Source organism: Mesobacillus jeotgali, assembly GCF_031759225.1.
GTDB lineage: Bacteria > Bacillota > Bacilli > Bacillales > Cytobacillaceae > Mesobacillus > Mesobacillus jeotgali_B.
The window spans coordinates 2,027,483-2,142,825 of record NZ_CP134494.1 but is presented as its reverse complement, the minus strand read 5'-3'; the positions used below and the strand labels follow the sequence as shown (position 1 = coordinate 2,142,825).

General features: G+C 39.7%; 113 protein-coding genes, 2 riboswitches and 1 other annotated feature (2 of these 116 running past the window's edge). Of the genes, 18 read left to right on the top strand and 95 right to left on the bottom strand.

The window, feature by feature from the left end:
- The 15 genes from RH061_RS10695 to RH061_RS10625 form a co-directional block, all read right to left on the bottom strand.
- Positions 1-297 carry the 5' portion of an ABC transporter permease gene (locus tag RH061_RS10695; protein ID WP_311075960.1) on the bottom strand. It extends 459 nt beyond the left edge of the window, so only the first 297 of its 756 coding nucleotides appear in the window; the start codon lies at positions 295-297; the stop codon falls past the left edge of the window.
- 6 nt (positions 298-303) lie between these two features.
- Positions 304-1,248, bottom strand: coding sequence for an ABC transporter ATP-binding protein (locus tag RH061_RS10690; RefSeq protein ID WP_311075958.1), 945 nt, complete (start codon positions 1,246-1,248; stop codon positions 304-306).
- A gap of 230 nt (positions 1,249-1,478) precedes the next feature.
- Complete coding sequence (tenA, locus tag RH061_RS10685) at positions 1,479-2,168, bottom strand: thiaminase II (protein ID WP_311075956.1); 690 nt, start codon at positions 2,166-2,168, stop codon at positions 1,479-1,481.
- Positions 2,169-2,267: 99 nt separating this feature from the next.
- Positions 2,268-2,371: riboswitch (TPP riboswitch) on the bottom strand.
- Positions 2,372-2,444: 73 nt separating this feature from the next.
- Positions 2,445-3,008 (bottom strand): chloramphenicol phosphotransferase CPT family protein, encoded by a 564-nt coding sequence (locus tag RH061_RS10680; RefSeq protein ID WP_311075954.1) that lies wholly within the window; start codon positions 3,006-3,008, stop codon positions 2,445-2,447.
- Positions 3,009-3,243: 235 nt separating this feature from the next.
- Positions 3,244-3,438, bottom strand: a complete 195-nt coding sequence (locus RH061_RS10675) for a hypothetical protein (RefSeq protein ID WP_311075951.1) — start codon at positions 3,436-3,438, stop codon at positions 3,244-3,246.
- Positions 3,439-3,632: 194 nt separating this feature from the next.
- Positions 3,633-4,661: a GGDEF domain-containing protein gene (locus RH061_RS10670; RefSeq protein ID WP_311075949.1), complete on the bottom strand. Its 1,029-nt coding sequence runs from the start codon at positions 4,659-4,661 to the stop codon at positions 3,633-3,635.
- Between the two features lie 483 nt (positions 4,662-5,144).
- The gene (locus RH061_RS10665; RefSeq protein ID WP_311076365.1) at positions 5,145-6,368 is read right to left on the bottom strand and encodes an MFS transporter; all 1,224 of its coding nucleotides are present in this window, start codon (positions 6,366-6,368) and stop codon (positions 5,145-5,147) included.
- A gap of 100 nt (positions 6,369-6,468) precedes the next feature.
- The gene (locus RH061_RS10660) at positions 6,469-7,125 is read right to left on the bottom strand and encodes an ArsR/SmtB family transcription factor (RefSeq protein WP_311075947.1); all 657 of its coding nucleotides are present in this window, start codon (positions 7,123-7,125) and stop codon (positions 6,469-6,471) included.
- Positions 7,126-7,761: 636 nt separating this feature from the next.
- Complete coding sequence (locus RH061_RS10655) at positions 7,762-8,208, bottom strand: GNAT family N-acetyltransferase (protein WP_311075945.1); 447 nt, start codon at positions 8,206-8,208, stop codon at positions 7,762-7,764.
- Positions 8,209-8,299: 91 nt separating this feature from the next.
- Complete coding sequence (locus RH061_RS10650; RefSeq protein ID WP_311075943.1) at positions 8,300-8,866, bottom strand: GNAT family N-acetyltransferase; 567 nt, start codon at positions 8,864-8,866, stop codon at positions 8,300-8,302.
- Positions 8,867-8,931: 65 nt separating this feature from the next.
- Positions 8,932-9,178 (bottom strand) — a binding site (T-box leader).
- 59 nt (positions 9,179-9,237) lie between these two features.
- Positions 9,238-10,032, bottom strand: a complete 795-nt coding sequence (locus RH061_RS10645; RefSeq protein WP_311075941.1) for a DUF2935 domain-containing protein — start codon at positions 10,030-10,032, stop codon at positions 9,238-9,240.
- 321 nt (positions 10,033-10,353) lie between these two features.
- Positions 10,354-10,569 carry a helix-turn-helix domain-containing protein gene (locus RH061_RS10640; RefSeq protein ID WP_311075940.1) on the bottom strand — a complete coding sequence of 72 codons (216 nt, stop codon included), beginning with the start codon at positions 10,567-10,569 and terminating at the stop codon, positions 10,354-10,356.
- 10 nt (positions 10,570-10,579) lie between these two features.
- Complete coding sequence (locus RH061_RS10635; RefSeq protein ID WP_311075939.1) at positions 10,580-11,071, bottom strand: DUF2975 domain-containing protein; 492 nt, start codon at positions 11,069-11,071, stop codon at positions 10,580-10,582.
- Between the two features lie 169 nt (positions 11,072-11,240).
- A complete protein-coding gene (locus RH061_RS10630; RefSeq protein ID WP_311075937.1) occupies positions 11,241-11,402 on the bottom strand; it encodes a DUF3934 family protein in 162 nt (53 codons plus the stop codon).
- Positions 11,403-11,569: 167 nt separating this feature from the next.
- Positions 11,570-11,716, bottom strand: a complete 147-nt coding sequence (locus RH061_RS10625; protein ID WP_167830623.1) for a hypothetical protein — start codon at positions 11,714-11,716, stop codon at positions 11,570-11,572.
- Positions 11,717-11,920: 204 nt separating this feature from the next.
- Between RH061_RS10625 and RH061_RS10620 the strand changes: the two genes are divergently transcribed.
- A complete protein-coding gene (locus RH061_RS10620; RefSeq protein ID WP_023614463.1) occupies positions 11,921-12,046 on the top strand; it encodes a hypothetical protein in 126 nt (41 codons plus the stop codon).
- Positions 12,047-12,103: 57 nt separating this feature from the next.
- Here the strand turns inward: RH061_RS10620 and RH061_RS10615 are convergent, their stop codons facing one another.
- Positions 12,104-13,639 (bottom strand): DUF4145 domain-containing protein, encoded by a 1,536-nt coding sequence (locus tag RH061_RS10615; RefSeq protein ID WP_311075930.1) that lies wholly within the window; start codon positions 13,637-13,639, stop codon positions 12,104-12,106.
- 351 nt (positions 13,640-13,990) lie between these two features.
- Between RH061_RS10615 and RH061_RS10610 the strand changes: the two genes are divergently transcribed.
- A complete protein-coding gene (locus tag RH061_RS10610) occupies positions 13,991-14,170 on the top strand; it encodes a hypothetical protein (RefSeq protein ID WP_311075928.1) in 180 nt (59 codons plus the stop codon).
- Positions 14,171-14,284: 114 nt separating this feature from the next.
- Here the strand turns inward: RH061_RS10610 and RH061_RS10605 are convergent, their stop codons facing one another.
- From RH061_RS10605 to RH061_RS10595, 3 genes are all read right to left on the bottom strand, one after another.
- Positions 14,285-14,524, bottom strand: a complete 240-nt coding sequence (locus RH061_RS10605) for a hypothetical protein (protein WP_311075927.1) — start codon at positions 14,522-14,524, stop codon at positions 14,285-14,287.
- Between the two features lie 74 nt (positions 14,525-14,598).
- Entirely contained in the window at positions 14,599-15,474 is an 876-nt protein-coding gene (locus RH061_RS10600) for a proline iminopeptidase-family hydrolase (protein ID WP_311075925.1), read from the bottom strand.
- Between the two features lie 37 nt (positions 15,475-15,511).
- Entirely contained in the window at positions 15,512-16,432 is a 921-nt protein-coding gene (locus RH061_RS10595; RefSeq protein ID WP_311075924.1) for a DMT family transporter, read from the bottom strand.
- Between the two features lie 277 nt (positions 16,433-16,709).
- On the opposite strand from RH061_RS10595, the gene RH061_RS10590 reads away from it, so the two are divergent.
- Positions 16,710-18,098, top strand: coding sequence for a M20/M25/M40 family metallo-hydrolase (locus RH061_RS10590; protein ID WP_311075922.1), 1,389 nt, complete (start codon positions 16,710-16,712; stop codon positions 18,096-18,098).
- Between the two features lie 67 nt (positions 18,099-18,165).
- On the opposite strand, the gene RH061_RS10585 is transcribed toward RH061_RS10590, so the two are convergent.
- The 8 genes from RH061_RS10585 to RH061_RS10550 form a co-directional block, all read right to left on the bottom strand.
- Positions 18,166-19,041 (bottom strand): phosphotransferase family protein, encoded by an 876-nt coding sequence (locus RH061_RS10585; protein ID WP_311075921.1) that lies wholly within the window; start codon positions 19,039-19,041, stop codon positions 18,166-18,168.
- 17 nt (positions 19,042-19,058) lie between these two features.
- A complete protein-coding gene (locus RH061_RS10580; protein ID WP_396654873.1) occupies positions 19,059-19,622 on the bottom strand; it encodes a GNAT family N-acetyltransferase in 564 nt (187 codons plus the stop codon).
- Between the two features lie 86 nt (positions 19,623-19,708).
- The gene (locus tag RH061_RS10575; protein ID WP_311075919.1) at positions 19,709-19,882 is read right to left on the bottom strand and encodes a hypothetical protein; all 174 of its coding nucleotides are present in this window, start codon (positions 19,880-19,882) and stop codon (positions 19,709-19,711) included.
- A gap of 126 nt (positions 19,883-20,008) precedes the next feature.
- Positions 20,009-20,524: a hypothetical protein gene (locus RH061_RS10570; RefSeq protein WP_311075917.1), complete on the bottom strand. Its 516-nt coding sequence runs from the start codon at positions 20,522-20,524 to the stop codon at positions 20,009-20,011.
- A 64-nt stretch (positions 20,525-20,588) separates the two neighbouring features.
- Positions 20,589-21,044: a hypothetical protein gene (locus tag RH061_RS10565; RefSeq protein ID WP_311075916.1), complete on the bottom strand. Its 456-nt coding sequence runs from the start codon at positions 21,042-21,044 to the stop codon at positions 20,589-20,591.
- 39 nt (positions 21,045-21,083) lie between these two features.
- Positions 21,084-21,947: a phosphotransferase family protein gene (locus tag RH061_RS10560; RefSeq protein WP_311075914.1), complete on the bottom strand. Its 864-nt coding sequence runs from the start codon at positions 21,945-21,947 to the stop codon at positions 21,084-21,086.
- Between the two features lie 84 nt (positions 21,948-22,031).
- Positions 22,032-22,658, bottom strand: a complete 627-nt coding sequence (locus tag RH061_RS10555) for a histidine phosphatase family protein (protein WP_311075911.1) — start codon at positions 22,656-22,658, stop codon at positions 22,032-22,034.
- 166 nt (positions 22,659-22,824) lie between these two features.
- Positions 22,825-23,706, bottom strand: a complete 882-nt coding sequence (locus RH061_RS10550) for an AraC family transcriptional regulator (protein ID WP_311075910.1) — start codon at positions 23,704-23,706, stop codon at positions 22,825-22,827.
- A gap of 125 nt (positions 23,707-23,831) precedes the next feature.
- On the opposite strand from RH061_RS10550, the gene RH061_RS10545 reads away from it, so the two are divergent.
- Complete coding sequence (locus tag RH061_RS10545) at positions 23,832-24,776, top strand: DMT family transporter (RefSeq protein ID WP_311075909.1); 945 nt, start codon at positions 23,832-23,834, stop codon at positions 24,774-24,776.
- A gap of 47 nt (positions 24,777-24,823) precedes the next feature.
- Here the strand turns inward: RH061_RS10545 and RH061_RS10540 are convergent, their stop codons facing one another.
- From RH061_RS10540 to paiA, 4 genes are all read right to left on the bottom strand, one after another.
- Positions 24,824-25,213, bottom strand: a complete 390-nt coding sequence (locus tag RH061_RS10540; protein WP_311075907.1) for a hypothetical protein — start codon at positions 25,211-25,213, stop codon at positions 24,824-24,826.
- Between the two features lie 339 nt (positions 25,214-25,552).
- A complete protein-coding gene (locus RH061_RS10535; protein WP_311075905.1) occupies positions 25,553-25,684 on the bottom strand; it encodes a hypothetical protein in 132 nt (43 codons plus the stop codon).
- Positions 25,685-25,807: 123 nt separating this feature from the next.
- Positions 25,808-26,941 (bottom strand): M14 family zinc carboxypeptidase, encoded by a 1,134-nt coding sequence (locus RH061_RS10530; RefSeq protein ID WP_311075904.1) that lies wholly within the window; start codon positions 26,939-26,941, stop codon positions 25,808-25,810.
- 351 nt (positions 26,942-27,292) lie between these two features.
- Positions 27,293-27,814 carry a spermidine/spermine N(1)-acetyltransferase gene (paiA, locus tag RH061_RS10525; RefSeq protein ID WP_311075902.1) on the bottom strand — a complete coding sequence of 174 codons (522 nt, stop codon included), beginning with the start codon at positions 27,812-27,814 and terminating at the stop codon, positions 27,293-27,295.
- 281 nt (positions 27,815-28,095) lie between these two features.
- On the opposite strand from paiA, the gene ggt reads away from it, so the two are divergent.
- Positions 28,096-29,868, top strand: coding sequence for a gamma-glutamyltransferase (gene ggt / locus RH061_RS10520; protein ID WP_311075900.1), 1,773 nt, complete (start codon positions 28,096-28,098; stop codon positions 29,866-29,868).
- Positions 29,869-30,031: 163 nt separating this feature from the next.
- Here the strand turns inward: ggt and ftsZ are convergent, their stop codons facing one another.
- The 10 genes from ftsZ to RH061_RS10470 all read right to left on the bottom strand — a co-directional run bounded on the left by ftsZ (position 30,032) and on the right by RH061_RS10470 (position 38,473).
- Entirely contained in the window at positions 30,032-31,348 is a 1,317-nt protein-coding gene (gene ftsZ / locus RH061_RS10515) for a cell division protein FtsZ (protein ID WP_396654872.1), read from the bottom strand.
- Positions 31,349-31,595: 247 nt separating this feature from the next.
- Entirely contained in the window at positions 31,596-31,937 is a 342-nt protein-coding gene (locus RH061_RS10510) for a hypothetical protein (protein WP_311075898.1), read from the bottom strand.
- A 47-nt stretch (positions 31,938-31,984) separates the two neighbouring features.
- Positions 31,985-32,563, bottom strand: coding sequence for a GNAT family N-acetyltransferase (locus RH061_RS10505; RefSeq protein WP_311075896.1), 579 nt, complete (start codon positions 32,561-32,563; stop codon positions 31,985-31,987).
- A 195-nt stretch (positions 32,564-32,758) separates the two neighbouring features.
- Positions 32,759-33,529 (bottom strand): alpha/beta hydrolase family protein, encoded by a 771-nt coding sequence (locus tag RH061_RS10500; protein ID WP_311075894.1) that lies wholly within the window; start codon positions 33,527-33,529, stop codon positions 32,759-32,761.
- Positions 33,530-34,012: 483 nt separating this feature from the next.
- Complete coding sequence (locus tag RH061_RS10495) at positions 34,013-34,612, bottom strand: alpha/beta hydrolase (RefSeq protein ID WP_311075892.1); 600 nt, start codon at positions 34,610-34,612, stop codon at positions 34,013-34,015.
- A 28-nt stretch (positions 34,613-34,640) separates the two neighbouring features.
- Positions 34,641-34,763, bottom strand: coding sequence for a hypothetical protein (locus RH061_RS10490; RefSeq protein WP_311075890.1), 123 nt, complete (start codon positions 34,761-34,763; stop codon positions 34,641-34,643).
- Between the two features lie 644 nt (positions 34,764-35,407).
- Complete coding sequence (locus RH061_RS10485; RefSeq protein ID WP_311075889.1) at positions 35,408-35,833, bottom strand: group-specific protein; 426 nt, start codon at positions 35,831-35,833, stop codon at positions 35,408-35,410.
- A gap of 168 nt (positions 35,834-36,001) precedes the next feature.
- Positions 36,002-36,424 (bottom strand): hypothetical protein, encoded by a 423-nt coding sequence (locus RH061_RS10480; protein WP_311075888.1) that lies wholly within the window; start codon positions 36,422-36,424, stop codon positions 36,002-36,004.
- Between the two features lie 12 nt (positions 36,425-36,436).
- Positions 36,437-37,741 (bottom strand): uracil/xanthine transporter, encoded by a 1,305-nt coding sequence (locus tag RH061_RS10475; RefSeq protein ID WP_311075886.1) that lies wholly within the window; start codon positions 37,739-37,741, stop codon positions 36,437-36,439.
- A 381-nt stretch (positions 37,742-38,122) separates the two neighbouring features.
- Entirely contained in the window at positions 38,123-38,473 is a 351-nt protein-coding gene (locus RH061_RS10470) for a nuclear transport factor 2 family protein (protein ID WP_396654871.1), read from the bottom strand.
- Between the two features lie 151 nt (positions 38,474-38,624).
- Between RH061_RS10470 and RH061_RS10465 the strand changes: the two genes are divergently transcribed.
- Entirely contained in the window at positions 38,625-38,813 is a 189-nt protein-coding gene (locus RH061_RS10465) for a hypothetical protein (protein WP_311075885.1), read from the top strand.
- 1,208 nt (positions 38,814-40,021) lie between these two features.
- Here the strand turns inward: RH061_RS10465 and RH061_RS10460 are convergent.
- The 5 genes from RH061_RS10460 to RH061_RS10440 form a co-directional block, all read right to left on the bottom strand.
- Complete coding sequence (locus RH061_RS10460) at positions 40,022-41,317, bottom strand: TIGR02679 family protein (RefSeq protein ID WP_311075883.1); 1,296 nt, start codon at positions 41,315-41,317, stop codon at positions 40,022-40,024.
- Positions 41,310-45,416, bottom strand: a complete 4,107-nt coding sequence (locus RH061_RS10455; protein WP_311075882.1) for a TIGR02680 family protein — start codon at positions 45,414-45,416, stop codon at positions 41,310-41,312. The genes RH061_RS10460 and RH061_RS10455 overlap by 8 nt, the downstream gene beginning before the upstream one ends.
- Entirely contained in the window at positions 45,416-46,579 is a 1,164-nt protein-coding gene (locus RH061_RS10450) for a TIGR02678 family protein (RefSeq protein WP_463675598.1), read from the bottom strand. Before RH061_RS10450 ends, RH061_RS10455 begins: the two co-directional genes overlap by 1 nt.
- Positions 46,579-48,078, bottom strand: coding sequence for a TIGR02677 family protein (locus RH061_RS10445; protein ID WP_311075881.1), 1,500 nt, complete (start codon positions 48,076-48,078; stop codon positions 46,579-46,581). The genes RH061_RS10450 and RH061_RS10445 overlap by 1 nt, the downstream gene beginning before the upstream one ends.
- Positions 48,079-48,399: 321 nt before the next feature.
- Positions 48,400-48,618, bottom strand: a complete 219-nt coding sequence (locus RH061_RS10440) for a hypothetical protein (RefSeq protein WP_311075879.1) — start codon at positions 48,616-48,618, stop codon at positions 48,400-48,402.
- Positions 48,619-48,794: 176 nt separating this feature from the next.
- Between RH061_RS10440 and RH061_RS10435 the strand changes: the two genes are divergently transcribed.
- Complete coding sequence (locus RH061_RS10435; protein ID WP_311075877.1) at positions 48,795-49,592, top strand: hypothetical protein; 798 nt, start codon at positions 48,795-48,797, stop codon at positions 49,590-49,592.
- On the opposite strand, the gene RH061_RS10430 is transcribed toward RH061_RS10435, so the two are convergent.
- On the bottom strand, positions 49,578-50,108 hold the full coding sequence (locus RH061_RS10430) for a nucleotidyltransferase family protein (RefSeq protein ID WP_396654892.1): 531 nt from the start codon (positions 50,106-50,108) through the stop codon (positions 49,578-49,580). The two genes, RH061_RS10435 and RH061_RS10430, sit on opposite strands and share 15 nt — an antisense overlap.
- 249 nt (positions 50,109-50,357) lie before the next feature.
- Between RH061_RS10430 and RH061_RS10425 the strand changes: the two genes are divergently transcribed.
- The gene (locus RH061_RS10425) at positions 50,358-51,356 is read left to right on the top strand and encodes a DUF3231 family protein (RefSeq protein ID WP_311075874.1); all 999 of its coding nucleotides are present in this window, start codon (positions 50,358-50,360) and stop codon (positions 51,354-51,356) included.
- Positions 51,357-51,528: 172 nt separating this feature from the next.
- Here RH061_RS10425 and RH061_RS10420 read toward each other — a convergent pair whose 3' ends face one another.
- From RH061_RS10420 to RH061_RS10355, 14 genes are all read right to left on the bottom strand, one after another.
- Positions 51,529-51,702 (bottom strand): hypothetical protein, encoded by a 174-nt coding sequence (locus RH061_RS10420; protein ID WP_311076520.1) that lies wholly within the window; start codon positions 51,700-51,702, stop codon positions 51,529-51,531.
- Between the two features lie 16 nt (positions 51,703-51,718).
- Entirely contained in the window at positions 51,719-54,040 is a 2,322-nt protein-coding gene (gene helD / locus RH061_RS10415) for an RNA polymerase recycling motor HelD (RefSeq protein ID WP_311075873.1), read from the bottom strand.
- Between the two features lie 1,064 nt (positions 54,041-55,104).
- Positions 55,105-55,290, bottom strand: coding sequence for a hypothetical protein (locus RH061_RS10410; protein ID WP_311075872.1), 186 nt, complete (start codon positions 55,288-55,290; stop codon positions 55,105-55,107).
- A 27-nt stretch (positions 55,291-55,317) separates the two neighbouring features.
- Positions 55,318-56,430: a DUF2812 domain-containing protein gene (locus tag RH061_RS10405; protein ID WP_311075871.1), complete on the bottom strand. Its 1,113-nt coding sequence runs from the start codon at positions 56,428-56,430 to the stop codon at positions 55,318-55,320.
- 66 nt (positions 56,431-56,496) lie between these two features.
- Positions 56,497-56,817: a PadR family transcriptional regulator gene (locus RH061_RS10400; protein ID WP_311075870.1), complete on the bottom strand. Its 321-nt coding sequence runs from the start codon at positions 56,815-56,817 to the stop codon at positions 56,497-56,499.
- Positions 56,818-56,975: 158 nt separating this feature from the next.
- Positions 56,976-57,440 carry a hypothetical protein gene (locus RH061_RS10395; RefSeq protein WP_311075868.1) on the bottom strand — a complete coding sequence of 155 codons (465 nt, stop codon included), beginning with the start codon at positions 57,438-57,440 and terminating at the stop codon, positions 56,976-56,978.
- Positions 57,440-57,646, bottom strand: a complete 207-nt coding sequence (locus RH061_RS10390) for a helix-turn-helix transcriptional regulator (RefSeq protein ID WP_311075867.1) — start codon at positions 57,644-57,646, stop codon at positions 57,440-57,442. Before RH061_RS10390 ends, RH061_RS10395 begins: the two co-directional genes overlap by 1 nt.
- Positions 57,647-58,117: 471 nt before the next feature.
- Entirely contained in the window at positions 58,118-58,516 is a 399-nt protein-coding gene (locus RH061_RS10385) for a cytidine deaminase (protein WP_311075865.1), read from the bottom strand.
- Between the two features lie 374 nt (positions 58,517-58,890).
- Positions 58,891-60,114, bottom strand: coding sequence for a dicarboxylate/amino acid:cation symporter (locus tag RH061_RS10380; protein WP_311075863.1), 1,224 nt, complete (start codon positions 60,112-60,114; stop codon positions 58,891-58,893).
- Positions 60,115-60,197: 83 nt separating this feature from the next.
- Positions 60,198-60,336: riboswitch (cyclic di-AMP (ydaO/yuaA leader) on the bottom strand.
- 169 nt (positions 60,337-60,505) lie between these two features.
- The gene (locus RH061_RS10375) at positions 60,506-60,955 is read right to left on the bottom strand and encodes a MarR family winged helix-turn-helix transcriptional regulator (protein ID WP_396654870.1); all 450 of its coding nucleotides are present in this window, start codon (positions 60,953-60,955) and stop codon (positions 60,506-60,508) included.
- Positions 60,956-60,967: 12 nt separating this feature from the next.
- Positions 60,968-61,444, bottom strand: coding sequence for a glutathione peroxidase (locus RH061_RS10370; protein WP_311075861.1), 477 nt, complete (start codon positions 61,442-61,444; stop codon positions 60,968-60,970).
- A 120-nt stretch (positions 61,445-61,564) separates the two neighbouring features.
- A complete protein-coding gene (locus RH061_RS10365) occupies positions 61,565-62,116 on the bottom strand; it encodes a 2'-5' RNA ligase family protein (protein ID WP_311075859.1) in 552 nt (183 codons plus the stop codon).
- A 110-nt stretch (positions 62,117-62,226) separates the two neighbouring features.
- Positions 62,227-63,042 carry a PP2C family serine/threonine-protein phosphatase gene (locus tag RH061_RS10360; RefSeq protein ID WP_311075857.1) on the bottom strand — a complete coding sequence of 272 codons (816 nt, stop codon included), beginning with the start codon at positions 63,040-63,042 and terminating at the stop codon, positions 62,227-62,229.
- Positions 63,035-63,487 carry an HIT family protein gene (locus tag RH061_RS10355; RefSeq protein ID WP_311075855.1) on the bottom strand — a complete coding sequence of 151 codons (453 nt, stop codon included), beginning with the start codon at positions 63,485-63,487 and terminating at the stop codon, positions 63,035-63,037. Before RH061_RS10355 ends, RH061_RS10360 begins: the two co-directional genes overlap by 8 nt.
- 102 nt (positions 63,488-63,589) lie before the next feature.
- Between RH061_RS10355 and RH061_RS10350 the strand changes: the two genes are divergently transcribed.
- Positions 63,590-64,102, top strand: coding sequence for an NUDIX hydrolase (locus RH061_RS10350; RefSeq protein WP_311075853.1), 513 nt, complete (start codon positions 63,590-63,592; stop codon positions 64,100-64,102).
- 54 nt (positions 64,103-64,156) lie between these two features.
- On the opposite strand, the gene RH061_RS10345 is transcribed toward RH061_RS10350, so the two are convergent.
- The 5 genes from RH061_RS10345 to RH061_RS10325 form a co-directional block, all read right to left on the bottom strand.
- Positions 64,157-64,702, bottom strand: a complete 546-nt coding sequence (locus tag RH061_RS10345; protein WP_311075851.1) for a GNAT family N-acetyltransferase — start codon at positions 64,700-64,702, stop codon at positions 64,157-64,159.
- 705 nt (positions 64,703-65,407) lie between these two features.
- Positions 65,408-65,920, bottom strand: coding sequence for a hypothetical protein (locus tag RH061_RS10340; RefSeq protein WP_311075850.1), 513 nt, complete (start codon positions 65,918-65,920; stop codon positions 65,408-65,410).
- Positions 65,921-66,043: 123 nt separating this feature from the next.
- Complete coding sequence (locus RH061_RS10335) at positions 66,044-66,652, bottom strand: FMN-binding negative transcriptional regulator (RefSeq protein ID WP_311075849.1); 609 nt, start codon at positions 66,650-66,652, stop codon at positions 66,044-66,046.
- A 61-nt stretch (positions 66,653-66,713) separates the two neighbouring features.
- On the bottom strand, positions 66,714-67,493 hold the full coding sequence (locus RH061_RS10330) for an SDR family oxidoreductase (protein WP_311075848.1): 780 nt from the start codon (positions 67,491-67,493) through the stop codon (positions 66,714-66,716).
- A 66-nt stretch (positions 67,494-67,559) separates the two neighbouring features.
- Positions 67,560-67,892, bottom strand: coding sequence for a nucleoside triphosphate pyrophosphohydrolase (locus tag RH061_RS10325; RefSeq protein WP_311076358.1), 333 nt, complete (start codon positions 67,890-67,892; stop codon positions 67,560-67,562).
- Positions 67,893-68,494: 602 nt separating this feature from the next.
- Here RH061_RS10325 and RH061_RS10320 point away from each other — a divergent pair.
- Complete coding sequence (locus RH061_RS10320; RefSeq protein WP_311075847.1) at positions 68,495-68,731, top strand: hypothetical protein; 237 nt, start codon at positions 68,495-68,497, stop codon at positions 68,729-68,731.
- Positions 68,732-68,760: 29 nt separating this feature from the next.
- Here the strand turns inward: RH061_RS10320 and RH061_RS10315 are convergent, their stop codons facing one another.
- The 14 genes from RH061_RS10315 to drmA form a co-directional block, all read right to left on the bottom strand.
- Positions 68,761-71,247 carry a DUF2357 domain-containing protein gene (locus RH061_RS10315; protein WP_311075846.1) on the bottom strand — a complete coding sequence of 829 codons (2,487 nt, stop codon included), beginning with the start codon at positions 71,245-71,247 and terminating at the stop codon, positions 68,761-68,763.
- Positions 71,219-73,915, bottom strand: coding sequence for a DUF8727 domain-containing protein (locus RH061_RS10310; RefSeq protein ID WP_396654869.1), 2,697 nt, complete (start codon positions 73,913-73,915; stop codon positions 71,219-71,221). The genes RH061_RS10315 and RH061_RS10310 overlap by 29 nt, the downstream gene beginning before the upstream one ends.
- A gap of 109 nt (positions 73,916-74,024) precedes the next feature.
- Positions 74,025-75,251, bottom strand: coding sequence for an AIPR family protein (locus RH061_RS10305; RefSeq protein WP_311075844.1), 1,227 nt, complete (start codon positions 75,249-75,251; stop codon positions 74,025-74,027).
- 54 nt (positions 75,252-75,305) lie between these two features.
- On the bottom strand, positions 75,306-77,540 hold the full coding sequence (locus RH061_RS10300) for a HelD family protein (protein WP_311075842.1): 2,235 nt from the start codon (positions 77,538-77,540) through the stop codon (positions 75,306-75,308).
- 74 nt (positions 77,541-77,614) lie between these two features.
- Positions 77,615-78,277, bottom strand: coding sequence for an HhH-GPD family protein (locus RH061_RS10295; RefSeq protein ID WP_311075840.1), 663 nt, complete (start codon positions 78,275-78,277; stop codon positions 77,615-77,617).
- A 134-nt stretch (positions 78,278-78,411) separates the two neighbouring features.
- A complete protein-coding gene (locus RH061_RS10290) occupies positions 78,412-78,648 on the bottom strand; it encodes a DUF5348 domain-containing protein (RefSeq protein ID WP_311070899.1) in 237 nt (78 codons plus the stop codon).
- A complete protein-coding gene (locus tag RH061_RS10285; RefSeq protein ID WP_311070901.1) occupies positions 78,645-79,445 on the bottom strand; it encodes an ExeA family protein in 801 nt (266 codons plus the stop codon). Before RH061_RS10285 ends, RH061_RS10290 begins: the two co-directional genes overlap by 4 nt.
- Entirely contained in the window at positions 79,438-80,793 is a 1,356-nt protein-coding gene (locus RH061_RS10280; RefSeq protein ID WP_311070902.1) for a DDE-type integrase/transposase/recombinase, read from the bottom strand. Before RH061_RS10280 ends, RH061_RS10285 begins: the two co-directional genes overlap by 8 nt.
- A gap of 44 nt (positions 80,794-80,837) precedes the next feature.
- Complete coding sequence (locus tag RH061_RS10275; RefSeq protein ID WP_311070903.1) at positions 80,838-81,368, bottom strand: DUF6431 domain-containing protein; 531 nt, start codon at positions 81,366-81,368, stop codon at positions 80,838-80,840.
- Between the two features lie 332 nt (positions 81,369-81,700).
- Positions 81,701-83,131, bottom strand: coding sequence for a DNA cytosine methyltransferase (locus RH061_RS10270; RefSeq protein WP_311075838.1), 1,431 nt, complete (start codon positions 83,129-83,131; stop codon positions 81,701-81,703).
- A 134-nt stretch (positions 83,132-83,265) separates the two neighbouring features.
- The gene (gene ltrA / locus RH061_RS10265) at positions 83,266-84,525 is read right to left on the bottom strand and encodes a group II intron reverse transcriptase/maturase (RefSeq protein WP_311070432.1); all 1,260 of its coding nucleotides are present in this window, start codon (positions 84,523-84,525) and stop codon (positions 83,266-83,268) included.
- A gap of 600 nt (positions 84,526-85,125) precedes the next feature.
- Positions 85,126-85,908 carry a phospholipase D-like domain-containing protein gene (locus RH061_RS10260; protein WP_311075837.1) on the bottom strand — a complete coding sequence of 261 codons (783 nt, stop codon included), beginning with the start codon at positions 85,906-85,908 and terminating at the stop codon, positions 85,126-85,128.
- On the bottom strand, positions 85,901-87,688 hold the full coding sequence (locus RH061_RS10255) for a DrmB family protein (RefSeq protein WP_311075835.1): 1,788 nt from the start codon (positions 87,686-87,688) through the stop codon (positions 85,901-85,903). The genes RH061_RS10260 and RH061_RS10255 overlap by 8 nt, the downstream gene beginning before the upstream one ends.
- A 5-nt stretch (positions 87,689-87,693) precedes the next feature.
- Positions 87,694-91,032: a DISARM system helicase DrmA gene (gene drmA, locus RH061_RS10250; RefSeq protein ID WP_311075833.1), complete on the bottom strand. Its 3,339-nt coding sequence runs from the start codon at positions 91,030-91,032 to the stop codon at positions 87,694-87,696.
- Positions 91,033-91,160: 128 nt separating this feature from the next.
- On the opposite strand from drmA, the gene RH061_RS10245 reads away from it, so the two are divergent.
- Entirely contained in the window at positions 91,161-92,984 is a 1,824-nt protein-coding gene (locus RH061_RS10245; RefSeq protein ID WP_311075830.1) for an ATP-dependent helicase, read from the top strand.
- A 12-nt stretch (positions 92,985-92,996) separates the two neighbouring features.
- Positions 92,997-94,445, top strand: a complete 1,449-nt coding sequence (locus RH061_RS10240) for a 3'-5' exonuclease (protein ID WP_311075828.1) — start codon at positions 92,997-92,999, stop codon at positions 94,443-94,445.
- 128 nt (positions 94,446-94,573) lie between these two features.
- Here the strand turns inward: RH061_RS10240 and RH061_RS10235 are convergent, their stop codons facing one another.
- From RH061_RS10235 to trhA, 6 genes are all read right to left on the bottom strand, one after another.
- Positions 94,574-96,316, bottom strand: a complete 1,743-nt coding sequence (locus RH061_RS10235) for a DEAD/DEAH box helicase (RefSeq protein ID WP_311075827.1) — start codon at positions 96,314-96,316, stop codon at positions 94,574-94,576.
- A 274-nt stretch (positions 96,317-96,590) separates the two neighbouring features.
- Positions 96,591-96,770 (bottom strand): hypothetical protein, encoded by a 180-nt coding sequence (locus RH061_RS10230; protein ID WP_311075825.1) that lies wholly within the window; start codon positions 96,768-96,770, stop codon positions 96,591-96,593.
- Positions 96,771-96,863: 93 nt separating this feature from the next.
- Complete coding sequence (locus RH061_RS10225; RefSeq protein ID WP_311075824.1) at positions 96,864-97,166, bottom strand: helix-turn-helix domain-containing protein; 303 nt, start codon at positions 97,164-97,166, stop codon at positions 96,864-96,866.
- A 290-nt stretch (positions 97,167-97,456) separates the two neighbouring features.
- On the bottom strand, positions 97,457-98,335 hold the full coding sequence (locus tag RH061_RS10220; protein ID WP_311075822.1) for a peptidylprolyl isomerase: 879 nt from the start codon (positions 98,333-98,335) through the stop codon (positions 97,457-97,459).
- A 186-nt stretch (positions 98,336-98,521) separates the two neighbouring features.
- Positions 98,522-100,801 carry a M6 family metalloprotease domain-containing protein gene (locus RH061_RS10215; RefSeq protein WP_311075820.1) on the bottom strand — a complete coding sequence of 760 codons (2,280 nt, stop codon included), beginning with the start codon at positions 100,799-100,801 and terminating at the stop codon, positions 98,522-98,524.
- Between the two features lie 780 nt (positions 100,802-101,581).
- Positions 101,582-102,220: a PAQR family membrane homeostasis protein TrhA gene (trhA, locus tag RH061_RS10210; RefSeq protein ID WP_311075818.1), complete on the bottom strand. Its 639-nt coding sequence runs from the start codon at positions 102,218-102,220 to the stop codon at positions 101,582-101,584.
- 570 nt (positions 102,221-102,790) lie between these two features.
- Here trhA and RH061_RS10205 point away from each other — a divergent pair.
- Positions 102,791-103,141 (top strand): DUF2200 domain-containing protein, encoded by a 351-nt coding sequence (locus tag RH061_RS10205; protein ID WP_311075816.1) that lies wholly within the window; start codon positions 102,791-102,793, stop codon positions 103,139-103,141.
- A gap of 117 nt (positions 103,142-103,258) precedes the next feature.
- On the opposite strand, the gene RH061_RS10200 is transcribed toward RH061_RS10205, so the two are convergent.
- The 8 genes from RH061_RS10200 to RH061_RS10165 form a co-directional block, all read right to left on the bottom strand.
- Positions 103,259-103,543: a hypothetical protein gene (locus RH061_RS10200; RefSeq protein ID WP_311075814.1), complete on the bottom strand. Its 285-nt coding sequence runs from the start codon at positions 103,541-103,543 to the stop codon at positions 103,259-103,261.
- Between the two features lie 457 nt (positions 103,544-104,000).
- The gene (locus RH061_RS10195; protein ID WP_311075812.1) at positions 104,001-104,465 is read right to left on the bottom strand and encodes a hypothetical protein; all 465 of its coding nucleotides are present in this window, start codon (positions 104,463-104,465) and stop codon (positions 104,001-104,003) included.
- 247 nt (positions 104,466-104,712) lie between these two features.
- On the bottom strand, positions 104,713-105,063 hold the full coding sequence (locus tag RH061_RS10190; RefSeq protein WP_311075810.1) for a cell division protein FtsK: 351 nt from the start codon (positions 105,061-105,063) through the stop codon (positions 104,713-104,715).
- 130 nt (positions 105,064-105,193) lie between these two features.
- Positions 105,194-105,805 (bottom strand): hypothetical protein, encoded by a 612-nt coding sequence (locus tag RH061_RS10185; RefSeq protein WP_311075808.1) that lies wholly within the window; start codon positions 105,803-105,805, stop codon positions 105,194-105,196.
- A 94-nt stretch (positions 105,806-105,899) separates the two neighbouring features.
- Positions 105,900-106,376 (bottom strand): hypothetical protein, encoded by a 477-nt coding sequence (locus tag RH061_RS10180; protein ID WP_311075806.1) that lies wholly within the window; start codon positions 106,374-106,376, stop codon positions 105,900-105,902.
- A 33-nt stretch (positions 106,377-106,409) separates the two neighbouring features.
- Entirely contained in the window at positions 106,410-107,015 is a 606-nt protein-coding gene (locus RH061_RS10175; protein ID WP_311075804.1) for a group-specific protein, read from the bottom strand.
- Between the two features lie 41 nt (positions 107,016-107,056).
- Entirely contained in the window at positions 107,057-107,494 is a 438-nt protein-coding gene (locus tag RH061_RS10170; RefSeq protein ID WP_311075802.1) for a hypothetical protein, read from the bottom strand.
- Positions 107,495-107,496: 2 nt separating this feature from the next.
- Complete coding sequence (locus RH061_RS10165; RefSeq protein ID WP_311075800.1) at positions 107,497-107,943, bottom strand: DUF4275 family protein; 447 nt, start codon at positions 107,941-107,943, stop codon at positions 107,497-107,499.
- Between the two features lie 209 nt (positions 107,944-108,152).
- Here RH061_RS10165 and RH061_RS10160 point away from each other — a divergent pair, with 209 nt between their 5' ends.
- The 4 genes from RH061_RS10160 to RH061_RS10145 are packed head-to-tail and all read left to right on the top strand — an operon-like array spanning position 108,153 to position 112,770.
- A complete protein-coding gene (locus tag RH061_RS10160; protein ID WP_311075798.1) occupies positions 108,153-110,297 on the top strand; it encodes an MMPL family transporter in 2,145 nt (714 codons plus the stop codon).
- An 11-nt stretch (positions 110,298-110,308) separates the two neighbouring features.
- Positions 110,309-110,980: a response regulator transcription factor gene (locus tag RH061_RS10155; protein WP_311075796.1), complete on the top strand. Its 672-nt coding sequence runs from the start codon at positions 110,309-110,311 to the stop codon at positions 110,978-110,980.
- Positions 110,977-112,371, top strand: a complete 1,395-nt coding sequence (locus RH061_RS10150) for a sensor histidine kinase (RefSeq protein ID WP_311075795.1) — start codon at positions 110,977-110,979, stop codon at positions 112,369-112,371. The genes RH061_RS10155 and RH061_RS10150 overlap by 4 nt, the downstream gene beginning before the upstream one ends.
- A gap of 3 nt (positions 112,372-112,374) precedes the next feature.
- Positions 112,375-112,770, top strand: coding sequence for a hypothetical protein (locus tag RH061_RS10145; protein ID WP_311075793.1), 396 nt, complete (start codon positions 112,375-112,377; stop codon positions 112,768-112,770).
- Between the two features lie 55 nt (positions 112,771-112,825).
- Here the strand turns inward: RH061_RS10145 and RH061_RS10140 are convergent, their stop codons facing one another.
- Entirely contained in the window at positions 112,826-113,587 is a 762-nt protein-coding gene (locus RH061_RS10140; protein WP_396654868.1) for a GNAT family N-acetyltransferase, read from the bottom strand.
- Positions 113,588-114,326: 739 nt separating this feature from the next.
- Between RH061_RS10140 and ltrA (RH061_RS10135) the strand changes: the two genes are divergently transcribed.
- Positions 114,327-115,343 carry the 5' portion of a group II intron reverse transcriptase/maturase gene (gene ltrA / locus RH061_RS10135; RefSeq protein WP_311075791.1) on the top strand. It continues 912 nt past the right edge of the window, so 1,017 of the gene's 1,929 nt are visible here — the first part of the coding sequence; the start codon lies at positions 114,327-114,329; its stop codon lies beyond the right edge, outside the window.

Below are 115,343 nucleotides of genomic sequence, written 5' to 3'. Positions count from 1 at the left end.
ACTTAATGCTTTTGTCAAAATGACCGCAAACAAGGAAGCCGGCGCAGCGATTAACAGTTTAAGAGTGTCATTCCACTTCTGTGAAATCAATGCGGACCCTGATGAGTACAACACATAGCTCCACATGCTGATCAGTGCGGAGGCTAAAACAAATCGATCTGAATTAATATCTCCCCTTACTTGCTTTAAAAAGTAAACAATCGACAAAAACATAAGGGGCTGGAAAAATAGCAGAAATTGATACATTTTATTATTAAAGTTAGTAAAATATTTGATTTCTCTTATTAACAGAAACATATTTTCTCACCCTACATCTTTCATATGATAGATATAGGCATCTTCAAGCGATATGTCTCTTTTACTTATTTTTAAAATATCACCATACTGCCTTAAGTAGGCTGATACCTTTTCAAGATCATTTTCATTCGCTTCAAAAAACAAGCTATAATAGGGCTCTTTAATAACTTCGATTTCCAGCTTATTGAAGTAGTGGTCTTCTTTTAGCTTTTCGATATCATAAATACTCATCGTAGCTTCGTAAAGATTAAGATGATTACAACTCTGCTTTATGAAATCGGGATCACCAATCAGGCTCAATTTCCCACCTTTGATAAAAGCAATTCGATCACAAAGTTCATCGGCCTCCTGCATATAATGAGTTGTTAAGATGATGGTAATCCCTTTGCTTGATAAGTCTCTTACAATATCTCTCAATAATTTTGCCCCAATTGGGTCCAGGCCGATTGTCGGTTCATCAAGAAATAATAGCTCTGGGTCATTGATTAAGCATCTAGCGATATGTAACCGTTGGACCATCCCCTTGGAGTAAGTATGTATTTTTTGATCCTCAGCATCCTCTAATTTAACTAGACTTAGCAGGTCCTTGATCAACCCAGCTTGTTCTTTATTTTTAATCTTATAAAGCGTGCAAAAATAGTGCATATACTCTTTTGCGGTAAGTCTTCCATAAACGCCTCTTTCGCCGCCGTAAACAAAGTTGATTCTATTGCGGATCATATGACTCTCAGAAACTACATCATAACCAAGAACCTTTGCATTCCCAGCAGTAGGCAGCAATAAAGTCGTTAGAATTTTAATAGTAGTCGTTTTGCCAGCGCCATTTGGTCCCAATAAACCAAATACCTCTCCCTTATACACATCGAAAGAAACATCATCCAAAGCATTTTTCAAACCCGTTTTCAATTTATAAGACCGCGAAATTCCTTTAACTTCAATAACCTTTTCCATTTTATCCCCCTAAACTATTTCTTCATTGATAAATATTACCATAATTTCTCAAAATTTCTAAGTATTATTTAAATATTCTTACAAAAGTTTGCCAATCTGCCTTGAAAGATAAGCCCGATTACACAAATACAAAGTTTCCATTTCCCAACCACAAGCTGTTCATATTATTACTAGTTAAATTATGTGAAAAGAAAAAACGCACCTATTTTAGGCACGTTCTAAATAGCTTATTATCCTTTCGTCACTACTTCCATTGGGACAGGCCATTCTTCCAGTTTATAAGCCATATCCCAGAACATATATTCAAGCTGACAGCTAAGGAGGAAATGTTCTCTCATCTTTTTTCTTTCTTTTTCAGAGGCTCCTTCTGCCAATTTATCCAGGCGAGCGCAGAATTTTTCAGTAATTGTATCTGTGCGGTCACCGTAAAAATGAATCCACTCATAAAATGGATGCAGACTGTCCGGCTTTTCTTCATTTAATAATTTTTTCCCTATCTCCCAATAGGTCCATGGGCAAGGCAATAGGACAGCAATAATCTCTCCTGATGTACCTTCATGGGCCACGCTCTTCATATGCCGGATATACTGATGTGCAGTTGGCGCTAAAGGATATCCCTGTAACTCGTCATAAGAAACGCCTGCAACTTGGCAAAAGTTATTATGAGGGTGTACTTCGCTGTGCAAAATAAAGGATATCTGCTTATTGAACATCTCCATATCTTCACGTGTCTCACATTTTGAAATGGCCATTCCATAGATCTGGATAAAAGAACTCAAATATTCAAAATCCTGCTTAACATAATGGACCAACTGCTCGGACTTAAGATCTCCATTGGCAATCCCTTTTACGAAAGGATGCTCAAAAATGGCATTAAAAATAGGTGCTGCTTCTCTTCTCAATTCTGCTGAAAAACTCATAAATTTTTCCCCCTATAGTTATTTTAGGAAGACATTAAATGAAGCGATTCAACGAAAAAACCGCCCCAAAAATGGAGCGGCAGAATAATTGATATTTACCCAGCACAGACTCCACTTTCCTACGCTAGTATGAACTAGATCAGGTTCAAAGGGTCCGGAATCATTCCCGTCTCAGCCACAAAATGGCTCCCCTAGTGGTCTTCCTATTAAATTCACTATAACTCTACCTTTAATTTCCATAAAAGTCAAACAATTCATTGATCGGTAATTCCAAGGTCACTTTATACTACTCCTTAAAGACTCGAATTGCTCTAGTGATTTTTCAAATCCTATTAATGGTGTATCACTTTTTAAACAATCCACAATTTCTTTTGCACATTCCATCATTGAGTTGGCGTAAGTATTAACTTCTATATCATAAATTTCTTGCTTATGTACAAAACTGAGCTGAGAAATTGCTTGCCCAATCCGGCGGTCTCCTCTTAACACTTCTCTTTTCTTGAGTTCTTCGACAGGACAATGAACTCCCACAAGAAGTATTGGACAAGATTTTAGCGTTTCATAAAAATTTTGTAAGGTAATGGGGTCATGAAGGATTTGGTCTAGTATCAAATTAACCCCTCGATCTGAGAACATTGCCACATTTTTATAATAAAAATATTCTGTTTCGATGGGTATTAACCGCTCGTGTTCCCTATCTTCCATCTTTTCAATGACTAAATCATAATCATCCACGCTGAAAGCAAAAAAGTCAGGAAGCAACTTGGTTATTTCTTTCGCTAAAGTTGATTTTCCTGAACTTGATACACCGTTTAAAACAATAATCATCCCTTTTTCCACAAAACACACTCCAATTTCATCAGTTATAAAACTATACTCTATAAAATTCAATGCCTGTGTTTAGATTCCTGCAAAAGGAATTAACATATCACTTTATTGTAATAAATCGGTCTAAGAATAATTTCATTAATTTGAATAAAATGAATCTACTTTTTTAGCTATACAGGCCATTCGCAATTAAAAAACAAAAATGGCGATTATCCTTCTGGGTTAACGCCGGATAGTAAAAAATATATCACTTGTCATTATCTAAATCACTTTTACTGCCCTTGACACCATAATTCTTTTCGATAAATTTGCCAACAACTGATTGGTTAATCCCTTTCTTTACTGCTTTTGTAATGACTACATACATAATAAATACACATACAATCAAAAAAACTATATTAAAAACTAAAACAAAAGCTGGTGCCCCCATATTTGATAGCATTTTTACACCCCACTACTAATGTTAGCTTAATATTACTATCTATCGTCAACTAAAAAATGAAAATTGTGGTAAAATCCTTTTGTAATAATTGGATGTAAAATGTTATAAATAGAAAACCAAAAAAGGATACCGAATCTGTACGATTGGCATCCCTTTCTTCTATATTTATATTTGTAGTTCAGACCTAAAAGAGACTAAACAATAGTAACTCTATTTCGTCCTTCATCCTTTGATTGATACAGCCCTCTGTCCGCCCGGCTGACAAATGAATCGACTGATTCACCCGCTTTATACTCAGTCACTCCAAAACTTACAGTCAAACTACCAGCTGTCTTAAAATGATATTCTTTGATTTTCAAGCGCAGTTCATCAGCCAACTCCAATGCATTTTTCCCAGATTGAGAGGAAATGATCATAAACTCTTCCCCTCCCCAGCGACCAAATTGTTCGTTTACAGTCAGATATTCATTAACAACACCGGCTAATTCCTTGAGGACGGTATCCCCAACTTTATGTCCGTATGTATCATTAACAGTCTTAAAATGATCGATATCAAAAAATAAAACAGATACGGGAACGTCAGTCGTCTCAGAAATCTTTTCTTCCAGCCAAATGTCAATTTGAGGTCGATTGCCGATTCCTGTCAATGCATCAGTATAAGCATTCTCTTTCATATCTTGGAAGTCTGAAAAAAGTTTAATTAAAAACTGCGAAAAATAGATAATCAGAATGTAAAAAAGATAGGCCACATAGAACTGAATCACAGATATCAGATAATCCTCGGACATCTCTGAGAAATTCAATATGCCCATCAAAAAGATGACAAAAAAAACTGATAGGGAGAAGAAAAGCCCTCGTCTTGCTCCGAGAATAAGGAAAAAGCTGAGAATCACAGCAGGTACCCACATGATCGTTACTCCGAAAGCACCAGCTTTGTCAATGGCAATATAATTATAAAAGCCATCGTATACGGTTCCTATATGCATAGAAGAAATGATTATTAATGTTCCGTACTCCACAATACGCAGGAGCCTTTTTTGATATAACAGTATTAAACTGATTGTAAACCAGAAAGTCAGAACTCCTGTAAGCATTAAATATTTCCCATGACCTGGTTGATTGTATACGAAAAGCATGTAAGAAATCATAGCCAGCAAGCTGGGAATGATCATACTAAGATAAACGGTCCTTTTAAAGTCCTCCAATGATGCTATTTTCCCCAAAATGTCTTCTCCTTTTTATGAAAAGAGACCAATCAATTATCTGGTTACTTCCATCAACCCTGGTATAGTAATCACCTTAAGTAGCCTTGTCCGGGCATAGTCCCTTTAGTGTTGCGTTTCCATCTTTCAGTGGAATTGCCTTTTATACTTCAAACAGTATTTTAATTATACTCAATTCTTTACTTATAGCTCAATATAAAAAAACAATAGCATTGTTTTGTGGAATCCACTTCCTTTTTTATAACAAGTGCACGAAATCACCAACACAATGTAGTTTCAATATTTAGTGGCGATTAAGGGCCAGTAAAGTTTGAGATTTACGACCGATTTAGTTTCTGCTGACTTGTACCTATTAAATTTTCGTCAGTACCTATGTCAAAATAGATTTAGATCCAATTTTTCGACTCATTGTATTCCCATCATAACTCAGGGATTTCTACAATAGAATTGGTACATCACACATTAGGAGATGCACCAATCCTATCAACTTTTTATCGTTTCCTTCATACGAACTTTCGAAAGTATTCCTGCTAAAAATGGAAGGAATGCGACTAAGCCGATTGCCCAGTTCACACCTAGAAGGTCGGCGATAATTCCTGCCATCAATGCACCGAACGCATAGCCGCTGTCACGCCAGAAGCGGTATACTCCCATTGAGGAAGCTCTCCAGTCCGGGTCGGCAACATCACTGATTGCGGCTTGCAAGGTTGGATAGACCATCGCCGTGCCAAGGCCTAACAAAAGAGCACCTACAATCCATTGTGAATATTTATCTGCAGCAAGTATGAACCATAGTGCCGCAGCTTGTGTCCACATGCCATATGTGATTAAGACTTTTCTGCCAATCTTATCGCTTAATGTTCCAGTGAACAATTGGAAAATACCCCAGGCAGCAGGATAAACTGCAACTATTGTACCGATTTGGCCAACGGATAATCCTGCGGCAGTGAAATAAATCGGAAAAAGTCCCCAAGCCATGCCATCCTTTAGGTTCGTTGATAAGCCTGCAAAACTAATGGTTGATAAACTCTTGTTTTTCCAGGTTGTCAATGCAAAAACTTCTTTTGCCGATTTAGTAATCCCCGAAGTAGCGTTTCCACTATTCTTAATCTGGAGCTTCAGGTGCTCTGCTGTATCCTTGACAATCAACGATAGCAAAATCCCGATCACTACAATTCCAACCCCAATATAGAATGGCTCTGGCCTTAACGAATAAGATGAGGCAATATATCCTGAAACAGCAGCCATAATCGCTACACCTGAATAACCGGCAAACTCATTCAAACCTACTGCAGTACCACGCTGGGTCGGTTTCGAAAGGTCGATTTTCATATTCACCGTCATTGACCATGCCAGTCCCTGATTAATCCCGAGCAAGATGTTCGCAATGATTATGACCCACCAGGCATGTGCGAAGATAATAAGGATTGGCACGAAAAGGCCGAAGAACCAGCCTAGCAATAACACTTTCTTACGCCCAAACCGATCTGCAATTTGACCTGCGAAGTAGTTTACAATCGCTTTGGAAAACCCAAAACTGATAATAAACGATAGCGCAGCACTTGCAGATGCCAGTCCGAATTGTTCTTCTCCCAGCAGCGGGAGAACGGTACGCTCAATCCCGACCATTGAACCGACGAACAGATTCGTCAGGACCAAAAGGGCGAATTGCACGATATTTTCCTTGATTCCAATTTTAGGCACTATTTCAAATCACCTCCAAAAATTAACCCGAACAAGTTTTCAGGCTTTTAAAATTGCTGTTTTCTATATAACCGCTAGTGAAGCAGCTAAATGTGTAAAAGCTTTAATGTTGTATTTGTTTCCATTCATTAATTCCTGCATCCAGCAATGTAGCTCTATATCCTTTTGATTTAAGAAACTCTACTGCTTCCGTAGCATACACACAATATGGTCCCCGGCAGTATGCCACAATCTCTTTATCTTTTGGTAAAGAATCTAGTTGGAATTTTAATTCGGAAATCGGCATTGATAAAGCGTAAGGCAAATGACCATGCTTATATTCTTCAAACGGTCTCACATCCAGTAAAGTGACAGCACCGCTTTTTAACTTTTCACCTAACTCATCAAATGTGATTGGACTAAGTGAGTTTTCCTTCAGAATATGATCTTTCCTTACAAGCTTTACATCTGAATTCCGCTCCTCTGCCGTTCCTCTTAACGCTAATACCAACATCAATACTTGTTCACTGGCCAAACGATAAATCACATAATTTTTATCCTTTGAGTAAGTCACGAGTTTAGATTCCAGCAAGGTCTGTAGATGCTTTGAGGTATTGGCTATGCTCATTTTCGTGTCAGCAGCCAAAGCTTCAACCGTTTTGGGACCTTGAGTCAGCAGGTCAAGAAGTTCAATCCTTTTTGGACTGGATATTGCCTTTCCAATCCGGGCGAACTCTCCATATATGAAATCTTTAAATTCACGATTTTCGATAATTAACACCTCCAGAAAAACTATTCAACTAATCAGTTGAATATTAACACTCATGAGGATCATTGTAAATACTTTTGAAAACTACAAAAAGCCCTGCCAGAGGTTAAGTTTCTGGTAGGGCTGCTATAATTTTTACATGGTGATGTACTTTATTGCTATCCGACACTTTTCTTCCGTCGCATCTACGTTTTGGCCGATAGAGCCTTTCTATCAGACACTTTCCTTCTGTCACGGCCTCCGTTTGGTCGATAGGACCCTTCTATCGGACGCTTTCCTTCATAAATGGCTTCCTCTGTCTAATAAAGCCTTCTCAGTAACATAGGCACGAATTGTATTTGGACAAATAACCAACCTAATCAAATTAATTCTTCTTTTTTCCGCTGCATGAGATAAATTATAAGCCCAATTGGACCAGTGAAGATTGTTAATACCCAAAAAATATGTCTCCTGAACCCAATGAAATATTTGTCTGAATCATAATACACCCAAATTGCAACCACTATGAACAAGGTGAAGATTACAGCTATTTCGATCTGGTGACCACTAAAATCTGTGTTCCTGGCCAATCCTCATCCCATATTCCCAACACTCCTTACCGTATTTTATATAAACCTTTACGATTGTGACGGGAATAGGTTTCAATTTTCAGTCAATTACATATTTAAATATGAGTTCTCCATTTGGATCTCTTTCATTGGTGCATTCAAACCCCAAGCTCTTGTATAGTCTGTGAGCTATCTTATTTTCCTCGATGATGCTTAAATAGATAACTTTGACACCATACTCTTTTGAAACTTTATCAATAAGTTTAACCATGGCTGTTTTGCCAAAACCATTGCCCTGGTATTTCTCATCAATGACGATTCTATCAATCCAAGTATCTTTGTTTAGACCAAAAGAGCCGTACATAGCAAATCCAATAACATCCTCATCATTATAAATAGCAACAGGGCGCCATTCCGGACAAATATTAGCTTCTCTTAAACATTCATCAACAGTTTCAATAAAACTTTCCTGACCAGGTTTTACTTTTATATTTTTCACGGTGAATTCGTTAGTATGGTCAATATTTCTAAAGTACACTCCACTCATCTTATGATTTTAACTCCCCACATGTTTCTAGTAATAAAGAAATTCCATAGCAAAGTAAAATAATCCTTCCTGAATTATTAAACCAGTAACATCAGGAAATGATTGAATAAATGCAAGTATCAGTCACCCTGCTGCCGTCAGCTGATAAATCCTCCTTCCGTAAGATACCCTCTAATTCATAACCAAGTTTTTCTGAAATCGCACGGCTTTTCAGATTAGTAGATTCACATCTAATTTCGACTCTCTTGAATTCAAGTTGTTCTAGCCCAAAATCAGTTACCGCCTTTACGGCTTCCGTCATATAACCGTTTCCGCCAAACTTCGAATTGATCCAATATCCAATTTCACCTTTAGGAATACCCCAGTGTATCCCTTGAAGGCTGATAGTCCCAATGAAAACATTCGTTTTTCTATGAAAAATGAGGAAACGAAAGCTCTCCCTCTTTAAAAAGTTGATATAGGCATTTCTCAAGTTAATCTCAGTTTCCTCAACGGCAGGGAGCTTCTGCGCAAATGGAAGCCAAGCTTTTAACTCATTAAAAGAAGCCCTTATTGCCTGGTTAACAATATTTCCGTCACCTGTACGATGTGGTGCGCGAAGTAATAATCTTTCAGTTTCTAACTGGGATGGAATATCTAGTAATATAGGATTTGTCATCTTATTTCCCTCACTGTTCCTCGAATTTTATACAATAAAAAAACTCTCACCCCCAAGAAATGAATCTTGAGGACGAGAGTTTGACTTCGCGGTACCACCTCAGTTTGTTGATTCGTCGCCAAACCAACCTCTTCGGGTACGTGCATACCCTATCTTTATATCGGAAGAACCCGTCTTGCGATCCCTGATTTACAATCAGATTGGCAAGAAGCTCCGAGGCTTTCTTCATTAAGCCGAATATACTCCCTTTCAGCATCCAGGAGCTCTCTGTTAAAATCCGAACTTAACTACTGTTCTCATCAACGCTATATTTATTTTGAATTTTTACATAGTTTAGCGGATATATGAACTGTTGTCAATATATTCCTAATTTATTGCTTTGCTTGTGTAAGGTGCGCCTCAAACAAATCGATAATTTCTATGAACCTTTCAGCTTCTCTAAATGTATGGTCTGCCAGGAGTGGATGAATATTGCTCTTAATCCGGCAAGCCTCGATTAGTTCTCTGGCTGTTTTCTTAAAGTCCCTTAACGAAACGACAGAGACTCTGTTTTGATCCAAGAATTGATCCAGGATTGGAACTGTTTCGGATTGCGGTCGCATCGAATCTAAATCAACTGCCTGGAAGACCAACTGATCGAAATCATGGCTAAATTCATTTGCTTGATCAACTAGTTTTCTTTCGGAAGGGTCTAGGAGATGTCCGATAAATTTTGCATGGTCAGCCATAATTTTTAAAAAGAAAAGATTTTCCTGAATGATCTTATCAGGTGATGGTGCAAGTTTTCCTTCGTTAAGTTCTTTTAACCTATTAGCAAAATAAGCAGCCTCTCTACTAACATGGTCAACCAATAATGGGAAATTATTTGTCCGGATTTCGCAGCGTAAAGTTAAACCTAACACCTTTCTTTTGTAACTCCAAATCGCAACAGCCGCTTGATAAACCTCATTGTTAAAAGCTTGGATCTGTCGTATATCACTGTCTAAAGAAAACCTAGCAAGCTTTTCTTCTATGCGCTCAAAGACCGTAATAAATTGTTGAGCCTCAGTTATCAATTGCTGTTGTTCATAAGTAAATCCAAGGCTTAAAAACAAAGCATGTTCCTTCATGATTCTGGACCAAAACTGTATTTCATCCAACGACCTGGAAACAATTGGATTCGCCATTTCCCACACCCCTAATACAGACTTCATCCCCATCATATGTATGTGTACATGTCCTTATTCTTCCTTGCAATTCAAGCTAACTATTTGCGATTTCAGTCATACAGGAATAATACATCTAGTGAGGTCCAATTCATAAAAAAGTACGGTAATCCTTCCTGCTCTGGAATACCGTACATTTTATTTATTGAACAAGTAAGTATCTAATTTTCTTTACTAATAGATAATCCATTTCTAATTCTATTTGTCTTCTTACTGACCTTACCCTCAAAAAATTTTGCGCTTGATAACCATGAGTAGAAATTTGCGACAATTAAGAGTTTATTAATATTCTTGATCCTTTGTATACTCAAGAATATCCCCAGGCTGGCATTCCAGTGCTTTGCAAATTGCATCTAAGGTCGACAGCCTGATCGCTTTGGCTTTCCCATTTTTCAAAATAGAAAGGTTAGCCATCGTGATTCCAACCCGGTCTGAAAGTTCCGTTACGCTCATTTTCCTTTTAGCCAACATCACATCAATATTGATTATAATTGCCATTTCATTCACCTCAGACTATTAAGTCGTTCTCTTCTTTGATCTCGATGGCTTCTTGTAAAAGTCGCTGCAGGACGGCTGCAAAGACGGCAACCACGGATGGAGCAAAAATCAGCCCCATTCCAATAAGAATCAGTCCTGGTGCATCGTCTGCCTCGGCTAATGCATAAACAAATGGGAGGGCAACCACATACATCCCGCTGATGATGATTGCACTGTGTTTGATTTTCTTTAAAGCTATTACTGATAAATCAGAGAAAGCCTGGTTCTTGTCAATGTAAGTTAACAAATTGAATGATTGATATAGGGCGAAATAAAATGGAACAGCCGAAACGTACAAAACCATCAGGATGGCATAGACCGCAATCGCCAAATCCGAACCTCTTGCTAATGCTTCATTTGCTTCAGAAGCGATTTGGGGCAATAGAAACATACACAAAGCCAAAACAGGAAGACCAATTAAAATAACCGCGGTCTTTAAAAAAAGTGTTGACCCTTTTTTCATAAAAAGCACCTCATTCATTTATTTTCAATTTGAATTTACCACGTAATTTATCGTTTTACAATAAATATTTATTAAAAAGTATAATTAATTTATTGATATTAATATTACCCAACCTGCTTCAAAATAAAAAAAGCGTCAATCCACAACAGGATCAACGCATCTTGATGCACTATTTTTCAGAAGAATCTTCCTTGGAAGCATTCCCGTGTTTAACACCTTTACTCTTGTATGGCTTTGCACTCTTGGCTTTTTTTGCACTAGCCTGCCAGCGATTCCAGCCTTTTTTGCCCGTGCCTCTGCCCGTTCCGCTCTTGCCTTTAGCTTTACTCAAAAAATCAACTCCATATTCTTTGGCCTTCATGGATTAGTTTTATCCATTTTACCTGTATAAAAACCACTTAGCATGAAGTATAAGCATATACCAGCCTGCCGGAAATTACTACAAAATAAAAGCAGTCCAATTCAAGTTGAATCAGACTGCCGATGGTTTTATGTGATCTAATGAACTCGGATGATTTCATAAATATCTTCGTCGTGATGCACTCTTGTATGCTTTGATTCAATTCTTTCAAATTCCTCATTTCCGACCTTTGGTAAATCTCCCAACCACCAGCTTTTGAATTCATAGATAAGGTCAGCTAACATTGCCATTCCTCCCGGAAATGAATAAGTATTATTTACACTCTCATTATACTTGTGAATACTTTCACATGTAAAGCGCTTTCATTATATCCGGAATAGCAAAATAATATAGAATTATGAGAAAGTTGTCCAATTGTTTCAGAAACAGATTAAGAATAAACATCCCTGCTTTGAACAAAATACTTATGTTCAAAAGGAGGTGTGCACATGCCTAATCAAAATGACAACAAGTTCAGGAAAATCCAGTCAGAAAGCTTCAAACAAGGCAAATCGCAAGAAGAATATGCAGCTGAACTGGAAATGAACAAGCTGAAAGCACAAAAGAGAAAGTAACTCTGCTTGGGAAAGTACACAAAAATGCCGTGGCCTCCCCACGGCATTTTTTCAAGTCTATTCAGCCTTCAATAAAGGAATATCCACTTCAACACCCAATCGCGCCAATACCTTACCGAGTGTCTCAAGCCCTGATTTCGGATTGATCTTCGTCTCTAAATAGTAGACTTCTCCCGATAGCTGAGATTGATAAGTATGAAGCTGCGTAAATGGCCTTTGATCTGGGTGAATCGGCTGAAGCGCAATGGCATAGCGCTTGCCATTATCAGTAGAACCAAGGATAATCCCGGCTTTTACCATATCGTACAAAGGAAGGTGATGATCTTCAATCCACTTTAGCGCTTCCTTCCAGATCGCCGGAACACTTGGACCCTCTATAACTGAAAGCATTCCTTTGTGCTTCACTTTTACATATAATGATTCCCACTTTTTGAAGCTTTTGCGCTCCGTTATAATGTCGCCATCTGCCTGGTCCGTCTTATTCTTCACCTTCGCCTTCAGCTGGTCGAACAACTTTTCAACTGTCCCTACTCCAACATTGTCATACTTGGCCAAAATCACAAGCTCCATAGGAAGTTGACCGACAGTATAGATCTGGTCCTCATTCAACTGCCTTAACAAACTCGGAATTCCTGTGAATTCGTCTGCCGTTAGCGAAACCTTTTTCAGCTCCTCCGTTACCACAATATGACTTGCTTTGTAAAAGAAAAACAGCTCTCCTTGACGCTTCAGAATCAGCTGCCTGCGTACTTTTTCCTCTTCAATGAAAGTTCCAAGCTCATCGAAAAATTGCTCATCATTCTTTTCGTTATATCTTTTTACATTTTTGTGCAGCCCCTCCAGATTGCCTGGCAGTTCGCTCATGATTCGCGCTTCCTGTTCAGCTCCAAGTCGAATCAGGAAAGTTTCCGATTTATCAAATCTCTGCGGCAAAAGAAACGCATCTCTCAAGAAATAAGGAACCTGAAGTGATTTCCCTTTGTAAGTGATACTCCGGATCGGAGTGAACCCTGGAGTTTCCTGAACCTCTGCAGCTGGAGCAGCTACAGCTGCTGCCACCTCTGCACTGGCTGGAATTTCAGCCTGCTGAGCTGGTGGATTTTTTAAAAGCTCCTCCAACCCTTTCAGCCTGACCTCAAGCTCGGACATATCAAACACTGTTTCAGCCTGCGGAGATGGGTCCTGGTATTCCGGAACACTTACATCCACAGGACCGTAAACCTCGACATACCATTTTACAATGCTGTACAAGGCCTCCCATGATAAAAGCGCCTCAGAAAAGCGGAACATCCTCGCATCATGGGCCGCCTGGTTCCCCATTCTTCGCACCAAATGCAGTGCGTCACGGATCTCAGGAATCAAATAACCTTGATCATTGAGCAAATCCAGCCTTTCTTTTAATCCAGTGCGTGGATCATCGATGATTCCTTCTTCTTTCGTGACCTGCTGCAATATATTTTCAATGAAAACCCGCGAATGCGTCAGCATCGTTCTTGGGCTTGAAAAAATACTATTTTCTAATTCCTTGGCCAATAATGCCAATTCCTTTGAGATTGGCTCTAAAAATTGATAAAAATATGTATTTGAATTCATAAATGGTCCCCCGATAGTAGTCTAGTATTGATTTTATCATAATAATAGACTCTTTTTGGGGCAATCCGAAAATTGGCAGACAGCTTTTTGAGTTACCGGAAATTTTATTGGCGAAACTGTGATTTTATCAGCGATATTTTCATTTTATTGGCGAAAATAATTTTTTATTGGCGAAAACAAAATTTTATTGGCGATTTTCACAGGTTTTTTGGCGAACTGGAAAAACTCCTATTTTTTTACCAGTGAGTAAAAAAGGAACATTTTCCATTAAAGTTTACCAAATCAGACATAAACCCGAACCTCTGTGCGAAAGATATGAAATAATGAGGCACTTTCAGGAGGATCAATAATATGCAAAAAGTTATTTGCATCAATAACGAAGGTTTAGATCTGGAATTCAAAGTCGGGGATCAATATGATGTCGATCGTGAATTGGAAACAACCTATATCGTTACGAATAGACTTGGCAAAAAGCACACTGTATTTAAAACTCAATTTAAGCCTGTTGGGGACATTGAAGCAACGATCTAGCAATAAAACTTCAGCAATGAGTAAGTGTGACAATAGCATCTTATCAATATTGCAGGACATCACCTTCACATATACCAAAACAAAAAAACTCTCGACAATTCGAGAGATTTTTTATTATGCATATTGAATTCCAGCAGCCTTTACCTTATTGATATCCCCGGAACTGCAAGGTGTGACGCCGTACGTCATGCCGCAGCTTGGGCAGTTTGTAATGACCGTGTCCATTGTGAACATTTCCCCGCATTCGCAAGCGATTTGGTGCGCGACCCGCGGCTTTATCTTTTCCTTACCTTTGCTCTTCACATGGTCAACAATCGCTTTGCCATCTTCTAATCTAGAACATCCACAGCTCATGAAAAAAACTCCTTTATGGCTTAATTAACACTATTAACTTAACATAAAGGATTCATGAAACAGTATAGCAAAAGTCACACCTGGCGATCGATTTTCTCAAGAAATTCACCAATCACCTGCAAATATTCTTCTGGTTCTTCCATATATGGCATATGGGCACTTTCTTCAAAAACATGGAACTCTGAGATTGGCGTCTTCTCCGCGTAATACTCAGTCGATTCAGGAGTCGCCTCATCGTAACGGCCGCAAGTATAGAGCGTCGGGCACTCAATTTCTCCCAATTGCGGTGTGCAATCAAAAGTCTTAAGATTTCCCTTCACCGTAAACTCGGATGGCCCCCACATCGTTTCATACACAACAGGATTCTTCATTCCGGATCCGGCCTTAATCCACTCCAGATCTGGCTCTCCACGGAACACGAATTGCTTATTAAATTCCTTAATGGCAGCTTTAAACTCTTCAGAATCGGTCTCGCCGCTCTCCTCACAACGCAAGATGGTTTCCTGCACCTCAGCTGGCAGCTTGGCGATATTCCGCTTTTGGTCCTCTTCCCACATCGGCGCACTCAAGCAAGGACTTGAAAAAATCACGCTCTTCACACCAGTTGGCTTTGTCAGCACATAGGCCGCCGCCAATGTCGTACCCCACGAGTGTCCAAGAATATGTACTTCGTCAAGCTCCAGAGCCTCTCGAACCTGGCCAAGTTCCTCTACAAACCGGTCGACCTTCCATAATGATAGATCATCTGGCCGGTCCGACTTCCCGCAGCCGAGCTGGTCATACATTACAACAGGACGATCCTCACCCAGCTCCTTCAGTCCTTTTAAAGAATAAGTCGAAGACCCAGGCCCTCCATGTAAAATAATCACCGGGGTCCCTTTCGCATCCTTATTGTAAATCTCGTACCAGACTCTTCCGCCGGCAACCTCCACAAAACCTTCTTCGTACATATGTAAATTCCCCCTATTATTAATTCCATGATAAACGCTAAGCTTCTTCAGCTAATTGTACTGTTTTCTTTTTTGAAAAAGAAGTAATGAACACTCCGACAAAAACTAGACATCCTCCAATGATTTGCGGCACGGAAATTACTTCACCAAGCACAAAGAAGGCGAAAATGGTCCCGAACACCGGAATGAGATTAAGTGAAATAGACGCCTTGGGTGGGCCGATCATCGCAACTCCACGATTCCATAGTAGAAAAGAACAAATCGATGGGAAAATCCCTATGTAAAACAGCGCTGTCCACTCAGCAAGGCCCACCGTACCAACCGGCACCAGCGAAAGCTCGATTGCCACTGCGGGAATCATCAACATAAATCCGATCGCCAAGGTAAAACCGAAGATTGCCAGCGAGGGAAGCTTTCCTGAGATTTTTTTAATATAAATGGAATACAATGCCCATGAAATAACTGCAAGCACCATAATTAAATCACCAATATTAAATTCCAATGCCAGCATTCTTTCAATCGACCCATGTGTGATGACAACAAGCACACCAAGCATTGAAATCACCAGCGACATCCAATACTTCAGCTCCATTTTTTCACCAATGAGAAGCGCTGACAGCAGGAAAATAAACAGCGGGCTCGTGCTGTTCAACAAGGTCGCATTGATGGCCGTCGTATAATTGACAGCCCAATAGATGAGCAGATTGAAGCCAATCACTCCTGTAACCGCCAGCAACAAAAGCAGCTTGAAGTGTTCCCGAAGGGCAGCTCTTTCATGCCTGAACAGCCTGATGATCACCGGAGACATAATCAGCACCCCTATCCCCAGGCGAGTAAATGAAATGGTCACCGGTGGGAGCGAACTAGCGAGGAACTTTCCGGCCACCGCATTTCCGCCCCAAAATAATGCGGCTACCACCAGCAAGAAATACGGTACATTTAAAACCCTCTGAACCACTTCCTCTCCCTCCCTTCACATGAAAACAATCTATCTGCTTACTTAATTCTGCATATACATGGAATTACCTTCTTATTTTAACAGTCTGCTTTATCCTATTATATTATTTACATATAAATGCTCTAAAAGGCATTCTCTAAATCTTGTACACCTAGTTCTTTAGGTAGAAAAATTTAGAAAATTAGTAATTTTTTAACTTGTCTGTTCTTCTCCTCCTGAACTACGATAGGGTTTAAGCATCTAGTTTTGCTAGATTAACTTAATAGGAGGGAATGTCATGGTATTACGAAAGCAAGGTGTAAAAGTAGCGGCTTCACTTTTGGCATTAACAATGGCTTTTGGCTCAGCCAGTTATGCAACCAGTGAGCCTGCTAATGGCAAATCAGGTTACTCACAAGATCAGAAAGTCGTAGCGCGAGTGGATGCTGAGCGTGCTATTGAGCATGTCAGGTATTTATCAGAGGAAATTGGCCCTCGTCCTGGAGGACTGCATGCTGAAAAAGAATCCGCTGAGTACATTGCCAATGTATTGAAAAGCTACGGTTATGAGGTAGAGTATCAATACTTTCCTGTAGCTGACCAGTACATAGCGGATGTAGCCTTTGCAGACGGAACTTCATGGCAGATGGCTGCTGCTCCAAATGGAAAAGTAAGCAAAGAAGCTGTTAGCGGAGAGGTGCTTTTCGTGGAAGGCGGGACAAATCTTGCTGACTTCCCTGCAGATACAGCAGGAAAGATTGTGGTCATGCCGAGAGCATCCAGCACAGCCGCTTATCGTACACAAGTTGACAATGCAGTACAAGCAGGCGCTGCTGGGGTCATTTTGCAGAGCTTGGTTGGGAGCCGTGGAAACTACGGACAGACTTTTAACCCTAACCTGGCTGCTCCTGTCGATATCCCGGTATTTGGAGCTGCATACATTCAGGGGGAATGGCTGAAAGAAAAGCTGGCAGAAGGTCCGGTGGAAATCAGCCTGTCGTCTGAGCAATTCTCCGATCTGGAATCTGTCAATGTCATTGCCACAAAGGCTCCTAAACAGAAAAACAAAGATACGAAAGAAGTGATTTTGGGAGCGCATCATGACAGCGTCGTTGGTGCTCCGGGTGCAAATGACAATGCGTCTGGCGTCGGTCTAATGCTTGAATTGGCACGTGTTTATAAGGGATACAATACAGATAAAGAATTAAAGTTCATTGCCTTCGGTTCTGAGGAACGCGGACTGCTCGGCGCTAGATATTATGTCGACCAATTGACACAGGAACAGCGTGACAATATCGAAGCTGTCTTCGTGCCGGACATGGTTGCCACAAATTATGGCCCAGCTAAGAATCTTTATGCCATGACATCAAATGGCTCCAACAATATTGTCACTGATTCAACTGTCGCAGCAGGAGCACGACTCGGAAACTCTGATATCCTGCCAGGCAAATTTGGGTCAAGTGACCATGTTCCGTTCCATAATGCCGGAATTCCAGCTGCATTATTCATCTGGATGGGAATCGACAGCTGGGACCCGCTTGTCTACCATATCGAGAAAGTCTACCATACACCACAGGACACAATCGAAGACAATATCTCACCTGAAAGGATGAAATCTGCACTCGACATCATCGGTGCTGGTTTATTCGATGTAGTCAGGAAAGATGTCCCTGCCCTGAATAAATAATTCTGTAAAAATGAGAAATGCCGCGTTGGCCGCGGCATTTCTTTTCGGATTTTATCCAGCAAAAATACTATCTGTAATTCTTGATACCAGCTTCAAAAGCCAGTACATCATTATGTTCAATCCCATGCAATGCCTCCTGCAGGGCAAAGGTACTTTTGTAGAAATGAACACGCTTAGCTATTTCTTGACCGTCCGGATATAACTCCATACACTTATTAAAAAAACCTTCACCGTAACTGGAAAGTATTCCCGCAAAATCATATGCCGGATCTCCAATGCCAGAACCTCCAAAATCGATGATCCCGGAAATCTCAACAGTCCGTGGATTCCATAAAATATTCGACGCACCAAAATCCCCATGAATAAGTGTAAGTTCTAAATTAGCGAACACATCCCCATTCAAAAAATTCTCGAACGATTCTGTTACATCCTCTTTGGATTCATTTCTCATAAAAGGAAACAATTTATCTATAATTTTTTCATAAAGGTCACTCATTTCCTCACGAGGATGACGTCCCTCCAATTTTAATTCCCTGCTTGCTCTGTCCCCAGAAATAGAATGAATTTCTGCTAGAAAAGAAACCAGTTGTGACGCCAGCCTTCTAAGCTGCTCGTCACTCTTGATTTCCAGTAAACCATTCCTCCACAAAGGCTTGCCATCAATCAATTTATAACCAGTGAAGGACTTACCAGGTTCTAATTCAGCTAAGCACTCATAACCAGGGACCGGAATAGGCATAGAGACAATGTCCTTTATGTATTTTAAAATCTCTGTTTCCCTTCTTAATTGCATAATCCCTTGTTTGTATTTGGGGAATCTGAAAACCAGAGATTCGTTGACAATAATGACGTCATTATTCTGGCCGATTTCATTAACAAAAACATCATTAATGATTAAGTCAGGATAGACTCGTTGGATGTTTTCTATGAATTTATGATTCATTTTATAATAACTTCTCCCTATGTATTTGAGCCTGTCTCAACATCTTGCTTAATTAATGAATACATGAATAAATCATCAAATTTCCCACAAGTATATTCATAATTTCGCATTAGACCTTCTTTAATGAAGCCATTTCTTTCAACTAATTTTTGCGACGAAAGATTAAGGGGTTCAATCAGCGCCTGAATCCGTTGAAGATTCATTTGTTCAAATCCGTATTGTATCACAGCGGCCAATGCCTCGTTAGCAATCCCTTTTCCCCAATATTCCTTGCTCAACTCAAAACCAATTTCGGAACGGTAGTGCTGTGGGACTTTGTTTAAGAAACCACAACTGCCAATCACATTTCTGTGGCCTTTTAAGGTAATTCCCCATCTGACACCAGATCCCTCATCAAAGATCGATTGATACCACCCAATCTCCTCCATCGCCTCATCAATTGATTTGAACGGTTCCAAACCATAGTATTTCATCACATTTTCATCTGATAGATACTTAAAAATATCTTCAGCATCATCTCTAATTATTTCCTTTAGAATCAATCTGTCGGTTTCAATAACAGGGAATTTCTTTTCTATCATAATCACCGCCTAACATTAATTCTGCCAATCACTTCAACTTCCTTCTTAAATATCTCAATACATAGTTCAAATGACACTTAAACCCTTTATACTGAGGGTTTTGTCTCATTATCCCCTAAAGGGTTGTTATAATAGTAATTCTTTATGTTATTGCCAGAATTATTGCCAAAACCATTTTTAGCTGGAGAGATCAAAAAGCCTAATACAATACCGATAGAAAATGCCAATGCTGTATACGTAAAAACTTCATTTTTTCTCATTCTACTCCTCCTAATCTTATAGAGCTTGCGGTTCTGCCCCATTAATGCTGTTATTTCTCGCAAGAAAATCCTCAACCTATCGTAAATTATATTATTCCCTTGCATTATTTATTACGGAACTCTATTTCAGGATGATGCTAGATTGTTATACCAGTTTTGTATTTTGTTAAAAAGTTCAGGTTCTGAATCAGCTGTTATTTTCTTAGGCTTGAATCCGCCGATTTCCACCACTTCGATATGCTCTTTCCCCTCGACATGGACGATACAATAATCTTCATACGGCGTGGCTTGGACTCTTATCTTTTGACCAGGGTACAGTTCCTGAATGTCTTCAAGGTCTTGTAGTGACGGTTGCCAATCTTTTTGTGGTTGCTGCTGATTTACGTCATCCTTGTTTTTAGACAAAGCTATAGCACTGTTATTGTTTTGAGGAAGTTGAAGGTGAATTTTATGCAGCAAGTCTATGACTTCAGAGAACCCTATGAAGATCATACCTGTGACAAAACTGGAAAACAGGGCAGGTAGAATCAGGCTCCAATGTCCGTGGCTGGTACCTGAAACCAATGCAATGATAAACCCACCAATCATTACTACAATTCCAATGATGCGAAGCACTTTTGCAACTGAATTTTGTATCTCCACTTTTTTTCCTCCGTTTCTGTTTATGAAGAATAAGCTTGTAATCCCCACAATATTCTAACTATCTTCATTTTCTTTTTACTCTTTTTAAAATATTTTTCAAAAAAGTGATTCCGGTTGCCAGTAAGCCAAAGGTGTATAAGTTAATGAAAAGCGTATTTGTATACTGATTTAACCATGGAAAACGGTAAATTCTTGATGCAGGTTCTTTAGGTGATCCACCTAAGTCGTTTACTAGATTCACAGCAAATTGATACTCCAAGATACAGAATAGGATAATAAGAACAAATGCTCCGACAAGGACCATTGTCGATCTACCGGCATTTATTGTGAGTAGCCCTAACCATTTCCATAAACTTTTTGCAAAAAAGATAAAGATAAGCAGTGTTGGCACGAAAAATAATAAACCTAAATTGCCGTTTCCTGATATCACTTGAGGGTTAACTGTAAATAGATCCACTAAGTAAATAAAGACAAGACTTAGGACCAACCACAATGCCAATGACCTAGACCCAAATTTCATGGAAGTCCCCCTATTTTAAATATGGCTTTTTTCATCCATTTACTTTAAAAAACCTTTTAACCTCACTAAATTTTCTTCCAGGAACAAGGCGTTTTTTTCAATTCCGCGACGCTGGCACCAGCCTATACTATTAAAAGCATCCGTGAATTGATAAAAAGGCAGGACAATGTCTAAATCAATCAATGGTCTGATGGTGTTATATCCCTCTTTAAACGAGCTATACAATGCAGGATCAAAGCGTAAAAAATCACGATAAAGCTTTGTAAAGTCCATCTCTGTCGAACCAAAACGGACACTCTCAAAATCAATCAATCCTGATACTTTATCACCATCAACAATGATATTGGCCGGCCGAAAATCCATATGTACAAAGCTTGGTCCATCCGGAGCTGGCAGCTGATTTTTCATTTTCTCGAATTTTTCAATCGCTTGTTTGTTTACATGATGTTCCAGGACATCCTTTACATCCTCAGCGAAACTGTAAAATTGCTTCTCAACAAAATCAGACCAGTTAGGAAATTCATTTTGAATTCCAGTCAACACATTATCAGCAGGCGGGCGGATATTGTGCATCTCAGCCTGAAGGACTCCCACTTGAAACGCAATGGTTGGCGAAACTTTAGTTGTTAAGGGGCTTCCTTTTAATTCAGATATTAAAAAAGCACCAGGACACTCATCATCACCATGCCAATAGTCCAAAAGCTCAGGAATGGAAACCCTTCCTTTAAGTATTTCATATGCTTCTAACTCCCTCTGGAATTTCAGTTTTGAATAAGGAATTTTCAAGAAAACATTTTCGCCTCTTGATAAAGTACATCTATAGACTGTTGAACTATAAGAATCTTCAACCTCGTACATTGAGTGTGTCTTCAATCCAAATTGCCGAATGACTTCATCTACCATTCAAACATCCCCTCCTGAATTTACAATCTGTCAAATCCAAGAAAAAGCCGCCTGATAGGCAGCTGAATTCCTCAACAAAGAATTTTATGGATTCACGGGCACAGGAGTTTTATGTGATATATCTCCTTCCAGGATGATCCTATATTGTTCTTGGTCTATTTCAACAACTGATAGGCTCGTATCGTGAATATATGGCGGACCCCATAATTGATCAATCGATGAATCTTTAAAAACAGTAAAAAGAGCTTTGATCATAACTGTGTGAGTAACAACCAGGATGTTTCCTGATTTGTGGTCATTTTTAATTCTCCTCAATATCTCTAACGCTCTTTCTCTAACCTCAATAAAGCTTTCACCGCCAACTGGCACAAAGAGGTCAGGTGCATTCCAAAAATGATCGATCTCTATCGGGTTAGTTTCTTTAATAGTATCGAGAGTTTGTCCCTCCCATGATCCTAGGTTCATTTCCCTCAGTTGATTATCGAAAATTATCGGTATCTCTCGTCCGCCTATCACTAATTCTGCCGTAGACTTTGTTCTCCCGCTGGGACTCGAATATATCACTTCAAATTCGATTTCCTTCAGTCTCACACCCAAAGATTCGGCATTTTTAATGCCGTAGTCTGTCAGGTCAGAATCCAGCCAACCCTGCATTCTCTTTTCTGTATTCCAGGACGTTTCTCCGTGCCTTGCAATGTAAAGTTTTATCATAAAAAGTCTCCTAGTATGTTCTCTACTTCTATAATTCTATTATTTTCCATAGAATCCTTCTTATAAATTGCCATGTCGCGAAATGATGACAAAAAAGGCGTGTAAAACTAAAACAAGTTTTGCCACGCCTCCTGTTTTTTGGTTCGCCTATGCATCATATGGGGCACTATATTGAGGTTTTGTTCTTTTTGTACGCTAATGGGGTCATGTTCATCGATTTCCGAAACTTATCAATGAAATAGCTTGTGCTGTTGAACCCAACTTGGTAGGCAACATCCGTGACGGTGGATTCTGGTTGTTGTAATAACACCAAACTCTTTTGAATTCGATAGTCGGTTACATAATTCAGCGGAGTTTTCTTTAAGGTTCGTTGAAAATATCGGCAGCATTCGGACCGGCTTAACTGCCCAGCACGTGCGATATCATCTAAAAGGATTTTTTTATGATAATGCTGGTGAATCCAATTTAGCATTTGCTTCATTCGTTGATTCTTGATGATTTCAGTCTGTTCGTACTTTAATTGAAATCCATTTTTCATTAAGTTTTTCCAGATGATAGTCAGCTGGCTGCTGATGTCAATTTCATAGTATAGTGACTTTTTCCGTAACAATTGATTGATTGAGATAATTGCCCCTAAAATGTTTTCCGCCCAGTTCTCGTTTGGACTTAGGGATAAGTAAGGTAAGTTCGTTGCTTGAATATAAGGGTTCACATAGGTGGAGAACAGTTCCTGTGATAACATGAAAGATGGGGAAACATTTAAACAAATATAAACACAGTCTGAATCATCCTGATTTGTTGCACTGTGCAGTCGGCCGCTATTGATAAACAGACCCTCCCCTTCACGGACTGCAATGTTTTCTTCATTTATTTGAAAGACTGCTTCTCCTTTTACTAAGACAACGAACTGAAATTCATCATGCCAATGAAGCGGTATGTATCCATTTATGTTTTGGTTGATCGTAGTTTCGTAACACGCAATGGGTAACTCTACTGTACGGTGCTCAGTTAATTCTTTTAAATTTTGATCGACCCTGAACTCCTTCAATTGCACAGTACCACCTCAATATCCTTATATTTTTTGATTCGATTTGTGTATTAATCCAAAGCTTTTCTAGTTATCATTTAAAACATCATACACTATTTTTATATTTTAAAGGAGTAGATCCAACCATGAACAGACGGAGGGGAATATTTCTAGTCATTACTGGAGCTATATTCTGGGGGATTGGCGGTACAGTGGCCAAAAAGCTATTCCAGGATTATTACATTGATGTAAATTGGTTGGTCACGACACGATTGCTTATTGCTGGCCTATTGCTTTTAACAGTACAATTTTTCAGAGCCGATCGTTCCCAAATATTTGGTGTCTGGAAAAACAGAAGCTCTGCCACCCATTTATTGATTTTCGGATTACTCGGTATGCTGGCAGTCCAATACACCTATATGGCCTCCATTCAACATGGAAACGCCGCTGTAGCCACGCTCTTGCAGTATTTAGCACCGATAATGATCATTGTATACTTGATTCTGCGCAAACAGACAGTCCTCACTCGCAAAGATTTAGTGACTGTTTCCCTGGCTTTAGTCGGTTGTTTTTTCCTATTGACTAACGGCTCGATTTCACAATTATCTGTGCCTACGCCTGCCATTGTTTGGGGAGTTTTGTCTGGTGTAGCCCTTGCTTTTTATACTCTATATGCCATTCCGTTACTAAAGCAGTATGATTCGCTTGTCATTGTCGGATGGGCGATGATCATCGGTGGTTTTTCATTAAGTTTGATTCATCCACCCTGGCGAATGGACTTTGAGGGATTGAATCTGGAAGCATACTCATATTTAGTCTTCGTCATCATTTTTAGCACAATGATTGCATTTTGGTTCTATATCGAAAGCCTGCAAAGCCTGCAGGCAAAGGAATCAAGTCTCCTAGGCAGCATCGAGCCGCTAGCCGCTGTACTCACAACCGTCTTTTGGCTAAAAGAACCTTTTGGTATTTTTCAATGGGGCGGCACAGCTTGCATCATCGGCATGATATTTTTGTTGGCTTTGAATAAAGAGACCACTCCAAGATCAAGCGAACTCCCTGTAAAAGAAGAGCCGCTTCGAGTCAGCTAAAGGCATTGCAAATAGTGCAATGCCTTTTTTATGATATATTATTCTGTTTACGGTGCTACCTCAAGAAAATACTCTCTAATCTCTGCCGGTAACTCTTCAATAGCCAGGACTTTTAATTTTTCAGTTCCGGGTGTAGTCATGACCATATAGGTTTTTTCATTATATTCAAAGAGTGTAAACTGGCTTATTCGACCTGCAGAATGTTCCGGCCTGTTCATGAATTCAAAGTCCTCTTCCTTAAAATTATCCTCGTATCCCTCCAACATTACTTTTTGAGCTTCTTCATAATCATCCGCAAACGAAATAGCCTGATATAATTCAAGTGAATTTTTAGGTGTAAAGAAAAGTATGTAATATGCTGCCAGACCAAGAATTAAAATCATGAATAAAAATTCTCGCCGCTGCTCTTTCAATGGTTTTTTCTTAAATATCCCCATATAATGATCTCCTTAAAACCGTTTGATTCATATAAGAATTCAACAAAAATGCGCACGTAAATCCTTCCTGCACCCACGCACCTCAACTCAAGCAGTATTCATTTTTTTAATTTCTACGACTCCACCAAGAAACCCTATAAAACCACCGATTGCAAGCAAGGTCGGAATTAATGGCGAATCTGACTCCCCCGACAACTAATGTAAAAACACCCCATATAAATAAAATGAAGCAGCTTATTAAAGAGATGATCACCCTTACCTTCCTGCTGTTTGAAGCTTCTTTTGGTCCTTTATTCATGACAAAATACATCTCCTTTAAGTAACCCCCTAAGGGTGGAATTATTTCTTTAACACCCAAATTGCCACTGCAGCCAATCCCATTAATATAACAGCAATATGCAGGTACCAATAATCAATAAATAATTCCCATTGAAGTTGTTGAATTTCCTTCACTCTTTCAAAGTAACCCATTTGCACACTCCCTCGTAATAGGCCTTTCTAATTATTACGATTGAGGACTGCTTTGGTTCCATAAAAGAGGTTGATCAATAATAAAAAAGAGAGCGTCTACAAGCGACACTCTCCCTAACTGTATTAATAACCGCTATTTGCTCCCGCAGGTATGACACCATTATAATCCGTTAAGTATCCAGCCAGAGGATAGTACGGGATATTATACCAGTCATCCGGGTTCACTTTTTCGACTTCACCTGTTACATATCCGTGTACCAATGATTTCAATGCCAGGTAATTCTGCTTTGTCAGGTAGCCATTTGACTTTTGGCCAAGGCTGCTCTCAGAAGTATTTCCTTTTGTTTCGAAAAATACTGCTGGATGGCTGTGCCCTTCAGGGTTCAAGTTCTTGTAATTCAGCCCCATCATCATGGCTGAAACAACACCGCCCCTAATATCGATATCATAGCCGGTTCCTGCTTCTCTATCCACGCCGACCTGGTAACGGTCAATATGGGTGTATCCATAGTCTTTCAATTCATCATACACATATGCCATCATTTGCTTGGTGATCTCATTATAGCCGATACTAGGCAATGTTGGTCCATCTGGTGCAAGTGAGATACCAAGGGAGAAAGAAGTGGATTCATTCGTGCCATATACTTGCTTAAACCCTTGATGGTGAAGGTCGATGGCGAAATCAGGATTCACGTCCGCCCAGTAGGCATAAACAACCCGTGATTCCACTGCTTCAAATCCAGCTGCTGTCCAATCACGGTTTAAGTCGATTAATTTACCGCTATCCGTAAGTTTGGTTTGACGTAGGTTCATTTCTGCACCATCAGGATTGTACATTGGGATGAAATATAGTGTAGACTCCTCAAGAACCTTCTCAACATCCTTCTCTCCGCTTTTTGCGTAGGTCTTTAGAAGCTGTAGTGCTGCTTCAGTGACCAGTTTTTCATTCCCATGGATTTGCGCTTGGATCCATATCTTTTGAGGGCCTTTCCCAACTTTTGCGACATAAATGCTTCGGCCCTGTTCTGACTTCCCATACTGGTCAAGGGTAAATACATCAACCTTTCCTTTGCTCGATCCCTCAATGTCTTCAAGGATCTTGATAACTTCCTGGTAAGATAGGGTGCTGTTTATGTTCGTATTCCCGTTAGTGGATGGCCCCCCGGGCTGCAGTGCTGCATATGTTGCCGAACTGAATGCAACCATGAGGATCATCAAAGCCGATGTCATTTTTATTAATCTCTTAATAGATTTCATATATGTACTACTTCCTTCCGTAAAAGTCGTCGCCCTCTTACTATCTCCCCTCCTTCTTATTCCTTTCGGGACGCTAAATAAATGATAGTTTATGTTAGTACCATATTAATAGTGTAAAAAGAATGAATATTTAGACAATAAAAGACAAGATTCTTTATGGTCTTTATACCTACTAACTACTCACAGGGCCATCGTATTTTATGTGGAACCCAACTTGCTAATTTCTATGTTTCCTTAAAATAACGAAAAAAAGCCCACAATATGCTAGGTTGCATAAAACCCAGCAAATGGTCGGCTTATTGTAATTATAGGTTATTTAGCAGGTGAACACTGCGTAGTCAGATAATGGACTTAATCATGCAGTGTCATAGTCATGATCAAGTCTGTTTGTTCTTCGTCTCCCATGAAAAAAGAATGCTCTCCAGTTTGGACAAAGCCCAACTTTTTGTAAAAAGCGATGGCATTCTCATTCTTTTCCCATACACCGAGCCAGATTTTCTTTTTACCGCTGTCCATAGCAATTTCCATTGCCATATTAAACAGATACTTACCAAGCCCAAGCTTTTGAAATTTGTTTTTCACATAAATCCTTTCAATTTCAAGAGCGTCATTGCCCATCTCTTCAGACTGGGCATCATTGGTATTAAGCTTCAAATACCCAGCCACTTCATCATCGTAATATACAAGGAAGAATTGTGATGAAGGATAGGAAAGTTCGCTTTCCAGTTGTTCTAAGTTAAATGCCTTCTCCAAGTAGGCACTCATATTCTCAGGAGAATTCTGTGCCCTAAAGGTTTCGTCAAATGTTCCTATACTAATTTCTTGAAGAGTTTCCAAATCTTCTAGCGTACAGCTTTTCAATTTTACAGTCATTTACATCTTTCGCTCCTTTAAAATATTCATTAAGCAAAGATAAAACTTTTAAATTTTGCAACCTAGTAAGGGTATTATCTCTACTATATGTTGAAACTGTGCATTCATCAATCTATCAACCAACCTTTAGTCCCGTCTAATACAAGTGCTTTTTTACCGTATTTCCCATTGTCGTTAGGACGTTATGTCTAAAATTAAGAAAATTCAGCAAATTATTTGCTATCAATCTCTCTTTTCCACTACCATGAGGGTGATTCCAAATTTAAACAGGAGGGATTCATATGACAAAATTCTTACGGACCGGGCTATTTGCTCTGTTAAGTGTTCTGTTGCTCGCCGGTACCATGCCTGCAGCTGGACTGGCAAAAAAACCAGAATTCAGCTATGACCAGTACAGCCAGGTTGATGTTGGCAAGGATGGAATGGTCGCAACAGCCCACCCGCTCGCATCCGAGATTGGAGCTGAGGTCCTTCGCAAAGGCGGAAATGCGATCGATGCTGCTGTTGCGATCCAGTTTGCGCTGACAGTAGTCGAGCCCATGATGTCTGGAATCGGCGGCGGCGGTTTCATGATGGTGTATGACAGAAAAACAAAGGAAACCAAGATTGTGAACAGTCGTGAACGTGCTCCTGAAGGCGCGACACCAGATATGTTCCTGGATGAGAATGGGAATCCAATTCCTTTCTCAACCCGCTCAACAGGTGGTACTGCAGTCGGAGTGCCGGGTACACTGAAGGGACTCGAAACAGCACTTGAAATGTGGGGAACTCGCCCGCTGCAGCAGCTGATCGGACCGGCCGTTAAACTTGCAGACAAAGGATTTCCGATTGACTCTGTCCTTGCAGACGCGATTGCGGATAACCAGGACAAATTATCAAGATCTGCAGCAAGTGAAGTCTTCCTGCCTGGAGGAGAACCGCTTCAAGAGGGAGATGTCCTTGTCCAGGACGACTTGGCTAAAACCTTTAAGCTGATTCGCTCGCAAGGAACGGACGCCTTTTATAAAGGAGAAATTGCAGAAGCACTTGCTGATGTGGTCCAGGAATTTGGGGGTTCAATGACTGCCGAGGACTTGGAAAAGTATGATGTAACAGTAGATGAGCCAATTTGGGGAGACTACCAAGGCTACGAAATTGCCAGCATGCCACCACCAAGTTCAGGCGGTGTCTTCCTGCTGCAAATGCTGAAAATTCTTGACGATTTCAATCTATCCCAATATGATGTCAGGTCAGCTGAAAAATATCATCTTCTGGCCGAAGCCATGCACCTTGCCTATGCGGATCGAGCTGCATACGCTGGTGACCCTGAATTTGTCAATGTGCCAGTGAATGGACTTCTTCATCCCGACTACATCAAGGAGCGTCAGAAGCTGATCAGTCTGGACTCAGTCAATCAGAATCCAACAGCCGGCGACCCTTGGAAGTACGAGAATTCCGAAGCCAACTATTTACCGACAAGCCAGCCAAATGACCGAAAATATGGTGAAACGACCCATTTTTCCGTTACAGACAAATGGGGAAATGTCGTCTCTTACACAACAACCATTGAACAGGTTTTTGGCACAGGTATTATGGTTCCTGGCTATGGATTCATGCTGAACAATGAATTAACCGACTTCGATGCAGTCCCTGGCGGTGCGAATGAAGTCCAGCCAAACAAACGCCCGTTAAGCAGCATGACACCGACAATTGTTTTTGATGACGAAGGTGAACCAGTATTAACCGTTGGCTCTCCTGGAGGCCCGACCATCATAACTTCAGTACTGCAAACCATTATCCATGCGATTGAGTACGATATGGAACTAAAGCAAGCAGTCGAAGAACCACGAATCTACACCAATAATCTTAATTCCTACCGTTATGAAGACGGCATAAGCGCTGATACGCTAAGCCAACTGAATGCGATGGGCCATAAATTTGGACAAAGCCCGACGACCATCGGCAATGTTCAAAGCATCCTGATTGACCGTGAAAACGGCATTTTCAAGGGAGTTGCCGACTCAAGCCGAAACGGTGCGGCGATTGGTATCGACCTGAAAGGTAAACGAAAATAAATGACATTGTCGTTTGTTTCCTAACGTAACGGTCAAAAACTCAATTAAGCAAAAATAGACCATTGAATAAAACTCAATGGTCTATTTTTATTGGATTTATAATTCGTGCTTTTACTTTCTCCCCTTGAGAACTAGCACTGACCATTTGGCCCTTTTTGAAGGATTATCTCCTTCTGCTTCGCTTTCTCAAGAACGATGGAATTTCAAGTGAGTCGTCTGACTGCTGGGTATCTTTTTCGTATTTCACTGGCTCTTCGTAAGCATGCTGCTTGCTGTAATTGCCAGAATGGCCGTAGCCATCAGGCTGGTTGTAGCTACCAGACTGGCCGTAACTGTCGGACTGCCCGTAATTGCTGGACTGGCCGTAGCTGCCAGGCTGGCTGTAGTTTTGAGCCTGGCCATAATTCCCGTATTCTGCATAGGCAACGGGCTCTCGCTGTCTCGAGTGAGTCTGAAATTGTTCTCGGGAATTGGCAATCATGTCTCCGGGACGGCGCGATCTGTTTGAAGACGGAGCTTCATCCTCATCATGGTCGAATCCAGTAGCAATCACGGTGACCATGATTTCATTTGTCAGGTTCTCATTGATAACTGACCCAAAAATCATGTTCAGCTGCTCATCTGTTGCAGCCGCCACAATATCGGCTGCTTCCTGGACTTCATACAAACTGAGGTTCACCCCGCCTGTGATGTTCATCAGCACTCCTTTCGCGCCATTGATGCTTGTTTCAAGCAATGGTGAAGAGATGGCCTTTTTGGCAGCTTCGGCAGCACGGTCATCGCCTGAAGCCACTCCGATGCCCATAAGAGCCGTTCCATTATGGGACATGATCGTTTTCACGTCAGCAAAGTCAAGGTTAATCAAGCCTGGCACGGCGATCAAGTCGGAAATGCCCTGGACACCTTGCCTGAGGACATTATCCGCCTCCCGGAAGGCTTCAAGCATCGGCGTTTTCTTGTCCACGATTTCCAGCAATCGCTCGTTTGGGATGATGATTAAGGTATTAACGGCTTTCTTCATCTCTTCAATTCCGGATGCCGCATTTTGCGCGCGTTTGCGGCCTTCAAAAGTGAACGGACGAGTCACCACTCCAATTGTAAGTGCACCAAGTTCGCGTGCGATATGGGCGATCTCTGGCGCAGCTCCAGTACCGGTTCCGCCTCCCATTCCAGCCGTTACGAACACCATGTCAGCCCCCTCAAGTGCATCCCTGATCTGCTTCCTGCTTTCCTCGACAGCCTTTCTGCCGATTTCCGGATTGGCACCGGCACCCAGGCCCCTCGTCAGCGAACCGCCGATTTGCATCGTAACCTCCGCCTTTGACATATTGAGAGCCTGCGCATCTGTATTCACGGAAATGAATTCCACTCCCTGCACCCCATCCTCAATCATCCTGTTCACGGCATTATTTCCGCCGCCCCCAACACCAATTACTTTTATAGTGGCAAATTGATCGATATTAGTGTCAAATTCTAGCATATATAGTCCCCCTAATTAGCTTAAGATAATGTGACCCCAATTTTCTCTATGCCTATACAATTCGACACCGACCTGGATATTCTGTCTTTTCTAACGATTTGTTAAGGAACTGTAATTTCACAGTAATATAGTGTCATTCTTTTAGGGGTTGATGCACAAGCACTGGATATGACGGATCCGGGTAAATATCAAGTGTATACTAGATTCGGTGACCATAATCGGTCAACAAAACAGTTTATTAAAAGCATTAATGGCAATAATCCTTCTCTTCTTTGTCTAAAACCTTACCAGTATCCTTTTCAACAACAATCTGATATACCTTACAAAGTGGTGTATCCCTTTCATCGATCATTTCCACGATATAAGTTTCAGCTGTCTCTTCCACATTCTTGCCCTCATAAGGTGTTAAATGCAGCTTAACTGGATGTGTCCAAAAACCAGCAAGGTAGCGCTGCGAGATTGTTATCGCTAATTGTTCATTGACAGGTAAATCAGATGAATCAAGATCCAAAGATCGAGCATCAAGATAAAGTAATATGCCTATTAATAAGCCAATAAAAAGTATCGCTACTAATTTCAATTTCTTCAAAGAAAAATCCCTTTCAAATATTTATTCTAGTTATTCATCTCTTGGTTTTATTTGGATTTGAATACTACGTTTTCAGTTCGGTTAATGAATTCTTCACTTAACATAGCGAATAAATAGTTATTCCTCCATTGACCTTTTACCTTTAAGTTTTTTATAAAATGACCTTCTTGCCGGAAACCTATTTTTTTTAAAAGCTTGACTGAGCCCGCATTTTCTACATCGCAGATGGCATAGATCCTATGTACATCAAAAATATTAAACCCTAAGTATAATAAACCATTAACAATTTCTATCCCGTAACCTTTTTTCCAATAGTTAGAGTTAATGAAATATCCGATTTCTGCTGTTTTAAAATCAGGATCTCTTACCATAAACAAAGCATTTCCGATGACTTTTTTCGTGCATTTCAATTCAACAGCTAAAACATATATTTGTCTGTTTTCTTCGTTTTGAAAAGCAATTTGCTTTCTAAGGCTGTGCAAGGTTTGCTCTCTGCTATTTGGGCCCCAAGTTAAGTATTTAACAACCTGTAAATCTGACTTAAATTCATGTATATCTTCAAAATCATCTTCACTTAGTTCTCTAAGGACGAGCCTTTCAGTTTCGACAGCAGCGATTCCAGTCATTTATAACACCTCACGAAAATTCCATAGAAGTAATGCGTTTACCTACCATAAGTTCAACAAAAAGGCGTCAATCCTTCCTGGATCAACACCCAAGTAACTTCTTCAAAAAGAATCCTTTATTTTTAGATACTCCCTCTGCAACTTGCTCTTCTTGTTTAATATTCGTATAACATTTGCTAACTTCTTGAATTAAAATTAAATTGATTCAACAACAATGTCCCAGGCAGATGAGGTTGGGTCAATGACCTTAAAATGTTCTATATCCGGTAGAACAACTAACTTCACCTTATCTCCTTTTTCTAGAGCACTTTGGTAATACTTCTTGCTTAATTCAACAGGTACATGACGATCCAACTCACCATGTATTAACACTTGCTCTACATCAAAAGGTAATAACTCTATTGGAGAAGTTATTTTATAGCGATTAGGAACTTCTTTTGGTGCTCCACCTAATAGTGCAGCTACAGGACTTTTTATTCCTTTTTGTTCGTGAATTTCCCACATCTTTTTTAAGTCAGTGACTCCTGCCAAACTTAATACTTTTTGAATTGGTATAGCGAGTTCATTAAATACATCATCAGTTTTCGACGTGTTAATTCTTGAAGCTACCCAAAGAGCTAAATGGCCACCTGCTGAATGGCCCATAACAATTACATTTGATAGGTCAATGTGATACGACTCTTTAATAATAGAAAGATGATTAATAGCGTCAACTACATCATTAAAAATGCTTTTCCATCCTTCCAGTTCTTCACCTATTCTTCTATACTCGATATTCCAAGTTGCATAACCACGTCGAGTTAAATCCTCAGCAATTGAGGTATTCTCTTCTAAGTTATATTTGGATTGCCAAAAGCCCCCATGAATCAGGACTATTACCGGTGATTGTTCTGAACTTTCCGGCAAACGTAATACACCAAATTGTGATGGATGGTCCCCATAAAAAATATTGAATTTATTGGACATTAAAGATTACCCCTTAATAACAGTATATTTCTGCAGAAATGACACACTTCCTTCTTGAAGAGTGGCATCCTTAACGATATCTCTTTAAATTAAGCTAAATGGTATGCGCAATCTGTTCTTACGTTAACAAAATACTTGAGCTCAAGCTCAGAAGTAGAACAGGTTGAAGGTTAAAAACAAGTTTTCATAAACAAAACAAGAAGTTTTATGCCTTTTTTTCATTATTTATTTTTTTATTGGCGATTTTCACAACTTTATTGGCGATTTCCAAATTTTATTGGCGAAAAAAACTTTTTATTGGCGATTTCCCCCTACTTTTTGGCGAAAATCAAATTTTATTGGCGAACTGGAAATTCCGGGCGTTTTTTCCCAGTTCAGGGTCCGGCTACTTGTGTAGTATTTTCAATCAGTTCATGCTCAGCTTTTGCACTTAACTTTTTCGAGTCCTAAATAAGAATATTTCAGATTCTTTCACCTTTTAGTTTAAAACTCATTAATATCAGATATGACACTTTTTAATATATCAATAGAAATTATCGGGTCTTCATCAAGCTCTAAGCTGTGATTTCCACCTTCAACCACTTTCAATACAAGATTTTGATTATCTTTCAACTTTTCAAAACGTTCCACAATAAAGCAATGGCTATCTTTTTCTCCAAATATACACAGCCCTTTATTTTCACTGTTGTGCATTGCATGAAATACGTCATCGTTTTGCAGCAATGGAGTCAACCATACTAAGTTGGCATCGTTAAACATCTTATGTTCGAGCAGGCATCTTAAAACTTTTGTTCCGATCGATTTAGCCACTATATACAGGTTGCTGTATTTTTTACCATTGATTGCTGTGTCGATTACAAGTTGTACATCTGTTGCCAGCTCCCTTTCATCTAGTGAAGAAAGATCTTGTCTGCTAAACGAATAGTTAATATGTAATACATCGAAGCCTTTATTGTAAAATATCCCGGTTGTATAGTATAACAATGGAGCCTGAGTTGAGTAACCTGCCCCGGGTAAGACAATAACTAAGTTATCTGTTCCTTCCTTTTGTTCAATCAATCTGAACGGGATACTTTTATTCATTTTTCTCACTACTCTCTAATTTTTTCTTTTATCTAGGTAAAAACCCTTCGTCCAGAAGTAATTCAACAAAAAGAGGCGTCAATCCTTCCTGGATTAACGCCTCTTTTAGCCCAATGGTTTTTTCAAATGGATGCGTTCTCCCTTTTTCCAAATCACTTAACTCCTTCCTGCATCTTCTTTTTTTTCAAAGATTGAAGCAGGACTGCATTGGCTAAAAGGAATCCCGCCGACAGTATAGCGAGTTTTGTGCCAAGAATAAAAGAGAGAATCGCAGATAGCAAGGCACCAAACAAAAGCAATTTACTTAATGGACTATTGATTGTGACCTACTCCTTTTTGTAAAAAGTTATCTTTTCCTAGTAATCATTACTCTAGCAAACCAAATACCCAAACGATCAAATACATTGGAATTGCTACGATAATCATACCTGCCAGAAAATAGCTAAGCGACTTTAAGATGAATTTGAAAATATCATAAATAGAGCCTGCTAAGTCATCAATAAATCTCAAAATTAATCACCACTTCCGATTTTACTTTTAAATCAAATCTCACCAAAACTACCTCTCTAATCTAATTACAGTGATCGAAAGTGCAAGCCATGTAAAGCCTGAGAAAATGGCTAAAGGAATAGCTTCAGCTGTCTTATACTCAGGAATTAAATTCGAAAAAATGGTCTTGAAAAATAAAAGTGTAGAGAATAAAGCGACGAACGCTAATAAACCTAATAAAATCAAAGAAAGTTTCTTTTTCAATTTGATTATCTTCCTTCCATCTACAGCCCTTCTGCTATAAGCCTACGAAATCTCTTGGCTTAAAAGCATTTGAGCAGCAATCTTATCTACCAATTCATCCAGTTTCCCATAACATTTTTCAACTTCGGGCAAATGATAAAATGTACTGGCTTTTTCAACTTGATCTAGTGCTCCATCTAGAGAGTAAAGAAAGGTTTTCTTTCCGAGGCCAAGCGCGATTCCTAATTCTATGTGAGTTCCCTTTCCACCTGGAAGAAGAACAACGATGAAATCAGACTTTATGACGGCATCTTTCTCCTTTTGTCCGATTTCTTTTAAATCTTCGAATGTAAACGTCTTTTCATCCCTTCCTTGAGCATTTTTGGTCCAATCATATGTATGCACATACCCTTTATTTACTAATTGATTCGTCACATAGTTTACAGCATCCATATTTCGAAAACTCGATGCAACGTAAAATTTCTTCATACTCTTCTCCCTTTTTTTTAAAAAATCCCTTACTACAAATATTCAATAAAAAGGGCAGTAATCCTCCATTTAAATGTCGAAATGGAAGACCAATTCGCAAGACCTGGTTTTATATTGCTTGTTTATGATATAAATTCGGGATTGAATTGCAATGCCTTTTGTTTAAAACTATGAGAGATACAGATAGAAGACAAAAATTAATACATAAATCGTATCCAGACCTGCCAAGTAAAACTTAAGATTAGATTTTTTCAACTTAGCCAGGCTGTAATTAAATAAGACATCATATAAACTTATAGCAAATAAAATGACGGACACAATCACTACAAATATATTTCCTATGATTAATACGGCAAGGATATACAATAACCATCTTCTGAAAAAGTTAAATAGCAAATCAATGAGAACCATAGACAAGCCTTCTGGATTAACTTCAAGGTCTTCTTCAGATGCAATCTCCGCAAGACCTGTTTTAATCTTCTTGTAATCCTTTAGATAGTCAAGATTGATCCATAATAAAATGAAGCAATAAACAATAATATAAATCTCCTCGTTGCCGTATAGCAGTTCCCCCAAATAAAAGCACCTCACATTTCCTTTCTCCTACTCATTTACAATCGCTGTTTCATTTCGCTCATCCCACCGGATGAAGGTTTCGAGCAGGACGGATAATAATACACCCATGATAAAACCATTCGACAGAAGCGGCTGCAGGATTATAGGGAAAACGGTAAAAAGCTCAGAATCCAGATTCATGATGCTCATGCCCAGCAATACCGGGGCGGCGATCCGAAAAATGGATTTGGAATCAAAAGTATATCCGTTCAAACTTTTTAAAGAAGTGCCAAACAGCTGAAGATAAGCAACAAACAGTACTGCATTCCCAACAGTGATGGGCAACGTTGCCAACAAAGCGCCCAGTACCGGGATGATGCCAAGGATTGCCATCAATCCGCCACCAATTAGGAAAGGTTTCCGGTCAAAAATGCGAGTACTTTCCAAAAAACCGACGGACGAGGCGAACGGTGCATAGGATACAAGTCCGAAAAAAGCCGCGCCAATGGAATAGCTTCCAGTCAAAAGATACGATCTATCCAATGGGGACTGAGAAGCTTCCGTTCCGGTAAGCTTGGACGCTGCCTGGACAGATGCAATTGTATTACTCAGATTGATGATACTGGCAATAAAGGTGATCGCGATGATTCCGTAACTCAAATTAGGAGTCCCAAGAGGAAATAATGAGAAGTCCATTGAACCTTGGCTTCCCGCCATTTGTTCCGCGGGAAAAAGGATTACATAGACAGCCCAGCCCAACAGCATGCCGATCAATATCGAAAAATTACCGATCGTGTCATTCCCTTTTATTTTCAACAAGCTAACCAGAATCACAACTCCGAAAGAAAACAAGGTAACCGGCAGATCAAGACTCCCATCCTCGCTTACTCTCAGCATCCCCTTAAAAAAGATAAGGATCAGTTGGAAGGTAAGGAGAAACAGGTAGACCGCCATGACCATCGGCGTAAAAACTCTCTGGATATAAAAAAGCAAGCGGAATACTCCCAGAACCACAGTGACACTCCCTGCAAGCAGCATTCCCGAAGCAATTCCTCCACCTATTTCCGGAAGGCTCATCCCCATCGAGGAAGCAGCAAGGCTGAGATTGAGGACCAATCCCCACATCACACCCGAGTGCCCCTCCATCAATGGATAGCGGTGGCCAAACATGCCCTGCATCACACATGCCACTCCGGTAAAAATAAGCGAGCTCCTTAGCATCGCTGCAATTTCCGAACTGTCCAATCCAAAAGCAGTCCCGATTGACACCGGAACAACAACCGTATTAGCAAAAATAAAAAACAACCATTGCAAAGAAGCAAAGATTGTTTTCAACGATGATGTATTTTCCATGCTCTCACCTTTCAACCGAAATCTTTTAAACAATCATTCTATACATATGGCTGAGCTGGATGGATTATTCAGAGTCTATTACGTATGCTCAGTTTTTTATATTTGCAAAGAACTCCCCTATATTTACTCCCAGATGATAGGATCCATACCAGATCCATAGTGTTATGAGTAATGTTGTAAGGACAGGGTACCTTTTCATCATATGTTTCTTCGTTGGTTTCCCCATGCTCATAGCCCCTTTTAGTAAAATATTTCCATATTATTGTCGCATAGATTCTTTTTTTACTCAATACCTTGTTTTGTATTTAATTCAAGATTACACTCTTAATATGAATCTTCTTGAATGTTCACTCAATATTAAGTTAAGCTTCTCCTAATCACTTAGTGGTCAGAACCAGTTTTGGTTCCCTGGTGAAACACCATTTTCCATACACCCTCGTTTAGTTTCCAAATAGAACTCCTTAACGCATGCTGGTTCGTCTCTTCATTAAAAGTCCGGTATGTTGACAGGACGATATTATCTGATAAAGGATGAAGATCGAAATCACTTAATGTAACTTTGAGGACCCCAATACCACCTTCAAAGTCTTCATCTTTATACAATACTCTCCCTGAACTGCCAAACTCAAAGAACTCATCAGCCAATAACTTTTTTAGCTCTGTTTTCGAAGAACGCACTTCTGTTGTTAATAGTTTTTCCTCTAACTTCTTGATATGTTCTTTTAAATCCATTGACAATGTCCCCTTTATAATCAATAGAAGATTAATTCAACAAATGAAGAGATTATCCTTCTTGATTGTAAAACTGCCAATTTTTAGTGAAAAGTTGAAACCTCTACTTATTTGAATCGTACTAGAAATATATCGAAAGGGGTTGAAAATTATGAGTAATAACGAACCGAAATGCCATAGCTGTGGAGGAAACTCTTTCGTCCAAGCGATGGATTATATTAATTTAAGACCAGTTGATAAAAAAATGTCTATCGGATCAGAAAGGATTTATACAGTATGTTTAGATTGCGGAGAAGTTGTTTCAATCAAGGTTAAAAATCCTGGGAAGTTAGTTAAGTAACTATTTTTAATATCCTGAGAGGTGCTTTGGACAGATTTAGAGGATAACTATCTGATTTTGTCCGAACCTGAGGCTACTTCGGACAACTTTCATGGAAATCATCATGATCTTGTCCGAACCGGTGGCTACTTCGGACAACTTTGGCGGAAATCATCATGATCTTGTCCGAACCGGTGGCTACTTCGGACAGCTTTGGTGGAAATCATCATGATGTTGTCCGAACCGGTGGCTACTTCGGACAGCTTTGGCGGAAATCATCATGAAGTTGTCCGAACCGGTGGCTACTTCGGACAACTTTCATGGAAATCATCATGATGTTGTCCGAACCTGAGACTACTTCGGACAGCTTTGGCGGAAATCATCGTGAAGTTGTCCGAACCGGTGGCTACTTCGGACAGCTTTGGCGGAAATCATCATGAAGTTGTCCGAACCGATGGCTACTTCGGACAACTTTCATGGAAATCAGCATGATGTTGTCCGAACTCGAGGCTACTTCGGACAACTTTCATGGAAATCATCATGATCTTGTCCGAACCTGAGGCTACTTCGGACAACTTTCATGGAAATCATCATGATGTTGTCCGAACTCGTGGCTACTTCGGACAACTTTCATGGAAATCATCATGATGTTGTCCGAACTCGAGGCTACTTCGGACAACTTTCACAGAAATCATCATGATCTTGTCCGAACCTGTACCTACTTCGGACAACTTTCATGGAAATCATCATGAAGTTGTCCGAACCGGTGGCTACTTCGGACAACTTTGGCGGAAATCATCATGATGTTGTCCGAACTCGAGGCTACTTCGGACAACTTTCATGGAAATCATCATGATCTTGTCCGAACCTGGACCTACTTCGGACAACTTTGGCGGAAATCCTCCGGAATTTGTCCGAACTCAAGAATACTTCGGGCAACCTTCAAGCCAATGATTCTTATTTTTGGCCTACGGAATCTACTAAAAAAACAGCAAGGGATAAAACCCTTACTGTCTGCTCAATCGTTCAATTTAACTCTCCACTTTATAGACTCTTTTGTTTAACGCTTCAGTCTTGTAATCGATATGCTCAACAATCTTGTCTGTGTATAATCCTAAACTATCAACAAGATTCTTTTGTGAATTTTCTTGTCAATTTCCATCTGTTAATGAACTATTAAGGACATTGAATAATAGAGTAACATCAACAGCTATCTCTTTTAATTAATATTATTTTAAATCTCGTTCTTGTGCTTCCTTGATATCACTTATTAGTAACTCCACCAATGCTTCCTGGTAACCCGCCTTTTTCTTATCCCGCATCAATTCTATAATTTCATTCCAATTTGTTGGATTAACACCATTCAGTTTCAAAACGCGGTCTGATATGTCTTCCTCTGACATACTTTCCTCATATGCATCACCGTTCATTCGCCACAATATAAGCTTGTCGAGATATCTTTTCTTCATTCGATCCGCAATTAAAATTCCTTCAGGATCCAAGTCACCGGAATAATATAATGTGCACCCTGCTTCTGCCAATTGATCAAGCAGCCTCCACCCCGCCGCCCGCAACTGTCCATGAGTACAGATAATCGGTGCATCAGGAACTGCGTCCATCATCGTGGAAGCAACACTGGAATTCTCCACGATCCATACCATTCTGCCGGAAGCTGGGATAATCTTTTCGACCTTTGCCAATTCTTTCATGGGAACATTCAGGACTGTTTGTGTATGAACGGCAGCTTCCCAAACGGGATGAACCCCAGCTGAGCTGGAAGCAATCAATCCCTGGACAGTCACGAAGTTCCATAAATCATCCCTCAATAGACCAAATTCCGCAAGTAAATCATTGATTTCTTCCGTACTTTTAGGAAAAAGAAACTCATGTTCCTGAAAAGTCTTCTTATAGACTGCAAGAATATGAACCAGTAATCTGCCACCCGTTTCAGAAACATCGAAAAAATGAGGATTACCGGTTGTCCGCTGCGCAAAGAATGGAAGACGTTCGAATTCCCCCTTGGCCGGCAGCGTCAAAAATGCTTTAGTCACCTTATTAATCAATTCTGAAAGCAGCACTTCATTCTGCTTGTATATTGACCAAATCCAGCGTGTATCCGGACCCTTCTGAATCAGCCAGTCAATCCACCACCCTGCTTTGGGAATCTCGAGTCTTAAAGATTCTAAAAAGTCTTTTTCGACCTTTAGTGCATGCTCTAATTCTTCCTTTTTCGATAAAAGTGGTTCCTGAAATACTTCTTCTAATAGCTCCACAAGGGTAAAATCAGTATACCCTGTGTTCCCCAGTTCGCTTTCAAACTGAACCAGGCCAACCCTACCTTTTCCGACAAGCGCAGCAGCCGACAGCCCAAGAAAGCCGGCAATTGCATCAATCTCCGCTTCCTTAAAACCTTTCAAACTGACAAACCCGCCAACTCTGCCGAGAGAGCGGTACTTCTCACGGAACAGACTGAACAGCTTCATAAATCCTGGTTCTTCCAAAAAAACGCGCACCCGGCTATTCATTCGTCACCAATTCCTCCGGAGCTTCCTCAAACACCAGCGATTTCTGTTTACCATCCCATTGATAGCGGATGACCGTCACAAAATCAGCGTTCTTCGGACGGACCAGCTCGCAGATCGCCAGGCTCGAAATCGTGTCATAATCTCCCCATAAAGCCTGGGAATTCATGATGTAATTAAAACCGAGCTGTTCAACAACCTCAAACATATCGCGGATATTATTCTCATCGACACCAGCAAATGCCTCATCAAGCGAGATGATATATGGGGCCATATCTCCGGCTTCCTTATACCGTGAATAAGCAGCTGTGAATAAAGGAATATACATGGCCATCGCTTTTTCACCGCCGCTGAACTTGAAGAAAGCGTTGTTGGTCAGCTCTCGTTTCGGTTCATTCACCCGGCTGAACGACAGAACGAACGTAAACCATTTGCGGTAATCAAGAACTTCCTTCAATACCTGATGAAGGGTAGACCCTTCATTGCGAAGCTGGATCAGCTCCTTAGCCTTGGCAATCCTTGACTGGAAGTGTTTCGTGATCTTCTGCAAGTCCTCTTCATTCAGAAACTTGCTGTTCCGCTGCAGTAGCTGGACCAAATCTTTTGTATCCATTTCCTTCTCTGATTCTGCAGTCAGCGGTTTCCAGGCAATCGAGAAAATCAAACCAGAAGAATTATCACGGTCTGCCATGATCTTATCCATTTCCTTCACCCACTGCTGTGCACGCTGGATACGATTCCGCAGGATAATGCCGACACTGTTTAAAATAATATCCTCATACAGCCATCGGTCCTGCTCATCAAGCCAGCCCTGCTGTTCATCAAGTTCCTTTTTCAACTCAGTAGAAACATAATAAGGGCTGACACGCTGTCCGCGGTATTCCATCTGGATCAGGCGCCTGCCTTTCAGCTGATGCCACTCACTCAAGAACGGCTCGTACTTTTCATCAGAACCGTCGGCAAACCAAGCCGGAATCTCTGCATCCTCGGTATATTCAAACATACGGTATTCTGTCAGGTGAGCATGTTCATTGAAAAAGACTTTCGTCAGCTGTTCCGATAGTTTTGATCGCTCATGCTTAAGTAAAACCGGCTCGTACTGATCCAATATCTCGTGTGCTCCGGTTCCCTCAATCGTGAAAAAGCCCCGTTTCCGCTCTGCTTCCACCATGCTGGACCACTCTTCGCCCATCCGTTTCCAAAACGATAAATCCATTTTGGCTTCTTCAAGCTTTTCCTTTACACGCTCCTGATCTGTCTCCGCTTTCGGAAGGCCGCTCTTAATCCTATCAATCTCACTCTCTGCCTCTTGAAGCAAACGCTGAACTTCCCTGATCCTGTTCCTGACTTCATCAATTCCTTTCAGCTGAAGCTGCTGATCAATTGATTCGATTGTCGCCTTGACTGTTCCAAGGTGACTTTCCTTCCTGCTTTGCTCACCCTTCAGCTCATCCAAACCCTCTTCAAGTTCGTCAATACGCTGTAAGTAAGTCTGTAGATGCGTTTTTGCAGAAGATACTTTTACATCATTATTTTTCAGCTCATGTAAAAAATCAATATAGCTTTGTGCTGAAGTAACCGCACTTCCGAGATCCTCAACCGTTAAAGGTATATTCAGCTGGACACCTTTATCACGTAAAATCCGTTTTACATTTGTGTACTTGTCATACACAAGTTTCCAGTCTTCATCAATGGTGCTGAGCAATGCCCTTTCGTTTTCCAACTGATGCTGTTTCTTCACGATTTGGTCGTAAATGTCTAAAAGAATCTTGTCATCAGGCATGTCTATCTTCCATGTATCAATTGATTCTAGTTCTGTGATGAACTGCTGAAGTTCATGCTTCAAATCAGATAGGTCCGCACTCAACCCCTGCAGCTTTTCTGTCCAGAGTTGGATGAGCTCACGCTGATGCCTTTTTCGGGAAGAACGGCCAATAAATTTTGACGTTGCTTCAATCGGGGCATGTCCTCTAAGGCAGCCAATCGAATATGTACCGTCATGGTCGATATGAAATCCAGTCCCGTCATTCTCCAGCGGAATAGAGCGCAGTACCTGGTCAACCAGGTCTTCACTCAATGGGCTGTCTTCATCCAGATCGGGCATCAGATAATCAGCGAGCGTATATCCAAGCAACCGGGGATCAGCACTTAGCAATGCATCTTCCACAGGACTGGCCGACCGATCCATTATCAAACTGTCAAGAATTCCTATTCTTTTCAAAGCGGACTCCAACCGTTCCCGCTGCTTATCTGTGACATGATCTTGGAATTCAACCGCAGCATAGAACGGCAGGAATGATACACCTTCACCCTTTAGCTTCGTACGATGGTTTTCTGTACCTGCTGACCTTTCCGGATCAAGCATCTTTTGAGTTTTAATCCGAAGCAGCTCAGCTTCTGCTTCACGAATTTCATTCTGCTTCTGCTTGATTCGGTCCTTAGTCAGTGCCTCATCCTTCCTTACTTCTCCCTCATAAGCATGAAGTGCATGATAAAGCTGGGAACGAACATCATCATAACGATTCCTCTCGTACAGACCTTGCAAGGCGCGGGCAATACCCTGTCGATGTTCATTCGAATAGACGAGCTTCGGATGATTTTCCATCCATAAAAACACATTGCTTTCAAGCTTTTGATGCTCCTCCTCGAACCATCCCTGATAATGGTCAAGGTCTTTCTGCAAACCATCTATTTCTTTTTTCTTCTCTGATGACTGCCGTTGAAGACGACTCTGGTCCTCACCGAGCCTTACTGCTTCCATAGCCAGCTTCTCAAGTTCCCCCAGCAGCGCGCGATGATCCTTCGCCTCTTTTTGCCAGACGGTAAAATCAAAACCATGTGCCTTGCCCCGATCATAATCGGAAGCATTCACCTCATGCTGGTGAAAGGCAGAAGAATCAGCATCAAGTGCAAGCTCCCCCAGAAGTTCTCTTTCTTTTTCGCTATACTGAAAAAGCTCATCTTCAGCCGCTTGTTTCTTCTGATATTCATCACGAAGTTTTTTATGATTGTCGTCCCATCGCCTTTTAAGAGAGGCAATCTCATTCAATACAGCAGCTGACTCTTCGACTTTCTCGGTCCTTTTCCGCTCCAGGGACCAGACCTCATGCTGCCGAAGAGAACTGCTTTCCTGCTCTGCAACATGTTTTTGCTGTTGGTATGTGGAGAGATCGACCCGCAGCTTGGTGATTTCCTGATCAAGCAGTTGCTGCTGGGAAGTATACTCCTCCACTTTTCCTTCCGCAGCCTTGCTTTTTAACAGTGCCTTCTGCCATTGATCTGCCCGCTCAGCTAAAATATATTTGTTATAGGTGTCATATGCTGTTTCCAGTCTGTTGATGGATTCTGACTCGCGGTTCAGCTGCTCCAATTGCTGCTGGGTCTGGTCCATGCTTTCAATCGTATCCGATAGATGGCGAAGCTCATCATCTGTCAATGGCGGCAGCGCTGACTCAAGAATTTCATAGATGACTGTCGGTTTGAAATCCTTCGAAAGCTTAGGGCTCCTAAGCTGAATCAGCAGCTTGATTAAATCTTCATACGCATCAATGGATTGAAAGCCGAAAACATATTTATTCACAAGTTCCAAATATTCCCGCTGCGTGTGGACAACATATCCACCCTGCCCAATCCGGTTTTCCAGTTCTTTTGCCGAAAGCGGGATTTTTTCGCCTGTATGCTTTTGGACAAGATGGAAATCATGCCCGATTCTCCGATTATCGGTGAGCAAAAAATACCATGATTTGATGCTTTTGTTTCGCTTCGCCTGCATCCCGATTCCAGTCGTGATATACTGCTCCGAACCCTGTTTTTTGTACTCGATGAACAAATAGCCTGTCCGCTCATCGCGGTTAACGACTTCCTTTTCGCCTAGCAGATAATCTTCCATCCTGCGCGCTTTCGACCCGAACGGATCCAATCGATCAGGAGACTTTTTGCCATCAAGCAGCACAGGCAAAAAGCTTTGCATCGTAACTGATTTTCCTGAACCATTCGATCCGCGCAGCAAAAGTTTTCCCTGCTCAAAGTGGAAAATTTCTTCATCGTAATACCAGAAGTTCAATAAGCCAGCACGGTTCATCATCCATCTTGTATTCAGCATTACTCCTCGCTCCCTTCAAAATCCGCTGGAAATGCTCCTGCCAGCACACCCAGCAGCGGCTTTACTTTAATCAATGAACTCTCTCTTTCGACCTCAGCCATCATCCAATCTTTCATAGACTCAATTAATTCGCTACGAATACTGCTGTTCGACTTTTCCCTGAAGTATTTGGACCATCCTCGCTCAAATTGACGGCGGAGTTCAGCGATGATACCATCCATTTCGCCTTCTGTCAGCACAATCTCGCCTGTCTCATTGGGGATGTACTTTTCAGGATCATCATGGAGATGCTTTGAAAATTGAAGAATGAGATCGGTCGATGCTTTCGCATCAGGGTATAGCTGCTGATACTTCCTTGATTCTGCAGTGGATAAGAAGGCTGTGTTTTTATAGACATGCAATTTATATTCACTATGATTTTCGATATCATCGGATAGCCTGTTGCGGAAATTGCGAATATACAAGAAGTCCGGATCCTGCTGATCTGCCCGATGCAGCCCCGGCGAAAAAAACAGCTTACGATACACCCGTTTTCGCCGTTCGTCCTCCCGGTTCAATTTCCAGTCTTCCTTCAAAAGTTCTTCCCAGTGCTTATAATTCATAAAGTCATCAGGGTAGGTGCGCATGAAATAACGGCTGTACACCGTTGCCTCATAGAGCACTTCATGTTCCTCATTATGGTCATACCGGCTGATGTCACCATCGATGGTCCTGATCAACTTAAAATCAATCAAGACCTTGATGGCGCGGATCAATGATTTACGATGGATATAAAGTGTCCAGTCAAGGGCAATGTCACCTGGATAATCTGCCTGGATTTCCTGGCTCAACTCTGACAGGAGGAATTGTTCATCAACAGACTTCCCCTCAAGGAAGGAAAGCGCACAGCAAAAAACGCCATAATCCATAGGTTCCTGGAATTCCTGGATTCCCATCCAGCGCTCAGGCTCTACCGGGATTTTTTCTAATTTGATAAAATGCTGATGGACAATCAGCCGCAGTCCGAATTTATCATTAATATAGCGGCGCAGCACCTTCTCCCGCTCGCGGATAAGCTGGTACGATTCAGGCTGCTCGCTGCGGAGGATCCAATAATGATGGAATAAAAGATCCATCCCGAGAATCGCTTTTTCATCAAAATCAAGTGTTTGCTCCATCCTCATTATTTAGATCCCCCTTCACCTTCAAAAGTGAATACAGCATCCGGCATTTTCAGTGTGCCGTCCTCCGCCTCCAGCAGAATCGTCTTCTCTCGGTCAATAGTTACCTTCACGACCATGCCATAGTCTGTCTTGACTTTGCCATTCTTGCTTGCCATCGATTTTCCAATCCAGCCTAGTAAAATCTTCCTGACAAACGGTTCTACTTTTGGGACACTTGAAAGCTTAATGACTCCCTCATGTATATATTTTTTGATCAACAGTCTTTCCTGTTTCCGTTCCGCTAAATACTCGTCTCGCTGCTGTCGTTTTTTCTCTTCATTCGATACCATTGACCCTGGCTTCGTTCTCTCACGGTAGCGATTCGTCCTTGGCTTAAGTGTAATCATAGCCGGGGTTTCTTCCCATGTTTCACTATGTAAATTATCAGTGCTCACTTCCTCAAGCTGCAAGTGCTTGATGGACATCGCCCCAAACACGACAGAGGACAATTGATGAGCCTCCTCGAGCGTTTCGGTGTTCATAAACCATCTCGCCAAATGCAGATAATCATTTTTCCGGCTTCGAAAGTGCTGCTGTCGTTCGCCAATTCGCTGAACATATCGTGTCATTCTTCTTATCATTTCATTTGTCTGCCATTGCAGGACATCCAATTCACTCTGCTGCAGGCTTGATCCAAGAAACCATTGCCGAAGAGATCCCCAATACTCCTGATATTCGATTCGCCACTCCTCGAGCGACGAACTGACATCCTCAAGTCTCGGAATCGATTGCCTGTGTTCAATCAGCTTTTCGAAAAATAACCCCATCTTATCAGGTGAAAGTTCATCGAGTCGCTCCCTGATCTGCAGTGCTGTATTTTGCAGCGATACGATAAAGTCGCGCAAATAGGTGGTGAATTGATTCTTATAGACAAGGAAGGCTTCCGTCTGCATCCTCTGGTCTGTCTGTTCGCTGTTTATGTATGCAATGTAATCAGCCGTACTGGTCCGGATCGTCTGGAAGTATCGGAACACATCCTCCCAAATCCGCATATACTCTTCCGGTGTCTTTGAAAGGCTGCCTCCGAGCTCCTGATGCAAATTCGATAACGACTGCAGCAGACGATCAAACTGAGAACGTTCCAAAGATCCTTGAAAGGTGTCGCCTACCTTCTTCTCCAGGACAATCAGCATCCGCTCGATTTCAATCGTATAAGGAGTCGACTGATAGCGGAACCGCTTCTTTTTATATTCCTCCACTGTCTTCGCGTTCGTCATATCCTGGCGGGCGATCAGATTGTTCCACTTGACAAGCTGGGCCAGCTGCTGATGCAGCTGCTCTTCCTGATAATCTGAAAAAGAAGGATTGGTCCGCATATACTCCAAAATTTCCTCAGGGGAAATGAAATCTCTCATTCTTTCATGCTGATGGTAAAAATAGCGTAAAATCGTCCGGTAGTGCGCAGCCGAATCCGCCGTCAGGTAACTGGCCTCGACTACCTTCTTCATCGTTACATCCAAAGTCATCATCCTTCATCAGAATCTATTACTTTTATTGTAAAGGAAATACCAGCTTTGGGGTACAGGTTAATAGAGGAATTCATTCAGGAAAATAGGTGAGATAGATTATAGAAGTAGCAGAAAAAGGTTAAAAGGGCCAGAAACGAAGGATAACAAATCAGTTAAGATGATTCGTTTGATGTGGATAGTTAAATCATATAGTCGTAAATATAATAGCCCAAGAAGCGAATCATCCAGTTGGTATAGACCTTAATGAAAATTTCGAGAAACTCTTTCGGTTACTAAATCAATTAAAAGAATTTTAGTTATGGGCCCACATCTTTAGTTTGTGGCTTCAATTCGGTCAACCGTTGCTTTGACTTCTTTAATGTCGGCTTGAATGGCTTCAACGCTATTCTGTAAGTTCATTACATCACCTTTCAACGCAATTACATCTTCTTTTACATTCATCTTATCAACTTTCATAGTGCTAATGTCTTCTTTTACATCACTTGGATCCTTCTGCATACTTAAAGAGATATCTAGTATTTGTTTTTCCATACTTCTCACCTCCTTTGATTAATAGTGTAGACATTTCTGGTTTTCTGTCTCCACCTAACTAAAAGGATAGAGACACTCCCCAAAAAATCCGTCACAATACTGCCACAATATTCCCCTCCCCACCCTGTCCTTTTTGCCTGTCCAAAGATATATAGACAGTGAAAGGGCGGTGCAAAATGATGACAATTAAATCAGGGGTCATTGAGGGGTTCGAGGAATATTCGCAATTCGGTTCGCTGGAGGAGTTCAATCGTCATTTGGAGATGTGGCTTGCAGTACATAAACATGATTTTTCAAAAGGAGAGCTAGTAGGCTTAAAAAGGCTTGCCCGATTTGCTGCTAAAATTCCGGGTGTAAGCAATGCGAAGATCGGCACGGTGCTGAAGGCGATACATGAGGAATACAACGAGCTTGGGATTTCCCGTTCCACTTTTAAAAGAATGATCATCAAAGCAAGCCGTCTTGGAATTTTCACTGTTCATGAAACAGAACGCAAAAATGGTTCTCAATCCAGCAATCTATATGTTTTCAATCGTTTTCCTAATGGTGAACCACCCAAGAAGGAAAAAATGAACCACCATAATAAAACCATTATTCTTTCTGAAACTAAAACTATTAAAAACAATAAACGTGAAGAAACAGCCTCCACCAAGGAGCCTGAAGACCATTTTTTCGTAAGTGATCGGATTCCAAAGCCATTTATTGAATTGGCTAAATATTTTTTTCCGGAAGCAAAGTCTATCGAGGAATTTTGGAGGATGACGGCAATTGCCGCCTACAAAAACAACCAGGAGAACGAGACAGATACCATTCTGGCCGTCTCCATGGATTCTTTTAAACAGCTCATCCGTAAAATGAAATCTGGTCTAAAGGTTAAAAATCCGCTCGCCTACTATACGGGAATCCTGAATAAAAAGTTTCAGGAAATATACTTCGCAGATCTGTTCGAAATGGGATTCTTACTGGGAAAGTAATGCTATATGATGTACTTTCACCTTTGGCCATTTAGCTGCCCAATTTTTCTTGGTCAGCCGCTCCTCGTAAATGGCAGCACGCTCTTTCGTTTCTGTAAAAAAAGGAGTCGGCTTTATTTCCATATGGAGGACATCCTCCAGCCCACATGGTGCCGTCAGGACTAGTTTGTCTTCCTTGTCGAGCTTCACACCAAGTGCTGTCGCTGTTTCCGGGAATTTCGAAATGGCATCTTCCGAAGAAGTGTAAGGCGGAATCTGATTAACAACATGCATCCTCGCCTGATTTTTAACAGACCAGGGAATCTCAGGCATTAGGCTTTTTAACTCGTTTTCAAGTTTCTTTTCATAGTCTTCATCAATGTGGGCGGGATCATAATAAATCACATCAACATCAGGAGTCATCGTGCGCTCCTTGAAACCATGCAGCGTGTCCCAGATGTTCGACCGGACAAAGCCGGCACAAATCCACCAGTCAGGCAAATCAAGAGTACCTGCTGTATGTATGATTTTCATCATATTTTTGTCTGATTGAAATAAATTTATGACGTCTTTCTTGTTCTTCAGCAAACTTAACACCTCTCAACACGAACGTATATTCTCATTTTACCGTAACACGAAAACAAGGTAAATAAAACAGATTTTTAACGATTTTATTTTCAATTAGTTTAACAAGCGTTGTATGTCTGAGCTATTGAACTGTTCCGGGCTTTACGAATCAAATTCAGGCATTCTGCACAACATAAAAAAAAACCAGGAGGAACATCAATGCCAGAAAAAGCGCCTATAACATCTTCTGAATTAGGGACATTATGGCTCACTTATCAGGAAAAAACGATGATCTTAAGAATGCTGGAGTATTTTATAGAGAAAGCTGATGACGAAAAAGCAAAAGAGATCATGACTAGTTTACATAGCGATCTTGAGCTTTATGTTGGTAAAATAATAACCATTTATGAACAGGAAGGGGCCGTTATTCCAGTTGGTTACACCGCTCAAGATGTCAATAAGGATGTTCCAAAACTATACGATAACGGTTTTGACATTATGTTTGTACGTTTATTAAAGCAAATAAGCATGGGACTTCATGCTTTAAACCTGACGATGACGTTCAGGGAAGACATCAATATTCTTTTTGAAGATCTTACGGCCCTTACACAGAAGTATTATCGGATTTGTTCGCAGTATCTGCTAGAGAAAGGGCTTCTTGTCAGGACTCCTTTCGTTTCAATGCCGAAGTCAGTAGAGTTTGTTAAAAATAAAGACTATTTAAGTGCAAGTACCCTTAATCCACTAAGCCAGAAGAGGACATTAAACACAGTCGAAGTCGCGCATCTTCATAAAGGGATCGAAGCAAATCTTACAGGCCTCCAAATGATTTTGGGGTTTGCACAATGCGCCCACGATAACCAGGTAAAAAAATTCTTTCATGAAGGGGCTGAACTGGCTAAGGGTATCATCAAAGAAATTAGTGAATTAATGATTCAAGACGGACTTCCTGTTCCACAAACACCAGGAGGAAATGCAACGCGTTCCACAGTCGCTCCATTCTCCGATAAGTTAATGATGTATTGTACAAGTCTGTTTTGCAGTTTCTCCCTGGGAAGCAACTCCCTCGGCACAGCTTTTAGTTTACGCAATGATCTGCCTGCAAAAATGTCCATCTTCACAAAAGATATATTTGAATATGCCCATAAAGGTGCGAAAATAATGATTAAAAAGGGATGGACTGAAGAGCCTCCTCAAATGGTCAACCATAAAGAATAATCTTTAGTTTCAATGTGAAAAAGAGCAGTGGTCTACGTTTTCAGACGTAAAAACTGCTCTTTTTTAGCTATAATATGTTGAGGCTTCACCAGCACACACAATTTTTTGACGGACATCTGCTTTGAATAATCCACTAGCAAAATAGAATCAACTAAATCTGATAACTCCAGGCTTACCAGACCAGTACCGCTCCTTCGTCTATCGAAAGCCTGACGAAACCTTCCCTTTCCAGCATTTTTGAAAATGCTTTTTTCCCGGAACCAGCCACACCGCACATCATGACAACAAGCGGTGTGTGAACATCAATCTCCTTGATCATCAGATCAAATTCATAATTACCAAACACCACTGTTTCACCTCATTTACGCTTCAATCAACCCTTCACTCAACCCTTTTCGCAAAAACGGACTGGGTTCCCCGACACTATAAAGCTGCAAATGATGCATCGCTCTCGTGCAGGCAGTATAGAACAGTCTGCGCAGGCTTTCATCAGCATACACATTCTCTGATGTGTCATAAATAATGACAGCATCGAATTCAATCCCCTTGGATAAATAGGACGGGATCACGACTACTCCTTGCTCGTATTCTAGCGAACTGCTTTTCACCAGTTTGATTCCATCAATATTTGATAAATCTTCATATGCGGTTGAACTTTCCTCTGCTGATTTGCAGATGATCGCTATACTATGGGACCCTAAACTCCGCAATTGCTCGACCTTGTCAGCAATTCTTCTATGCAGTTCCTCGTGATTAGCCAATTGAGTCAGGACCGGTCGCTCACCGTCGCGCTCAAAAGGTATAATCGTTTCACCGTTAGGAATAAGTGAACGTGTAAATTCAATAATCGGTTTTGTGGAACGGTAACTCCGGGACATGTTGATCACTTCTGTTTTATCCTGACCGTACAGGCTGGTGAGGGTGTGAAAATCGACCATTTCTCTAGCATGGGCGAAGATTGCCTGGTTAAAATCACCGAGGACAGTCATCTTTGCAGCAGGGAATAATCGCTTCAAAAACTCGAATTGAAAAGGAGAATAATCCTGCGCCTCATCCACGACAATATGTTTGATCGAGCTGTTGATCTGAAAGCCCAGAATCAGCTCTTTTAAAAGCAGAAACGGAGTGGCGTCCTCATAATACAGCTTCCTTTCGTCCAACATCTTTACAGTGTATAAGCAAATTTCCTGCCATTCCTCTGGTACTTGCTCCATTAGGTTGCTCTCGGTAAAAAGCTGCCTGTAGATTCCCTTGATGTTTATGAAACGATAAGCCTTGATCATTTTACGCAATGGATTAAACTTCTTCCTAATAATCAGTCTAGCCAATGCATCAGCCTCGATTTCATAATCAGGAATCGACTCTCCTGCATATCCACTTTTTTTCGCCAGATAGGCATGTGCCTTATGATACTCCTCATCGCTAAGCAGTTCGATTTCTTCCTGGACCCACTCTTTATCCTGTTCAACCTTCTCAGTCTCAACAATTTGCTTCAAAAGCCAATCTCTCATTTTTTCAAGACGGCTATGAAAACTGAGCGTTGGATCACTGCTGTAAAAATGGTCTTGTATCTGCTGGGCAGTGACAATCGCATCTCCTCTGAAACGAATGTTCTTGAAAACCATTCCAGACACTTCGAGCGACTTCCTGTATGACTGAATCGCTTCAAAAAAATGAATGGAAGCTTTGAATTGTATTCCCGCTACCCTGGCTTTATACGGCTCGTCACCCTTAGCTGTTAAAACATATTCCAATTGCTCATATGGATTTTCTACGTCGAATTCCTTGCCCAGCCGATGATCGAGATATTCCTGGAATGTGGCCTGCTGCATATTCTCCTCACCAAGTTCCGGTAAAACATTGGATACATAACTGCTGAACATCGTATTCGGAGAGAAAAGGATGATTTGGTCGGCATCCAGTTGGTCCCGGTATTTGTAGAGCAAATAAGCAATACGCTGCATGGCAGCCGATGTTTTGCCGCTGCCGGCCGCACCGTGAACAATGAGCAGTCTCCCGCTGTCTTGGCGGATGATCCGGTTCTGTTCCTGCTGAATTGTCGCGACGATGTTATGCATATGTTTATCCGTTCCTTTGCCGAGCACCTCCTGCAAAATCTCATCACCAATCGTCAGGCTCGTATCGAACATCGACTGCAAAACGCCGCCACGGATAAGATATTGCCACTTTTTCTCGAGATTGCCTTCAATGATGCCTCCAGGTGTTTGATATTTCGCAGGTCCAGGCTGGTAATCGTAATAAACACTAGAGACTGGAGCCCTCCAATCATAGATCAGGAAATTTTCGCCCCTTGCATCGGTAAGCGAGGAAATACCAATATAGATTTGTTCTGGGGCTGTAGAACCGTTTTCCGTAAAATCGATCCGGCCAAAATAGGGGATTTCTTTCATTCGTCGCAATGTGGCCAAGCGCTTTGAAGAGTGTCTGTGTGTACTCTGGCTTACCGACAGAGCCTGTGCCTCCTGCCTCAAACCGATAATTGTTTCAAGAAAATCATCAAAGGTATCCGTATTGACCTTCACTTCATCCCAAAAGTGTTTCCGGATATGGATGACCTCATTTTTTCGCTTCGAAGTTTCTTCCTCCACCCTGTCGATTTCACCCATAATAGACTCCATCACACTGTTCAATCGCTTTTGCTCACGCTGAAGATCCATACTCATAGCAACACCCCTAAATTTTTTTGAGAAAAGAGTTGACTACCGTCTCGATTGCATTGTATAATTAAAATAAGGATAATAATATCTTAATTTTTAATCAATAAATGCACATCTATATAAAGTTACCACAGGATCTCATTCTTTTCAATATGAAAAAGAGCAGTATTTACGTTTGGTGCGTAAATTACTGCTCTTTTTTGGTTATCTTTCATCGTCTCTAACAATCTTTTTTCCTAAAAGCTTAATGATCACTTCATTCTGTTTTGTACTCTTATGTAAATGCTTCGCAATGAGCGGTAAATAGGACAAAATGAATGCTCCAACCGCAAAACCAAACAGCAATAAGAATAGTTGGATAAATCCTTACCCCCTAAAGCTAATCCGATATACTCTCTTTAGAAATCGTATCCAATTTATGCCCCGTTTACGAACAGGAGTATAAAACTAGGCACATAAAACTCCTATATGTTCCCCGTCTCTGGACAATAGCAGAAAACCGGGCACATATAACCCCGGTATGTTCCCCGTCTCTGGACAATAGTAGAAAACCGGGCACATAAATCCCGTATATGTTCCCCGTCTCTGGACAATAGTAGAAATCCGGGCACATAAATCCCGTATATGTTCCCCGTCTCTGGACAATAGCAGAAGACCGGGCACATACAAACCCGGTATGTTCCCCGTCTCTGGCCTATAGCAAGAAACCGGGCACATAAAACCTGGATATGTTCTCCGTCTCTGGCCAATAGCAGAAGACCGGGCACATACAAACCCGGTATGTTCCCCGTCTCTGGACAATAGCAGAAAACCGGGCACATAAATCCCGTATATGTTCCCCGTCTCTGGACAATAGTAGAAAACCGGGCACATAAATCCCGTATATGTTCCCCGTCTCTGGCCAATAGTAGAAAACCGGGCACATATAACCCCGGTATGTTCCCCGTCTCTGGCCAATAGCAAAAAACCGGGCACATAAAACCTGGATATGTTCTCCGTCTCTGGCCAATAGCAGAAAACCGGGAACTTAAGCTGGATAGGCTCATCCAGACACAGGTCCTCTCAAAGTATCATTCAGGTTTCTTCACCATTCTCCAAATGAAGCTGCCGATCAACAGAACCACCCCGATGGAAGTTCCAATTAGCTGATCCATTAAAACTTCACCGGTTTGGGAATAGACAATAACCAAAGTGCCGCCAAAGATCAGGATGATTAATCCTGCCAATCGCATAAGATAGGTTGCATTTACTTTCATCCTTATCCCTCCCTCTCAATCTGAAACTCAATCAATCTTCTCAACCACATTTTCAATCACCGAGCTGATATCGGCGTATCCATGATAACGCACATACATGACTTCGTCCCCTTTTGCAGCAAATACTTCACTCATCTCTTCTTCTTCATGGACAACCAGTAAATCTAAGTCTGGGTGCTTCTTTTCAACATATTCATCGAGGCTGTTTTCATAAAGATATCGTTCCACTAAATCCCAAACGAGGTTTTTTGCCATCGATGGGAACCTGAGCTGATAATATTCTGTTTGAATACCCGGTGAATATTCACCGCTGAGATCCTCCCACAGCTTGCCAGGAACCACTCCATTTTCATATGATTCATATTTAACAGGTGCCAACAGACTCCATTCAGATGATACTCGATTGCCCCAGTCCACATTGTCACTCATATACTCAGCTTCTGGTCGAATCAGATCCGGGTGATTTTCTACATCTGCCAGCCTGACAATTGGCAAATCCACACTTCCTTCAGGCAAGGTATTCGTCTCCATTTTTGCAATCTGTATAAACGGAATGATAGCACACAATCCAACCACCACTGTAAAAAGTAAAGCAGCTGCCGTATGGATTCGATGATGATTTTTCCATGACGCTTGATGGTCAATCGATTTCCCCTCGACGAGATTTTTGCGCAAATCCCTGATTGATAAGGTTGCACGTAATGAATGATAGGCGGTATAGGCGATGAATAGGGTTAATATTGTCTGCGTAATCATGGCCCCATCTACCATGACGTATGTAGGAGTTCCATCGAGAAACCAAATGGAAGCCATCATGCCAATCATCAAAACCATCCCAATAATCGCGCTCCCCGCATTCCACGCCAGCTTTTTATCCAATCCCTTTAATGTATAAACCTGCTCAGCTGGGTCTGTATGAAGTTCTGGAGCATCCAGCTCGGCCGGTGATGAAAATACGTGAAACTGACCGTAGCTTGTCACATAATCCCATCCACTTTCCCGGTACATCTCTATTTGCTCAATAGAAATCCTTCTCTTCGAGGAAACATCAATTCTATACCTCATATCCCGCGGTTCACCCTGTTCGAACCTGGCAAAATGGATGCCCATCTTTTTCAGAAAAAGTCCCTGGGCCGCCATATCAGTAAACCAGCTTTCATGCTCTCCGATTCTCCAAAATCACTGGGGCGGAGCTTATAGACCGATCTATTCATTTCCAGCATCCTCCTCTAGAATCCAGCTGTCATGGATCAAAGCTTTAAGGCGGTCATACTCAGTTCGGAGCGCTTGTTTCCCTTCCAGTGTAATCTCATAAGTCTTCCTTCTGCCATCATTCTCGGCTAAGGAAATCAGACCATCCTTCTGCATCCGTGAAAGGACTCCATAAAGCGTACCCGGCCCCATATTCACTCGGCCATTCGAGACCTCCGTTATCGCCTGCATCAGCTGGTACCCATGATTCGGCCGCATCAATGCCAGCAGCACATAATACATCGCTTCCGTCATCGGCCCTCCAGAATACGCCATCGAAAACACCCCTTCATTTTATTAAAAGTAATATTATGTCTCTCGATATTATGTATCACGATATATCGTATGACATAATAATAACCCATAATTAACCAGCTGTAAATAGAGAAAAAGCACAGGGAGATGCCTGCGCTAAAGAGGTATTGCTATTCAATCTAATAATGTTTTTTCCATGAAAGGAAATAGGCAGTGGATTGGACAAGCGGAAACAGCATGATGATAATGACTGGATAATAAGGAACCGATTCTGAGATGAATGGATAGAGCAGCATGAGGGCAGTCAGGAGCGGGAATGTATACCACATCGTGACATAGGAAGCTCTGCATGCTTTGGCCGTAATTTCTTGTTCTCTCTCGTCACTTTCTTCAAACTCAGGCGGCAAAAAGAAGGACTTGGCAATGGACTTGTTTTTCCTTTTACTCTTCATGAACAAAATCGCTGACAAAATTCCACCGAGCACTAAGGCGGCAAAAATAGGAGTAGCATTGATGGTCACTTCCCATGGTGGCTCTGGATTCTTGATCACTTCCGCAAAATCCATTTGCGCATAATAAAAAGCTATCATGGCCCATGCAAACAACACGAAAATCCCGACTGACATAAGAAATTTTTGATTCATTATCCCTCATCCTCCATAAAAAAGATCTCTTCGATTGGCAGCTGAAACACAGCAGCGATTTTCATCGCCAGCAACAAGGACGGTATATAACTCCCCTTTTCCAAAGCAACGATTGTCTGCCTTGTCACGTCAGCCCTCTCAGCCAAATCGTTCTGTGTAAAACGATGCTTCGCTCTCAATTCTTTCACACGATTGGTAAGTCCCATAATTCTCAAACACCATACCTTTCACAATACGAATGCATGCTCGATTTTACTTTTTGTAAAGTAAACTGAACATTCATGGGTAAAAAAAAGCCCAGCTACTAAATCCCCCCATTTTCTGATAAATCAATTGTATACTTAACTTTACATTTTGTAAAGCCGACTTTACAAAGAAAAACCAGCCCAGCACAAAGATTCCTCCCAAACCTTTCATAACCGAAGAAATTCCCGCTATTGTAGATAGAGGGTACTTTTGAAGCAGAAATAAGCGTACAAATTCCGATTAACTCCATTAAATGTCAAAAACCAATGTTTTGATTGAAATAACCGGAAAAACGCCCCTTATTTCAAAGAAAACAAGGTGCATTTTATATTTAAACAGAAAATGTCCGTTTATCTTTCACAGCCAAAAAATAAAAAGAGCACGCCCTGATATAATCATCAAAACATGCTCTCATACTATTCAAGTAATCTTTACATATCTAAGTCCGTGAATGCATATGGCAGTAATTCTTTTAAAGCCAGTTCCCGGATCTCTTCTTTGTCATTCGTTAGGTACACCGGCATATCAGGTGAGCAGAATTCAGCCATCACCTGCCTGCAGATGCTGCAAGGCGGGAGGAAGTCGGCCGTATCCCCAGAGACGGCGATCGCCGCGAAGTCACCTTTTTTGTAACCATTCGCCACAGCTGTAAAAATAGCTGTCCTTTCCGCGCAGTTCGTCGCACCAAATGATACATTTTCTACATTCACTCCGTTGTAAACGGTGCCATCTTTTAGCAGCAAAGCTGCTCCTACAGGAAATTTGGAGTAAGGCGCATACGCATTCTTTTTCGTCTGACGCGCACTTTCCACTAATTGTTCTTTGTTCATGTCATCATTCCCTTTCCCACAAGAATGAACTTTTCACAGTCCCCTTTACGCCAACGAAAAGTTGGCAGGACTTCTAATATAATACTTGTGCTAATTTTTTGTCAATGGAAAAACGGTGAACTAATTGAACTTTAAGCAAAAAAAGCACAAGTCAAATGGGAACGGTTTCTGTTACCTGTCAAAACATTAGTTGGATAGATTAATAGACATTAATATGTAGCTAGTGGATTAGGAGGGCTAAATCCGTTTCTATTTTCTTCAATAATAATTAGTAAAATTTTCTATACAAAGAAACAAGCGAATCATGAAAAATCCGCTTGCTAATACATTAATTTTTGAACCGGAATACTTACAATCTTCACCGGCTCCCTTTGTTATGCTTTTCTAGCTTCTCTTTTTGCTTCGGTCTCTGCTACTACCACGGCACAGGCAGCATCGCCGGTAATGTTCACGGCGGTGCGAGTCATGTCAAGCAGGCGGTCGATTCCGATGATAAGGGCAATCCCTTCAACCGGCAGGTTAACGGATTGGAGGACCATAGCTAACATGATCAATCCCACTCCCGGAACACCTGCGGTTCCGATGCTGGCCAGAACAGCTGTAAGGACAACCGTGATCAGTTGGGTGAAGGTTAGGTCCACGTTAAATACCTGTGCGATAAAAATCGTCGCTACACCTTGCATGATGGCCGTACCGTCCATGTTGATTGTCGCGCCGAGCGGTTGGACGAAGCTGCTGATCGACTCAGGGACTTTTAAATTTTTCTGTGCGGTGCTCATGGAAATAGGCAAGGTAGCATTGCTGCTCGAAGTACTGAAGGCAACGCCCATCGCAGGGCCAAACCCTTTAAAGAACCATACAGGGCTTTTCTTTGCTATCAGTGCCACTGAAGATCCGTAAACGAAAATGGAATGAACCAGAAGAGCCAGCAGGACAACAAACATATAAAGGCCCATGGCTTTAATGGCATCGAGTCCCTGGCTGCCCACTGCTGAAACAATCAGCCCAAATGTTCCGTATGGTGCAAACTTCATCACCAGGTTGACAAGGTACATTAACAAGTCATTCCCTTGTTCAACTAGATTCAGTATCCCTTTAGTTTTTTCGCCTAACATGGTCAAGGCGAAGCCGACAAAGACGGAGAAGGTGATGATTTGGAGCATGTTTCCTTCTGCAAAGGCTGCGAAAGGATTTGTAGGAATAATATTTAACAGTGTATCAGAGACCGGTGGAGCTTCCTCTGACTTGAAGTCGGCATTGGAAGTGTCAAAAGTGCCGACATTACCAGGCTGTAATATAAAGCCTAGAGAGATGCCGATGATGATGGCAAGAGTTGTAGTCATAAGGAAATACGAGATGGTTTTAAGCCCAATCCTGCCAAGCTTTTTCGGATCGCCAAGTCCCGCGGTTCCGAGTGTAATAGAAAAGAAAACAATTGGTACTACGAGCATATTGATAAGGTTTAAAAAGATTTTTCCCAGCGGCGTGAATACAAACTGATCTAATTGCGGAAAAATGCCTGGCGCGATCAGATTGATCAGCAGCCCAGTGATTCCTCCGGCTATCAGGGCTATGATAATTTTGGTAGATAATTTCATTAAGATGACCTCCAGATTAACTAATTCCAAAAAAAGGCAATAAAAAATACACAGAGGCAAAAACCACTGTGCATGATGCAGTGTTTTCCTCTCAACACGCCTACGAGGTTAGCTGCCGGGTTCGGGTTTTGAGAGTACCCTACCTGTTAAGGATTCACCCCGATTACTTTAAAAAAAGTAACAATTGGTTCCCCCGCTCAAAAGATTAAGCGATCGTGTATTATTTTTCTAATATAATATCAGGTTTGTCCGTTTTTGGGAACAAAAAAATCTTCAGACTCATCCTGCAGGCAATCTTTCATTGCGGAACATAAAGTAAAATAACCAATTTATCCGATCAAAAAATAAAAAAAGGTGATTACTCTTTAAATATGTAATCACCCTGTCCTTCTCAAGACCGGTTATACGTGTTCAACTTCCCCCGCAAGACACTTAATTGCTTCATCAGCTGCTCATACTCTTCATACTCAATATTGCACAGCTTCAATTCTGCGGCAATCTTCTGTACAATCTCTTCCTTTTGCTCAATCGCTTTAGGGAGAAGGGTGATGGAAACCTTCCGTTCATCCTCAGTGGAACGCTCCCTTTTCACCCATCCATTGGCTTCCATCCGTTTGATCATCGGAGTCAAAGTGCCGGTGCCGAGATTTAACCTTTTCCCCAGTTCCTTAAGTGTAAGACCATCCTTCTCCCACAATGCCAATAAAGCCAAATATTGCGGATAAGTGAGCCCAAAAGACTCCAGGGCTTTCGTATAAAGTTTGGTAAACTGGCTTCCCGCGTCATAAACCGCAAAGCACAACTGATTTTCCAATGTTAAAAAATCCTTCAAATAACTCATCCTTCACAATGCTTAGAGTAAATTATCAAGGTCACTCTTGATTTTTTCCGGCTCGGTAGTTGGCGCGTATCGTTTAACCACCTGTCCTTTCCGATCAACAAGGAACTTTGTGAAATTCCATTTGATATCCTTCGTCAGCACTCCACCTTTTTGTTCTTTTAAAAAGGCAAAAAGAGGATCAGCTTTCGCGCCGTTCACATCTATTTTCGCGAACATCGGGAATGACACACCATAGTTCAACTGGCAAAACTCGGTCGTCTCCTCGATATTATCAAACTCCTGATTATTGAACTGGCCGCACGGGAAACCCAAAATCTCCAAACCTTGTTCCTTGTATTCATCATACATTTCCTGAAGCCCTTTAAATTGAGGCGTCAAACCACATTTACTAGCCGTATTGACAATCAGCAATGGTTTTCCTTCATAGTCTCTTAAAGATTCAGTATCTCCATTCGTCTTTTTAACGGTAAAATCATAAACAGTTTTCATCTATAATCACTCCTCGGAATAATTAAATCGTGTACGATTAAATCGTACCAGTTTTTTATATTTTTCGCAAAGTATTAAGAAAGGAGATTGAGATAAATACAAAAAGACCTTTATATAAGGTCAATTGGTTAATGAGATATCTATAAAATTTTCATATCTTCGTTTTTTATTATTTAATTCATAAACCCTAATAAAACTCACTTCGAATTTGGGATATGGTGCTAATTCAAGATCTGCTGTTCTCTCCATTTCTTTAAGTTGATTTTTGGAAAGGCCAGAAGAAATGTTTACACCGTTATGTTCCTTCCCCAGAGTTAAGTGAGGTACAAAGGCGTCTAGCTCAAAATACTGTTTAATTAACTCATCAGATGGTGAGATCTCATTCACTATTTTTTGATGCAAATGGTGTAATTCATTTGAGTCAACACTCAAATATAAAATGTTATCACCAAAATATCTTGGCTTACCTAATGATACTTGAAAACGCTTGAAGTTCTCACAGACTCTTTTAACCTTGTCTATCCACGTCTTGTCAGGAGTTAATCCCCCTTGCGCTTTCAATGTTATATGAGGTTCAACACCTAATTGCTTAACCCATTTACTTTGGAACTGAACTATTTTTGATAAATATTCTTCTGGTGGAACAATACCTATAAAGTACTCTACCTTCAATATTTCTCATCCCTTTTATTTCTGTTTAATTAAACTTTTAGATAGACAACTATTATTCTCTCACCAAAAAACTTAGAAATAAGTACTATGATAATTTTGATTAAAAGATTCTATTGATCACTAGGCCTGGTGGCTTCCTTAAAAACATTCACATTCCAGCTAAGGATCGTCGTGCTGTCCCTGACATGGTTACTCTTTATCGTCTCTAACATGGAAGTAATGATGCTTTCATCCTCTTCAATATCAGGAAAGGAATGATAAATGCTCGCAGGGTTTGCGTAAGGTTCATTTGGACATTCAATCAACCCATCTGTCGTCAGGAAAATACGATTCTTTCCTGTTCTTAATTCCCTTATTCCAACACTGTAACAAGGAACATCCAATTCAAACGTATTGACCTCGCCAATCCATTCATAAAATTGTCTCTGGTTTAACTGATACTGACCCATTGCAGCAAGTTCCTCGTGAAATAAATAGAGCACACAATCACCAACTGAAAACCACCATACATATTGATCCTTCCGCGCGACTATTAAACAAGCTGTCTCACCTGTAACATTTCGGCAAGCTAGTAAAAATTCTTCAGATTGAAAAAGGCTTATTATCTTTTCTTCTAGCTTTTTAAAAGTCAGTTGATTTGTCGGCTTGGACAAAGTTTGCTTTATTTCAAGCTCCGCACTTTCGATTTGCTTAATAATCAATTCTGCACTTTCCGCAGTATTATGTGCATCAAGCAAGATTGTAAACTCCCAATCTTGCTGTTCATTGAACCACACCAGACATCCATCTTCATTCTTATACTGTCCAGCTCTCGAATTGCCTCCATAACGCCCAACTACGATTTTACCAATCTGAGAAACGTCTGGCTGATCAACAAAGTGTTCCTGGTTCCCTACCCAGCAAAACTCCCCGCTCTGCTTAGCCATGGAGCTGATTCTCTAAATATGTCTTAATACGGGTACAAAGTGCAATCACATCATCATTGCTACCCATTGGCGCACCTTCCCAATCATACACCGCATTCGGTCCCCAATATTCCTTTGGAGTGCCCGGATAGCGAGGAACCAGGTGCATATGAAGGTGCGGCACCGAATCCCCCGACACAAAAGCATAGATATGTTCAGCACCTTCGCTCTCCATGAGTGCTTTACTTAATTTAGCCATCATCATTCCGAACACTTTCGCCTCCTCCATATTCATCTCTCCAAGTGTCGGAACATGCCTTTTTAAATCAATCATAATATGACCTAAATAGTTAGGATTCCCATTCCGATCAATATGACCAACATACACAAAATCATCCTCAAAAATTTTCACGCCAGAAGTTTCGATAGTGCCACTATGCTTATTACAGATAAAACAATCGTTCACAGGAATCCCGCCTTTTTTGATATTTTTAAAAGTATAATATATTTACAGAAAAATTGGTATAATTTTCTAAAGGGAATTAACTATGAAGTGAGGCGACAGGACATGAACTTCCATATGACAATAGACGAACCAAATACGGATAACTATAAAAATACTATCGAGAGAGTAGCAGTCAGAGCGGTTATTATGAAGGATAATCACATTCTACTGGTTCAATCCAATAGAGGAGATTTTAAATTTCCCGGTGGTGGTGTTGAAAAGAACGAAAACCATGAGGATTGTTTAAAACGTGAGGTTAGGGAAGAAACTGGTTATATTGATTGTATCGTCACAGATAAGATTGGCACAATCATTGAACAGAAAAAGGATGACTTCGAAGAGGATGCGTTATTCCAAATGATTTCACACTACTACCTATGTAATCTGGTAACAGAAGAAAAAGATGCTCAGCAACTAGATGAATATGAGGCAATTCTGGATTTCACTCCAAAATGGGTTACACTCGACGAGGCCATTCAGCAAAATGAACGCCTGATTGACAAATTTGAGCAACATAACTGGTTGAAGCGTGAAACCTATGTATTAAAAAAATTGAAAGAAATGCAGTCATATTAATGAACGTAAGATACTGCAGAAGCAGCTCTGCTTCTGCAGTTATTAAATAATAATCTAATACTTTTCAGCATCCTCATTTTTCAAGAGACTATAAACAATCAAATCCTGATAATGATCGTAAAGAAATTGCCCCGCCCGTTTGATTCCTTCCTTTTTGAACCCTAATCTCTCAGGGATCCCCTGGCTTTTCAAGTTATTAGCTCCGCATTGGATCTCGATCCTATTGATGGAATACCTGTCAAATAGCTCATTAATAAGCCTCTTTAAGCTAATCGTGATGATTCCCTTACCTTCACTGTCCTTAGAAATAAAATACCCAATGCTCGCAGCCCGATTGCCCCAATCAAACTGGACGCCAATCATGCCGACAAGAATACCATTATATCTGATCGCAACATCGAACCCTTGATTATTAGCCAGATTCTCTAACCAATATTTAATCACCGGCACCATATCATCTGCACTTTTCCGTTTGTCCACCCACAGCAGCCATTCTCTTAAATGCTCCCGGTTGTGATCAATCAACTCAAAGATCTCTTCAGATTGATGCTGTTGTAATAATTCGAGACTAATAGAATCATTCACTTTAAAATTGAACATAGTAAGCTCCAATCATAATTATTAATTATCTAGCAAAGGGAACGATACCCTTTCGGTGGAGGATTGCCCTTCATAAGGGTATCTTTCGACTGGAATGATACCCTTTCGGTGGGAATTGGCCTTCATAAGGGTATCTTTCGACTGGAACAATACCCTTTCGGTGAAGGATTGCCCTCATAAGGGTATCTTTCGACTGGAATGATACCCTTTCGGTGGAGGGTTGCCCTTCGTAAGGGTCTCTTTCAACTGGAACGATACCCTTTCGGTGGGAATTGGCCTTCATAAGGGTATCTTTCGACTGGAATGATACCCTTTCGGTGGAGGATTGCCCTTCATAAGGGTATCTTTCGACTGGAACGATACCCTTTCGGCGGAGGATTGCCCTTCATAAGGATATCTTTCGATTGGAAATCAACCCGATATGTAATCCAATCAGATTTAATTCCACGTAGAATCTCCATTATTTTCGTCCAGCCTAATGATTGTTTTTCTTTTTATTAGGATCAAATACAGCGTTAACCAAATAAGCAAAACCAGTAAAAATGAATCCAGCAACAATAAAATGGTAGGTGGGCGTTGCATGGAATCCCTCAAACCTATTTAGCATATAAAACAAAAAGCCGAACGATAAATATATAGCACCTATCAACTGTCGCATGTAAAAAGGCTCCTTTTTGATTTACTTATATAAAGACCAATTGTCATTCAGCTGATTCTTTTCTTATGCCTCTTCTTTTTCTTCTTTTGATGATAAATGATTGGTTCTTTCACTTGCTTTTCTTTCAACAGACTCTTTTTCTTTTTTAAAAACCACCGGACAATACCTCTATAAATTGGACCTGAAACGAAAATAAAGACTAGAAACAATACAAAAAACATAACTGTTTCAAGATTCGTTCCAATATTCTGAAGTCTAGGCAACAATAGAAATGTCGGGATCAAGGCTAGAAAAGCATGAAATAACGAGAATCCAAGATAGCCGAAAGTTAGGCAGAACTCTATGACATTAAGAACACTTCTACGGTGGATTAGGAATAAAACCGTAACAACCAGGAAACTGAGCATTGCACCCGAAAGATGATCCGCACTGCCAATCACTCCCGAACCCGCTACAAGTCCAAATAATGATGAGAAAGAAAAGATAAAAAGCAACATTACCCAGATCCAGATGAATACATAATAGACTAATTTAAAGATGGTTTTAAGGATAGTCTTCATCACAAATCTCCTTACTAGAAATCGGGACATTATCCCCCTTCAATCATATTAACATAATTATCCATTATGCATTGATCAAAAAAAGAAGCACTTTCAGAAAAGTGCTCATAGTAATAAATATATTTAATACAAGTTTTTCTTCATAAGCGTGGCTACTCGAAAATCATTTTGATCCGTAGATCTTTCTAAATTCTCAATAATCAACTCTTGCCTTTCCACTGGATGATTTTGACTCAACTTAGCCTTTGCCTCTATTTTAGTAATGTTCATCTTAAACGCAACAATGCCTTTACTCAGCCCTTCAATATATCTTGAATCGACATTTCTCAAATTGTATGGACTATCTGGCTTTTCATATTTAGTTACCATCTCATTCAAAGAATCAAGGATTACTTTGTCATCTTCAATCATGTCCACTTTTCCATATAAATGGACGGCCACATAATTCCACGTCGGTACAGCATCAGATATTTCATACCAGGAAGGTGAAACATAGCTGTGAGGACCCTGGAAAACTACAAGAACTGTTTGATCTTTTATATCCTTCCACTGTCCATTAGCGCGAGCAAAATGACCATATAATGCCTTTTCATCTTTCTTTAGAATCAATGGCAGCTGAGTAGCATAAGGTTCTCCCTTATGTGTCGAGTAAAGAGTGGCAAAACTATACTTTTCAATAAACTCATAAATCTCTTCTTCATCCTCGATCTTAAAATGTTTGGGTATATACATCACATGTTCTCCCCTCTCTGAGGAATCAGGCTAGTTATCTCCCAGAATCACAATCTAAAATTTATTTACCCAAAAATCCACCCTCGGATTTTATCGTTTGCCCTGTAATCCAGCCGGAATTATCGCTGGCTAAGAACGTTATTAAACGTGCAGCATCTTCAGGTACACCTATTCGTCCTGATGGAAATAGTGGCAGCAGCTGCTCTCTCAATTCATCATTGATCCAACCCGAATCTGTCGGACCAGGATCGACAGAATTTACTGTGATACCAATGGGCGCTAATCCAACTGATAAAGGTTCGGTTATGGCAATCATCATACCTTTAGTGGCTATATAGGCCAGATTGTTAGGATCAGGCCCTTTAGATACCATATTAATGATTCGCCCATCTTTCCTTTCCGGAAATGCCTTTTCATACCTTTTCGCAAATTCCAGAGACAGCATAAGTGTCCCGCTGTTATTCACTTTGTAATGCATGTCCAGTATCTCTCTATTCAAAGTCCGAAAATTGGCTGGCGATTCAAACGTAGCATTGTTCACTAAAATATTAGGTGTCCCCAACGTTGCTTCAACCATGTCCATAATAAGACTGGACGACTCACTACTACTCAAATCAACCTCCAAATGAGCAGCATTTACTCCAATGTTTCTTAACTCTTCACATAATATATTAGGAAACTCCTGATCCAATCCATTACCACTCATCTCATCAAACGGAGACCAATGTGTAAAAAACACATCTGCCCCAGCATTCGCAAGTGAGCGACAAATCGCAGCCCCAATTCCCTTTGAACGACTTGCACCAGTGACTATTGCAATTTTTCCTTTAAGATTGGTCATTAATAACCCTCCTGGTTTTCGGGTGTGGGAAGTAACAACTATATTTCATTAAATTGCTTCTTATTACTACTCCTCTACATCAATCAAAAAAATCCTTTCCTTAAACCCGCCTCTAACCTCCATTTTACGCTGACGTATTTCCTCAATCTGATCAAATGTATAACCATGTACTTCTGCTAAAGAATGCATTACTTCTAATAAATCCGCCAGTTCTTCAGCTGCTTCTTGATTGCTGGCACTATGGGAGTATTCGTTCAGTTCCTCAAAAGCTTTATTTTTCAGCTCTTTTATATATTCTTCATGTGCTAGTTTTCTAGTGTTAAATGATTTTCCTGACTTATGAATGATTTCAGGAATTTGGTCTCGCACTAGCTTGTTATACAACTTTGTCTTGCCCATACTTGTACCATTAACCCACTTCCTGAAAAAACCCCAATCACGGACTGAACCATCTTCATGTAAAACTCCCAGATAAGTTCCATCCCCTTTTCCTACCTGCCAAATGGCCTGAGCAGAGTTCGGCTTATCCGTGATCCCGTGCTTCATCACATATTCAATAAACGCTTGCTTTCCAGGCTTAAAGCTCTCTGCAACGTAGGCAACCAAATAAATATCAATACAACTGGCACCTAAATCATTAGGATCTTGGTTTAAAATATGTTGTTTCACCAGATTCGTCCTGCTATCCTTTGTTGGAGCATTCATCACTTCTCTTTTGATTTTACTGATCTGATAAGCTGCATAACTCCTTTTTTCCCATTGCTTTAATTGACTCACATCACCATCAACTAAAATCAATTTTTCAATCATATTGTTCAAGTTGCAGACCATTGGTATAACTTTGTCGTGTAAACTTCTGCCTCGTAAGTTCCTTGGCAATTCAAATTTCTCCTGAGTAAAAGGTGCCATGTCTTTCTCCCTCAATTCAGAATATATTTTAGTTAAATTATACCATTTAGCTATTCCAAGTGATATATTCATAGAAAAAGGGAGTGTTATTTATGGCTATTAAAATGTTTGCTGAAATCCTGAAATATCCATATGTAATCGTTTATGACAACGCAACCGGAAACAAGCTTCATAAGACAAACTGCTCCTATATCACAAAAAAGAATTTTGATTTGAAAGTGATCATTAATCAGGAGAAAAACGGATACTATGATCCTCTAGAACACCTGGAAGCTCTAAACGACCCATCCGTTAAACCATGCAAAGTGTGCAAACCAAACCTCGGGTAGAAAGTAGATATAGCAAAAAGGCAGACCCATTAGTCTGCCTTTGATTGTTGAAGCATCTCCATCAATTTCTTAAAAACCCCTGAAGGATTTTTCTCTAATTGATCAATCGAAACTGCTTCTTCTGCGTCATTTTGAATAAACAGGATCTCCCTCTCCTGTTTATCCATCATCACTTTGATATCCTTAATCTTATACTCTGTAATTCTAGAAGCCCGGTCAAGATTCTCATGATCTAGGTCAATCCTAATTTGATCAGAAACTCTTCTAAGCATACGCCAAATGGTCATCTCTTCCTTGGACTTCATAAACAATTCAGGGAGTTCCTGTGCTTCTTTTAGGGTACTTAAAGTCGTCATCACATAGCTTGATATGCCGTAATTAACGGGCCTAATGTTCTGCTTCAGCCTAGACCAATGTGCTGCATGAAAACGCATATATTCGTCATTTCCATCATGATAAGGCCTAACATCTTTAATCTTCGCATAAAGCTGAACGCCATTATCAGTATTTAAGCTATTTTTAACATACAAGGCTATATACTCAGCTTCCTGCCATCCTTTTCTTAATTGATTTACAGGAATTTGATAATAGGCCTCCTTGCTGAATTGATCATAACTCTCTTGATCAGAAACAAGTCCAACCATCACCATTTGATCCAGGCTCGACTTCCATTCTTCATGTGCACCCCTTGGCAGGATGCCCTCCTTTTGAATCTCCTCAGGGCTTTTATCAATCAATCTTTCTACAAACCGTTCCACCATATTCGTGGCATTCGGCAGGAACGGCAGCGCGCCTATATTCACTTTATCAATACTCTTGTAAAAATGGTGCTCTTCATAGACAGTTTCATCAAACCATGGGAATAACACATAAGCTCCAAAAGCGGTTCTCTCAAATGGCCCCCCGCTTGTCGCAACAATCGAATCCCGATAGCGGTGCATCGTATTAATATCATCTTCCATCGGGCCGGGTGTCTTATATCGTTTCTGATAATAGCTGTCTTCCTGAGCATAATCAATTCGATACTTAGCATCAAAAATATAATGGTATCTGTAGCCCTTTCCCTTTTTCTCAATGCTTAGCATCGTATCAGGTATTTGCGATACAGTCGGCAAGCTGGTCTCCCTTTTTTGATACGCTAAAATGATTTCTTCATTTGTAACAGGATGCTTGAATATCCTCCTGGCCGTTTTATTTGCTTCCAGATTAATAAACAAGCCTTCCCTGTTAACCTGAACTATATCCTGGCTAATAAGCTTATACTTGCGGTCAAGAATCTGTCCGAGCTTCAAGAAAGTCCAATATTCATAGAGAGTAGCAACATCCTTCACCGACATTCGGTACAGTTTCCCCTGCAGCATCAACCCTTTTGACAAAGTTAAATAGATTTGAAAAGCATCTCGATAACCAGGTGCCATTTGCAAAACCAGACTCATAACCGATCGGTCCAGCTTGCCGATAGGCTTCCAAAATGGACTGCTCAGCTTAGACTTTAACTGTTTGGACATCGACTCAATTTTCTCAACTAAGTCATAATCTGGCTTCTCTCTGGTCCATCTGTTTTTACTCACTATAGAGTCCAACAAATCATCCAGTTTTTGTTTGATCCGCTCAATCATCCACTTAACATAGCGGTTCTCCAAAGTATCATATGTAAGCTCTTTTTTGATTTTTAATCCTTCCGAAGGCATCACTGTCCTGCCACGAATATCAATCCCTTTTGATACATCGACAAAGACGTTCGCACGCTTCCGCAAAAAATTCCTGCTGACAGAGTCTTGCTTCCTCAACTGGTCCCCCCGTGCTTTTTCATATGTCTTCTCCAATTTATGATGAGGTTGGAATTCAATTCTCGCTATTGCCTGGAGAAATTGATTAAAATGCTCACTGATCAGCCGGTAAAATTCCGCTTTCGACGGATTTCCCTCCAGCTTTAACCTGGCACCCAAATATGTTTTTCGGATAAAGTGAAAAGCCAGGTTATAAATCTCATCGTTTACTTCTTCTAATAACTTTTGATAATCCATTTTATAATCAAGTTTTACAGGAAAAATCTCCAGCGTGATTTCAAGTATCGTCTTACCGTCCGCTCTTATTTCGAACGTTGTAAAGCCAACCTCATTTTGAAACTGAAGATTCCCCATTAAAATAGATTGGCTGCCAATAGGTACAAGTGAGACCGCTTGTCTGATAAGAGGATATTCGTGATAAAAAGTGAACTTCCGATCATCTTTCGGAACGACGATCAGTTGATAGACCCCATTTTCAAAGAAGATCGGCCTTTGGATTGTTGGGTTTACCAGCTCTTGAACAGAGATATCATAAATCTTTTCATCCTGAATGGAATCACTAACAGCATTAAAGTACATCACATCATGACGGTCCATAGCCTTATACTGCCGTAATCCTTCATACCTTTCGTGATAAGGTTTTCCCTTTATCACTAATGAAAGATCCTTAGTCTCTATTTTTACTAATTCAACATCTTCACGAGATCCAGAAGGAAGTAAAGCCATCGTTTCTTAACCTCCCAAGCATTTCAGCAACCTTGGCTGCGCTTCGCGGATACTTGGCATTTTGAATGTCATTTTGACCATCTTCTTCATAGTCTTGATTCGCAAACAGACTATAAAGTCCCATCAGCAATTGTTCCACTCTGGTGTCGCTGCCTGCAATTCTCGGGAGGATCTTCTGCAATATGCAGTGGTCAAATGCATTTTCAAACTTCATTAAATTTGATTCTTCATTGTAAGCCAGATAAAAACAGATCTCATCCCGAACACGGTAACCAACATGTGCATTAATCAACTGGAGGGATTCATTAATCCTAACCAGTTCATCCGTAGCCCTGGTCACTATTTCTTTATTTTCTTTATATACATCCTTCAAATGAAGATACTTAGAAGCAAAACGATCCTGACCGATGATTTTCGGCTCAACTTCTTCAAGCTCAGTTAAAAAGGCCAGGTTACCAAGATTAACACGATTAAACTCAATCGTATTTGCCCGGTCCAATACCTTTTTGCTGAATGGATGCGTCGTTTCATCCATATTAACCGTTCCGATAATATAGAGATTGTTTGGAAGAGTAACGTCCTCTCCATAAACATCACTAGAGAGAAGAGTTGAAGAAACAACCTCACCATTCTCCCACTTACGACTTTCCATCACACTTAAAATATCACTAAAATAGTACTCAACACGAGCGAGGTTCATCTCATCCAGAAGAACAAAATAAGGTAACTCAGGATTCAAGTGGGCGTTCTTGATTACCTTAGTTAATGGTCCCTCTTTAAACTCACCTTTGATATCAACATATCCCAATAAGTCAGAACCATCATTCCAATCTGGACGGATAGGGATTAAACTAAATTGACCATTATTTTCTGTCGCTCCCACACTCTCTGCAAACCATTGAACAATTTTGGTTTTTCCTGTTCCAGAAATACCTGAGATGATGACGAAGGGTTTGGTTTTTACAGATAAGAAGAGATTAATGATTTCGTCTTTTTCGTAATAGAAACCCTTTCCAGCTATAAATCTATTGATGTGTTCGATAATACCGTAAATCGGCAAGTTTTCTCTTACCAAACTGGCGTTTGAAGCGGTAGTATAATTCGTATTTATACTATCATTTCTCAAAACATTCCACTCCTCATCCACCAATCCTGTTTCTTTTAGCCAGTTTAACATGTTTCTTGTTCTATATTGGGCAACAGAGTGTACCATTAAATTCGTGCCCATTGAGTTTCTTACGATTAACATTCCAATTTCAGTCAGGAAAGAAAACTTATCTGCCTTTTCTACTCCATTTAGTAGTGAAAGGCATTGATATATTAGTGAGAAGTAGGAATGATGCAGGATCCTTTTTGAAAGAAACTCCACTTTGTCATCAGAATTAATATATTGGTCCAATATACTTTGTTGAATCCTGTATTCTTCATTTAAAAATCCAAGAATCTTTAATCCCTGTCTTGCTCGGAGTTTAAGGCGTTTGATTGAATCTTCATTATACTTTTGAGAAATTGATTTAGGGTCCAGATCTTGATTTATTATTTCATTTAATAGTTCCAAGGTCTGTTCCAAATTCGCTTCTGGAAGCTGATCTGTAGTAAATTCTTTAAATTTGATATAAGGAATATTATCTATTAGTAATTTTTCAACAAAGGGTAGCTCATGAAAAAATGCCGTGACAAAGCGAGACCGGCCCTTCGTTTGAATAAAGTCACTCGCAGAAGCTCTTCTTAATTTTAAGAATTCCTCCCACGCAACCAGTAAGAAATCATAAGTTATTAAAGCATAAGGTTTGTTCTTTTCTCCACGAGAAAACTTTTCTCTTGAAGTTTCTGTTTCAACTAATATTCCATTATCATCTATTTTAGTGATCCAGTTAGGTTTATTAGTGCTCAGTGTTCTAATTTCGTTTTTTTCGTTTGCCAACCTCTTAAACAGTAATTTAATCATATTTTGATTTATTATTGGATTCTCATCGTTTGGGGCTTGAGAGTCGTTATTTGCTCGTGTCAATAAGTCATCCATCTTAACATATTTAATTGGATTACCTGATCCTTTATGTATTTCTCTTACGTTAAGGTTAAGAACCTTAGAGCGTATTGATTCTTCTGCAATTTCACCAAACAATATAAAACGGCCAATATTATCAGGATGAGTATCCTTCTCATACCCGGTAAAATGATAAACTTCTTTAATTTCATTATTAAAAACAGCACAATAATATTTTATTTCCCCAGAGCGCAGTCTATTTTCACCAATTACCCAGCTAACACTGGTTGCGTGGTATAACTCTTCTGGTGTCATACCCTCTTTATATGAAACTCCTATTTTTATTAAGATCGTATCTTCTTTAGTCACAGTACCTGTTCCTCCTGGTAGGTTTGTTTGTAACTCAGAAGTATAGTAATGCTCAATATATTTTTTAAAATGACTTAAAGCAGCACTATACATTCTATGTCCCTTTTCATTTTTCTTTTTAAACTCAGGATTTTGCAGGATAGTATCAATAATGGTTGTGTTTGTAAGAGTATATAAATTAATTCTATTTAATCCATAGTCCCCTAATTCTGAGGATATTGTGTCTATAGCTTGTGAATATCGCCCTATAGTATATGGATTAATATTGGTAGAAGTTTTTAGCCATTCAACAAAAGTATCTTTATTTATCAAAGTATTTCACCTCTTTCCAAAACTGCCTTAATTATACAAATAAAACCCTTGCAAGAGTACAAGGGCTTTATAGATTTTTTTCGATTTTTTTAATATTTAACTAAATTGATTATTTAACCCACTGATTCATATATGCTTTCATGAAGACCTGAGTTCTCATTACCTGCCAGACCATCGCATTTTTTCCGACACTCTGAGGGTTATTATCATTGTCTCTCATTCCAGAAGCCAATACCTGGAATACAACTTCCAATAGCCCCTTAATTTTATCTTCTTCAAAGATGTCGAACTTCCATTCGTAATAACCTTCTTCGTTTTCTTTCAAAAACTGTCGAAAACCTGATAAAGCCAGAAATAGCAAGCCATTTGGAACTTTATAATCCAAATATTGTTCTGGCTGCCCAAAAAGTACTAATTCTTTTCTGGATCCCTCTTTATAGTCAGCACATTTATTCGCCAGATAGTTTCCTTTGCCATACCGGTTGTATAGATCCTTGAAATTTTCATGAATGTAATTGGTAAGTTTGAAAATGTCATTTGATACATATTTTAACTTTTCATACACGTTATCTGTTGAAGTTCCGTGTGCATCATACTCTTTCCGATACTTGGTAATTACTCCCTGGTTAGAACTATATACACCTTTAGGATCCTTATCAGCATAATCTCTAATGTTAAAAGTTTCATAAAGTTTTTTAATTAATGTAATAGTAAGGTCTTTGCCGTCTTCTTTATCTTCATTTTGCTTAAATGAAACCCTGTCTTCATATGGAGTTCCCTGAAGGTGATCTTTTAGTATTCCATGCATACCACTAAGCTCATCCAGAGTTTCTGCTGTTACGGAAGCACCAGTGTTCCTAGACTCGGCAATTGAAACATGAGTGAATGGGCTTTTTATCCCAGTCATAACTTCTATATTAACCTTTTTCCATTCTGGATAATTACCCGCTTCATCAAGAATAACCATTTCAGTATGTCCTCCATCCACACTTCCCTGTGATGATGGATCTGTAAAATAAATCTTGACGGTGCATGAACCGTTACTGTTATATTCTACTTCCAACCTATCTGCAAAATAAGTTATTCCTTTATTGCGAGTGTGAAATGAAATATCAGGATTCAACAAAGTCTCTCTTATTTTGGAAGCTACTTTATTCTTTTTTGATATATCCTGTTTACGTGGGTTTGCTTCTTTACTGGTCCGCTGGATATCGGTACATAAAGCGGTGAATTTATAATAATTAATTTTTTGATCTTTTTCTTCAATTACTTCTGACAGAATTCCGTTAGTAACAGTAAAGTCTATAACTTGTACGTTATTCATAGTTTGTTCCACTCTGTATTCCCCCTGATTGCTATATGTCTGTGTAATATTTTTTCAAATTCATATCTATAGGAATGAATAATCTTCTTCTTCCCGTTCAACTTTAGGAATCTCAATTCCATTCAACAAAGTCGTTAACTCCTGATGGTAAAATAACTTCACATAATGCTGAGCCCTTGTCATTGAAACAAACAATAGTTTGGCATCAAGTTCATTCTCATCGTAGTTTCTTTTTGAGGCATTTGGAATTATTACTGCATCAAACTCCAGGCCTTTTGTTAAGAAAGAAGGAATAATAATTACATCTTTATTAACTGTTTGGATCGAATTAGTGACCAATTGAATACTGGAAAATTGTTTAACTAATCTTTCATGTAAAGAAACAGACCGTTTTAAATCTTTGTGAACAACAGCTATTTTCTTAAAACCTTTCTTCTGTAATGATTTTATTGTTTCGATAATATGGTCCAGTAAACGAAGTGGGTCGTATATCTTTTCTATTGAAATCCTATCCCCTTTTCTTCCGATTGGTACAATTTTCGGAGCATTTATCTGTGCATTTGCTGCAATAAAATTGGCTCCTTCCATTATAGGATTAGTTGATCTATAGCTAGTATTAATTTCTATCAATCTAACTTTATCATTTAGAAAGACTTTTTCTATTAACTTTGTCCAATCATTTATTCCTTTTTCCAAGTATATGTTTTGTGTAACATCTCCCAACAAGGTCATAGATTTGGAAAGAAGTTTTAGAACATGGATTTGGAAAGGACTCAAATCCTGGGATTCATCTACAACGAGATGCTGATATTGCTTACTTACACCATTCAATAAAATTTCCAGATACATTAATGGAGTAAGATCATCATATTCCAAATGTTTTTTAAACGCTGTTACAGTAGTTACTTTACCATGGTATAAATCTTCGAGAATAAGTATCCTCTGATATAACGTAAATAATTCAAAATTTTCCCAATTACTCTTATAATCTCTCCACCTTTGATTAAGCTCATCTCTTAGAACTTTTTGTCTGTATGAATATACTTTTTCGATAGACTCATAGGTTTGTTTCCTTAAGGAAGCAGTTTTAGGTATGCCATTGAAAATTGTATTTATTACAGACTCGAACTCCTTTTTGAGTTCCTCCTGCTTTGAGATTAAAAGTGAATCAACCCACTTTTCTACATATTTCAGTATCTCTTGATTCCTCTTTACTAATGATAAGTAACTAAGGTCCTCATAACGATTAAGAATCTGATCACGCGACAAAATAATATCTGTATTAGTGATCGTGTCAAAGTATCTAAACTCCTTAATATTATGAACGAATTGGTTTTTAAACTCTTCAAGGTAAAAATCAATTTTCTCTTTAAATTCAATAGACGTTTTATAATTAGTTGCAACAGTCGAATCACCATTAACTAACCCGCTCAACGAATTAATTGGATCATTAAAATTATCAACATCCAAGTTTTTCAAAACAGTTTTTGAAAGCGTTTTAAAAGTAAACTGAGGAATATTTTCAATCTCAAGCGTTGGCATAACCGATTGTATGTAGCTGATAAACATCTCATTAGGTGCAAGTATACCTATATCTGCGGGCGTTAACTTTTCTTTATATCTGGTCAGCAAATAAGAAATACGTGTTAAAGCAATAGATGATTTACCACTTCCGGCTACACCTTGAACGATGATTGAATTGTCTATCGGTAATCTTATAATTTCGTTTTGTTCCTTCTGAATAGTCATGACAATATCTTTTAACTGTGTTTCGTTATTTCTTCCATCTAAAATATCCATTAGAAAATCATCAAATAAGACATTGTCTACCTCTGTACCTAGCTCTTTTCTAGCCTGTTCACTAACTGTATCCGAATATTTTTTCACCCTTAATTTTTCAATTAAGAGTGATCGCTTTAAAAGGACATTAAAGTCGTATTTTTCGTTTGGCCCTCTATCTATTACAATATTTCCTTCTCCTCCATGGAATTGGGCAAAGAGATCACCAACAGAAGATTTCCAGCTATAAATTATGTCCTGATTTTTATCTTTAGCAACACTTGTGTAACCGATATAATAAGTTTCCCTCTTGCCATCTTCATATGTATCAATACGGCCAAAATAAGGGTTTTTTCGTGCATCCAGATAATCATTAATAAACCTTCGATTGGTTCTTTCAAGCAACACATCGTTAGTCGTATTATTTTTTAATTCATCGCCTAATGATTTAATTATTCCGTCTATTTTAATGACAGTTTTATCCAATGTGTTTTGTTCTTCATGTATAATATCTTTTTTCATTCCCACTCACCCAGACTTTTATTGGTATATCTTCAAATATTATACCAAATTTCGACAGCGTTTGGTGAGGGTTTCTAGTATTTACTATCATTGTTATCTATTGCAAAACAACACAGGTTTCTTAGTAAACATTCTTTATGTTGCGGCTGAGGTTTACATATATTTCTTGTGAAATCTAAGAGGGCATAATTAAATTCTTTATGATTAATGTAAGGGGTAACTTCTGCTGCAAGTTCTTTTAACCACTTTTTTCTCCTAGTTTCGGGATCCGTTTCAAAACCAAAGTACCTGCCATACAAACGGACAACATTGCTATCGATTATTACATCTCTAATATTTAAATGAAAAGAACGGAATGCTGCAGCAATATAGTCGCCAACACCTGGTAATTTTAGTAGTGAATTTTTATCTTCAGGTATATAACCCAGATTATAAATTTCCCTTGCAAGAGAACGAAGTTGAGCTTCTCTCCAATGTAAGCCGAGGCTTTGAAAAATATTAGTATTTCTCTCAAATAAAAATTCTTTTGGAGATGGATACGACTCAACAAATGATTCATAAACGGGTACAACTTGTTCTGCGTTTGTTCTTTGTAACATAATTTCAGCAACTAAGGCGTGCCATTTATTATTAGTTTCCCGCCATGGGAAGGCAGCATAATTCGTTTTGCCCCACTCAATTAAGTTATTCCTTAAAAATACTATTTTTTTTTCTTTATTTGCTTCTAAACATTCCATTTACCTATCCTCCTGCCGTACCTGTTAATGACGTTCTACAATGTCCAGAACTTGACGATGTTAATTGTCCTAAAACTGACGGAACTACTGTCCAAAATTGAAAGGGAAGCAGTTCACATGCTTCCCAAAAGTTTTTACAAATCAACTTGATAGGTCTCATTTTTCTTAAGATAGAATCTAACGTCATTTCGGCCGGTAAGAATATACCAATCTCTGCCCAGCTCCAGGCGGCAGGAAAGGGTCCGACCATTTCCTAGATGTAAATCAAACCATTCACCACATCGCATCTTATAGCCGGAGTTCTCTCCCCAAAACACAACCCAACAATCCAATTCTTCATTATAATTCATCTCTTTCCAGCGGGTTTTCATGAAAGTTCCCCCTGGATGACTTGCTTGATCATATGATCATCAATGATCCTTCGGCCATTTTGTGAACCATAGAGAAGACTATGTGTACAGAGCTTATTAATGAGCCTTGCGGCACCACCAGAGAAGCGATGAATCTCGTCAAGTGCTCCATCAGAGAATATTGGTTGATCAACACCGGCATATCGAAGGTGCCTAGAAACATATTCTTCAACCTGGGCACGGTCGAGATGTCCTAGCTGAAACTGGATATCGATTCTTTGGCGTATGGCTGCGTATGATTGGAGTCGAAGCCGATCCCATAATTCACTTTGACCGACCAGGATAAGCGCCATCGGGCTTTGCGAATCCATTTTGAAGTTCAGTAGGAAACGAACCTCTTCAAGCATTTCCCGGTCCAGAAGATGAGCTTCATCCACTACCACTACAGGTTGTAGCCCTCGTATGCCTTTCATTAATTCAATCTCACGATGAAGCTGCCGTTTTGCATCTCCTCGATAAAACTTCGCTTCAGAGCCTAACTGTTCCAAAAGACCTTTGTAAAAATGACGAGGCGTTAACTTAGAGTCGGACAGGTAAAGGATATGGAATTTCCCTTTATCCAATTTGTCCACAAACTTACGGATGGTTGTGGTCTTTCCAGTACCACTATCCCCACTCAGAACGGCAAAAAGCTGTCTTTCAGCTGTGTACTTCAGCCTACCAAGGATTTCTTGCACCATGGAGGAATCATACAATTGATCAGTCGGAAGATCTCTGGCGAAAGGAGTGTTGTCCATTTCATAGAATGCTTCAAACACGGGAATCTTCCTCCTTCCAAACGGCACGGAAGGTCACGGCAGGTTTCTGTTCGGTTAGGCGTTCCTGGTTCTTTCGTTCAGCTGCCTTTAATAGTCTTGAAGATTCTACACCCTGCACCTGCAGGTGCTCAGGTAATGCAGGACGCTTCCCAGCTCTTTCCCCAATGACAAGTTTCTTGGCTTTCCAAGGAGTATGATCCTCGAACTCAATGGTAAGCTCCTCGATATTCGCAGGATCATAAACCACCTCAACCTGTCGTCCAATGAAAGCCAGGCCGACCTCATATTTTTGATCCATGAAACTTATGCATCCTGATTTATCGACTTTCCTTGTTTCACAATGGAGGAATGCATTACTCAAGGTATCAGGATCGATGAACCTAATCGCTTTTTTATCTGAACGAAATGCCGTTTCCGGGCTGATTTTCTCCCCAAGTGCAGAATGAGGCTTATTCTGATAACACTCTGTGAGCCACACTTGGAAAAGCTCATTCAGACGATCAAGTGTATTGGGCTTTTCGATGACAGCCTCACTAATGAATGAATCTATGATTCTATTGAAGCGTTCAATTTTCCCTTTTGATTCAGCTGAGTACGGCCGTGTGTAAGTAAGGCGGGTGCCTATTTTTGAGCAGGTACGCGACATCCATTTGGTTCGATATTGCTTTCCATTATCAAAATAAACAGCCTCTGGAACACCATACTTCTGGATAGCCTGGCGGAAGGCATCCTCGATGATCCTTGAATCCAAGGTAGGATAGAAAGCTGCGTGAAGCACAAACCTGGTGGCGTCATCGATAAAGGCGACAAGATACACTTGTTTCTTTATTCCATTCGGACCAATCGGCAAGTAGGGACCATACTTGATATCTGACTGCCAGAGTTGGTTGCGATGTCGCTTCTGAAATCTTCTGGCAGCTACTCCTGTCTGGGAATAGAGTCGCATATGCCGGGTGCTGTAACCTTTTTCAGCGAGCTTTTCCTGGAGCGTTGATCTTTTGATCTGCCCTGGTTCAGCCAACCCTTCCCATTCGAGTATCTGTATGATTTGAGCCACGCTCCGGCTCGGCACTTCCTTACGCAGAAGGATTGCCTGTTCCAATAAATGAGGAGGGATAGCCTCAGACTTTCGAGCACCTTTTCTTCCTTGTGGCTTTAGTCCCCCAAACCCATCTTCCTGAAATTGAGCCAAATATCGCCTGATGGTTCTTTCTGAAAGACCGCTGGCCTTCGCTATCTGGTCTCTTAATTCCTTTACTTTCCCAGCGTCAAGCCCCTCTGCTAATAAAGGGGATATTAGCTGAAAACGATGCACTGCCAATTCTTCTGATTTCTTATGATCACTCATGATACACTCTCCTCTCTGTGTCTATCACGAGTGTAAATCAGGTGCTATTGGACAATGAATGCGGAACGGGTATGTATCCATAAATTAATATTTACGATGGGCCGGACAATTCTTGTCAGCCATCCATTGGCATCTCCTGCCAAGCGTCCTATCCTTTGAAGTGCGGTCCCTGAACATTTGGACGTGACATCCTGGGGGATATTTCCCTGGTTGGTCCTGATCATGATGGAATTCAAACAGCCAATCCAATAATCCACAAATTGATGAAACCAGCCGTGCCATCTCGAAAGAGTGGAATCATCGGCAGCAACAATATGGGCGGACGGGTTCGTAAGAACGTCTTCGATACATTCAGCCTCATAGCGTTTATAAGGAATCAATAAATCTGGAAGTTCATGATGGATGGTCTGACAATTGGTGCACTGCAATCTTCGGATGTTATATGTTTTACTCTGACCTGTATGATCCTTGGCTTTTCGATTCTTTGTACCTCTAACCAACATGTCTTTACCACAGCATGGGGAAGGAATCCTCCCCGCACCCCTAACTAAAAACTCCAGTATGAGTGTTTTCAATCAGCTGATAATCTGATACAATAACCATATACTTTTTGGTGGGACGTCTCCTGTATAACTGTTGGCGCAGTTATACATTTATGGGGGACGTCTTTTCCTTTCTCCAGAATAAATGTCGAAATGTTTCGAATTATATACGGACATTATAATCGACTAATTCTGGACAGGCAATACCGTCAACTTTCGGATAATTAATGGCGTCAAAAACACGTACCTTTTTCACTTAGTAATACAATAATTTACCCATTATTTTTCTTTAAAATCCAAATGTATATATTTTAAACATCCTTAATAACAAAAAAACCCACCAATAAAAATTGGTAGGTCATCAATTATTTTACCTCTATAATCTCTGGTCTAATTATATTTCTGTTGTCCGATATGGTTTTTAAAATAGCATTACCTATTGCTTCAGCCATCTTTGGAGGTACCGCATTACCTATTTGTCTAAACTGTGCATTTCTGCCACCATAAAACCTATAATCATCAGGAAAGGATTGTAATAATGCTGCTTCATAAGGGGTAAATGTTCTTGGTTGTTCAGGATGTATAAACTTTAATCCATCTTTTTCCATATGAGCCAGTATCGTATTAGAAGGTCTATCCCAAGAATGTTTTACATAAGTATCTTTATGTTTGGACCTTGCATATGGATAGAGCTCATCAAGTACAATATCATAATCCTCATTAATTGGATTCATGAACCTTGCTGAATTACTACCCTGTTTCATTAATGAAAAAATAACTACATCTCTAAAATTATGTTCTCTTGATTGGTGGGACAGATTAAATGGATTTTCTCCGAAACGGTTTATCTCAAGCTTCTCTACCAATAAATTATAAAAGTTTATAAAGTTATGCAATGCATTAATTTTATAGTTTTTCCTTGTCTTGATATTTTCATAAAAATCCTTTAATTGGTAATTTAATTCTTTTATACCTTGTTGTTCACTATGGACATGAAATGTTAAGTCTTCCATACGATCCATAAAAGCATCTAAACTGACAGGGTAATACTTCTTTAAGGTCTCTATGTTTTTTAACTTTTCCATTCTAGAAGTACTAATTATAGGAAGTCTTATCGGCAAATCTTTAATTGCATCCCCTATAGTTCGATAGTTACTAACATGACTCTGGATAGGCATTGGGTTATCAATGTTAAATCGGTTAGCAATTATGATAATCCTTTTTCTAACCTGTGGAGTTCCATAATCAGCTGAATTAAGTACCTGGTACCTTCTATCTTGCCCATCAACTTTAGTATGATAACCCAATGCTTCAAGTTCATCACAAACAAGTTCAATAACCTTTTCCTGCTTTTGACTTAAGTCTGTTTCAACTTTTTTAGATACCATTCCTTCAACATTCTCAAAAACAACAAAGGGTGGCTTAAGTTTTTCAACAAGCTCTAAAAAGTGTTTATAGAGTGTATTACGGGGATCATTCCTTAATTGTTCTCTCATCTCTATGGATCCTGACCTTGCAGGCCCAGCTAATGAAAAAGTTTGGCAAGGAGGACCACCTATTATTACATCGACACCTTTGCAATCATTTAATATTCTATCTTTTACACTTTGTTTAGTTATATCCCCTTTAATAACTCTATGAGAACCATATCTGTTTTCTAGAGTTAAACAGGCTTCCTCGTTTATTTCTAAGGCACGGTGTAACTCAAACTCTAAGTCACTATTCCTGGAATTTGCAAACCCTGCAGAAAATCCGCCACCACCAGCAAATAGATCTAAAATCTTCACTTTCGTCATATCTCTTCTTCTTTCTTTTTATCTATATTTATACTTATATTTAATACTATAAGAAACACAATCGAGTAGGAGGGGGTGACTAACCCCCGACCTCTCACACCACCGTACGTACCGTTCGGTATACGGCGGTTCAATTAAGTGTGACGTAGAAATTCATATCTTTGATATAGACTTTTGAGCCCTCGATGACTCCAATAAGAGTTATCGAGGGTTTTGTGTAAGATTGGACTTGAGGCAATTCTCCAAAATTTCTTTCTGGAATTTCCCCATTCGTATGCCTTTTGGTCTGGAACGCCAAGACTTTTGAGTTTTCTTACTCTTGTCTTCGGGTTCTTCCATTGTTTCCATTCAATCATACGGAGTCTTCTTCTAATCCACTCATCAAATTCTTTGAATTTACTTGGTGTATCAGCTAATGCAAAATATCCACACCATCCCGTTAGAAATTGATTCAATTTCTCAATTCTAACTTCCATGGGGATTGGTTTAGAACGGGATGTTAACTTTCGTATTTTAGCTTTTAGCCTTTTAACACTTTCGTTGGCTATTCGAACCTTCGGTTTCTTATTAACCGTAAAGCTAAAGCCAAGGAATTTTCGTTTCCACGGGCGGTCAACCGCTGATTTCCCTCTGTTTACTTTGAGCTTTAATTTCTGCTCAATGAAGCATGTAATGGAGTTCATTACTCGTTCTCCAGCTTTCTTCGATTTCATGTAAATATTACAATCATCGGCGTATCGGACAAACTTGTGACCTCTCCTTTCTAGTTCTTTATCAAGCTTATCCAAAAGTATATTCGAAAGAAGAGGGCTCAGGGGACCTCCTTGTGGTGTTCCTTCTTCTGCATCGTAGACTACACCATTTATCATGATTCCTGCTTGGAGATATTTTCGAATTAGCTTCAAGACCAATCGGTCTTGGATTCTGCTTGCCAATATCCCCATCAGCTTGTCATGATTCACTTTGTCAAAGAACTTCTCCAAGTCCATGTCAATCACCCATCTGTAACCTTCACTTATATATCCCCTTGCTTTACGTACAGCGTCATGGCCTCTTCGGCTTGGCCTAAACCCATAACTATGTTCCGAGAAGGTTGGGTCAAAAAGCGGAGTTAAAACTTGGGCGATTGCCTGTTGGATGAAACGATCTATCACGGTAGGTATTCCAAGTAACCTTACTCCACCGTTCGGTTTCGGGATTTCGACTCGACGTACTGGGTTAGGTTGATAGGTACCTTTCCTTAAAGAATCACAAAGGGTGTCCCAGTTCTCATAGAGATGTCTTCGTAGGGATTTTACGGACATTCCATCTATGCCGTGACTCCCTTTGTTCTTCTCCACACGTTTAAGTGCTTCTATTAAGTTTTCCCGTGATAGAATCAGATTCATTAACATGTGATATTTCCTTTCGACGTGAACGTAGAAATCTAATTATGTTATTCCTGCTCCACCCTCATGAAGTCCCCTGTGGATTCACCACTTCCTCCTTCAAGTAAGTCCTTTCGGATTGTCTGCTTCTACACAGGAATTGTATGCCTAGTTCTCGTTCTTCCTAATTGTTCAGTCCTTCCCTTACCGTCTCGAGCCGGTAAAGTACTATGACCTCTGCTGACTTCTGATTGTTCAGCTATCTATTGCTAGATAGGTTACCAAGTGTACTTGGCTTTCCAATCAGACCTCCCCGGGTAAGAGTACAGTCTTTCCCTCCATCTATCTGCTTCATTTACTCTGTACCACCTTCGGCAGTAAGGACTTTGTTTTGTTCTGCAAACTCATCCAATGGTACCTAGCCTTATATGAAGTTCGTGTTCCTCAGACCGGAGGTTTGCCGCTCGCTTCCTTCAGATTCCGCGTCACCGCGGACACCCTTGCGTTAAGCTAACCACTACTACTGCCTTCATGGCTCGGGACTTACACCCTATAGACTGCACCCATGCCGGGCGCACAGAAAAAGAAAACATTATAACGGTATAATGTTTTCTTTTTTTCATTAACTTAAAAGTATCTTTCTAAATGATTATTTCTAATTAAAGAAAGGTATTGATTCCTTATCTCACTAACAACTGTGTGATTACATATTAATACGCCGGTTTCAATATTTTTTTTAAATCCATGATAAGAAAAGTTGGCTGAAGTAATAAGCATTTCCCTTTGATCAACAATTATAAGTTTTGCATGTAAACTGGTAAAGTCTTTTTCCGGACTTCCTTTCCATTGAAAGATATTTAATTTATGTTTCTCTTCTTTCCAGTTGGATACTATTTCCCTTAAATTACTTTCTTTTTTATTAACGATAAAATTAACATTACATTTTCGTTTAACAGCGTTTTCTATACTTTTTAACACATTAAGAACTTCCTCATATTTAAAAGAAAAACTATAACCGACAATTAATATATCATTTTGAGCGGAATCTATTAAATCCTTAACTGTTTCATATGTTTTTAGCGCCATTATTCTTCTATCAAATAAAGGTCCAGTCCATACTGATGATAAACTGGGTTGTTCCTCAAACATCCTTATTGCCAAGTTGCTAGATAAGGATATATCTTCTATAATCCTGGTAGAATTCAGTCTCTTTGAATATGCTTCTTTTAGCATTTCATAAAGAATAATTTCTATATCAAATGGTAATTGTAGATCGGAAACTACTCTGGTATACCCATTTCTCATATCATAATTCTCAAGGTATTCCTGTAGCCTATCCAAAATGACACAATTTTCGTTTTTGATACATGCAAGCACAAATCTATTAAGTTTGTCTTGATAATTATTCAAGTTCGAAAAACTCCCTTTTTGAATTGGAAACAATATCAACTAACAGAGAGCGATCAAGGTACCTATTAGACTTTTCACAAGAAGTTTCCGCAATAAGCATACAACTATGACAAGCAGCACCATTAACATCAGTAAATTGTTCAGCATCATGTTCAGCACATTGAGGGTCGCCAGAACAATATCTTGAGGCAGCAAGTGCACGTGCAAGGATAGATTCAAATTTATCTCTCTTGCCTAATTCAACAAGCCCTCCAAGACTTCCTTCAGAATCAACTGTTGAAGTGTAAATTAAAATTCCTGCTATTCCATTTTCAGAGTCAGAATAAATTCTTTCCTTTAATGCTGATGATGAATATCCTGAATGTATTGTAAGTTCTCTAATTAATGCGTGCGAAATAGTATGAAGTAGTGCATACCTTAACCCAGGAAAAGCAGGAATTGTTTCATTTGGAAAATCCCGTTCCCTAAACATTTTTTTGTGAGCAACTTCCATACCCTGTCCATACTTCTTATTTTTTTCTTCCCACTTTAGTAATCTTTGATCATCAATTGTCAGGAAGATTCCTTCTCCATAAGATTCAACCCCGGGTAGCCAATCTGACTTCTCTTTACTTATCGGTGCTAACTGGATTGAATCATTAATTTCTCCAGAAACAGGATGCTCTGAAAGACGTGCTGTCAAATCTGGTAGTGGATGGATTCTCGTAAAACCTTTTAGTACCATTACCTCCTTCAAGCGTTTCACACGTATAAGATTAGTAATAAATTTATTAAACCTTCTTGGTACTTCTTCTTTTTCTGTTTGAAAATTGATATCATTAACCTGATTATGCTCAGTAAGTAAGGCTTCATATTCCGGAGTTCTAATATCCTGCTCCATATTACTGCTATCTTTCAAGCGTTGGACAATGTCCCATGCTTTATCAAGTCCTATACGTAATATATCTGAATCTCTTTTCATAACCATGTCAAAAATTGGTCTATTATTAATTAATTCTTCATCAGAAAAATCAATATGACTTCTTATAAAATCATCAAGTTCATTAGAATTATGCGGAATCACTATAGAACTCTCAATGGCTGAAAAATATAAGTTAGATGCTCCTCTTAAAAGCAGTTCAGTTTCCTGTTCACATCCTTCTTCTTTATCTCCCAACCATGGTCTTCCTCCTAAACACTTTCCTAATATTTTTTTATTTGATAGTGCTTCGCTGATCGATCTTTCTTTATTACATGTACTACACTTTACTACTAGATCTTTTAACGATCCAGTTTTCCCTTCATCTATTAAATACAGTTTGCATTTTTTAGAATCAGGTTTTGGTCCCTTATGCACATACCAGAACCAGGGAAAATCCTGAATATGTCCATTTTTACATGAAGTAATAAATCGAACCGGGTGAGTTTTAACTTTTGGGCAAGGACCTTTCTCACTTTCAGGGTTTTTACAATATAAAACTCCTTCTTCTTCAAAGAAATCTCTACCATCTCTTTTGCCTAACTTCCTGCAATTAGGGCAAACATGATACTCGGGAAATCGATACGCTGGAATAGTGCCAATTTCATCGTTGTCTTTTACTGGTATTGATTTAATCTGTTTTATCTTCAACTTGCTCTTTAAGCGTGGTTCCTCAATAATAGCTGCTCTTGAGACATCTAAAGTGTTCCACTTATCAATCCCACCTATGATTACTGAAAAATCAGGTAAATCAACAATGGACCCAGGTCCGAAAGTTGTAATAAACTGACTTGGTCTTAATTCTCCAACTTTTTTATTCAAAGGAATCAATCCTTTCTAATGTAGATTCCAGCAGTAGGTTCTACGTCTCTCATTGAATTAGGGGTCTTAAATGTTCCAGAAGCTCGTTCTTTCCCTGAAGGATAAAGTAAGTTTGATTCATTATCTTTTACCTTTTTGGAATAATTCAACACACTTCTTTCTGCGTCTGTTTCCCAATCATCTTTTAGCTTTTCTAAGTGTCTCTCTACTTCACTCGGGTCTACATTCATTGAACGAGCTCTATCCGTGAATATCTTGAATATATTTTCTATTTGTTCATTAACAGTTTCTAAATTGCTTGCTGCATTATTGGGTGAAAGGCTTGGATTGCCAAGTCTAAACATTGAAACCAAAACAGCCGCCAGTCCTTTATCTCGTGCTCTTGATGAAAACGGAGTGACACTAATCGGCTCTACATAACGATATAATGCTGAATGGTAAGCGTAAAATTCTTCGTAATGGGAAATATCCCTCGGCCTTGCCCAGTTATATGAAGTAACTATAAAACCAGGATATTTCCGCCCAACACGGCTTGTTGATTGTATAAATTCCGCTGTAGTTTTTGGTTGACCATTAACTACCATTAATCCCAAACGTGAAACATCCACTCCAACTGAAATCATGTTACTGGCCAATAGGACATCTACAGGTTTAATATCCCCATCGCTATGATATACCTGTTGCAATCTATCAAGAAGTTCAGGGATTTTTCCGGAGTCAATTCGACTTGTTAGTTCTGGAACATCCGGTTCCAATTCTCGTTTGATAAACTTATAAATACTACCTTCATCAAATTGATTTTCAAGAGTTTTCATACGAGCTGGTACGTCATCCTCTATTAAACGTACTGCTCCACCCAGTTCACGCAAACTATTAAAATAACCAACGATCGTTTGATAAGGATCGAGACTATTATGGTCATAGTCTTTTTCCATTGCAGTAACACTTGACAAGAGATTCGCCATAATTCTTAGTAAAGTTGTTTTCATACTTCTTCCAGGAGCAAAGACTCCAACATAAACGCGACCCGGCATTTCTTCAATTGGTCTTTGTCTAGCAAAAAAGGAGTCATTATGGATCAAACCCGGGCTTGGGAAAATTTGTGTATCCCTTTTATATAGTCCCTCGATTTGCTTATTAGCATTTTTTATCGTAGCAGTTGATGCAATTACTTTTGGTCCAATTACTTCATCTTCAAATTCTATAGAAGATAAATAGTCAACAGCTGTTTCATATAATCCCACCATAGTTCCAAGCGGTCCTGATATTAAATGTAGTTCGTCTTGAATAATTAAATTTGGTGGATGAATAGGCTGATTATTAGTAATTACCAAACTTCTAGCAACATTCTTGGCATTATTTTGTTCTATTTTGTTCTTGCCATGGGAAATAAAACCCCAGTGATCCACTTCTCCTTTTACTTTACCAAACAAATTTTGTATCTCTGGCTGCCATGGCATTCTTGCAAATTTATCAACAGTCGCAATAACCATGTCCGGTAAAAGACGATATATTTCCTCATCGGTAAGCAATACGGGTAACCCTTCCCCATCCGAATTATGTCTATGGAATGAGCAATTTCTATTAGGGCAAGAAATCAAAATTCTTCTTTTTTTGTCCTTAGCTTTATAAGCACTTAAAAACACTTTTGGATTATCCTTGTCGACCAGCTTTGTTCCACACCATGGGCAAGAAACTAACTGAACTGGAGTACCTTTAATATTGCTAGAATAACTATCATTATTATTGTTCTTTATAGCTTCTTCTCTTGCTGAAATAACTTTCTTTGCATCGTCATAACTATTAGGCACACTGCTATCACCCACCCAGAGGCCGATTCTAAATCTATTTTCTCCCCAGTTTTCAGGTGACTCCTTTCTTAGCTCTTCGCATGCACAAATCATAGCAGTTGCCCTTTGGAATTGTTGAATTGTTAAAAGTCTCAAAGTATATCGCATTATGACTGACACCCCTGCATCAGTACGATACCCTTCAATGTTACTCAATCGTCGATATCCAATGGTAAATGCCGCTAATCCAAGATATGCCTCCGTTTTACCTCCACCCGTTGGGAACCAAAGAAGGTCTGCGATTTTTCGATCATTAGAACTAGGATTCACAATTCCTTCAATGTTTTGAAGGAAAAAAGCAATTTGAAATGGCCTCCAGAAAGATTGAACTTTATCAGGTGATATCTTTTTTTCAATAGCCTCACTATGGGATCTTTGTTTAGCCATAACTTTATTTGCGAATATAAAAGCTTTGAATACATCGGCGTCATTCTCTATTTTATTCAGACCCTTTTCCATCCTATCGACGGATTTATCGCAATTATCAATATGTTTATTGGCCGTTTCAACATATTTAGATTCAAGTAGATCTATTTCATTTCGTCTTTGTCGGATCCATTTTCTATATTCATTAATTAATGGTTGTAAGGCTTCTCTAACTTTTGAAGGATTTTCTATAACCGAAAGTTCCTCCATGTTTAAAGTACCGCCCTTATTCCAATCTGGAGGTATTACCATCGGTATTTCGTGAGCAGGTATGATCTCAGTCTCAAGATATCCGGCCTTAACGGTTTCTTGATTGACCTGATTCCACATAACAGAAACATTATGTCCTACTGCAAAAACTGATTCGTTTCGGTATAAAAGCTCATTCGACTGAGTATCATCATCTTGAAAGCCCTTCTCATTATCTGAAAATGCATTACGAACCATTATTGATTCAGAACTTTCACTTCTGACTTTGATTTTTGGCTGGAAGACGCATTTATGATCAATCTCATATTCATCTACTTCTTGCACATACCTATTAACTAAAAACAGACTTACTGCAAAACTATTTTTATATTCTCTTACAATCCATTCTAGTCGAATTCTTTCTTTTAATTCTTGATTGTTATTATCATCTTTTAAAATACTTTTTGAATGCTTTTTACCTAAATCTTTATGTAAATCAATTGTATAACTCTTTAATTCTAACGGGATTCTCTGCCAGTAATTATCATCTAATTCTTCGTACATTCCAAAGGTGACATCTACATTAATTTTCGGCTGTGCTTTATCTACTAAAAAAGATATTCCTATTGCAGATGGATTCATTGCTTTTGCCAGGGGAGCAATTTGTTCAATTGATTCCTGAGAGGTTTCTTTTCCATGTACCAATTCATTTTCATCTTCTATAGAAGCTACACTGGATTTCATTGGCCAGAGTATTCCTGCAAGATACCTCTGTAAAGGTTTATTCTCCAGTTTTTCTTGATCTATCTCAGGTCCAACCAACTCGTTCCTTAAGCGATCTAACAATTCTTCACGAGCCTTCCGAGTTTCATTACTCAATTACAGCACCTCTTTCATCTACAAGTTAAGTAACTAATACTATTCTACCAAAAAAATATACTGTAAAACTTATATATTTGGTAATATAAAGGTAATTATGTCGAATAATATTATTGAGAGGAAAAATTATGGGTGATTTATTTAGCTATTTGAACGAAGAACAAGCGCAAGCTGTTATTTCAAATAAAAAATATTTACAAATTACCGCTGGTCCTGGTACAGGTAAAACAACAACTATTGCTGCAAAAATGCTTTTTTTACTAAGTGATAAAGGCGTTAGTACTGATGACATATTAGCAATCTCTTTTTCTAGAGCTGCTAAGTACCAACTAATTAAAAAAATCGACGATTTATCAGATATTCTTGGGTATGGAGGAAAACCTCCGATTTTAACTTTTCATAGCCTTGCATACAGAACAATAAAGTTTGGTATTCACTATGAGGAATCCCGGTACAGATCAGGTTTTAACATAATTCATACTGAAGAATTTCTTAATTTCAGCCAGGACCTAATTAAAGGCCTTTGTCCTCAATACACAGATAGAGATCTTGTAAATTCAGCATTGTCGAATGCATATAACTTGATTAGACAGGGGAATAAACTCGAGGAACAACCACTTAACGATTGGAAATGTATTCCAAAGGATAGAACATACCACATAAATATGTTTCAACATGGTCGGATATTAATTACATCTAACGATTTAGTGGCATTTTGGAAAAGAATAAGTGTAATTGAAAAAATTAAGAATGTTACGGATTATCAAGGTCTTATAACGGAAGCTACACGCCTATTAAAACTAAAATCTCACACTTTGCATAAAATTACATCTACCTTTCAGCATTTATTTGTCGACGAATACCAGGATACTTCGCTAGCACAAGAGGCATTTTTGTACTCATTATTACAACCGCATCATTCCCTGACAGTAGTTGGTGATAAAAATCAAACTATATACACTTTTAATGGATCCAATAGCAAAAACATGGATCGATTCATTAATCACTTTTCAGCTTATGATCCTAACAATTTTGACTTTGTAAACCTGGTTAAAAACTATAGATCTACAAAGAATATTATTCAGCTAGCAAATCACTTTATTGAGGACTCTTCAATAAAGCCGGGTAATCCACTGAATGGATTAGCACCACACGTGGTAGAAACCCATTCAATAGAGCTTGCTGCAAAGTTTATTGCAAAAAAGGTAAAAGATCTTATTGAAAATGAAGGTGTTTCACCAGGAGATATATGTATCTTGTACAGAAAAAATTCTGAATACTCTCCACAAAAGACATGTGTATTAGAGCAGCTATCTCTTCATGAAAATTTACCTGTATCTTCCTTATCTAAAAAAATTAATAGTGAATCTCTATTATCTCGAATACTGAAAATAAAAGATATTTACGAAGACGAGCCTCTTGATGAAGTTATTTCACTTCTTAATGATAAAGACGATGGTATTGTAGATTTCATTAAAGAAGCAATGGAACAAGGAGCTTATGATACTGACGATCTTACTGACTATATAGTAGAAGTTCAAGAAAATTACCAGGTAGAAGAAGAAGACTCATCAATTACTATAAAAACAGTTCATGATGCAAAAGGTTTAGAGTTCCCTATTGTTTTTGTACTTTATCTTGGAGATAGAGAATTCCCTCATAGTAGTCAGCCGGATATTGAGGAAGAGAAAAGACTATTATACGTCGCACTAACTCGAGCTAAAGACCAATTATATGTAATTGGTAAAAGAGGTTATGAATTTGAAAGTTTCTTAGATAAGTGTCTTCATTCCAATGTAATCCATGAAAGATTCCACAGTGAGGTTAATGAAGAACATAGTTCTGGAGTATCAGAAGATGATAAATTACTTATAGATCAAACAACAAAGGAACTTGAAATTTTAGAAAAAGAAAAGCAAGAAGAATTAGAGAAATTAATGGAGTTATTTTAGGGAGGATTATATATGGCTGTGTCTACCATAAAATTAACAGATACTCAGCAAAAGTGTGTTACCTTTCAACCGAAGGGAGACCTTCTTATACAAGGAATTCCTGGAAGTGGTAAATCTTCTATATTATTGGCCAGAGCGAAGTTTCTAAAAGAAAAGAATTCAAAAGATACAGTAACTGTATTAACTTATAGTAACGCACTTACCAATTATGTCCGGCAACTTTCTCTAAAAATGCATTCTACTCCTCTTACTGCTAAAACCTTTCATCAGTGGGGGCAAGAAATGCTCAGGTATACGGACTATCCCCACACTCGATTAATTGTTGGGGATTTACGTAAAGATACGATTAAATATGCAAAGAATATTGTAAATAAGTATTCTAGTAATGTTAACTTTCCTCAAATGAAAGAAAGTAAACGGCAGGATATTGCTTTACTTACTTTTTTGTGTGATGAGATTGAATGGATTAAAGGTTCAGGTATAGCGACAAGAGAAGAATATCTTTCGATAAAACGTTCTGGAAGAGGTACGGATATACGTGTATTGAAGGAGCATCGTAATACAATTTATGATGTACTTGAAAAATACAATGAACTCTTAAACAGAGATCGAAGAAGACAGGGTATTGACGGAGATGACTTGGCGAGAATTCTTATAGAAAAGTCCCATCAAATTCCTGAAAATATTAAGCCCGATCACATTCTTGTAGATGAAGCACAGGATTTAAATACTATGCAGATAAAGGCTATTAGTAAGATGGCTAAAAAAAGTCTTACAATTGGTGCTGATAAAGGTCAACAGATTTACAGGAGAACTTTCAGCTGGAAACAGGCAGGTGTTGATATTAAAGGCTCTAGAAATATTTTTCTAAAACAAACCTTTCGGTCTACGAAACAAATAATCCGTCTGGCAAACCATTTTCAGGAACAAGATAAACTATATATAAAAGACGAAGATTATCAAAAAGCTCAGGAACCAGAAATTAATGGTAAAGTTCCCGAATTAAAAAAGTGTGAAAACAGAGAAGCAGAAAGAGCCCATATTCTCAATCAAGTTAGAAGGTTAAGGGCCTCATTCCCTAACGATACAATTGGTATCATTGGCTTTTCACATGATAACCTGGATGAAATAAAAAAGGTACTGGATGATAAAGGTATTCCTGTATACAGAGTTAAAGACAATGAAGTTGATATAATTTCACCTGGAGTAAAATTGATTACATTCCAATCATCTAAAGGCTTAGAATTTGACCATGTCATTGTAACTGACCTACAAAAAGGTAAAATGCCTTATAAAGCCCCCTCCCCTGGTGAGGACGAGAATGAATTTCTATCTCGTGAGCGAAAGAAATTTTATGTTGCTATGACTAGAGCGAAAAAGACACTCACGATTGTTTCAATAAAGGAATATTCATCCTTTATAAATGAATTGAATAGTGGATATTTCCATCTAATTGATTAAGAGTTCTTTTTCAACATAAAAATATAAAAACAGACTCTTGGGTCTGTTTTTATATTTTCAGAGACGTATAACCACTGCAGATTCTGTTCTTATAACTAGAATTGGGGCTACAAACTGGTCTCCGTTTATCATATAGGCTGATATTCATTTGTTTGTGGTTCGCTGTCCCAAAACTCATTAAATCGGCGATAGGCGAGCGGTTTCCCAAGTCTGGTCAGATTATCAGCAAAATCTATAATCGTGCATGTATCTGTCCCACCAAACCTAGGTCCGCGTAAACCTCGTCCTACAATTTGTTCATATAAAACAACACTAGTGGTTGGCCGACAAACAACAATATATTCAGTTTTTGGCGCATCGAATCCAGTTGTCAAAACACCATAATTCAACAGGAATTCGATTTGACCCTTTTTGAAAGCGTCAATATACATCCTTCTTGTAGCCTTGGGAGTATTAGCAGAAATAACAGCTGCCTTCCGACCAACTGCATTTAACACCGAAGCGAGAAATTCCGCATGTTTAACAGTACAAGCATAAATAAGTGTCGGTTTTCCCTCAGGAATATCAAGCAAATGTTGTATAATTGTTCTGTTTCGACTTTCGTCATTTGCAAGAACTTCCAGGAACTCAGATTTAAAGTCTCCTTCAACTTCTTCAACGTCATCTTCATTGATTTCAATACTGCTTCCAGACTGATATACAATGTGTCGTGGTTTGGCAAGATACCCTTCATTTCTGAAGTAGAGCAATGGATTTTTATAATAACGGCTGTCAGGCGGAAGTTTAGGTTGAATTAAATATGCCTGGAATTGATCCACCAGCATGGTAGTTTCCTCATTGCTTCTTCCTGGCGTAGCTGTTAGGCCGCAAATAGGAAACAACTCCGGTCCGCATAATTCCTCTGACTTTTTCAACAGTGTACGATAGATAGGTGCTACAGCATGGTGTGCCTCATCAATAATCATTGCTCCACAGTTTTTTAGTAGTTCATTAACTACCTTATCTTCATTCATTATCCTGGAATAAAGCTGTTGTATACTAGCTACGACCACCCCACCAATCAACTGATCCTCCTGGATTCTTTTACCGGCAAAGTATCGGTAAATCCGCAACGATTCAGGAAACTCTTTTTCTTGCCACATGTCTATAATGCAGGAAATAGCTTGCTCACATAGTTCCTCGCTCTGTGCTATCCAGATCAAATACTTTCCTTCCGAAAACCTTATCTGCATCCATTCAATAAAACTTTCAACAGCAACCCGTGTCTTTCCACCGCCGGTTGGCAAGGTAACTACACACCTAGTACGATCTCCTTGTCTATTTAATACCTCAAGCATCCTTTCTTTCAGACCAAACTGAAAGTCGGCAAGAGGCGGCACCGGTTTTCTGGCCTCTATATCAACAACTGGTTCTGTAGAAGATGATTTAGGAATTGAAATCCCGGAAAAAACCAAAGGAAAACCCAGAGTTTTTACAAAGTCACGTGGCCATGCACCACCAACAATCCACTTCTTCTCCGACAACGGCTTTATCATATAGGACGGAGAATTGATTGTTCGCCCCTGGGCAGGATTCCGCTTATAAAGTTCCTCTAAAGCATCGGTATTAAGTTGACGCAGCAGATGACTTCTAAGTGAACGAATAGCTTCGTCGTGTCCGGAAAACAGGTAAACCCCTTTTTCTATAATTAGCATTCTAGTAAGCTCTCTGATTTCCACTTTATCCTTATCCAATGAATGTAAAATGGAATTTAAATTAATGAAATTCTGGTGCCCAAACATATCTTTAATAATTGAATCAGGAACATTATATTCATCCAATAATAAAGTAAGTGTTTGTTCTATATCCTTTTCAGATGGAAAAGCGTTCATTGTCATTACCCCTAATTAATATATCTATATAATTCTATTGTATAAGAAATAGGCAAAAATGCATATCCAATATCTTGAATAATCACTAGGAAAATTCTTTAAGTAAAAAAGTTCTTTTTTTTGAAAGAAATCCTTATCCAGACTAGGAAACCTAGTATTCATTTTATGTAATTCCTAGGCGGTTGCCTTTTTCCTTTGTTTCATCCTATAAAACGGATTTATCCAAATATAAATAAAGGTAGTAACCAAAATTTCTGATTACTACCCTTTTGTATCATTTATAATGATTCAACTCTAGATAAGCGCGTTGATACAATACCAACATCGCCTTTTTGGCCGCTCTCCTCGCACTCCTTTTATCAGTCCCTACCCCAATAAAATCCTTATAAGGCGGCTCTTCCTGGCAAATCGTCACAACTACTTTGTAATGGTCTGAATACTTAATCATTTCCATCTCAATCTCATCGTTATAATCATTGACGAATTAGGATACTTTTCGATCAATAATATCTACTGTCTGCATAGTTACCTCCAGTGGGATGGGAATCTACTGCTTCTTATTTTTTTGCATAGCCTTTATTTCTTCTACCTCTTTTGTGGCGCTGATAAGGTAATTTTGGTTTTCTTCTACTTCACTAATTTCCTGACTCAGTTCCAAGTATGTTATGCCGAATGCTGCGGCTAGTTTGTACAATGTTTCAAGGGTTGGACTAGATACATCTCTTTCCAAATTGCTTATGTATTTTCGATCAAGCTTGCTTAATTCTGCTAAATCTTCTTGGCTTAGGAAATGTTTCTTGCGTAACAATTTTAGTTTGTGGCCGAATTTAATGGTCTGTTTCTCTTCCAAGGTGGTTACTCCTTTTTAAAACCATTAGATACCTACGGAAAAGCGTTGAACACGCACTATAATGACCATTTGTTTACCTTGTGCAACATTTATGCAGAACAACAAAAAAAACGACAGCATATAGCTGTCGCTGGTTTAGACAATATTATGTTAAGGTGCTGCTTGGCTGGTTTTTTGATCTATTCTTCCAGAAAATTCATTTATATAGGACACCATTAACTATGTATTTGGTGTAAAGTACAACGATAATTCTCCCAACTACGCTGAACATTTTAACCTTGGGCGGATGGTTATTTAGGTTCCACATCCTTAAATGCATCCTTAAAAGCAGCTTCTTCAATCTCAATTTCTTTATTCAAGTTGTTTAATATCTCCTGGACCGGTTTTGCGTCTCTACTCATAAGCGCCTGTTTAATTTGATCTTTCACATCGCTTAATGGCGTTTCCTTTATCTCTGTAACTTTAATGATATGATAACCAAATACGGTCTTGACCGGCTCGCTCACTTCACCTTTTTTCAATTTCATAGCCGCTGCAAGAAATGTCGGATCCATTTCTTGACTTCGCCCGGAGAGATAACCCAAATCCCCGCCTTCTTCTGCAGACACTTGATCAGTTGATTGTTTCTTGGCCAATTCTGCAAAATCGGCTCCATTCTTTAGCTCCTTTTCTATTTCTTTAGCAGTTGACTCATCATCCACGAGAATATGGCTGGTTCTAACCTCCGTGTATTGATCTTTATGCTGTTCATAGTAATCCTTTATTTGTTTATCTGAGACTTCCACCCCTTCTGTTGTTGCTTTAAAGAAATAAAGGGATTGTTCGATATGATCCTTTAATTCTTCTTCGTTATTAAAGCCCTGTTTTTGCAGGAACATCGTATATGCTTCTTCATCACCGACCTGTTCTTTTATTTCGCCCAGCCGCTGGTTCACTTCTTTTTCAGATACCTCATATTTGCCTTTTAAAATTTGCATATAAACCAGCTTTTGGATCAATTCTTTTCCCCGCTCGGAATTTGCCACTTCTTTAAATAGATCATCTTTTGAGATATTTCCGTATTCCGTTGTAACAAGTAACTCGGGTTCTTCTCCTGAAGTTAGAGTCGAACAGGCACCAACTAAAAACAACAATGATAAAACGGCAGCAATTTTGATTATTTTAATCAATTATCTTCACTCCTATTTTTGACAACTTCCTAAAATCATTGCTACTAGCACCCTACCTTATATTTAGTTTACTGATTATGAACCAGCTTTAAGGAGGCGGGACAGTCTGATAACTGTCCCAGCCTTTTATTTCCCCCATATTCTAATTCCATCACAGGCATTGGAAAGGTGATCTTTGAACCTAGCCTATTCCCAAACCTCAACCATTGAATCAGCATATGCTTTCAAACTGGTATACGCTTTGGCAGAAATTTGATCTTCTTCTTTTTTGAGTTCTAGGAATCTTTTAAAATCGTTGATGTGTTTGATAACCTTATCGGCAGATCCTTTCTTTTCAAATTGCCCCACCGTTTTCACATGTGCTTTCAATGCCTCTGCTGTACCAGCTTTGATAGACCCTTCATTTGCAAAGCTATCAATAACAGAGCTTATACCTGCTGCACTCAGGCTGCCAGGCAAGAAATTCGAATCTGTAAAGCTTTGATTAGCGTCTATCTCTGAAGTGGCCGTAAAGGTGAGTTTGGCTGGTGCTGTCTTGCCTTTCGGTATTTTTACATAAACCGGAACAGCAACGGTTGCTCCTGGTTCCACCGCAATTACATTGTGATCAAGTTGAACGTTCCAATCATCACCTGCCGAAGCATTGACACGAATAAGGTCCTTAGCTTTACCGGTATTTGTGACATTAAAGTGATAGACTGCTACTTTGTCCTCTACAGCGGGCTCTACAGTGCCTGCGCTAACCTTTACTCCTCGATCAAATGCACCTGCGCCTTCCGTGTTTCGGACGGCAACCTGATAGCGGAGTACCCCATCCTTATCTTTTTGTTTCCCTAAAATGTAGAAATGAAGTTTATTGTAAGGATCGATATACTCACTGACAACACTGTCTTTGTCAATAGAACCATCAAATTGTCCGGCAACCAAGCTTGTCCCATTCCCAGCTTTGAATAAAGCATCGAGGGTTTGGCGTGGATCACCTTTGGCCACCATCGCTGTGGTGCCGTCAGGTCTAGTAAAGTCCTTCAGATTGATATCCTCAGGATGTGAATCAACTACCCAGATATTCGGGGCAGACTCCGCATTTTTCGTCTTGGCAATCAAGACGCCAGAATCAGCTGCGAAAGAATCCGAACCAACGCGGTCTACCACTTCAAGGGTGTAGTTATTGTACGTTCGACCGGAAAGAATATCGTTCCGCCAGTCACCGGCCAGGTAATCTGTTGGTGTAGAATCGTCCATGCTGATATTGATGCCATGGAGTCCGGTTCTGCCGAAGTTACTGCCAATTGGTGCCTGACGTGCGGTAATATCTGCAAACACCGGTCCAGATTCCTTTAATTCATCACGGTTTAGCTTCAAGACCTCATCATCGGATACAAATCCCTGTTTCATCTTATTACGAAGCATATGCGGTGCCGGTATAGAAGCGCCAAGAGTAGATGGAATCATCCAGCGAGTGTGCGTTCCGCCAGGACCATTGAATGAGCCGCGGCTCATCGTCTCCCAATAACCAGAATAGGTTCTAGGGTCAAGGGATGCGTTATTGTAATTATCACCAAGACCGCGGAGATGGCCAAATTCGTGAGCAAATGTTCCCATGCCATCGCTTTCGCCCTGGATTGAGACACGAATCCTTTTGCCATTTATTTCTGCACTAGATGCCGCCGACCAGATCGTTTTGGCTGCATACCAGGAAGTCCAGGGGACATAACGAGTTTTTGCCCAGTTCGGCATGTTTTCAAATCCAGGTAAGTCCGGAGGCCCAAACGTATCAGATACCGAGTCTTGATTAAGAAACATCATTTCGCCGAATTCTTGCCATACGGTTGATTCGTCATAACCAGCATGTACGATGAATGCAAAGTCATATTCTTCTCCAGCAGCGGCAATGTCAGCTGCTGCTGCATTTACGCCATCCTGAAAGAGGTTTCCACCACTATATTGAGGTGGAAGTGAGCCCGGATTCATATAGTTAAGCCCATACTGAAATTCATTTTTATCCAAGCGGTAGGGACCATAAGAATCCAAGGAGACGCCCCATTTTCCTTGCGAATTCTCTTTCCAAAAGCCATCAATCGTCTGATAGTTGTTGAGTTTGCTAGGGACATTCAGAAAATCCTCCCACCATTCCCCAAGTTCTTCACGAGGAACAGCATCCACTTGAGGATTGCCGGCAATCTCTGAACCCTTTGGTTGGGTCAAGATAAAATCCTGATCCGGAAAGTCGACCAATATCAAGGCACCTTTAAGTTCTGTTTCTGGTTGAATATCCGTTGAATTCCAATCTATGCCCGGTATTGCATTATAATCATTCCAAGTCATATCATCTGGATTCACCCATGCCTGGGGATCCACAGGGTCGGGCAATTTTTCCAAACCCGGTTCCTCAGCAAAAGCGGCTGTTGAAGAAAACGAAAGCATTATAGTGGTAGTGGCGGCTGCAATTTTACCTATAATCTTCAAATGTATTCTCCTCCTAATAAGAAAAAGTCCCTACCTTTTTATGTAGGTTAAAAAGTTAAATTACCTAAAAGATTTCGTTATGTCGCCATTTTTCATCGTTATAAATTCTTTTATCGCCTCCTTTCCCAGCTTGATGCGATCTCTGGCTTTATCACCTCCCTAAAGTTCATTCACCGTAGGCATAATAGGAAATCGTGCAAAATATGCTCTGTCTGGAATCTGGGAATCAAAGAATCTTAATCGGAAGTTTGCAAGGTGGGGAATTCTATTGATGAATTCATAAAGGATAGTTTGATTGAAAGCTTGGTGTTAATTCGAATTTTAATTTTACGAATATTCCGAAATTAATTGGCGTGGGTTTATATATCTTCACAACAAACTTGTCCTAAAGCTGTATTTTTAATCTATTACGTATTTCGAAATATTTACACCTTCTATTTCTGCATAAAAATTCGCATTCCTTCAAGTTTATTCCAAGGATAGAAAAACGAATCAAAAGACCCAATATTATCCTGTAGTTTTTAACTTCGGAGTAGCCAAAAAGAATTAGTAAATCTAGGTCCATAATAAAATAAGCCCTATCCCTCAAGGATAAGGCTTGTAATAACTTATACAATTTTTATACATCTTTTAAATGGACTACAGCTTATGTGAACCACATATGCAGTAAATCATCTTCCTTAACTATATGCTTATGAAAGCACGATTTTCTGTGGCCGGCCTTTTTATATTCACATGAAGCATTCAAAACGCCTCCAAACCCAGGGAGTTTATTTAATTTCACGGCAACAAACTCAAAACCGCAAAAAAGTGCATGATTGATCCTGCTAAAACAAATATATGCCAAATTGCATGATGGTAATGGAATCCGCGCCAGACGTAAAAGACCGCTCCTACTGTATACAAAACTCCACCGATTACCAGGAACAGCAGTCCTTGTGGAGATACATTCTGTGTCAATGGTCCCCAGGCAAAGACGATCAGCCAGCCCATGACAACATATAACACGGTGGAGGTGTGCAGGAAGCGTTTGACGAACAATGATTTAAATACGGTTCCTGCGATGGAAAGGCCCCAGACAATTCCAAACAGCGTCCATCCTAATGCTCCTTTTACAGCAATGAACAGGAACGGTGTGTAGGTGCCGGCAATGAAGAAATAGATGGATGAGTGGTCCATGACTTCAAAGATGTCCTTTGCTTTGCCAGGCGGAAAGCTATGAACGAGTGTTGAGGATGTATATAACAAAACCATGGTTGCCCCGAATAAGGTGAAGCTCACGACATGCCATGCCGTTCCGTACAGGGAAGCGAACACGATCAGGATGACGAGGGCTGCGATGCTTAACAGTCCGCCGATTCCATGGATGATTGCGTTGGCGATTTCTTCTCTCTTCGTAAAAATATGTACATTGGCCATACTTTTGACTCCTTTGCTCTAATCCGTTTCTTCTATTATATTAGACCATTAGTATATCACCTATGACATTGATTGGTGAAAGGATATGGAGTCAGCTTTATTGGATGGCTCTGAACACGTAAAAAAAGCAGAGAATCTCATCGCCCTGCTTTCATTCACCTTCTTCTCCCTCTCCAAACACCCAACTGAAAAACAATTCCTGTATAAGTAACGAAAATCGAAGTGGAAATGATGACTTGCTGATGATTAGACCAGATGTGCAGAATGGTTTTTTGAAGATTGTCTGTGAGATGCAGATAGTAGATATACACCAATAAGAAGGAAAGAAATACTAAGAAGGCAAAGCGGAACATACGAAGGAGAGAACTTCCTTCGTGAAAGGTTCTGGGAATTCTACTTCCCTTGTTGGAAAGCACTGTCTTAGCCATCGACCACACCCCTTGCTTCATTATGCTTTAATATTCTTTCTCACCAGGTCAATTTCCTTTGATTTCGCCAATAAAATTCACATTTGTACACGCCAATTCTTCGTACTATAATGGAGAAAACGTTTCTAAGGGAGTTTGGATCTTGAGCAAACATAAAATCTATTCAATGAGTTTCGCAAGTGTCTATCCACACTATATAAATAAAGCGGAAAGAAAAGGACGTACGAAAGAAGAAGTCGACGAAATCATCACTTGGCTGACAGGGTATAGCCAGGATGAATTAGAAGCAATACTGGAAAAGCATACAGACTTTGAGACCTTCTTCGCAGAAGCTCCTAACATGAATCCTTCAAGGGAATTGATTAAAGGTGTAATCTGTGGAGTCCGAGTGGAAGACATCGAAGAACCAACCATGAGAGAAATTCGTTACCTGGACAAGCTGATCGATGAGCTGGCAAGAGGAAAAAAGATGGAAAAGATTTTGCGGAAATAAAAGATGGACACTGACCTTAAATATAAAGGTTGGTGTTTTTTTGCAAACTAGCTAAATACCAGCGTAAATTTTTTTATTCATATTAATTGCACATTGAAATGATCTGACAAGAAGTCATTAGTTCTTTCGTTTTCGTTCTAAAAATATAGGTGCTATATTTAGTAAGATTGATATAATTGTCAAAAGCCAAAATGCCCTTGCCATACCAGGTATTACATCCGATAAAGCCGCCCAATCTTCTGCTTTTACCCACCGGGTTAGATAACTGTAATCTGCACAAACTGTTAAAGCTGTAAATGATAATGCCATCGCCATAGCGAGATTATAATCCTTACCCGCTTTATACATATAAAGATTTATTAAAGTTGCTACTATTGCAATAACCCCAAATATTACCCACATAACGATACCTCCATATACTCATGTGCCACTGGTTGTAAACTATTGCTAAAATTAACATTTCACTTAATTTAATTTATGTTTTTTTAATGTCTTTTATCAGCGGCACTTAGTATAAATAAGATGCCAATACCCCAAAAAATCGCTTGTAGAATTGCCGTCCATTTCCCAACTGGGAAACTAAACAACACTATTGGACTTAATAATGTTACAGATATAACACGGGTAAAGCCCAATGAATATAATCCTTGGAAGCAACATTTCCTTGATAAACTTTATAAAACAATATATGAATATCCATTTCCTTACCCCTTACAAGACGTTTAATTGGACAATTAATAATGTATGTTTAACTAACCTCAATCGTTTGTTTAGTAAGGAATTCAACAAAAAGGTTCCTAATCCTTCTTAGATCCTCGCACACGTTAGTTCAATTTGAAATTATAATAACGGAAAACTATCAGACAGACAAAACGATAAACTCTAGTTCCATTTCTGCTTCTGCTTTCGAACGATAAACCGCCATTTTATCATACGGTTTCAATTTGTCTTGCCATGATTCTATATTACGCAGAAAATCTTCTCCGTTTTCAGAAATTATCAAGCACTCTAAATTCCTATTGATATAACAAATTGGTGCGTCACTTCCCAAATCAAATTGTTGGCCAACAGTTCCGATAAATCCACCTTTACTATCTTTAGCCATAATATCTACATATGGAACCGTATAAAATTCCAAATGTGGAATATCATCGTCAAAGATAAATTGAATATCATAATCGTTAGCATATCTTTGATACTCCTCATTTTTATGATAAACACTCATAGGATAAATTGTTGTACCTGCTAGTATAACCTCCGTATCTGTTAAATTGACATTTATGGCTCCGGTTAATTCTGTTCTATCCAGATAAACTTTTCGCATCTCAGCCTCCGTTTAATCTTATATTAACTTGAACAATCGTGAGAGCATTGGAATTCCAATATAACCTATCAAGATGCCAACTATTAATACCCAAAAGTAGCTCCATTTCATATAACTTTTCATTTTTCCCCTTCACCAAATCCCCTATTAAAGTCTCTTCTTAAACAAAACTGCTTCTTATGTACAAAAATAAACTCAGCGAAGCAGTATACCTACCCGGATTTTTTCACAAATAAAGACAGCTTGGCTAGACTATTAGCTCATGGACTACGCCACCTAAATTCATAAATAAGCCTATTAAAGCCAAAGAAACGCCTATAATAAAAGTCCATGGATTATCTTCTTGATCTCTATCAAAAGTTCCATATGTTAAGATACAAAAGATGATTGTTATTATGGGAAAAGCAACATAAATTGGTCCAAAGGCAAAAGATACTCCACCCATAAACATGGATATAATGCCAAAAGGGTTTTGTCCCTTAATACGATTTATATATTCCCGGTCTGCTTCTGAAATCCCCTCATGATCTTCAAAAAATAATCTCTCTTTAAGTTTTGTCATTCCAAAGAAATCACTTACCCTGTTAAAGAATGTCATAAGTCCCCCTATTCTAACCTTAATGAATAAACATTCTCCACGAAATAGCTATATTGGATGAAATCTGCCCCTTAATGGATAATAGATTGGACATCAACTAGCTGGATTTTTTAAGAACATCATTAACTGATTATTCAATATCATCCTCACCCATCTCGTATTCAACTACACTCATTTCTACGCCCTTGGGTAGAGTTTTCTCTATATCCTCCATTGTTCGGAAGATCGGATGATTTGAAATGATATCTAATCCATCTCCATCATACGTTATCCAAAATAATGTTGTATCCCCCTTAAATGTAGCCACTAATATATCCATTGTTTTTCGTCTAAAGATTGTATTTACTTTTCTTCTGTCACTACTAAAAATATCTTTCTTGAGTGACCACACAGCTAGATCGTTCATACTGCCAATAGCATAAAAATATGGGAGGAGCACACCAAATTGCTCTTCATTTCGCAAAATAAACTTATTATAGGATTCATTTCCTATTAAAAACACTGAACAGTCTATTTTATATTTTTCGATCAACCGATCTATTTCCTCTTGAGTATGAAGATCAAGAGTGACGACAGCATAAATCGGAAACTGATTTAATTCCTTCATCCAATCAGAATAAAAACCAGTGGGATCCGATCCACAGGGATCAACTTCAACGGAATATATATATTCTCCATCTAATTCAAATGGAAAGTGCCCGCTAAAATAGTTTTTTGGCAAATATCCAACTTCTATCTTCATACTATTACTCACCTATTATTTACTATTGTAATTTTCACCTAAAGTGTTTTTTTCTTGTACAACTATGCAATAAGCGACTGTGCACTACGCCTAATCATTCCATATACTCAATTAACTCTGCTGGTACTTGGTCAAAAATGTAAACCTCCGGGTTATTAAATGGTCTTTGCGCCAAATACTCGGAAAGAGGCATCATGCTTCTCCAATATTTCTTCACTAATTCCTCTTTTGATGGCAATCCATCAACAAAGTTCCCTTTGCTTCCATCGTATAGATCCTCAAGGTGGGCAAATAGATCACTCGATATCTCGAAATTAAAAACTAAGATCTTATCACTGAACACAGGAAAACGAAAATACGGTTTTTCGTAAGGTTCCAAATCTGCACCGAAAGCAATTTTGAAATCAATCCATTTTGGTGAATTTTCTGGTCTGAACCTTTCTGTTAGTTCCGGAAAGAATCTCGCGCCTCTTGAATACCATTTTGAGGCTGTTCTATGGTCCAATCCTTCTTTTAAAATCCTTTGCGGGGATATACTTAAGTTATGATCATACCTATGATATAAAAACAAAAGGTTACCTCCATTATTATTCACAAATTCAAACTAAACCTGACAGCACTTTAACAGATATGATAGCAACTCAGGACGTTTTTTAGTGATAAAAACATCTTCGATCGGCATCACTGCATACCAGGAACGGTCATCTCTATCAGCTAATACGGGTTTGTCATAGACCAAATGAATCCTTAATCGTTTATCAATTTTTATGTATGAAGCTAACTCTTTATAAACCTTCTCCATTTTGTCGTGATCAAACACGGCCTCAATGGCGATTTTTCCATGAAAACCATTCCACCAGGCTAGAAAGAACTTCACACTTTCTGAGTATCCGAATGATCCAGATTCACTGTTTTGAAACAACTTTTGATACAGTTCTTTATCCAACTGAAATACTCCATTGTGGTCATACATATAATCTCGAGAATTCTTTTGAACAGATGCCTCCCAGACTTGCGTAAAAGTTTCTTCAAACTCTTCCTCTAAGATTCCCCACGTTGAAGTATTTACATATGGGAATAATGGCATTACAGCTTCTGTATTTTTGCTGTTTAGATAAATGTTTTGGATCATTAATAAGTAATTTAATGAATAGGGGGCATTCACTTCCATCTCGAACCCGCTCTGGTATTCCTCTTCGATATTTGGCATATTACGATCCTCCCTCTTTCCTTTAATTCCTGCCTTCCCGGCTAAACTCTCATATCCCCGAACCTTTTTAACAGTCCCCGACATTTCCCTCTTAAATGACCGAACCACTCACTCTTGATTGCTTCATCAAAGCACCAGAAGATGAAGGACGACACCAAAGCTGTAAAAAAGAAGAAGCTGTTGTTCCATACACTATTTATCCAGTTTCCGTTTGAAGCGTCAAATATGAAAGTAGGTACGGCAACAAACAGCGCCCCGAGTAAAATATGAAGGAATCCGGCAGCTGCCATTCTATTTACCCCATCTGTTCTCCGCGTGAGAAAATCGGATAGTATTGAAGACGGAATTCCGTAGATTAAGATGATCGGCAGGATATACATACCAAAAAATAACCCTATCCCTGATTGATCCAGAATCGAGAACAAGATCACCAGTACCACCGTTGCGCCTATAGCAGAGACTAGTTTTCTTATGAACATTTCTATTCCCCCTTTCTGCAAAAAAACGGACCAATCCATCCTTGTTCATGAGTGACGACAAATGTCCATTTATAGTCAAGATCGACAACATACAAATCTGCATACTCACCATCGGCCCTCAAAAGATCTTTCGCCTTCAAATCCCATGCATCCTTAACCAGCCACACCTCATCTGAATGCTGAAAAAAAATCAGGCAAGTATCTTTATATTGTTTGTGGAATGCCTGCTCCGCTTGTTCTTCCTTTTCGCATTTTCTTTTTTCATAACTGAACAGATGCCACAGAAAACCGCTGGCTCCGCCTTTATCATGAAGAAATATTTGTCTTTTTTCCTTAGAACTTAAATGTGAAGCAAAAGCAGACTCCCATTTTTGCCTTAAATCATAGCCGAAGTCTTCTGCCTTACTGATTTGAATTTTTTTACTTTTTAATTTGTCATAGAAATCCATGGGATTGCCTCCTGATTTACATGCCTTCCTAATCATTCTCCTTTTACTTATGAGAATCCTCTTATGAATTGTAACTGAAAGTTGAGGTTGTGTTTATTTTCATCGTTTATGATGTTCATTGTTCAGTGCTCATTCCGAATTTTGTATTTTGATTGGCCAGGATTGAGTGAAGAAGAGGGATTTAGAAAAGAACATAGGAGGATATAATCATGAAGAAAATGCTCTATTCCATTACAGACTGGGTTTCAACAAAACGCGGGATGTGGATCACCATCATTGCCTGGCTGGTGCTGATGCTTGGCTTAAGCGCAGGCCCGCAGCTGGGTGACTACAAAATCAACAATTTTCAATCGCTGCCGGATGAGGCAAAGTCCCTCATCGCGCAAAATAAAACCGAGGAATTTTTCCCGAGTGAACAGGGTACTCCTGGAATTCTCGTTTTCCATAACGAGAATGGCGACATAAATCTCGACGAAGTGAACCAAATTCTTGATGGAATCATTACAGAGGATATCAAAGGAGTAAGGAATATCGTTGATACTCGCGCGCTTCCTCCGCAGGCGGTTGGTGGATTGGTCTCCGAGGATCAATCCACGATGATTGTCCCTTTGGAGCTTGAACAAGGGCTGGGCAATGACGAATATGCTGAAATCAATGATAAGGCAACGGAAATCGGGACCGGAATTGCAGATAAGCTTGAAAGTACCGCTTTCTATATCACGGGTCCTGCCGGGATTTCCGGTGATACGATCAAGCTTTTTGAGCGGGCTGATTTTGTTCTGTTACTGGCAACGGTCGGCATCATCCTTGTCCTGCTGATTGTGATCTATCGTTCACCGTTGTTGGCCATCATCCCATTATTGGCGACGGCCATTGTCTATCAAGTCGTCAACCAGAGTGTTGCCCTTTTAGGAGCAGGCGGACTGGAAGTCAATAACCAGACAACCTCGATCATGAGTATCCTGCTGTTCGCGGCTGTTATTGACTATTCTTTATTTGTATTCTCACGTTTCCGCGAAGAACTGAACCATTATGAAAATAAATATGATGCGATGAAGCATGCAATACGTGCGACAGGTGAACCGGTCTTTTTTGCAGGCGGAACGGTGCTGGCTGCGATGCTTGTCCTGCTGTTTGCTGATTTCCGCGATTATCAGAACTTTGCCCCGATTTTCGGGACAGCGATGTTTTTCATCATGCTCGCTTCCGTGACACTGGTGCCTGCCTTATTCACTTTATTCGGACGCAAGGCGTTCTGGCCTAAGGTACCTGAGTATGGAGTGGAAACAGAGGTCAAGCATGGCGTCTGGGGACCGATTGCCAAATTCGTTGTCAACAAGCCAGGGCTCTCCGGCGGTCTGGTCGCGATTATCCTGATTGTTTCTGCATTGAACGTTTTCAATCTGGAATATGAGTTCGATATGGTGAAAAGCTTCCCTGAAGATTTGCCTTCACGCGTAGGCTATGAAATAGTGGAACAAAGATATGATAAAGGCGAGCTAGCTCTTACTACTCTTTTGATAGCAACTGATAACACATTGACAGAAGTGGATGCTGTCGAGATTACCGAGATGCTGGAGAATGATGACGAAATCGCTTCTGTCCGCTTATCGGATATGACTGATAACGGCAAGGCTGCCAAGTTCAGTATTGCCCTCGCCATGAATCCTTACTCAGTTGAAGCGATGGACTATATGGAGGATCTGCAGAATAAAACACCCGAAATCCTTGATGATTTAGGTTTAGATGGTGAGGCGTATTATAGCGGCGTCACTCCAAAACTTGTCGATGAGCGCGAATATAATAAAGGAGACATCATCAAAATCGTTTTGCTTGAAACGGCTCTGATTTTTGGATTGCTTGTTGTCCTGACTCGCCGCTTGAAAATGCCGATCTACATGATGGGAACAATCCTGCTTTCTTATGTATCCGCATTAGGTTTTGGAGTCTTCTTGATTGACGTGCTGTTTGGGTATGATGCCATCAGTACCCGAGTTCCTGTCTATGGATTTATCTTCCTTGTGGCCCTGGGTATCGATTATAATATAATTTTGGCGTCGCGTTTTATCGAAGAACGTCAAAAACATAAAGTGAAGGAAGCACTGGAAATTGCGATTCGAAATACAGGCGGTGTCATTTCATCCGCAGGAATCATTTTAGCGGCAACATTCGCTGCCCTGACAACGATGCCGATTGCCGACCTGTTCATTTTCGGGTTCATGGTAGCGATTGGAATCCTGATCGACACCTTCCTGGTCCGAGGCATGCTGCTGCCGGCTTTGATTCTTTTCTTTGAAAAAGACAAACAAACCAGTCCCGAGATTCAAAAAGGAATGGACCGTTTCCCTTTATAGGAGGCTAAAATATGAGAATTTTGGTTGTTGATGATGATGTTAATATACAAAGACTCGTAACCATCCATTTAACTCAGGAAGGATATCAGGTTTTCAGGGCAAACGATGCCGAGGAGGCATTAACATTGCTTGAAAACCAGAATGCCGACCTGGCGATTGTCGATGTGATGATGCCCGGCATGAATGGTTTTGAGCTGACAAAGATCCTTACCGATGACTGGGAGATTCCCGTCATCCTCCTTACCGCTAAAGGCCAATTGAGCGATAAAGAAGAAGGCTTCCTGTCAGGCAGCGAGGATTATATTGTAAAACCTTTTGAAGTGAAGGAGCTTTTATTCAGGGTAGCCGTTGTCCTCCGCAGGATGCAGCGGGCTATCGATTCGATGATCCAAATCGGGAATATGAAGATTGACCGCAACAGTTTTGAGGTCGAAATCAATCAGGAAACAATCCTTTTTCCGCTAAAGGAATTCGAACTGCTGAGTATCCTCGCCTCACGGATCAATAAAACCACTCCACGCGCATCATTGATTGACCAGGCCTGGGGAGCGGACTACGAGGGCAGTGAGCAAACGCTGAACACCCATATCAACCGAATCAGGGATCGCCTGAAAAAGCACAAGGCTTCATTGGAAATCCAGACGATCCGCGGAATTGGCTATAGACTTGAGGAATTGAAATGAAAACTTTGTATCGGAAATTCATCATCGCCACCCTTCTCATCCTGGGAATCAGCATCGTGATTGCCTTCATTTTGGCCAACTGGGTCTACATGACCTCGACAAGGGAACGGATTGACTCACAGAATGTAAAGGTTGCTGAAGAGGTAGCCTCAAGTCTCGAACAAATGCACTCGACAACCCATATAAGTTTCACAGGATATCTCGACTCCATCAGCAAACTGGGCTATCAACTCTATGTACTAAGTGAATCTGGCGAGGAATTCTTCTTTGGCGAACCTTTTTCGAAAAAGAACCTGCCAGCTGAGGCAATTAAGGTCGTGGAAGACAAAGAAATATATCATGGAATGGACAATTCAAACTCTCCATGGATGATGATGAGCCATTTTTCGAATCAGCTGGATAATACTGTCGGAGTACCGTTTACGATTGGAGACGAGGATTATGGCTTATACTTGAGACCAAATAACAAATTGCTATTTTCCGATGTTCATGTGATTTTCGCCTGGTTTTTCGTCGCGGTTTCAATCGTCAGTATCAGCGGCGTGATTTGGTTTGCCAAACACCTGATCCAGCCGATCACGAAGCTGACGGAAGCCACGAGGCAAATCACGAGAGAAAATTTTAACTACCCATTGGATATCCACCGAAAAGATGAAATCGGACAGCTTGCGGAAAGCTTCAGCAGGATGCAGGTTCAATTGCAGCACAATGATGATGCGCGGAAATCCTTTATCAATAATGTATCGCATGATTTTCAGTCACCATTGATGAATATTCAGGGATATGCGGAGTTGTTGAAGACACAGACACTCGATGATGAGCACCTTGAATATGTCGAAATCATCGATCAGGAATCCAAGCGGCTGTCTAACCTGACAAAACAATTGTTGCTTTTGACTTCATTGGATCAAAAATCCTATCCAATGAAGCGTGGGATTACCAGGATTGATATGCAGATCAAGGAAACAGTCAGAAGGCATCAATGGAGGCTGGAGGAAAAGGAGATTGAAATCTCTTACCATCTCCCCCCTTCCCCGATTCTTGCTGATCCGGAACTGTTGATGACGGTATGGGACAATCTCTTGACGAATGGTATTAAATACAACCAGCCTGGAGGCAGCATTTTTATCCAGATTACTGGAAACGACGAATCTGCCACGGTCATTATCAAAGATACTGGAATTGGTATGAACAAGGAGCAGGCTTCAAAGATTTTCGAACGCTTTTATCGTGTCGACGCAGCGCGAAAGAAAGATGGAACCGGGTTGGGACTGTCGATTGTCAAACATATCATTGAACTACACAATGGAAAAATTGAAGTGGAGAGCGAGATTCATAATGGTACCACTTTTACAATAACGCTCCCTACAGAAAAACAAATGGAGGAATGAAAAATGGAACAAACTTGGAGTATTCGGCTTATACGATTTGCAGCGATTTTTGGACTGATCGGAACATTCATGGGATCACATATGGCGGGCGCCGGCGACTATGCCATGCGCCCGATCCATGCCCACATCCTGTTAGTCGGCTGGCTGTCCGTATTCGCCTGGGGAATTTTTTACAAAAACTATCAAATCAAATCTAAGAAACTAGTTGCCATCCATTCTATTACCGGCATGATTGGTTCACTCGGACTCACCATCGGAATGTGGATGTACAATATCAACCCATTCAACCTGGACGATACATTGGTGATGGTCCTGTTCATAGTCGGCGGCTCCCTGCTGCTTGTTGCGTTTATCCTTTTTGTGGTTGTTACTTTTTTTATCGAGAAGACAGGAAACTAGAATGATATAGAAATGACCTACTAATCTTAGAGTAGGTCATTTTTTTGCTAGGAAGTTAACCATTTTGGAGTTCAGTAATGCTTTTTCCACCTAAAAAGGCATGCCCTGGCGTCAGTGACATGACCGTATCAAAGCCATAACGGCTATAAAACTTTTCGACTCTTTCATTAATAGGAAATACCCATAGGTTTTCAAAACCCTGTTTTTCTACTTCTTGCTGAATATGTTGAATGATATATCCTATCAATCCTTTTCCCCGGTACCCCTCTAAAGTCGCCACACTTTCCATGCGAGCTTGCTTTCCGTGAGCGAAGATACAAGCCGTCGAACAGGCGACACCCTTGTATCTTAACAAAAAGTGCTGGTATGCTGGATGTTCAAATTCATCCTTTAACGCTTTTTCTCGAACTTCTCTCCCGCCAATCTCTTTAATGCTACATTCGATTTCTAAAACTTCATGATAGTTCGCTTCAGTAACTTCTTCAATTGTGATAAATTCATTTTCATCCAGTTTAACCACTTTTTGTTCCCATAATTGTACAGGCGTTGCTAATTCCTCATATCCAAACCCTCTTGACCTTAATTCGCGCAGTAAATCAGGTTGTTCAGCGGGGTTATATATGTAAAACCGTGGAATAATTTTCTTTGCCTGATAAAAGGAAATGACTTCATCAACCACTTTTTCTGGATGATTCACCTCTTTGCGTATATGCGCATGATTCGCGTCATAATAGACAGGCTGATTCTCATTTAAAAATAGAAAACCCCAATCCCTGTCGGTCCGAGTTGTAAAGGTAGCAAGATATGCAAACTCCAACTCTAGTATTCGTGCGAGACGTTCACCGTTAAAAAGATGGTGCGCTTTAGTTATCGCAAGTTTCCTAGTTTCTTAGGAAACGCAGAACTATTGTAGAACTTTTATCCCAAGAAGTGGAATGACGGAGTAACGCCCCGAAACGCTTCCCTTAAAGCTACGACGTGCATAGGAAAAATGTGATTAAATCCTTTGTACGAAGCTCGTTAAAGTCGGCAGAAATATACCGTAATATACGAAAGTACATCGAAAAGGCGCTAGAGGTAGTGTCTGTATATGATATGCCGGAGGTCATTAAAAACTAGATATGGTGAGAATGTGTGAGAACACTGACGAACTTGCGAATGTACGGCTCCTAAGAGTAGAGCAGGTAGAAATGCCTGTCATGCAATAAATGCGTGGTATCTGTGGTTGAGTACGATTGAAGATTAGGAAAAACCATATGTAGTTACAGGCTACATCAAGGATACGGGGCTAAAGTGAGCACCTAAGTCTAGATATTGATAGGGATAAAGGAACGTCGGAAGTTATGAATGCGGAGAGATCACAATCTATGAAGCAGTACAAGGGAATTCATAACCTTGTTTAATCATAACGAAAGTAGTGGCACGACCTTTGAAGTTTCCGTAATGGAACTGGAGGAACAGCCACAAGTCGATATCTAATAGAATGGAAACCTCACACTTCATGGATTCTCGTAAGACTGAAAAGGTCACAAATCCAGAAGGGAGTGTGATAAACCATGAGATTTAATACGGAGAACAAAAACCTTAAGGATTCTAAACTTCGCCATGCCGAGTATTACGACATGCAAGGCGAATTCGACAAACTGTATCAGGATAGTAAGGATGGAAAAAATTTCAGCAATCTTATGAAATTAATAACATCTGATAACAACATTCTCCTAGCTTATCGGAACATCAAACGCAATAACGGAAGTCCGACACCTGGGGTCGATGAAGTCACTATTAATGATATAGAAAAACTCGAAACTAGCCAATTTCTAAATTTGGTTAAAAAGCGGTTCAATTTCTATAAACCTAGAAAGGTAAGAAGAGTCGATATTCCGAAACCCAATGGAAAAACAAGACCACTAGGTATTCCTTCCATATGGGACAGAATAGCTCAACAATGTATCCTGCAAGTGATGGAACCAATCTGTGAAGCCAAATTCAATAAACACAGCTACGGATTCAGACCATTCAGGTCGGCCGAAAATGCTTTCGCTGATGCAACACATAGAGTAAACAGCGGAGGTATGCAATATGTTGTAGATATTGATATTAAAGGTTTCTTTGATGAAGTAAACCATACTAAACTAATGCGCCAAATTTGGACATTAGGAATACAGGATAAACAACTTTTAGTCATAATCAGAAGAATGCTTAAAGCACCTATTGTTATGCCTGATGGGAACATTTCTTACCCAACTAAAGGTACTCCACAAGGAGGAATACTTTCCCCCTTACTCGCTAACATCAATCTTAATGAATTTGACTGGTGGATTGCGAATCAATGGGAAGAAAGAGATTTAAAGGAAATAACACCGCAATACCGTAACGATGGCAGAAGGAACCGCAAAAATGAGAATAAAAAGCTAAGGACTCACTCCAAGCTGAAAGAAATATACTTAGTCAGGTATGCCGATGACTTCAAAATCTTTTGTCAAACAAGACAAGAGGCCGTCAAAACATATCACGCGACAAAGAAATGGCTTGAGGAACGACTTCGGCTTACAATCTCAACGGAGAAATCTAAA

Coding starts and splice junctions, on each gene's coding strand:
- RH061_RS10690 (WP_311075958.1), bottom strand. CDS start 1,248: ATGGAAAAGGTTATTGAAGTTAAAGGAATTTCGCGGTCTTATAAATTG.
- tenA (WP_311075956.1), bottom strand. CDS start 2,168: ATGAGTTTTTCAGCAGAATTGAGAAGAGAAGCAGCACCTATTTTTAAT.
- RH061_RS10675 (WP_311075951.1), bottom strand. CDS start 3,438: ATGCTATCAAATATGGGGGCACCAGCTTTTGTTTTAGTTTTTAATATA.
- RH061_RS10655 (WP_311075945.1), bottom strand. CDS start 8,208: ATGAGTGGAGTGTACTTTAGAAATATTGACCATACTAACGAATTCACC.
- RH061_RS10650 (WP_311075943.1), bottom strand. CDS start 8,866: ATGACAAATCCTATATTACTAGATATTCCATCCCAGTTAGAAACTGAA.
- RH061_RS10645 (WP_311075941.1), bottom strand. CDS start 10,032: ATGGCGAATCCAATTGTTTCCAGGTCGTTGGATGAAATACAGTTTTGG.
- RH061_RS10640 (WP_311075940.1), bottom strand. CDS start 10,569: ATGGCAATTATAATCAATATTGATGTGATGTTGGCTAAAAGGAAAATG.
- RH061_RS10635 (WP_311075939.1), bottom strand. CDS start 11,071: ATGAAAAAAGGGTCAACACTTTTTTTAAAGACCGCGGTTATTTTAATT.
- RH061_RS10625 (WP_167830623.1), bottom strand. CDS start 11,716: ATGTTAGCTGACCTTATCTATGAATTCAAAAGCTGGTGGTTGGGAGAT.
- RH061_RS10620 (WP_023614463.1), top strand. CDS start 11,921: ATGCCTAATCAAAATGACAACAAGTTCAGGAAAATCCAGTCAGAAAGC.
- RH061_RS10615 (WP_311075930.1), bottom strand. CDS start 13,639: ATGAATTCAAATACATATTTTTATCAATTTTTAGAGCCAATCTCAAAG.
- RH061_RS10610 (WP_311075928.1), top strand. CDS start 13,991: ATGCAAAAAGTTATTTGCATCAATAACGAAGGTTTAGATCTGGAATTC.
- RH061_RS10605 (WP_311075927.1), bottom strand. CDS start 14,524: ATGAGCTGTGGATGTTCTAGATTAGAAGATGGCAAAGCGATTGTTGAC.
- RH061_RS10600 (WP_311075925.1), bottom strand. CDS start 15,474: ATGTACGAAGAAGGTTTTGTGGAGGTTGCCGGCGGAAGAGTCTGGTAC.
- RH061_RS10590 (WP_311075922.1), top strand. CDS start 16,710: ATGGTATTACGAAAGCAAGGTGTAAAAGTAGCGGCTTCACTTTTGGCA.
- RH061_RS10585 (WP_311075921.1), bottom strand. CDS start 19,041: ATGAATCATAAATTCATAGAAAACATCCAACGAGTCTATCCTGACTTA.
- RH061_RS10580 (WP_396654873.1), bottom strand. CDS start 19,622: ATGATAGAAAAGAAATTCCCTGTTATTGAAACCGACAGATTGATTCTA.
- RH061_RS10575 (WP_311075919.1), bottom strand. CDS start 19,882: ATGAGAAAAAATGAAGTTTTTACGTATACAGCATTGGCATTTTCTATC.
- RH061_RS10565 (WP_311075916.1), bottom strand. CDS start 21,044: ATGAAATTTGGGTCTAGGTCATTGGCATTGTGGTTGGTCCTAAGTCTT.
- RH061_RS10560 (WP_311075914.1), bottom strand. CDS start 21,947: ATGGTAGATGAAGTCATTCGGCAATTTGGATTGAAGACACACTCAATG.
- RH061_RS10555 (WP_311075911.1), bottom strand. CDS start 22,658: ATGATAAAACTTTACATTGCAAGGCACGGAGAAACGTCCTGGAATACA.
- RH061_RS10545 (WP_311075909.1), top strand. CDS start 23,832: ATGAACAGACGGAGGGGAATATTTCTAGTCATTACTGGAGCTATATTC.
- RH061_RS10540 (WP_311075907.1), bottom strand. CDS start 25,213: ATGGGGATATTTAAGAAAAAACCATTGAAAGAGCAGCGGCGAGAATTT.
- RH061_RS10535 (WP_311075905.1), bottom strand. CDS start 25,684: ATGGGTTACTTTGAAAGAGTGAAGGAAATTCAACAACTTCAATGGGAA.
- RH061_RS10530 (WP_311075904.1), bottom strand. CDS start 26,941: ATGAAATCTATTAAGAGATTAATAAAAATGACATCGGCTTTGATGATC.
- paiA (WP_311075902.1), bottom strand. CDS start 27,814: ATGACTGTAAAATTGAAAAGCTGTACGCTAGAAGATTTGGAAACTCTT.
- ggt (WP_311075900.1), top strand. CDS start 28,096: ATGACAAAATTCTTACGGACCGGGCTATTTGCTCTGTTAAGTGTTCTG.
- ftsZ (WP_396654872.1), bottom strand. CDS start 31,348: ATGCTAGAATTTGACACTAATATCGATCAATTTGCCACTATAAAAGTA.
- RH061_RS10505 (WP_311075896.1), bottom strand. CDS start 32,563: ATGACTGGAATCGCTGCTGTCGAAACTGAAAGGCTCGTCCTTAGAGAA.
- RH061_RS10500 (WP_311075894.1), bottom strand. CDS start 33,529: ATGTCCAATAAATTCAATATTTTTTATGGGGACCATCCATCACAATTT.
- RH061_RS10495 (WP_311075892.1), bottom strand. CDS start 34,612: ATGAATAAAAGTATCCCGTTCAGATTGATTGAACAAAAGGAAGGAACA.
- RH061_RS10485 (WP_311075889.1), bottom strand. CDS start 35,833: ATGAAGAAATTTTACGTTGCATCGAGTTTTCGAAATATGGATGCTGTA.
- RH061_RS10475 (WP_311075886.1), bottom strand. CDS start 37,741: ATGGAAAATACATCATCGTTGAAAACAATCTTTGCTTCTTTGCAATGG.
- RH061_RS10470 (WP_396654871.1), bottom strand. CDS start 38,473: ATGGATTTAAAAGAACATATCAAGAAGTTAGAGGAAAAACTATTAACA.
- RH061_RS10465 (WP_311075885.1), top strand. CDS start 38,625: ATGAGTAATAACGAACCGAAATGCCATAGCTGTGGAGGAAACTCTTTC.
- RH061_RS10460 (WP_311075883.1), bottom strand. CDS start 41,317: ATGAATAGCCGGGTGCGCGTTTTTTTGGAAGAACCAGGATTTATGAAG.
- RH061_RS10455 (WP_311075882.1), bottom strand. CDS start 45,416: ATGCTGAATACAAGATGGATGATGAACCGTGCTGGCTTATTGAACTTC.
- RH061_RS10450 (WP_463675598.1), bottom strand. CDS start 46,579: ATGAGGATGGAGCAAACACTTGATTTTGATGAAAAAGCGATTCTCGGG.
- RH061_RS10440 (WP_311075879.1), bottom strand. CDS start 48,618: ATGGAAAAACAAATACTAGATATCTCTTTAAGTATGCAGAAGGATCCA.
- RH061_RS10435 (WP_311075877.1), top strand. CDS start 48,795: ATGATGACAATTAAATCAGGGGTCATTGAGGGGTTCGAGGAATATTCG.
- RH061_RS10430 (WP_396654892.1), bottom strand. CDS start 50,108: ATGATGAAAATCATACATACAGCAGGTACTCTTGATTTGCCTGACTGG.
- RH061_RS10425 (WP_311075874.1), top strand. CDS start 50,358: ATGCCAGAAAAAGCGCCTATAACATCTTCTGAATTAGGGACATTATGG.
- helD (WP_311075873.1), bottom strand. CDS start 54,040: ATGAGTATGGATCTTCAGCGTGAGCAAAAGCGATTGAACAGTGTGATG.
- RH061_RS10410 (WP_311075872.1), bottom strand. CDS start 55,290: ATGAAAGTAAATGCAACCTATCTTATGCGATTGGCAGGATTAATCATC.
- RH061_RS10405 (WP_311075871.1), bottom strand. CDS start 56,430: ATGGCGGCCCAGGGACTTTTTCTGAAAAAGATGGGCATCCATTTTGCC.
- RH061_RS10400 (WP_311075870.1), bottom strand. CDS start 56,817: ATGGCGTATTCTGGAGGGCCGATGACGGAAGCGATGTATTATGTGCTG.
- RH061_RS10395 (WP_311075868.1), bottom strand. CDS start 57,440: ATGAATCAAAAATTTCTTATGTCAGTCGGGATTTTCGTGTTGTTTGCA.
- RH061_RS10390 (WP_311075867.1), bottom strand. CDS start 57,646: ATGGGACTTACCAATCGTGTGAAAGAATTGAGAGCGAAGCATCGTTTT.
- RH061_RS10385 (WP_311075865.1), bottom strand. CDS start 58,516: ATGAACAAAGAACAATTAGTGGAAAGTGCGCGTCAGACGAAAAAGAAT.
- RH061_RS10380 (WP_311075863.1), bottom strand. CDS start 60,114: ATGAAATTATCTACCAAAATTATCATAGCCCTGATAGCCGGAGGAATC.
- RH061_RS10375 (WP_396654870.1), bottom strand. CDS start 60,955: ATGAGTTATTTGAAGGATTTTTTAACATTGGAAAATCAGTTGTGCTTT.
- RH061_RS10370 (WP_311075861.1), bottom strand. CDS start 61,444: ATGAAAACTGTTTATGATTTTACCGTTAAAAAGACGAATGGAGATACT.
- RH061_RS10360 (WP_311075857.1), bottom strand. CDS start 63,042: ATGGCTAAGCAGAGCGGGGAGTTTTGCTGGGTAGGGAACCAGGAACAC.
- RH061_RS10350 (WP_311075853.1), top strand. CDS start 63,590: ATGAACTTCCATATGACAATAGACGAACCAAATACGGATAACTATAAA.
- RH061_RS10345 (WP_311075851.1), bottom strand. CDS start 64,702: ATGTTCAATTTTAAAGTGAATGATTCTATTAGTCTCGAATTATTACAA.
- RH061_RS10340 (WP_311075850.1), bottom strand. CDS start 65,920: ATGAAGACTATCCTTAAAACCATCTTTAAATTAGTCTATTATGTATTC.
- RH061_RS10335 (WP_311075849.1), bottom strand. CDS start 66,652: ATGTATATACCCAAACATTTTAAGATCGAGGATGAAGAAGAGATTTAT.
- RH061_RS10330 (WP_311075848.1), bottom strand. CDS start 67,493: ATGACCAATCTTAAAGGAAAAATTGCAATAGTCACTGGTGCAAGTCGT.
- RH061_RS10325 (WP_311076358.1), bottom strand. CDS start 67,892: ATGGGCAAGACAAAGTTGTATAACAAGCTAGTGCGAGACCAAATTCCT.
- RH061_RS10320 (WP_311075847.1), top strand. CDS start 68,495: ATGGCTATTAAAATGTTTGCTGAAATCCTGAAATATCCATATGTAATC.
- RH061_RS10315 (WP_311075846.1), bottom strand. CDS start 71,247: ATGGCTTTACTTCCTTCTGGATCTCGTGAAGATGTTGAATTAGTAAAA.
- RH061_RS10300 (WP_311075842.1), bottom strand. CDS start 77,540: ATGAAAAAAGATATTATACATGAAGAACAAAACACATTGGATAAAACT.
- RH061_RS10295 (WP_311075840.1), bottom strand. CDS start 78,277: ATGGAATGTTTAGAAGCAAATAAAGAAAAAAAAATAGTATTTTTAAGG.
- RH061_RS10290 (WP_311070899.1), bottom strand. CDS start 78,648: ATGAAAACCCGCTGGAAAGAGATGAATTATAATGAAGAATTGGATTGT.
- RH061_RS10280 (WP_311070902.1), bottom strand. CDS start 80,793: ATGAGTGATCATAAGAAATCAGAAGAATTGGCAGTGCATCGTTTTCAG.
- RH061_RS10270 (WP_311075838.1), bottom strand. CDS start 83,131: ATGACGAAAGTGAAGATTTTAGATCTATTTGCTGGTGGTGGCGGATTT.
- ltrA (WP_311070432.1), bottom strand. CDS start 84,525: ATGTTAATGAATCTGATTCTATCACGGGAAAACTTAATAGAAGCACTT.
- RH061_RS10245 (WP_311075830.1), top strand. CDS start 91,161: ATGGGTGATTTATTTAGCTATTTGAACGAAGAACAAGCGCAAGCTGTT.
- RH061_RS10240 (WP_311075828.1), top strand. CDS start 92,997: ATGGCTGTGTCTACCATAAAATTAACAGATACTCAGCAAAAGTGTGTT.
- RH061_RS10235 (WP_311075827.1), bottom strand. CDS start 96,316: ATGAACGCTTTTCCATCTGAAAAGGATATAGAACAAACACTTACTTTA.
- RH061_RS10230 (WP_311075825.1), bottom strand. CDS start 96,770: ATGGAAATGATTAAGTATTCAGACCATTACAAAGTAGTTGTGACGATT.
- trhA (WP_311075818.1), bottom strand. CDS start 102,220: ATGGCCAATGTACATATTTTTACGAAGAGAGAAGAAATCGCCAACGCA.
- RH061_RS10200 (WP_311075814.1), bottom strand. CDS start 103,543: ATGTGGGTAATATTTGGGGTTATTGCAATAGTAGCAACTTTAATAAAT.
- RH061_RS10195 (WP_311075812.1), bottom strand. CDS start 104,465: ATGCGAAAAGTTTATCTGGATAGAACAGAATTAACCGGAGCCATAAAT.
- RH061_RS10190 (WP_311075810.1), bottom strand. CDS start 105,063: ATGACATTCTTTAACAGGGTAAGTGATTTCTTTGGAATGACAAAACTT.
- RH061_RS10185 (WP_311075808.1), bottom strand. CDS start 105,805: ATGAAGATAGAAGTTGGATATTTGCCAAAAAACTATTTTAGCGGGCAC.
- RH061_RS10175 (WP_311075804.1), bottom strand. CDS start 107,015: ATGCCAAATATCGAAGAGGAATACCAGAGCGGGTTCGAGATGGAAGTG.
- RH061_RS10170 (WP_311075802.1), bottom strand. CDS start 107,494: ATGTTCATAAGAAAACTAGTCTCTGCTATAGGCGCAACGGTGGTACTG.
- RH061_RS10165 (WP_311075800.1), bottom strand. CDS start 107,943: ATGGATTTCTATGACAAATTAAAAAGTAAAAAAATTCAAATCAGTAAG.
- RH061_RS10160 (WP_311075798.1), top strand. CDS start 108,153: ATGAAGAAAATGCTCTATTCCATTACAGACTGGGTTTCAACAAAACGC.
- RH061_RS10155 (WP_311075796.1), top strand. CDS start 110,309: ATGAGAATTTTGGTTGTTGATGATGATGTTAATATACAAAGACTCGTA.
- RH061_RS10150 (WP_311075795.1), top strand. CDS start 110,977: ATGAAAACTTTGTATCGGAAATTCATCATCGCCACCCTTCTCATCCTG.
- RH061_RS10145 (WP_311075793.1), top strand. CDS start 112,375: ATGGAACAAACTTGGAGTATTCGGCTTATACGATTTGCAGCGATTTTT.